This is a genomic window from Promicromonospora alba (assembly GCF_042654905.1).
Taxonomy (GTDB): domain Bacteria; phylum Actinomycetota; class Actinomycetes; order Actinomycetales; family Cellulomonadaceae; genus Promicromonospora; species Promicromonospora alba.
In genome coordinates this window covers 398223-513565 of the sequence record NZ_JBHSFI010000003.1, presented here as the reverse complement: position 1 = coordinate 513565, position 115343 = coordinate 398223, and the positions used below count along the sequence as shown (strand labels likewise).

Annotated in this window: 97 protein-coding genes (2 of these 97 cut by a window edge); 50 read left to right on the top strand and 47 right to left on the bottom strand. The window is 67.5% G+C overall.

The window, feature by feature from the left end:
• Window positions 1-304 carry the 5' portion of a hypothetical protein gene (locus tag ACFO6V_RS07525; protein ID WP_377133815.1) on the bottom strand. The gene continues 158 nt to the left of window position 1, outside the view, so 304 of the gene's 462 nt are visible here — the first part of the coding sequence; the start codon lies at window positions 302-304; its stop codon lies off the left edge, out of view.
• 93 nt (window positions 305-397) lie between these two features.
• On the opposite strand from ACFO6V_RS07525, the gene ACFO6V_RS07520 reads away from it, so the two are divergent.
• Window positions 398-1285, top strand: coding sequence for a 1-aminocyclopropane-1-carboxylate deaminase/D-cysteine desulfhydrase (locus tag ACFO6V_RS07520; RefSeq protein ID WP_377133813.1), 888 nt, complete (start codon window positions 398-400; stop codon window positions 1283-1285).
• A gap of 252 nt (window positions 1286-1537) precedes the next feature.
• Here ACFO6V_RS07520 and ACFO6V_RS07515 read toward each other — a convergent pair whose 3' ends face one another.
• Both ACFO6V_RS07515 and ACFO6V_RS07510 read right to left on the bottom strand, forming a co-directional pair.
• On the bottom strand, window positions 1538-1969 hold the full coding sequence (locus ACFO6V_RS07515; RefSeq protein WP_377133811.1) for a hypothetical protein: 432 nt from the start codon (window positions 1967-1969) through the stop codon (window positions 1538-1540).
• A gap of 146 nt (window positions 1970-2115) precedes the next feature.
• A complete protein-coding gene (locus tag ACFO6V_RS07510) occupies window positions 2116-2964 on the bottom strand; it encodes an HAD family hydrolase (protein WP_377133809.1) in 849 nt (282 codons plus the stop codon).
• Window positions 2965-3394: 430 nt separating this feature from the next.
• Between ACFO6V_RS07510 and ACFO6V_RS07505 the strand changes: the two genes are divergently transcribed.
• The 4 genes from ACFO6V_RS07505 to ACFO6V_RS07490 all read left to right on the top strand — a co-directional run bounded on the left by ACFO6V_RS07505 (window position 3395) and on the right by ACFO6V_RS07490 (window position 8422).
• Window positions 3395-4573 (top strand): helix-turn-helix domain-containing protein, encoded by a 1179-nt coding sequence (locus tag ACFO6V_RS07505; RefSeq protein WP_377133807.1) that lies wholly within the window; start codon window positions 3395-3397, stop codon window positions 4571-4573.
• 140 nt (window positions 4574-4713) lie between these two features.
• Entirely contained in the window at window positions 4714-4926 is a 213-nt protein-coding gene (locus ACFO6V_RS07500) for an alpha/beta hydrolase family protein (protein WP_377133805.1), read from the top strand.
• A gap of 91 nt (window positions 4927-5017) precedes the next feature.
• Window positions 5018-5836 (top strand): HAD family hydrolase, encoded by an 819-nt coding sequence (locus ACFO6V_RS07495; RefSeq protein WP_377133803.1) that lies wholly within the window; start codon window positions 5018-5020, stop codon window positions 5834-5836.
• A gap of 402 nt (window positions 5837-6238) precedes the next feature.
• A complete protein-coding gene (locus ACFO6V_RS07490) occupies window positions 6239-8422 on the top strand; it encodes a DEAD/DEAH box helicase (RefSeq protein ID WP_377133801.1) in 2184 nt (727 codons plus the stop codon).
• 78 nt (window positions 8423-8500) lie between these two features.
• Here the strand turns inward: ACFO6V_RS07490 and ACFO6V_RS07485 are convergent, their stop codons facing one another.
• Both ACFO6V_RS07485 and ACFO6V_RS07480 read right to left on the bottom strand, forming a co-directional pair.
• A complete protein-coding gene (locus ACFO6V_RS07485) occupies window positions 8501-9283 on the bottom strand; it encodes an NPP1 family protein (RefSeq protein WP_377133799.1) in 783 nt (260 codons plus the stop codon).
• 169 nt (window positions 9284-9452) lie between these two features.
• A complete protein-coding gene (locus tag ACFO6V_RS07480; protein WP_377133797.1) occupies window positions 9453-10190 on the bottom strand; it encodes a phosphotransferase family protein in 738 nt (245 codons plus the stop codon).
• A gap of 406 nt (window positions 10191-10596) precedes the next feature.
• Between ACFO6V_RS07480 and ACFO6V_RS07475 the strand changes: the two genes are divergently transcribed.
• Window positions 10597-12213, top strand: a complete 1617-nt coding sequence (locus tag ACFO6V_RS07475) for a cellulase family glycosylhydrolase (RefSeq protein WP_377133795.1) — start codon at window positions 10597-10599, stop codon at window positions 12211-12213.
• An 85-nt stretch (window positions 12214-12298) separates the two neighbouring features.
• On the opposite strand, the gene ACFO6V_RS07470 is transcribed toward ACFO6V_RS07475, so the two are convergent.
• The 5 genes from ACFO6V_RS07470 to ACFO6V_RS07450 form a co-directional block, all read right to left on the bottom strand.
• A complete protein-coding gene (locus tag ACFO6V_RS07470) occupies window positions 12299-13603 on the bottom strand; it encodes an RICIN domain-containing protein (protein WP_377133793.1) in 1305 nt (434 codons plus the stop codon).
• Between the two features lie 57 nt (window positions 13604-13660).
• Window positions 13661-15181, bottom strand: a complete 1521-nt coding sequence (locus ACFO6V_RS07465; protein WP_377133791.1) for a family 43 glycosylhydrolase — start codon at window positions 15179-15181, stop codon at window positions 13661-13663.
• A 156-nt stretch (window positions 15182-15337) separates the two neighbouring features.
• A complete protein-coding gene (locus tag ACFO6V_RS07460; RefSeq protein ID WP_377133788.1) occupies window positions 15338-16378 on the bottom strand; it encodes an SGNH/GDSL hydrolase family protein in 1041 nt (346 codons plus the stop codon).
• A 141-nt stretch (window positions 16379-16519) separates the two neighbouring features.
• Window positions 16520-19378 (bottom strand): glycosyl hydrolase, encoded by a 2859-nt coding sequence (locus ACFO6V_RS07455; RefSeq protein WP_377133786.1) that lies wholly within the window; start codon window positions 19376-19378, stop codon window positions 16520-16522.
• 394 nt (window positions 19379-19772) lie between these two features.
• Window positions 19773-20321 carry a GNAT family N-acetyltransferase gene (locus tag ACFO6V_RS07450; protein ID WP_377133784.1) on the bottom strand — a complete coding sequence of 183 codons (549 nt, stop codon included), beginning with the start codon at window positions 20319-20321 and terminating at the stop codon, window positions 19773-19775.
• A gap of 118 nt (window positions 20322-20439) precedes the next feature.
• Between ACFO6V_RS07450 and ACFO6V_RS07445 the strand changes: the two genes are divergently transcribed.
• Window positions 20440-21594, top strand: a complete 1155-nt coding sequence (locus ACFO6V_RS07445; RefSeq protein ID WP_377133782.1) for a glutamate--cysteine ligase — start codon at window positions 20440-20442, stop codon at window positions 21592-21594.
• 19 nt (window positions 21595-21613) lie between these two features.
• Here ACFO6V_RS07445 and ACFO6V_RS07440 read toward each other — a convergent pair whose 3' ends face one another.
• Window positions 21614-22276 (bottom strand): ANTAR domain-containing protein, encoded by a 663-nt coding sequence (locus ACFO6V_RS07440; protein ID WP_377133780.1) that lies wholly within the window; start codon window positions 22274-22276, stop codon window positions 21614-21616.
• A gap of 177 nt (window positions 22277-22453) precedes the next feature.
• Between ACFO6V_RS07440 and ACFO6V_RS07435 the strand changes: the two genes are divergently transcribed.
• Window positions 22454-22921, top strand: a complete 468-nt coding sequence (locus tag ACFO6V_RS07435) for a MarR family winged helix-turn-helix transcriptional regulator (protein WP_377133778.1) — start codon at window positions 22454-22456, stop codon at window positions 22919-22921.
• 13 nt (window positions 22922-22934) lie between these two features.
• Here the strand turns inward: ACFO6V_RS07435 and ACFO6V_RS07430 are convergent, their stop codons facing one another.
• Window positions 22935-23564 (bottom strand): TetR family transcriptional regulator, encoded by a 630-nt coding sequence (locus tag ACFO6V_RS07430; protein ID WP_377133775.1) that lies wholly within the window; start codon window positions 23562-23564, stop codon window positions 22935-22937.
• A 30-nt stretch (window positions 23565-23594) separates the two neighbouring features.
• On the opposite strand from ACFO6V_RS07430, the gene ACFO6V_RS07425 reads away from it, so the two are divergent.
• The 4 genes from ACFO6V_RS07425 to ACFO6V_RS07410 all read left to right on the top strand — a co-directional run bounded on the left by ACFO6V_RS07425 (window position 23595) and on the right by ACFO6V_RS07410 (window position 26150).
• On the top strand, window positions 23595-24809 hold the full coding sequence (locus ACFO6V_RS07425) for a serine hydrolase domain-containing protein (protein WP_377133773.1): 1215 nt from the start codon (window positions 23595-23597) through the stop codon (window positions 24807-24809).
• 83 nt (window positions 24810-24892) lie between these two features.
• Window positions 24893-25429, top strand: a complete 537-nt coding sequence (locus ACFO6V_RS07420) for a TetR/AcrR family transcriptional regulator (RefSeq protein ID WP_377133771.1) — start codon at window positions 24893-24895, stop codon at window positions 25427-25429.
• Window positions 25426-25827 (top strand): DMT family transporter, encoded by a 402-nt coding sequence (locus ACFO6V_RS07415; protein ID WP_377133769.1) that lies wholly within the window; start codon window positions 25426-25428, stop codon window positions 25825-25827. The genes ACFO6V_RS07420 and ACFO6V_RS07415 overlap by 4 nt, the downstream gene beginning before the upstream one ends.
• Window positions 25824-26150, top strand: coding sequence for a DMT family transporter (locus tag ACFO6V_RS07410; protein WP_377133767.1), 327 nt, complete (start codon window positions 25824-25826; stop codon window positions 26148-26150). The genes ACFO6V_RS07415 and ACFO6V_RS07410 overlap by 4 nt, the downstream gene beginning before the upstream one ends.
• A 37-nt stretch (window positions 26151-26187) precedes the next feature.
• On the opposite strand, the gene ACFO6V_RS07405 is transcribed toward ACFO6V_RS07410, so the two are convergent.
• On the bottom strand, window positions 26188-27384 hold the full coding sequence (locus ACFO6V_RS07405; protein WP_377133765.1) for an acyltransferase family protein: 1197 nt from the start codon (window positions 27382-27384) through the stop codon (window positions 26188-26190).
• A 249-nt stretch (window positions 27385-27633) separates the two neighbouring features.
• On the opposite strand from ACFO6V_RS07405, the gene ACFO6V_RS07400 reads away from it, so the two are divergent.
• From ACFO6V_RS07400 to ACFO6V_RS07390, 3 genes are read left to right on the top strand one after another with little or no spacing between them, the layout of a single operon-like run.
• Entirely contained in the window at window positions 27634-29361 is a 1728-nt protein-coding gene (locus ACFO6V_RS07400) for a carbohydrate-binding protein (RefSeq protein ID WP_377133763.1), read from the top strand.
• 34 nt (window positions 29362-29395) lie between these two features.
• A complete protein-coding gene (locus ACFO6V_RS07395) occupies window positions 29396-30214 on the top strand; it encodes an alpha/beta fold hydrolase (RefSeq protein ID WP_377133761.1) in 819 nt (272 codons plus the stop codon).
• Window positions 30211-31008, top strand: a complete 798-nt coding sequence (locus ACFO6V_RS07390) for a YdcF family protein (protein WP_377133759.1) — start codon at window positions 30211-30213, stop codon at window positions 31006-31008. The genes ACFO6V_RS07395 and ACFO6V_RS07390 overlap by 4 nt, the downstream gene beginning before the upstream one ends.
• 48 nt (window positions 31009-31056) lie before the next feature.
• On the opposite strand, the gene ACFO6V_RS07385 is transcribed toward ACFO6V_RS07390, so the two are convergent.
• Window positions 31057-31731: a TetR/AcrR family transcriptional regulator gene (locus ACFO6V_RS07385; protein WP_377133757.1), complete on the bottom strand. Its 675-nt coding sequence runs from the start codon at window positions 31729-31731 to the stop codon at window positions 31057-31059.
• A gap of 59 nt (window positions 31732-31790) precedes the next feature.
• Here ACFO6V_RS07385 and ACFO6V_RS07380 point away from each other — a divergent pair, with 59 nt between their 5' ends.
• The 4 genes from ACFO6V_RS07380 (at window position 31791) to ACFO6V_RS07365 (ending at window position 34106) form a co-directional block, all read left to right on the top strand.
• The gene (locus tag ACFO6V_RS07380) at window positions 31791-32648 is read left to right on the top strand and encodes an SDR family NAD(P)-dependent oxidoreductase (RefSeq protein ID WP_377133755.1); all 858 of its coding nucleotides are present in this window, start codon (window positions 31791-31793) and stop codon (window positions 32646-32648) included.
• Between the two features lie 113 nt (window positions 32649-32761).
• Complete coding sequence (locus tag ACFO6V_RS07375; RefSeq protein WP_377133753.1) at window positions 32762-33199, top strand: hypothetical protein; 438 nt, start codon at window positions 32762-32764, stop codon at window positions 33197-33199.
• Between the two features lie 185 nt (window positions 33200-33384).
• The gene (locus ACFO6V_RS07370; protein ID WP_377133751.1) at window positions 33385-33879 is read left to right on the top strand and encodes a DUF2975 domain-containing protein; all 495 of its coding nucleotides are present in this window, start codon (window positions 33385-33387) and stop codon (window positions 33877-33879) included.
• The gene (locus tag ACFO6V_RS07365; protein WP_377133749.1) at window positions 33879-34106 is read left to right on the top strand and encodes a helix-turn-helix domain-containing protein; all 228 of its coding nucleotides are present in this window, start codon (window positions 33879-33881) and stop codon (window positions 34104-34106) included. Before ACFO6V_RS07370 ends, ACFO6V_RS07365 begins: the two co-directional genes overlap by 1 nt.
• A gap of 97 nt (window positions 34107-34203) precedes the next feature.
• On the opposite strand, the gene ACFO6V_RS07360 is transcribed toward ACFO6V_RS07365, so the two are convergent.
• On the bottom strand, window positions 34204-34950 hold the full coding sequence (locus tag ACFO6V_RS07360; RefSeq protein ID WP_377133747.1) for an alpha/beta fold hydrolase: 747 nt from the start codon (window positions 34948-34950) through the stop codon (window positions 34204-34206).
• A gap of 116 nt (window positions 34951-35066) precedes the next feature.
• Between ACFO6V_RS07360 and ACFO6V_RS07355 the strand changes: the two genes are divergently transcribed.
• Genes ACFO6V_RS07355 through ACFO6V_RS07345 form a run of 3 tightly spaced genes read left to right on the top strand, consistent with a single transcriptional unit; the run spans window position 35067 to window position 36777 of the window.
• Window positions 35067-35711: a GntR family transcriptional regulator gene (locus tag ACFO6V_RS07355; protein WP_377133745.1), complete on the top strand. Its 645-nt coding sequence runs from the start codon at window positions 35067-35069 to the stop codon at window positions 35709-35711.
• On the top strand, window positions 35687-36145 hold the full coding sequence (locus ACFO6V_RS07350) for a hypothetical protein (RefSeq protein WP_377133742.1): 459 nt from the start codon (window positions 35687-35689) through the stop codon (window positions 36143-36145). Before ACFO6V_RS07355 ends, ACFO6V_RS07350 begins: the two co-directional genes overlap by 25 nt.
• Entirely contained in the window at window positions 36142-36777 is a 636-nt protein-coding gene (locus ACFO6V_RS07345) for a hypothetical protein (RefSeq protein ID WP_377133740.1), read from the top strand. Before ACFO6V_RS07350 ends, ACFO6V_RS07345 begins: the two co-directional genes overlap by 4 nt.
• Here ACFO6V_RS07345 and ACFO6V_RS07340 read toward each other — a convergent pair.
• The 4 genes from ACFO6V_RS07340 to ACFO6V_RS07325 all read right to left on the bottom strand — a co-directional run bounded on the left by ACFO6V_RS07340 (window position 36767) and on the right by ACFO6V_RS07325 (window position 44161).
• The gene (locus ACFO6V_RS07340) at window positions 36767-36910 is read right to left on the bottom strand and encodes a hypothetical protein (protein WP_377133738.1); all 144 of its coding nucleotides are present in this window, start codon (window positions 36908-36910) and stop codon (window positions 36767-36769) included. The two genes, ACFO6V_RS07345 and ACFO6V_RS07340, sit on opposite strands and share 11 nt — an antisense overlap.
• A 25-nt stretch (window positions 36911-36935) precedes the next feature.
• Window positions 36936-37292: a hypothetical protein gene (locus ACFO6V_RS07335; protein ID WP_377133736.1), complete on the bottom strand. Its 357-nt coding sequence runs from the start codon at window positions 37290-37292 to the stop codon at window positions 36936-36938.
• Window positions 37293-37381: 89 nt separating this feature from the next.
• Entirely contained in the window at window positions 37382-43165 is a 5784-nt protein-coding gene (locus ACFO6V_RS07330; RefSeq protein WP_377133734.1) for a hypothetical protein, read from the bottom strand.
• A gap of 198 nt (window positions 43166-43363) precedes the next feature.
• On the bottom strand, window positions 43364-44161 hold the full coding sequence (locus tag ACFO6V_RS07325) for an SDR family NAD(P)-dependent oxidoreductase (protein ID WP_377133732.1): 798 nt from the start codon (window positions 44159-44161) through the stop codon (window positions 43364-43366).
• A 66-nt stretch (window positions 44162-44227) separates the two neighbouring features.
• On the opposite strand from ACFO6V_RS07325, the gene ACFO6V_RS07320 reads away from it, so the two are divergent.
• A complete protein-coding gene (locus tag ACFO6V_RS07320; RefSeq protein ID WP_377133730.1) occupies window positions 44228-44812 on the top strand; it encodes a TetR/AcrR family transcriptional regulator in 585 nt (194 codons plus the stop codon).
• Between the two features lie 384 nt (window positions 44813-45196).
• Here ACFO6V_RS07320 and ACFO6V_RS07315 read toward each other — a convergent pair whose 3' ends face one another.
• Entirely contained in the window at window positions 45197-46042 is an 846-nt protein-coding gene (locus ACFO6V_RS07315; protein ID WP_377133728.1) for a DUF1963 domain-containing protein, read from the bottom strand.
• A 232-nt stretch (window positions 46043-46274) separates the two neighbouring features.
• On the opposite strand from ACFO6V_RS07315, the gene ACFO6V_RS07310 reads away from it, so the two are divergent.
• Complete coding sequence (locus ACFO6V_RS07310) at window positions 46275-47306, top strand: tetratricopeptide repeat protein (RefSeq protein WP_377133727.1); 1032 nt, start codon at window positions 46275-46277, stop codon at window positions 47304-47306.
• 37 nt (window positions 47307-47343) lie between these two features.
• Here ACFO6V_RS07310 and ACFO6V_RS07305 read toward each other — a convergent pair whose 3' ends face one another.
• The 4 genes from ACFO6V_RS07305 to ACFO6V_RS07290 form a co-directional block, all read right to left on the bottom strand.
• Window positions 47344-47589: a hypothetical protein gene (locus ACFO6V_RS07305; protein ID WP_377133725.1), complete on the bottom strand. Its 246-nt coding sequence runs from the start codon at window positions 47587-47589 to the stop codon at window positions 47344-47346.
• A 280-nt stretch (window positions 47590-47869) separates the two neighbouring features.
• Window positions 47870-48286, bottom strand: a complete 417-nt coding sequence (locus ACFO6V_RS07300) for a hypothetical protein (RefSeq protein WP_377133723.1) — start codon at window positions 48284-48286, stop codon at window positions 47870-47872.
• A 43-nt stretch (window positions 48287-48329) separates the two neighbouring features.
• Window positions 48330-48494 carry a hypothetical protein gene (locus ACFO6V_RS07295; RefSeq protein WP_377133721.1) on the bottom strand — a complete coding sequence of 55 codons (165 nt, stop codon included), beginning with the start codon at window positions 48492-48494 and terminating at the stop codon, window positions 48330-48332.
• Window positions 48495-48622: 128 nt separating this feature from the next.
• Entirely contained in the window at window positions 48623-49765 is a 1143-nt protein-coding gene (locus tag ACFO6V_RS07290) for an HAD family hydrolase (protein WP_377133719.1), read from the bottom strand.
• A gap of 452 nt (window positions 49766-50217) precedes the next feature.
• On the opposite strand from ACFO6V_RS07290, the gene ACFO6V_RS07285 reads away from it, so the two are divergent.
• The gene (locus tag ACFO6V_RS07285; protein WP_377133717.1) at window positions 50218-51657 is read left to right on the top strand and encodes a hypothetical protein; all 1440 of its coding nucleotides are present in this window, start codon (window positions 50218-50220) and stop codon (window positions 51655-51657) included.
• Here the strand turns inward: ACFO6V_RS07285 and ACFO6V_RS07280 are convergent.
• A complete protein-coding gene (locus ACFO6V_RS07280) occupies window positions 51613-52650 on the bottom strand; it encodes an NAD-dependent epimerase/dehydratase family protein (protein ID WP_377133715.1) in 1038 nt (345 codons plus the stop codon). The two genes, ACFO6V_RS07285 and ACFO6V_RS07280, sit on opposite strands and share 45 nt — an antisense overlap.
• Before the next feature lie 226 nt (window positions 52651-52876).
• Here ACFO6V_RS07280 and ACFO6V_RS07275 point away from each other — a divergent pair, with 226 nt between their 5' ends.
• A complete protein-coding gene (locus ACFO6V_RS07275; protein WP_377133713.1) occupies window positions 52877-54079 on the top strand; it encodes a M20 metallopeptidase family protein in 1203 nt (400 codons plus the stop codon).
• Window positions 54080-54667: 588 nt separating this feature from the next.
• Here the strand turns inward: ACFO6V_RS07275 and ACFO6V_RS07270 are convergent.
• Window positions 54668-56023 (bottom strand): hypothetical protein, encoded by a 1356-nt coding sequence (locus ACFO6V_RS07270; RefSeq protein ID WP_377133711.1) that lies wholly within the window; start codon window positions 56021-56023, stop codon window positions 54668-54670.
• A 235-nt stretch (window positions 56024-56258) separates the two neighbouring features.
• Here ACFO6V_RS07270 and ACFO6V_RS07265 point away from each other — a divergent pair, with 235 nt between their 5' ends.
• From ACFO6V_RS07265 to ACFO6V_RS07255, 3 genes are all read left to right on the top strand, one after another.
• A complete protein-coding gene (locus ACFO6V_RS07265) occupies window positions 56259-57404 on the top strand; it encodes an SIR2 family protein (RefSeq protein ID WP_377133709.1) in 1146 nt (381 codons plus the stop codon).
• 581 nt (window positions 57405-57985) lie between these two features.
• Window positions 57986-58186 carry a hypothetical protein gene (locus ACFO6V_RS07260; protein WP_377133707.1) on the top strand — a complete coding sequence of 67 codons (201 nt, stop codon included), beginning with the start codon at window positions 57986-57988 and terminating at the stop codon, window positions 58184-58186.
• Window positions 58187-58192: 6 nt separating this feature from the next.
• A complete protein-coding gene (locus ACFO6V_RS07255) occupies window positions 58193-58690 on the top strand; it encodes a hypothetical protein (RefSeq protein ID WP_377133706.1) in 498 nt (165 codons plus the stop codon).
• A 136-nt stretch (window positions 58691-58826) separates the two neighbouring features.
• On the opposite strand, the gene ACFO6V_RS07250 is transcribed toward ACFO6V_RS07255, so the two are convergent.
• Window positions 58827-62882: a CHAT domain-containing protein gene (locus tag ACFO6V_RS07250; protein ID WP_377133704.1), complete on the bottom strand. Its 4056-nt coding sequence runs from the start codon at window positions 62880-62882 to the stop codon at window positions 58827-58829.
• Window positions 62883-63996: 1114 nt separating this feature from the next.
• On the opposite strand from ACFO6V_RS07250, the gene ACFO6V_RS07245 reads away from it, so the two are divergent.
• Window positions 63997-64206 carry a hypothetical protein gene (locus ACFO6V_RS07245; protein WP_377133702.1) on the top strand — a complete coding sequence of 70 codons (210 nt, stop codon included), beginning with the start codon at window positions 63997-63999 and terminating at the stop codon, window positions 64204-64206.
• A 124-nt stretch (window positions 64207-64330) separates the two neighbouring features.
• Here the strand turns inward: ACFO6V_RS07245 and ACFO6V_RS07240 are convergent, their stop codons facing one another.
• The 3 genes from ACFO6V_RS07240 to ACFO6V_RS07230 form a co-directional block, all read right to left on the bottom strand.
• Entirely contained in the window at window positions 64331-65020 is a 690-nt protein-coding gene (locus ACFO6V_RS07240; protein ID WP_377133700.1) for a hypothetical protein, read from the bottom strand.
• Window positions 65021-66312: 1292 nt separating this feature from the next.
• On the bottom strand, window positions 66313-67323 hold the full coding sequence (locus ACFO6V_RS07235) for a hypothetical protein (protein ID WP_377133698.1): 1011 nt from the start codon (window positions 67321-67323) through the stop codon (window positions 66313-66315).
• Window positions 67324-67513: 190 nt separating this feature from the next.
• Window positions 67514-67663, bottom strand: a complete 150-nt coding sequence (locus tag ACFO6V_RS07230; protein ID WP_377133696.1) for a hypothetical protein — start codon at window positions 67661-67663, stop codon at window positions 67514-67516.
• 275 nt (window positions 67664-67938) lie between these two features.
• On the opposite strand from ACFO6V_RS07230, the gene ACFO6V_RS07225 reads away from it, so the two are divergent.
• A complete protein-coding gene (locus tag ACFO6V_RS07225; protein ID WP_377133694.1) occupies window positions 67939-68907 on the top strand; it encodes an endonuclease/exonuclease/phosphatase family protein in 969 nt (322 codons plus the stop codon).
• Window positions 68908-69068: 161 nt separating this feature from the next.
• Here the strand turns inward: ACFO6V_RS07225 and ACFO6V_RS07220 are convergent, their stop codons facing one another.
• From ACFO6V_RS07220 to ACFO6V_RS07210, 3 genes are all read right to left on the bottom strand, one after another.
• Complete coding sequence (locus tag ACFO6V_RS07220) at window positions 69069-70547, bottom strand: sensor histidine kinase (protein WP_377135188.1); 1479 nt, start codon at window positions 70545-70547, stop codon at window positions 69069-69071.
• A 2-nt stretch (window positions 70548-70549) separates the two neighbouring features.
• Window positions 70550-70891, bottom strand: a complete 342-nt coding sequence (locus tag ACFO6V_RS07215) for an effector-associated constant component EACC1 (RefSeq protein WP_377133692.1) — start codon at window positions 70889-70891, stop codon at window positions 70550-70552.
• A 455-nt stretch (window positions 70892-71346) separates the two neighbouring features.
• Window positions 71347-71994, bottom strand: a complete 648-nt coding sequence (locus tag ACFO6V_RS07210; protein WP_377133690.1) for a hypothetical protein — start codon at window positions 71992-71994, stop codon at window positions 71347-71349.
• Window positions 71995-72618: 624 nt separating this feature from the next.
• Here ACFO6V_RS07210 and ACFO6V_RS07205 point away from each other — a divergent pair.
• From ACFO6V_RS07205 to ACFO6V_RS07190, 4 genes are all read left to right on the top strand, one after another.
• On the top strand, window positions 72619-74961 hold the full coding sequence (locus ACFO6V_RS07205; protein WP_377133688.1) for a hypothetical protein: 2343 nt from the start codon (window positions 72619-72621) through the stop codon (window positions 74959-74961).
• Window positions 74945-75955, top strand: coding sequence for a hypothetical protein (locus ACFO6V_RS07200; RefSeq protein ID WP_377133686.1), 1011 nt, complete (start codon window positions 74945-74947; stop codon window positions 75953-75955). The genes ACFO6V_RS07205 and ACFO6V_RS07200 overlap by 17 nt, the downstream gene beginning before the upstream one ends.
• 181 nt (window positions 75956-76136) lie before the next feature.
• Window positions 76137-76760 carry a hypothetical protein gene (locus tag ACFO6V_RS07195; RefSeq protein WP_377133684.1) on the top strand — a complete coding sequence of 208 codons (624 nt, stop codon included), beginning with the start codon at window positions 76137-76139 and terminating at the stop codon, window positions 76758-76760.
• Window positions 76761-77155: 395 nt separating this feature from the next.
• Window positions 77156-77761: an aminotransferase class I/II-fold pyridoxal phosphate-dependent enzyme gene (locus tag ACFO6V_RS07190; RefSeq protein WP_377133682.1), complete on the top strand. Its 606-nt coding sequence runs from the start codon at window positions 77156-77158 to the stop codon at window positions 77759-77761.
• 136 nt (window positions 77762-77897) lie between these two features.
• Here ACFO6V_RS07190 and ACFO6V_RS07185 read toward each other — a convergent pair whose 3' ends face one another.
• A complete protein-coding gene (locus ACFO6V_RS07185; protein WP_377133680.1) occupies window positions 77898-78071 on the bottom strand; it encodes a hypothetical protein in 174 nt (57 codons plus the stop codon).
• A 236-nt stretch (window positions 78072-78307) separates the two neighbouring features.
• Here ACFO6V_RS07185 and ACFO6V_RS07180 point away from each other — a divergent pair, with 236 nt between their 5' ends.
• From ACFO6V_RS07180 to ACFO6V_RS07155, 6 genes are all read left to right on the top strand, one after another.
• The gene (locus tag ACFO6V_RS07180) at window positions 78308-80824 is read left to right on the top strand and encodes a choice-of-anchor P family protein (protein WP_377133678.1); all 2517 of its coding nucleotides are present in this window, start codon (window positions 78308-78310) and stop codon (window positions 80822-80824) included.
• Window positions 80825-81034: 210 nt separating this feature from the next.
• Window positions 81035-81472: a helix-turn-helix domain-containing protein gene (locus ACFO6V_RS07175; protein WP_377133676.1), complete on the top strand. Its 438-nt coding sequence runs from the start codon at window positions 81035-81037 to the stop codon at window positions 81470-81472.
• An 849-nt stretch (window positions 81473-82321) separates the two neighbouring features.
• Window positions 82322-82906 carry a hypothetical protein gene (locus ACFO6V_RS07170; protein WP_377133675.1) on the top strand — a complete coding sequence of 195 codons (585 nt, stop codon included), beginning with the start codon at window positions 82322-82324 and terminating at the stop codon, window positions 82904-82906.
• A gap of 822 nt (window positions 82907-83728) precedes the next feature.
• Window positions 83729-84151, top strand: a complete 423-nt coding sequence (locus ACFO6V_RS07165) for a hypothetical protein (protein WP_377133673.1) — start codon at window positions 83729-83731, stop codon at window positions 84149-84151.
• Entirely contained in the window at window positions 84060-84965 is a 906-nt protein-coding gene (locus tag ACFO6V_RS07160) for a protein NO VEIN domain-containing protein (protein ID WP_377133671.1), read from the top strand. Before ACFO6V_RS07165 ends, ACFO6V_RS07160 begins: the two co-directional genes overlap by 92 nt.
• Complete coding sequence (locus ACFO6V_RS07155) at window positions 84962-85759, top strand: 8-oxoguanine DNA glycosylase OGG fold protein (protein WP_377133669.1); 798 nt, start codon at window positions 84962-84964, stop codon at window positions 85757-85759. The genes ACFO6V_RS07160 and ACFO6V_RS07155 overlap by 4 nt, the downstream gene beginning before the upstream one ends.
• A gap of 608 nt (window positions 85760-86367) precedes the next feature.
• Here the strand turns inward: ACFO6V_RS07155 and cas6 (ACFO6V_RS07150) are convergent.
• The 8 genes from cas6 (ACFO6V_RS07150) to ACFO6V_RS07115 are packed head-to-tail and all read right to left on the bottom strand — an operon-like array spanning window position 86368 to window position 95812.
• Entirely contained in the window at window positions 86368-87183 is an 816-nt protein-coding gene (gene cas6, locus ACFO6V_RS07150; protein ID WP_377133667.1) for a CRISPR system precrRNA processing endoribonuclease RAMP protein Cas6, read from the bottom strand.
• Window positions 87183-88361, bottom strand: a complete 1179-nt coding sequence (locus ACFO6V_RS07145; RefSeq protein WP_377133664.1) for a hypothetical protein — start codon at window positions 88359-88361, stop codon at window positions 87183-87185. Before ACFO6V_RS07145 ends, cas6 (ACFO6V_RS07150) begins: the two co-directional genes overlap by 1 nt.
• An 8-nt stretch (window positions 88362-88369) precedes the next feature.
• Entirely contained in the window at window positions 88370-88825 is a 456-nt protein-coding gene (locus tag ACFO6V_RS07140; RefSeq protein WP_377133662.1) for a hypothetical protein, read from the bottom strand.
• The gene (locus ACFO6V_RS07135; RefSeq protein ID WP_377133660.1) at window positions 88822-90192 is read right to left on the bottom strand and encodes an RAMP superfamily CRISPR-associated protein; all 1371 of its coding nucleotides are present in this window, start codon (window positions 90190-90192) and stop codon (window positions 88822-88824) included. The genes ACFO6V_RS07140 and ACFO6V_RS07135 overlap by 4 nt, the downstream gene beginning before the upstream one ends.
• A complete protein-coding gene (locus tag ACFO6V_RS07130; protein ID WP_377133658.1) occupies window positions 90189-91559 on the bottom strand; it encodes a hypothetical protein in 1371 nt (456 codons plus the stop codon). The genes ACFO6V_RS07135 and ACFO6V_RS07130 overlap by 4 nt, the downstream gene beginning before the upstream one ends.
• Window positions 91552-92187, bottom strand: a complete 636-nt coding sequence (locus tag ACFO6V_RS07125; protein WP_377133656.1) for an RAMP superfamily CRISPR-associated protein — start codon at window positions 92185-92187, stop codon at window positions 91552-91554. The genes ACFO6V_RS07130 and ACFO6V_RS07125 overlap by 8 nt, the downstream gene beginning before the upstream one ends.
• On the bottom strand, window positions 92184-93668 hold the full coding sequence (locus tag ACFO6V_RS07120) for a Cas10/Cmr2 second palm domain-containing protein (RefSeq protein ID WP_377133654.1): 1485 nt from the start codon (window positions 93666-93668) through the stop codon (window positions 92184-92186). Before ACFO6V_RS07120 ends, ACFO6V_RS07125 begins: the two co-directional genes overlap by 4 nt.
• Window positions 93665-95812 (bottom strand): TIGR03986 family type III CRISPR-associated RAMP protein, encoded by a 2148-nt coding sequence (locus ACFO6V_RS07115; protein WP_377133652.1) that lies wholly within the window; start codon window positions 95810-95812, stop codon window positions 93665-93667. Before ACFO6V_RS07115 ends, ACFO6V_RS07120 begins: the two co-directional genes overlap by 4 nt.
• A 297-nt stretch (window positions 95813-96109) precedes the next feature.
• Here ACFO6V_RS07115 and cas6 (ACFO6V_RS07110) point away from each other — a divergent pair, with 297 nt between their 5' ends.
• The 3 genes from cas6 (ACFO6V_RS07110) to cas2 all read left to right on the top strand — a co-directional run bounded on the left by cas6 (ACFO6V_RS07110) (window position 96110) and on the right by cas2 (window position 99533).
• Complete coding sequence (gene cas6 / locus ACFO6V_RS07110) at window positions 96110-96631, top strand: CRISPR system precrRNA processing endoribonuclease RAMP protein Cas6 (RefSeq protein WP_377133650.1); 522 nt, start codon at window positions 96110-96112, stop codon at window positions 96629-96631.
• A 1382-nt stretch (window positions 96632-98013) separates the two neighbouring features.
• Complete coding sequence (gene cas1, locus ACFO6V_RS07105) at window positions 98014-99246, top strand: CRISPR-associated endonuclease Cas1 (protein WP_377133648.1); 1233 nt, start codon at window positions 98014-98016, stop codon at window positions 99244-99246.
• Between the two features lie 2 nt (window positions 99247-99248).
• Entirely contained in the window at window positions 99249-99533 is a 285-nt protein-coding gene (gene cas2 / locus ACFO6V_RS07100; protein ID WP_377133646.1) for a CRISPR-associated endonuclease Cas2, read from the top strand.
• Between the two features lie 1614 nt (window positions 99534-101147).
• On the opposite strand, the gene ACFO6V_RS07095 is transcribed toward cas2, so the two are convergent.
• The 5 genes from ACFO6V_RS07095 to metH form a co-directional block, all read right to left on the bottom strand.
• Window positions 101148-102065 carry a DEAD/DEAH box helicase family protein gene (locus tag ACFO6V_RS07095; RefSeq protein ID WP_377133644.1) on the bottom strand — a complete coding sequence of 306 codons (918 nt, stop codon included), beginning with the start codon at window positions 102063-102065 and terminating at the stop codon, window positions 101148-101150.
• 97 nt (window positions 102066-102162) lie between these two features.
• Window positions 102163-102582 (bottom strand): hypothetical protein, encoded by a 420-nt coding sequence (locus ACFO6V_RS07090; RefSeq protein ID WP_377133642.1) that lies wholly within the window; start codon window positions 102580-102582, stop codon window positions 102163-102165.
• A 238-nt stretch (window positions 102583-102820) separates the two neighbouring features.
• Window positions 102821-103861 carry a DUF6183 family protein gene (locus ACFO6V_RS07085; RefSeq protein WP_377133640.1) on the bottom strand — a complete coding sequence of 347 codons (1041 nt, stop codon included), beginning with the start codon at window positions 103859-103861 and terminating at the stop codon, window positions 102821-102823.
• A gap of 182 nt (window positions 103862-104043) precedes the next feature.
• Window positions 104044-105234: a pentapeptide repeat-containing protein gene (locus ACFO6V_RS07080; RefSeq protein WP_377133638.1), complete on the bottom strand. Its 1191-nt coding sequence runs from the start codon at window positions 105232-105234 to the stop codon at window positions 104044-104046.
• A gap of 571 nt (window positions 105235-105805) precedes the next feature.
• Window positions 105806-109333 (bottom strand): methionine synthase, encoded by a 3528-nt coding sequence (gene metH / locus ACFO6V_RS07075; protein ID WP_377135186.1) that lies wholly within the window; start codon window positions 109331-109333, stop codon window positions 105806-105808.
• Window positions 109334-109486: 153 nt separating this feature from the next.
• Here metH and ACFO6V_RS07070 point away from each other — a divergent pair, with 153 nt between their 5' ends.
• From ACFO6V_RS07070 to ACFO6V_RS07045, 6 genes are all read left to right on the top strand, one after another.
• Window positions 109487-110266 (top strand): SDR family NAD(P)-dependent oxidoreductase, encoded by a 780-nt coding sequence (locus ACFO6V_RS07070; RefSeq protein WP_377133636.1) that lies wholly within the window; start codon window positions 109487-109489, stop codon window positions 110264-110266.
• A 77-nt stretch (window positions 110267-110343) separates the two neighbouring features.
• Window positions 110344-111591 (top strand): serine hydrolase domain-containing protein, encoded by a 1248-nt coding sequence (locus ACFO6V_RS07065; RefSeq protein ID WP_377133634.1) that lies wholly within the window; start codon window positions 110344-110346, stop codon window positions 111589-111591.
• A 9-nt stretch (window positions 111592-111600) separates the two neighbouring features.
• On the top strand, window positions 111601-112413 hold the full coding sequence (locus tag ACFO6V_RS07060) for a DUF554 domain-containing protein (protein ID WP_116675856.1): 813 nt from the start codon (window positions 111601-111603) through the stop codon (window positions 112411-112413).
• Window positions 112414-112913: 500 nt separating this feature from the next.
• Window positions 112914-114005, top strand: a complete 1092-nt coding sequence (locus ACFO6V_RS07055) for a GNAT family N-acetyltransferase (RefSeq protein ID WP_377133631.1) — start codon at window positions 112914-112916, stop codon at window positions 114003-114005.
• Window positions 114006-114082: 77 nt separating this feature from the next.
• Window positions 114083-115231 (top strand): GNAT family N-acetyltransferase, encoded by a 1149-nt coding sequence (locus ACFO6V_RS07050; protein ID WP_377133629.1) that lies wholly within the window; start codon window positions 114083-114085, stop codon window positions 115229-115231.
• Window positions 115232-115239: 8 nt separating this feature from the next.
• Window positions 115240-115343 carry the 5' end (the start) of a GNAT family N-acetyltransferase gene (locus tag ACFO6V_RS07045; protein WP_377133626.1) on the top strand. It continues 1012 nt past the right edge of the window, so only the first 104 of its 1116 coding nucleotides appear in the window; its start codon is at window positions 115240-115242; its stop codon lies beyond the right edge, outside the window.

Here is a 115343-nt window from a genome sequence, read left to right as displayed (position 1 = left end):
CAACGATGAGCTGCAGCGCCCCGTGGTAGACCGCCCCCTGGTAGTAGCCGTCGACGGCCGTGTGCTCGGTCCAAGTGCCTGTTGCGATGGGTCCGCGCAAGGTCAGCGACAGGGTTACGGGGGAGTCGTTGGAGTCCGGAAGGCTCTCCACGGTGAGTTGATCGCCCTCCTGGCGGACAACCACGTAGTGGTGCCGCGTGATCGGACCGCGCCCCGTGCTCTCGTAGGTGTAGTGGCTGTGCCAGACGCCGCTCAAGACGAGCTGTTCCGGACTGCCCTGGCCAGACTGCTCCTCGTTCGCCATGCGGCAAGTCTGGCGGAGATCGGCTCCGACGTCAGTGGGCGTTGTGGAGTTGCCGTCGGCTGTCCGGCGCTGGCCGCGTGCCAGACTGCCGACATGCCGGTGCCCGCATTGCTGCTCCCTTCGCCGGTCGAGGTGCTAGACGACGAGCGCCTCGGTGCGGCCGGCGTGCGGCTTCTGCTCAAACGGGATGACCTGATCCATCCGGACCTGCCCGGCAACAAGTGGCGCAAGCTGAGGTACAACCTCGAAGCCGCGAAAGCCGCTGGTGCTTCGCGGCTGCTGACGTTCGGTGGCGCGTACTCCAACCACATTCGGGCGGTGGCGGCTGCAGGGGCGCTGTGCGGGTTCGACACCGTTGGCGTGATCCGGGGCGAGGCGTACGACCCCCTGAATCCGTCGCTTCAGCTAGCAGTCGATCGCGGCATGCGTCTGACGTATCTGGACCGCCAGACCTATCGTCGAAAGCTCGACCCGGACGTGGTCGCAGGTCTCCGTAGAGAGTTCGGGGACTTCTACCTCGTCCCCGAGGGCGGCAGCAACGCCCTGGCCGTGCGTGGGTGCGCAGAGCTGGTCGGTGAGATCGCCGAGGACTTCGACGTCATCTGCTGCGGTGTCGGCACCGGTGGCACGCTGGCGGGTATCGCGGCCGGGCTCAAGCCCGGACAGCGGGCGATCGGCTTCTCCTCGCTGAAGGGCGGGGAATTCTTGTCCGACGACGTCGCCGCGCTCCAGCGTGAGGCGCTCGGAGAAGTGACCGCGAACTGGGAGATCGAGACCGGTTACCACTTCGGCGGATACGCGAAGTCCACGCCAGAGCTGGCTGCCTTCATCGGCGACTTCGAAACGCTTCACGGGCTACGCCTGGACTGGGTGTACGTGGCCAAGATGATGTACGGGATCTACGACCTGGTGGCCCAGGGCAGGTTTGATGCCGGGACGAAGCTCGTCGCAGTGATCACCGGGCCGGACTTTCGAGCGTGAGGCGCATTCCTAGCCTCGTCGCCACAGCCTTAGTGTGACGACGATGTCAGAGGCTGCCCATACGGTGCAGCCCATGAGCATGATTGGCGAGTACATTCGGCTGGCGCCCCACAACCTGGACAAGACGTTGTCGGATCCCGGGCTGGATACGCGATCTCATCGATGAGCTGTGGGACTCGCAGAGTGCGGGCGGCGAGCCGGACATGCGCTTGATGGATATCGACAAGGCGTGGCACGGGCTGGCGTTCGCTCCTAACCGACCAAGAGGCGGCGCACGTTGCCAACGAACTCCTCGGGGCTGGTGGCCGCGAGGAGAGCATCGAGGTCTTCACGAGTGAGCCACTGCCGGTAGTCCTGATTCAGCGAGAGCGTTTCTGCTGCCTGCTTTGCCGCTCCGCCGGACGCTGCGAACGGAATGACTTTCTTTCCAAGAGAGAACGCCAGGTCCGCTTCATCGTTCGTTCCTGATCCTCCACCGATTACGAGCACGTACTCTGCGCGGCGAACGACATTTTGGTGGCCAAGCAGTCCAATGACCTCTTCGAGGTGCGGCGGGCGGTATCGGTCGGCGAGGTGCGTCATCACCTCGATACCTATGCCGACGGGTCCGTGGTGCACCTGGCGGGGATACTGATGGAGGAACCGGCTGAGCGGGGCCACGACCCCATCTACGAGCTGGGTCACGGCGCCGCCCCTGCGGCTACCGCATATGGCCAGGCTCGTGGTTGCGCGCAGAGTCTTGCCTTCGTGCTCGATCGTCACATTGATCCCCTCGATTGGCGGCCTTTTCTTCCGTAACGGTGTCGCGTCGCTGGCTCAGGATGTCGACGTCACGAAAATGACTCGGCGTGCAGGGCGCCCAGAGCGGCAGCGGCACCGTGTTCGTCGAGGGCATCCGTGACCTCGTCGGCTGCCTCTCGCACTGCGGCCGGGGCGTGTCCCATCGCTATCGCGCGGGCCGCCCACCGGAACATCTCCAGATCGTTGTGCCCGTCGCCGATCGCGACCGTCTGGGTGCGTTCCACGCCGAGGTTGGCCCGTACCTTCTCCAGGGCGGTCGCCTTGCTCAACCCTGGCGGGGTGACATCCACCCAGCCGGGCTCCGCATGGTGAACCGTCATGCCTGCAGCACGTACGGGATCGAGAAGACGCTCGACACCAGGACCCCGCAGGACCAGCCGGGTCGTGTGCCGGTCTTCCAGGTAGTCGGGCGAAACGATTTGCTGGGCACCATTCAACTGGTTCGCCGGGAACAGGTGAGTGACGTCGTACCCCCACCCCACACGCTCGGCGGCGATCTGAACCCCGGGAAGCAGGGCCCGGGCGATCTGCACGACCGGGCCCGGATCGAAGTTCTGTACGTCATCCAGCACGAACCCGCGCAGCGACGTGCGATCCACGCGGGCAGTGATGGCGCCGTTGGAGGCGATCACCCACCCACCACTCAGACCAAGGACACTGGCGACGGGCAGGACGCCGGCCAGCGACCGTCCTGAGGCGAGGACCACATGGTTCCCGCGGGCGAGAAAGCGCGCGACTGCAGTCCGTACAGGGTCCGCGATCTGCATCGCGCCGGACGGCAGGAGCGTGCCATCGATGTCGAGCGCGGCCAGAATTGGTCCGCTTGGAGGGGCGTCCTGCTGGTTCATGATCATGGTCGCTTTCATGTCGGGGGGCATGCTGACTGGGCTACGGGCGCCGCGCGCCGAGGCAGATCGATCGCGAGCCCCTCAGCCGGGCGAGCTCGGTCAACACGCTGCTTTGATGTCGAGCGTTCTGGACGGCTCAAACGCTATGGATCGCGTCGTGTCGCAGGCCTCACGGCAGGCGCATGACTTTTATGCGCACCCCGCATACGCGGCCCGGGCGTGCGTAGGCTGAGTACCACCCCAGGCAGCAGCAGTCGCAGAGGGGGTGAGCACGCTGCCGACTTCAGGAACTCGGGCGCGCTATTGCGCCGGATGCGCAACTCGCATCGCAGCGGACAACCCATCACACCTCTGCTCGGCCTGCGCGCGTCCGGGTGCGACCCGGGCGGGCGGCGCTCCGCGGCTTGAGCGTTCGTTCTGGGACTCCGACTTGATGCGTGATGCCCTGGCGAGCCGGGACATGGGCACCGTCGTCGCTGCCTACCGGCATCATCCGATGCACGGCCGCCGAGCACTCGCACAGGCCCTCGTCGCCGGCTGGCTCGGCATCACCCAGGGTCAGCTCAGCCGGGTCGAGTCAGGTCGCAGCAAGGTCCGTGATCTCGACCGCCTGAGGGCCTACGCAGCCACCCTGCGCATCCCGCCCAGTCTGCTGTGGTTCGAGACCGATCACCCACCCACCGCCGCACGTCGACCGCGGCCGGTCACGCTCCCCGGTGGCGTCCCCCGACCGAGCCTGACCGGTGCGACGGACAGTGCTATGACGAAATCGCTGCTGACAACGCTGCGCCAGTACTCCACCGCCGACAACGTGTACGGCCCCGCACCGATGCTTCCCCTGGCCGGAGCACAGATGTCCTTCATCGACTCGCTCCTGCCGACCGCGACCGGAACAGAACGCACCCGCCTGCTGTACGTGGGGGCAAGGTTCGCCGAGTTCATCGGCTGGCTGAACCAGGACAGCGGAGACCTACGCGCCGCGATGACCTGGTCTGACCGTGCGCTCGACATGGCACGAGAAGCCCGCAATACCGCGATAGTCTCCTACGTTCTGATGCGCAAGAGCCACATCGCGCTCGACGCCGTACGACCCGACCTCGTCCTGGCACTCGCCCAGGCTGCCGGAGAGGTCCCAGGTGACCTCACTCCCCGGATGCGCGCGCTGAGCGCACGGCAGGAGGCCCACGCTCACGCGATGTTCGGCGACCAGGACGCCTGCGTGCGCTCACTGGACCGCGCCTTCGAACTGGCCGCCGAACCTGCCGAGGAAAGGGACATAGCCCGGTACGGCACACCGAACTACATCGAGATGGAAGCAGCACACTGCTGGGTCGAGCTGGGCAAGCCAGACAAGGCGCTCGAGGTACTCCAGCAAGGACTCGTCGAGTGGAAGCCAGACTTCCGCCGAGACCTCGGGATGGGACTCGCGAGGTTCGCGATCGCCCACGCACGCACCGGGGCATCCGACGACGCACTCGACATCGCACTGGAATCGATCCGGATCGTCGGCGACACCGGATCCGCCAGAACAGCCAAGCAGCTATTCAGAGCCTCATCGATCCTCGAAAAGTCGGGCGCCCGCAACGCGGGGACAGATCTGCGGCACACCCTCCAGAACACACTGCGCCAACGACGCTGAACGCACTGAAACGAACGACGCTGAACGCACTGAAACGACAGCCCAAACCCTCGGGTACGCGGGACAACAAGATCCACCCGAACCGCGGTGTCGAGGTCGAGGGCTTTACCCCCGCAGTGCCGGGAGAGATTCAGGCACCGATGCTCGTCGTCCACGGCACGGCTGACACGCTCGTGCCGATCGACACCTCGATTGCGGCCATGCCACTGCTGAACACGGAATCGCAGCTGCTCAAGATCGAGGGGGCTCAGCACGGCTTCGCCGTCGACGACGACCCGACCTACCTGGATCCGCAAAGTCGCGTGTGGCAGGAGCAGACCATCCGGGCGGTCGGCGAGTGGGTGACCACCTAGGAGATTGGAACCGGTTTGTACCGATAAGCAACCTCGCTTCCGCCCACTGCGTTCCAGCCAGCGTGACCCAGATCTGGAAGCGACGCCGCCGATGAACCACCAGGACACCCTCCAGAACCGCACGATGCTGGCGGCGCTCGACATCGACGGCACTCTGGCACAGCCAGGCACGACGCAGATCGCGCCGACGGTCAAGGTCGCGGTCGCCCGCTTCCGGGCAGACGGGCACCGCGTGGTGCTGGCCACTGGACGATCCCTGGTCGGGGTCCTGCCCATCGCCGTGGAGCTCGGCCTGACCGACGAGTGGGTGATCTCGTCCAATGGTGCGATCACGGCGCGTCTCGACTCCCGGGTGCCTCGCGGCTACGAGCTGGAAGAGGTGCGGAACTTCGACCCGGGGCCGGTCGTGCGGCTCGCGCGAGCCATGCTTCCAGGAGTGCGGGTCGGTGCCGAACGGGTCGGGTGGGGTTACGACGTCACGCACCTGTTCCCGGCAGGACAGCTCAACGGCGCCCAGCAGATCGTCCCGGCCGACTCGCTGGGGGAGCGGTCCACGACACGGCTCGTCCTGCGCGGTCCTGGCGTCAGTGGCCTCGTCGATCCTGTGCGTGCCGCGGGACTCACCGCTCTTCTGCCGGAGCCGGACTGGGTGGACGTCACTGCTCCCGGATTGAGCAAGGCGACCGCCCTGGAGAAGGTGCGGGCCAACCTGGGTGTGGACCCGTTGCGGACGCTCGCGATCGGCGACGGGGAGAACGACCTGGAGATGCTGCGCTGGGCGGCCCGCGGCGTAGCTATGGGGCACGCTTCGGCCGTCGTGCGGGCGGCGGCTGACGAGGTCACCGGAACCCTTGACGAACACGGAGCCGCATCCGCGTTGAATGCCATCCCTGCGGCGTTGATGCCGTGACGCCCAGGCCTTGAGCCAAGCAAGGACCGGCGCAGTGCCGGGGCACCCGCACCTGGTGCATGACACCCACGGCGGTCAGCGCGTGCGATGTTCGGTGGAGGGGCTCTCCCGTTTCCACCGCCGTCGAACCGACCTGCGGTGTCCGGCGGTAGACTCCTGGTTCTCCGGCAATCAAGCCGGACGACGACCGTGCCCGCGATGGTTCGCGGAGACGACCGGCAGCGTGTCACCATCGGCGTGAGCACGGGCCGCAGGCGGAGACGCTACGCGGTGAACCGGCGGCCGATCGGAGCGCCCCGGCCCGGGCTACCTGCCTCACGGGCCGGCTGTCCGACGTCCGACCGGTCCTCGGCATAGCCCGAAAGCGCCGCAGTCGCGTACGGATGCAGCGAAGGAGTAGATGTGGCACCACCAGGCCAACGCCGGTCCGGTCGCACGCGAACCGGATCTGGCGGCCAGCGGACCGGGTCCGGCGGCCAGCGCCGCCGCGCCCAGCGGCCCGCCGAGCAGGGGATGATCCCGGTGCTCGCGGAGGTCGCCCGCGAGGTCGACGGCGCGGTGCGGAGACCGCCGACACGACCGGCGGTCCGCACGAAGTTCCAGGTCGTCGCGCTCCTCATGCGGGAGGAACGGGCCCGGACCAAGGCCGACGGCGACCTGACCGACAACAAGCGGAACCAGCAGCTCAAGCGGCTCGACGAGGTCGCGACGCTGCTGGCGAGGATCGCTGCCCGGGACACCTCGCTGCTCGAGCTGCTCGCCGAGGACGCCAAGGTGTCCGACGCGGCACGCGCCTACAAGGCGACCATGATGCGCGCCGGCGGCCTGGAGCCGCCGGAAGAGCCGCCGCCCGCCCCGCCGGCCGCGCCCGCGCCCGGCGCCGAGAAGCGGGTGGTGCCCCGCTCGGTGATCTCCCGCCAGCTGGCGAACCCGTTCCTCGCCCCGGACTTCGAGGCCGCGGCCGAGCGGGTGGCCCCGAAGGTCCGCCGGCTGGCCGGCTGGGAGCTGCTCGAACCGCTGTTCCGTTCCTTCGAGTACGCCGGCGCCGGCGCACCCGCCTGCATGCCGCTGCCCGAGCCCCGCTCGCTGTCGGCCCGCCACGGCCGCGAGCTGATGCGGCACCAGGCCCAGGTCGTCGAGGCCACAGCACGTGGGCACCGCACCTTCCTGCTCGCCGACGAGCCCGGGCTCGGCAAGACCGCCCAGGCCCTGCTCGCCGCCCAGGCCGCCGACGCCTACCCGTTGCTGGTCGTGGCGCCCAACGTGGTGAAGACGAACTGGGCGCACGAGGTCGGGATGTGGACGCCGCAGCGCCGCGCGACGGTCGTCCATGGCGACGGCGAGCGGATCGACGGCTTCGCGGACGTCGTGATCGTGAACTACGAGCTCCTGGACCGGCACGTCGGCTGGCTCGGTGACCTCGGGTTCCGCGGCATGGTCGTCGACGAGGCGCACTTCATCAAGAACAAGGGCTCCCAGCGCTCCCAGCACGTGCTCGCCGTCTCGGAGCGGATCCGCGCCCGGACCGCCCGGCCGCTCCTGATGGCGCTCACCGGAACCCCGCTGATCAACGACATCGAGGACTTCCGGGCGATCTGGCAGTTCCTCGGCTGGATCGACGACACGAAGCCGCTCGCCTCGCTGCTGACCGCCCTTGAAGGCACCGAGCTCACGCCGGCCGACCCCGGGTTCTACGCCGCGGCCAGGACCAGCGTCATCGACATGGGCATCGTGCGCCGCCGCAAGGCCGACGTCGTCGCCGACATCCCCGCCCGCCGGGTGGCGGACCTGCCGGTCGAGCTCGACGGTGCGGCCGGCCGTTCGATCCGTGCCGCCGAGGCAGCGCTCGCCGAGCGCCTGGTGAGCCGCTACCGGTCCGCCGTGCAGGCGCGTGCCGAGAGCTCCGTCGCGAACGACGGCGTCGAGGGCGAGCTCGACCTGGAGCTCGCGCGCCGGGTCGCGGCGGCGGAGCTGAAGGACTCGAGCTCGCGGGCCGACGGCGAGAACGTGTTCAGCATGGTCCGCCGGATCGGCCAGGCGAAGGCTGGGCTGGCCGCCGACTACGCCGCGCAGCTCGCTCGCAACGTCGGCAAGGTGGTGTTCTTCGCCAAGCACGTCGACGTCATGGACCAGGCAGAGAAGACCTTCGCGGACCGCGGCATCGGCTACGCCTCGATCCGCGGCGACCAGACGCCGAAGACGCGCGAGAAGAACATCACCGCGTTCACGAGCGACCCCGACGTCTCGATCGCCGTCTGCTCCCTGACGGCCGCCGGGGTGGGGCTGAACCTCCAGGTCGCCTCCAACCTGGTGCTTGCCGAGCTGTCCTGGACCTACGCCGAGCAGACGCAGGCCATCGACCGGATCCACCGGATCGGCCAGGCAGAGCCCGTCACCGCCTGGCGGATCATCGCCGCCCAGACGATCGACTCCACCATCGCGGAGCTGATCGACAGCAAGTCGGGGCTGGCCGCCAGGGCACTGGACGGGGCGGGGGACGACGACGTCGCATCATCCACCGACGTCCAGCTCGAAGCACTCGTCACGCTCCTCACCGACGCGCTGGCCGCCGAAGGCGCTTCCTGACCAACACCCGCTCGAACCAACAACGAGAGCCCGGCCAGTGGCCGGGCTCTCGTCATTCGTCGGGTCCTGGGACTCGTGTCAGAACTGGTTGGGGTTGAACGGGATGCCGGACGGCTTGGCCCTGCTCAGCTCGGTCCCGAACCTGCCGTCCTGCAGCGGGAAGTTGGCCTTGCCCCACGACGAGTTGTTCAGCGTGTTACGCAGGCCGCCATCGAGCCTGTCCCAGCCGACCAGTGCGGGCTCGTCCCAGCCGCCGTCGCCCCAGGCCTCCGGCCGCTCACCGGACTTGGCGAGCCGCATGGAGTGAGTGTCGATGCCGCCGCCCTTGTGGTAGACCGCCTTGACGCGCACGCCGCTCTTCTCCGAGATGCTGTTCCACGCCGTGGTCTCGTACTCGCCGTGGCCGGACACGGAGATGTAGGCGGGTGTTCCCGCGCCCTGCGGTACCCAGACCACGACGCCCTCCCAGTCATGGCGGTGCGACGTCGACGTGCAGCCGGCGCAGCTCATGTCCTTCTCGAAGTAGAGGGCGTAGGCGATCGCGCACCAGCCGTTGTTGCACGTGGCCCGCGAATAGGTGTTGGCATTGCCGAGGTGGCCGCTCCGGCACTGGCCGGTGACGGGTCCGCTGTCGTCGAGGCCGCCGTTGAGCCTGCCGCTGGCGTCGATGGCCGCGGCGGGGAAGCAGCTGTCGCCGTCGTAGTCGAAGTAGGGCTGGAAGGTCCGCTGGAACTCCGTGGCGTTCGGCGGCAGCGGGGTCAGCACGCCGGCCGAGGCGACGGTCGGCATGCTGACGATCAGTAGGACTGCGCCGATCGTGGCCAGGAAGCTCCTGGCCAGGCGGGACGTTCGTGAGCTCACTGCAGCAAACATGATGGGTTCTCCGAATCAGTTGCACTGCGTCCGAGACTTCTTACCGGGCCTGCCGACACTGGCAGCCGATGCTGTCCGATGGTTTACCAGGACATGACGTCCTAATGTCAAGACAATGTACATGGGGTGAAAGTGCGTGTCACCCCCCAACTTTGTGTCACATGCGAGCGCGCAGCACGTCGATCTCGCAGCCCGGTGCGGCCGGGTCGAAGCCGTGCTCGACCAGCCAGCGGATGGCCACCAGGCTGCGCAGCGACCACCACCCGCGGACCACGTCGAGGTCGACGTCTGCGCCGTAGCCGGCGACGACGTCGTCGAGACGGCCCTCGTTCCCGAGCGTCAGGACGGCCAGATCGAACAGGGCGTCACCCTGGCTCGCCTCGGTCCAGTCGATCACGCCGGTGACCTCGTCGCCGTCGACGAAGATGTGGGCGAGCTGCAGGTCGCCGTGGACGAACACCGGCGTCCACGGCCGGAGCGCGGCCTCGGCGACCTGCCGGTTCCGCGTGACCAGGTCGGCGGGAAGGGTGCCGCTGGTGACGAGCCACTCGCACTCGGCGTCGAGCTCCGAGGCGAGCTCGTCCACGCCCCGGCCGGGCCAGGGCGGCAGGGGAGCGTCGTGCAGCTTACGCACGGCGGCGCCCGCGGCGGCCCACGCCGACGACGGCGCGGACGACGGTCGGCCGAGGCGGCCGAGCGCCGTCCCGGGCAGGGCGGCGAGGGCGAGCACCGGCGGCTTGCGCCAGAGGATCTCCGGGGTCGGGATCGGCGCCATGGCCATCGCCTGGACCTCGACGTCGGTGCGCGCCTGGTCGCTGTCGATCTTCAGGAACGTGTCACCGACGCGTAGGGTCGCGCACGCCTGATGGGCGACGACGACTTTCACCTCTTCCATGCCGGCCATGATTGCGTGGAGCTGCCGCCGCAGTCACCGGATTTTGTCGGCGAGCGGCTGCGCGGTTGCCGACGTCGCACCGACGTCGTTGAAGCGCTTCGACGCTCGTTCGACGGACTGCGGTGTGCGGACCGACGGGGCGAGACGTTACGGGCAGACTTCAGGGGTTGCGCACTTTCAGACAAAAGCCATATCGTGTTGAAGCGCTTCGAGGGAACGGCCCCGTCGAAGCGGATGCACCCGTGCGCAACGAAGAGCACACCGTGAACTGGCCCCCTTGGAAGAAGCTCGTCGCACCAGCGGCAGGGCCGGCACCGTCGCCGAGCTCCACCGCCCTTGCACGAGTCCACAAAGCAGCTCCTTCGAGGCCGCTGGGCCCGATCGAGCGTCGACGAACGGAGCAGCGATGCCTCTTGCGAGACGAGCACCTCTCAGACTGCTGACCACGTTTCTGGTCGCCGCGATGCTGGCGGTCGGCCTGTCCACCACCGGCTGGGCGACACGGGCCTCGGCCGACACCGTGACACCGCTGAACGCCTCGCAGATCGTCGCCGACATGGGCGCCGGCTGGAACCTCGGAAACAGCCTGGAAGCCAGCTCCAACGGGTACCCGAGCGAGACCGCATGGAACAACCCGACCGTGACCCAGGCTCAGATCGACCGGGTGCGCGCGGCAGGGTTCAAGACGATCCGGATCCCCGTCTCCTATCTGAACGCCATAGGTTCCGCCCCGAACTACACGATCGACGCCGCATGGCTGAACAGGATCCAGCAGGTCGTCGACTACGCCTACAACCGCGGCATGTACGTGGTGATCAACATGCACGGCGACGGCTACAAGAGCGTCGGCGGCTCCTGGCTCATCTGCGACGCGGCCGATCAGACGACGATCAAGGCCAAGTACCAGAAGGTGTGGCAGCAGATCGCCACCCGTTTCCAGGCCTACGACCAGCGCCTGATCCTCGAGTCGATGAACGAGAACTTCGACGGGCAGTACGGCAACCCGACGCAGCCCTGCTACTCGAACATCAACAGCTACAACCAGATCTTCGTCGACACCGTGCGGCAGGCCGGCGGCAACAACAACTCGAGGTGGCTGCTCGTTCCCGGCTGGAACACGAACATCGACTACACCGCCGGTGACTACGGCTTCGTGATCCCGACGGACAACCACCGGTCCTCGTCGATTCCCAGCAACGAGCAGCGGCTGATGATCTCCGTCCACTACTACTCCCCGTGGGACTTTGCCGGAGAGGAGAACGGCACCATCACCCAGTGGGGGGCGGGCGCGACCAATGCGTCGAAGAAGTCCACCTGGGGGCAGGAGGACTACATGGACTCCCAGCTGAAGAAGACCTACGACAAGTTCGTCACGCGCGGCTACCCGGTGGTCGTCGGCGAGTACGGCGCGATCGACAAGTCCTCGCACGACTCGGCGAACAACCGGTATCGGCAGGACTTCGCGCGCACGCTGGTCGCCACCGCGAAGAAGTACGGCGCCAGCACCATCTACTGGGACAACGGGGTCAACGGGCAGTACGGGTTCGGACTGTTCAACCGGTCCGCCAGCTCCGTGACCCAGCAGGGCATCATCGACGCCATCATGGCGGGCCTCGGTGGCACCGGCCAGTCCGGTTCGACGGCGATCGTCGGTGCGGCGTCGAACCGCTGCGTGGACATCCCGAACGCCTCGACGACGAACGGGACGCAGGCGCAGCTGTGGGACTGCGTGCAGCGCACCAGCCAGGCGTTCACCCGCACCTCCGCCGGTGAGCTGAAGGTCAACGGCAAGTGCCTCGAGGCCGCGGGCTGGGGCACCGCCAACGGCACCAAGGCGACGATCTGGGACTGCACGGGCGGCGCGAACCAGCGCTGGAACGTGAACGCGAACGGCAGCATCACGAACGCCCACAACGGGCTCTGCCTCGACGCCAACGGCCGCGGCACCGCCAACGGCACCCAGATCATCCTCTGGGCCTGCAGCGGCGCCACCAACCAGAGCTGGACCCTCCGCACGACCTGACCGCCCAGGCATCGTGTGAGCTGACGGACGAGACGCGCCGAACGGCGTCGGCCCCTGGGGGACCGACGCCGTTCCGCGGCTCAGGTCAGGCGGTGGCGCGCAGCCACTGCTGGTTGTTGCCGCCGTTGCAGGGGTAGATCTTCAGGATCGTGCCGTTCGACGTCGACATGCCGGGGACGTCGATGCACTTGCCGCTGCGCCGGTCGACGATCTCGACGTAGCCGTTACTCGTGTTCCGCAGCGTGAACTGCTGGTTGGTCCCGTTGTAGCAGTCGTACTGCTGGACCTCGGAGCCGTCCGCGGTGCCGGAGACGTCCAGACACTTGTTGGAGTGGACGGAGCGGATCCGGAGGTAGCCGGAACCGGCGTCCTCGAAGGCCCAGCGCTGCCAGTTCTCCCCGTTCCACGCGTACTGACCGACGCGGGCGTTGTTGTTCAGGTTGGGGTTCTGGACGTCCATGACCAGGCCGCTGTGCCGGTTGGTGACGCGTTCGCCGGACGCCGCGCTGTAGGTCGTGTCGAGGATGACGGTGCCGTGCCGGCAACCGTCGCAGCCGACCTGGGACAAGCCGCTCCAGGACGTGAGGTCGGAGCTCGTGGAGGTCCACATGCCGCCACTGGGGTACCGGTCGATGTAGGCGCGGTACGTGCCGTTCTCCAGCTGCACGACCGAGGGACCCTCGTGGTACTGCTGCCACTGGTTCCCCTGGTTGGTCCAGGTGGTGAAGTTGGTCGAGGTCCACCGCTCGATCCACTTGGACGTCTCGTTCTTCACGAACGCGTGGTAGGTCGAGCCGCGCTTCACGATGTACGTGTCGATGTGGTTGGCGGGGATGCCGAGCCGGGTCGGGCCGCTCCACGACGTCAGGCCGCTGTTCTGGGCGGTGTACACGTAGGGCACGAACTGGTGGTCCGAGGTGCCGAGGCTGATGACCACGCGGACCGTGCCGCCCTCGACGTAGAACTCGGGAGCCCAGGTGTAGGCCGTCCCGCTCACGCCGGCCGGGACGGAGGCGACGTGCGTCCAGTTCCGCAGGTCCGTGCTGCGCGCGATGTTGAAGTGCGTGGACTGCGTCGTCCAGGACTGGACCGTGTAGGCGATGTAGTAGTTGCCGCCCGACTTGATGATGCTCGGGTCGCGCAGCGCGCCCGTCGGGCCCCGGAAGTTGGTGTCCGCGAGGGTGCTGAAGCTCGTCGCGTTCGAGGAGGTGTAGACCCACAGCTCCTGGTCGGCGGCGGCGTCACCCTTGAACGTGGTGTAGATGTACGCGGTCGCCGCCTGGGCCGGGGGCGCGTTCACGACCTGGGCGACGGACAGGGCGATGGCGAGCACCGCGAGGAAGGCGAGCAGCCTGTGGCGTGCCTGGAGGATGGGGACGGCGTGTGTCATGTGGACTCCTTCGTCTCGTGCCTGGCGAGGCCAGGCGCCGTCGGTCTGGTGGGAGGGTCAGTCAACGAGCCGGAACGTGGCGTCCTGGCGGGCGGCGTCGGTGCCGATGGTGTCGATCCGGAGCGCGTAGTCGAAGTGGCGGATGTGCCGGTCGGGGAAGTTGTACGACTGGAACGAGGACCATCCGGTGCCGGCCAGGCCCGCGACCTGCTTGAACGTCGCGTCACTCCGGAACGTCGAGGACCCGTCGTCGGGCGCGAGCCGCAGCACGTAGTTGTCGTGCCGCAGGTAGTGACCCGGGTAGTTCTCCGACTCGAACGAGACGTACCCCGAGCCGCTGCTCGCCAGGCCGGTGACGACGCGGAACCTGCCGTCGAGCGCCGGGCTCACGTTCGGGTCGATCCGCACGGAGAAGTCGGCGTGGCGGACGTAGCGGTTCTGGAAGTTGTAGGACTGCAGACGGCGCACCGGGACGGCGCCCGGGTTGCTGTTCTCGCCGGACGGGCCGGCCAGGGTCGTCGACGTCGAGACCGGGACGCCGAGGTTCGGGGTGCCGTCCGGGTTCCAGGAGATCCGCTGGGCCCGGCTGGTGCGGGTCGTGCCGCATCCCTGGGAGGACGACGAGTTCGCGTGGTAGACGATCCAGTCCTCGGTGCCGTCCGGTGACTTGAAGAAGGTGTGGTGGGCGGGTCCGTAGACCCCGTTGGCATCGCTGCGCTGGAACAGCGGCGTGCCGTTCTTGGTCCACGAGCTCCTGCTGAGCGGGTCCGACCCGGTCAGCTCCAGCATGCCGATCTTGTAGTCCGGGGTGGCGCAGAAGCTCGCCGAGTAGGTGAGGAACGTGCGGCCGCCTCGCTGCAGCACGGTCGGGCCCTCGTTGACGGGGTTGCCCTGGGTCTCCCAGGAGTGCGTGGGCTGGGAGATCAGGGTGCCGGGGGCGGCGACCGTCCACGGGTTCGTCAGCCGGGAGATGTACAGGTTCTGGGTGGCGCCCGACTCGAAGCTGCCGTTGTTCGTGAAGGCGGAGAACACGAAGTAGTTGGTGCTGCCCACGGTCATGACGCTGCCGTCGATCGCCCAGCCGTCGTTCGGCATGAGGTTGAGCTTGCCCTTGTAGGTGTACGGACCCATCGGGTCCGACCCCGCGCTCTCGAGCACGTGCTGGCGCTGGCCGCCGCAGCACGAGCTGGGGCCGGCCGAGTAGTACAGGTACCACCTGCCGTTGAGCTGGTGCAGGCTCGGGGCCCACATGTTCGACGTCGCATCGGGCTGCGACATCTGGAACACCCGGGTCTCGGCGGCGGTCTTCAGGCCGGCCAGCGTGGGCGACCGGCGGATGTAGATGTCGCCGGTCCACGTCGTGGCCGCGTAGTAGTAGTTGCCGTTGTGGTAGCCCAGCCACGGGTCGGCGCTGTTGGGCGTGCCGACCAGGGGGTTCTGGAAGTTCGAGCCGGGGGCCGCCGTGGCGACCGTGCCCGACATGGTGAGGGGGAGCAGGACCGCAAGCGCCGCGAGAGCGGCGAAGAACAGGGTTGCGCCACGGCGTCGACGGCGCGGCTGAGGCACGGGTGTGTTCATGTCTCTCCTCGTTGAGAGTGATGTGAGCGTTAACATCCGAGCGAAGTCTCCCGGCCCTGCGACGGCGTGTCAATGGCTCGCGGCAGAGGCGAAAAACCCATGGGTTCCGGGACTCGTCCCGGAACCCATGGGTGAGAACCTGTCAGGCCTCGTTGCTCACGGCGACAGGTGCGTGGCTCGACCGGACCGCTGCACCTCGGCCCACCAGGCGTCGAAGTCGATGCCTCTCTCCTTCGCCCGTTGCTCCAGGCCGGCCTTGGTCGGGGGCTGGAAGATCTTCGGCTTGATCTTGCGGTCGGCATCGGCGTAGGTCCGCTGAAGCCTCGCCTGCGCCGCGGCGCCGTCCTGCGCCTTGGCCAGCACTTCGCCGGTAACGCTGACGCTCGCGCCGGTCAGGACGCCGCTGACCAGCGGCGTGTAACCGTTGGCGTGACCGAGGCGGTTGGGGTGGAAGGACTCCTGCTGCGGGTTCGAGTAGCCGTTGATCCACTCGGTCGAGTCGCACACGGCGTGGCCGGTGAAGCGGCTGACCGGGTTGACGAAGGTGAACCCCTTGGCGGCGGCGGCCGTGGCGGCGACCGAGTTGATGTGCACGACGGCGTTGTTGATCGCTGTCTGGTCCTCCGGGCTGAAGAAGGTCGCCAGGTTGCAGTCCTCGCCCATGAAGATCTTCGGGTAGCCGACGACGACCACCTTCGCGCCGGGCGCCCTTGTCCTGATGGCGGCGTAGAGCGTGCTGAGCCGGCCGGGGAGGGTGGTGGAGATGAACGAACGTGCCGCGGCGACCGTCCCGGCGCAGTCGCTGGCCCAGCCCGGGAGGGCGCACTCGGTGAGCACGTCGGTGAATCCGGCGTCGTTGCCGCCGATCGAGATGGTGACGTACCTCGTGCTCGAGCCCAGCGCGCTGAGCTGGTTGTTCGTCACGTCGGCCACGACCGCTCCCGAGCAGGCCCGGAAGTTGAGGCTGTAGCTCTTGGCCGCTGCGGTCAGGCTGGCGTAGGCGTGGACCGAGCGCAGGCACTGCGTGCCGTCGTCGATGTAGGCCCTTGTGCCGGTGCCCGAGGAGTAGGAGTCGCCGAGGGCGACGTAGGACTCGCCGGCGGCGTACGACGGCAGGGTCGACGTCGTCACCAGCCCGACCGTGGCAAGGCTCGTCGCCGCCATGGCGGCGACGATGCGGAACAGGCGTTGCTTCATTGAGCTGCCCCCCGAAGGTTCGTCGAGTCACTCCAGACGTGACCCGATCGCTCCCTTTATAGGAAGTTTCACCCAACTTGCGCAAGGTGTAACAAATGAACACCTCAATGTTTCTTCAGTGAAACGCCAAGGATGCCCCCGTTAGCTCACCGTCAACGGACCGAACGGCACCTCCAGCACGGAGTCGGTGAGCTTCACGAGTGAGGGGGCGTTGCCGAGCACGTTCCAGATCTCGACCTTGATCGTTCCGTCGGTGAGGTCGCCGAGAGTGCCTGTGGAACTCTCCATAGCCTGGTTCGCAGAGGTGTAGCGCTCGAAGCCGGGAACCGGATCCGTGGCGAAGTACCTGTAGGTCTCCACCCGGTCGAAGGAACCGTCGCCGGCGAGATCGTAGGAGACGCGCAGCCGCGTGCCGTTACCGACATTCGCTTGTGCGTCCACGCCGAGATCAAATGTGGTGCGCAGGCCGCCGAAGTCGCCCGTGACGTGGTCCAGCGTGGCGGTGAGCCCGGTGCTCGGATCGCCGACCGCGTCCGGTCCCGAACGCGCGCCCAGCACGGCCGTGGCAGCAGAGCCGGGTTCGGTGACCAGAGCGCCGTCTGCGGTCAGGTAGAGCGACGTCGCCGCACGGACAGGTGGATCCGTCGGATCCGTCGGGTCGGTCGGGTCGGTCGGGTCCGTGCCGCTCGGGGCGCCGCCCCCGCTCCACGCGTGAGCACCCGAGGTGACGGTCTTTCCGGCCGGCACCGCGAGCGACGTCCCGTCCGAGAATCCGACCGTCAGGGGCGACTGCGTGATGTTCGAGGCCACGTAGGTGCGCGCCCCGTTCTTGGTGAAGGCGACCGCCAGCGGAGAGTTGGCGGTCACCGCGGAGTCGACTGTGCCCAGCTCCGCGACGTTGGCGATCCAGTGGTACGTGTGGGCGCGACTCTCTCCCTCTTCGACCGGGTACTCGCGGTCGCCGTCGAGCGCGGCGAGCGCTCGCTGACCGTCCCCGAGCGCGAGATACGACCACAGGAGGTCCTGCCAGACCGTCGGGTTGCCGTTGTTGGCCGCGACCATCTCGTCGTAGTTGGCCACGACGTCGTCAGGTCTGAGGCCCAGGTACAGGTGACCGCCGGTGATCGGCAGCGTGTTGATGCCCTGGATCATCTCGGCCTCGCCGCTGAACCAGGTCGCGTACGCCCCACCGCTGCCCCAGATCATGCCCACCGTCGAGTGCCCGAAGGCATCGGGCATCGCACCGGACCCGTCGAACCAGTACTGCTGGATCGCCGCCGTCTGCGTGGCGTAGAGGTAGATCCCGGCATCACGAGTGGCGTCGTCGCCCGTGGCGGTACCCCACTGGATGAGACCGTTCGCGAAGTTCTGGCCCTCCGAGCTCGACTCCTGGTTGTTGCCGTTGACGAACGCGCCGTGGCCCGCCGCCCAGTCGTGGCCCGCGTAGATGTCGAAGTCCCGGAGATACGGGTAGCGCGGGTCGGTGCGATCGAAGTTGTTGGCATCCGCGATGAGCTGGTCGACCATGCCGCCGAACTGCTGGTCGGTGGCCCACGCCGGATCGAATCGCGCCAGCGTGGCGGCCGCGACGATGAAGTACCCGTAGTGGAAGTGATGGTCGTTCAGCTCTTTGTCCGACCCGTACCCGGCGGGAAAGCCCACCAGGGTGCCCCAGTTCTCGTTGTACGCGAACAACTGCTCCGTCTCGCCGGCGCTCGCCGTGAACCAGTCCGTGAGCGTGGCCTCGATCTGTGCGAGCGCCGTATCGCGCACGCTCGTGCGGTCCAGCTGGTCGGCGATCTCCGCGATCCGCACGGCGCGGCCGAGCGCCTTACCGGTCCAGTAGGTGTCGCCACCGTCGGTGCTCATCGGGTCGTCCGCTTCTGCGTCGAGCAGGGCGTCGAGCCGCGCGTTCGCGTCGCCCGCAGCGGTCTCGACCGCGGGGACCTCCGGCAGGACACCGGTGAACGGGGTCTCCGTCGTGAACGACGTCGCTCCGACCAGCGTGTTCATCGTGCCGCGTGCCGACTCGTAGTCGCGGTCGGATGCAGCGCCGCCGCCCGGCCCGTCGCCGGTCGAACCCTCGAGGTAGACGTTCTGATGCGGGTAGAGGGCCACGATCGTGCCCGCAGTGGTGCCCTCGTGCGGCTCCGTCTCGAAGGAGTAGGTGGTACGCACGATGCTCGTGGCCTCGTCGTACTCGTAGTCGGCGCGGGTTCCGGTCACCTCGACATAGGCATACGGGGTGTACGCGTTCGCCTGGGCGGTGCGCGCCGCGTCGTTGTCACCAGGTGTTGTCGGAAGTACGGCTACCGAGAGATAGCCCTTGCCGGAGAGGTTGCTGCTGAGCACGCTGCCAGAGGTCGTCCAGGACGATCCCGTCGGCGCGAACGCGACATAGTCGGCGCCGCCCGTGCTGAACCCGATGCGGGCGCCGTCGCGGAGCCACACGCGAAGGTCCGACGCACCGGTGAGGCGCGCGTCACCGCCCGTCATCTCGAACCAGGTCAGGGGAAGCCCGTGCCCGATCGTCGCCTTCATGGAGCGCGTTCCGTCGCTCCACGAAGGGGTGACGGTCCAGTCGCTCCAGTCGGCGACCTCGGCGACGGATGCGTTCAGCCCCGCGACCCCGACGACGAGGTCCTGGCTGTACGGGTAGTGAAACTCCCCGATGCCACCGGGCGTCCCGTAGAGGGTGGGCTGCTGGGTGTACGAGAGCCCGAGGCCCCCCGGCGACGGCTTGTACGACACCGGGTGCGCGTGCAGGGGTTCGCTCATCGAGCAGTCGAACTTCTTGAAGCTGAGGGAGGACCACCAGTCGTTCGTCGGCACAGCCCCTGCAGGAGCCGAGTCGGTGATGAACGCGCGTGCGTCGGTGGCGAGCGGGGCGCACCCTTCGGGTGCGGGACCGACCTGGTCGGTCGTGTAGCTGCCCGCACCCACGGGCGTCGGTTCGGCCGCCACGGCCGGGACGGCGCTGCTCGTGGAGAGTGTGACCACGACTGCTGTGAGGACAGCCGTAGGCGAACGCCATCCCCGCCGCCGGGGTCGGGACCTGAGCCGGGCATCGTGATGCGGTCGCGCTGTCCTGTCGGAATGGGCCGTCGAATCCGGGCTGGCAGAAGGATCGAACATCGTTGTCCTCTCGGAGCCGCCCCGACCTCGGATGCTCGGCTCATCTCGTTCCCGCGTCATTGGGGGTGATGAAGGACTTGCGAAACTGCGTATCGCACTGCTTCTGGCGAGGAAAAATCGTGGAAGCGCTCTCACACATTGCAGGGTGAAACCGTGGTCGTCAACCAATTGTGCCGAGACATCGTTTTCGTGGGGTTTTGTATCGGTTCATGACGATGCATGAGGTGACCCGCTCGGCACCGCCGGGACTGGCGCGCGGTCAGAGCCGGTCGAACGAGGCGGCGTAGCGGAACCGCCCCGCGTACTCCGCACGCCATGTGCTCAGGGTGCGCGCCTGGAAGTAGTTGTCCCATCCGGGGTCGGGTGCCTCGATCCCGAGATCGCTGGCAGGCACGAACCCGAATCGGGAGTAGAGCGCCGGGTCGCCGAGCAGTACCACCACCGGTTCGCCCATCGCATCGGCCGCTCCGAGGAGCGTGTGCATCAAGGCGGACCCGATCCCGCGGCCCTGGCGCGCGGGATGAACGCTGAGCGGTCCGAGCCCGAGTGCGGGCCGGTCCGCAAGGTGCCCATGGGTGGCGATGACATGACCGACCACCTCCGCGCTGGAGCCGGATCCGGTCTCGGCGACCAGCGACAGCTCCGGCACCCAGCCCGGGTCGTCACGCAGCCATCCGACGAGGGTGGCCTCGCCCGGTGCGCCGTCGGGTTCGACCGGCGACGCGGAGTGCTCCACCTTCTCGAAGGCCGCGGCGGTGACCGCGCGGATTGCCGGGGCGTCGGACGGGCGCTCTCGTCTGATCAGCATCCGCACACTCTCGAAGGAGCAGGGGCTGAGGAGCAAGACAAATTCCATGACTGCGCACGTCGTCCTGCGAGTACGGCCCGGCGGGCGAAAGATGGGTTTCAACGGGGGAGGTGACGCCGTGCGTCCCTTCGGGGTGGAAGAAGAGCTGCTCGTGGTCGACGCCGTCACTCGGCGACCGCTCGCGTCCGCCGAGGGCCTGATCGCGCGGGCCGGGCCGACCGGGCGGCACCGGCTGACGGCGGAGCTGCAGCAGGAGCAGGTGGAGGTCGTCGGGCCGCCTTGCACGACGCTGGCCGAGCAGCTGGCTGCGATCCAGCGGGGCCGGTTCCTGGCTGACGAGGCGGCTCGCGCGGTCGGCGGGAGAGTGGTCGCCCTGGCCACCCCGGTGTGGCCAGGTCTGCCCAACCTCGTGCCCGACGAGCGCTACCGGCGGATCCAGCAGCATGCCGGCCTGCTCGCCGACGAGCAGCTGACGTGCGGCTTCCACGTGCACGTCCAGATCGAGGACCGCGAGGAAGGCGTCGCGGTGCTCGACCGCATCCGCGTCTGGCTGCCGACGCTGCTGGCGCTGAGCGCCAACTCGCCGTTCTGGTACGGCGTCGACTCCGGGTTCGCCAGCTACCGCTACCTGGCCGGGAGCCGCTGGCCGGCCGCCGGGCCGAGCGAGGTGTTCGGCTCCGCGCGGGCCTACGAGCAGCGGTCGCACGCGCTGCTGCGCTCGGGGGCGCCGCTGGACGAGGCGATGCTGTACTTCGACGCGCGCCTCTCGGCGACGTACCCGACCGTCGAGGTCCGCGTCACCGACGTCTGCATGAACCTCGCGCACGCCGCCGTGCTGGCGGCGCTGACGCGCGCCCTGGTGGAGACGGCCGCACGGCAGTGGCGAAAGGGTGAGCTGCCACCGTCCGTGAGCACCGCGGTGCTGCGGGCGTGGACCTGGCGGGCGAGCAGGTTCGGCGTCGACGGGCTGCTCGTCAGCCCGGCCGACGGGGAACCCGTAGCGGCTGGGCCGGTCGTGGCTGACCTGCTCGGCCTGCTCCGGCCCGTGCTCGGCGAGTACGGGGAGCTCGACGTCGTCCGGACGGTGGTGGACGAGATCGTCGCGCACGGCTCCGGCGCACGGCACCAGCGGCAGGCCTTCGCTCGCGACGAGGACCCCTCGGACGTGGTCGACGTCGCGCTCGGCATCGGCACCCCGAACCGGCCCCAAGAGGTCCGCGCCGGGCCGGGAACCGGTCCGGCAGACGCGCACGAGCAGGCCCAGGCGGGCTGAACGGTCTGCCGGTGCGGACCTAGCCGGGAATCTCCGGGTCGGGATCGCTGACCACCAGCGCGCGCAGCAGCGTCTCGGCGACCTCCCGCTGGCTCACGTTGCGATGCAGAGAGGCGGACTCGAGGATACTTCTGGCTTCCAGCTCGCCGCAGTCGTTCGTCTGCATGATCGCGCCGATGGCGCGCTCGATCATGATCGAGTCGGACATCTGCTGGTAGTACCCGGTGGCGCCGTCCTCGAGCTCGGCGAGGCCCAGGTGCAGCCGCACCATGGCCGCGGTGATCTGCGCGTAGCCGTCGGCGGCGGTGAGCAGCTCGCCGGTCCATGGGTCCGGTGCGCGCGAGTAGAGGTTGAGTGCCACGGCGATGTGGTCGTCCACCACCGCGGGAACCGCCGCCGCCGAGACGAAGCCTTCGTGGGTTGCCTGTTTCCGCCAGGCGTCCCACGTCTCCACGTCGCTGATCACCGGGACGACGCCGGCGGTCAGCTGGTCCATGGCGTCGATGCATGGTCCCCTCCCGGCGAGGGACTCGGCCTGGTCACACCGGGCGGCGGCGCCGGTGCTGCTGCCCGCACGCACCGTCAGCCCGAGCTGCCGCACGGTGATGCTGGCCTCGAGGTCTGAGCGGAGCACTGCCGCGGCTCGATGGGCGAGCTCGAAGGGGAACGCGGAGATGCTCATCACAGGGCTCCCATCTGAGTCCGTTGCGTGCGTGGACCCTCCGGATCTTCCGACTTTACGGGTGCGCTTCTCTGCTCGCGCGCGGAGATCTGCTTGACGGGTCAAGACGTTGTCCGAAGGGCTCACCGAGCACCCGGCCGGTAGATGATGCATCACCTACGCGGTACCCTGAATGGCATGAGCGACAACGTGCCCTGGCTGAGTGCGGAGGAGGAGCGGTCTTGGCGCGCCTTCATCCGGCTGCAGCAGAGGCTCTCCCGGCGCCTGACCGCGGGCCTCCAGGCGCAGTCGGGCCTGTCGGGCGCCGACTTCGAGATCTTGGTCGCGCTCACCGACGTCACCGACGGACGCGTGCGGTTCCAGGACCTGGCCGAGGATATCGACTGGGAGCGGAGCCGCCTGTCGCACCAGGTCGCCCGGATGATCAAGCGCGGGCTCGTGGCCCGCGAGGAGTGCGCCGAGGACGGCCGCGGCGCGTTCGTGGTGATCACCGCGCAGGGCCGCGAGGTCATCGAGGCCGCGGCGCCGAAGCATGTCGTGACCGTCCGGAGGCTGGTCGTCGACGCGCTCGGCCCCGATGACCTCGCTGAGCTCGGGCGGATCTCGGGCCGCATCCTCGAACAGCTCGACGCCGAGCCGGGCTGACCGGCGTACTGCCTCAGTCGACGGTCGCCGACCGGAGCGACCGGATCGCTGCCAGCGAGACGTCCCGCAGGGACGTCGGGGCCTGGGTGTCGTGCCAGTGGTCGGCAGCGGCCTCCAGCGTCGCGAGGGCGGCCAGCGCATGGACCCGCGCGCGCAGCCGGTCCTCGCGCCGGGCTGCGGGAAGTGCCTCGACGAGCTCCTCGGCCCGGGCCCTGGCCCGGATGTGTGCGGCGCCGGCGATGGCGGGTACCTCGTTGGCGAGCCTGATCCGGGTCCGCGCATCGCGCTCCGCCTCCTCGGCGGACTCCGCCGGCAGGTGCGCCAGGACGTGCTCGAGGGCCGCCGGGATGTCCAGGCCGGTGCGGATCGCCTCGATGACCGCGTTCGCCAGCTCGTTCTCCAGCGGGTCGTGGAGGACCAGGTTCTCCTTGGTGACGAAGTACCGGTAGACGGTCGCCACCGAGACGTCGGACGCGGCCGCCACGTCCTCGACGGTCACGGCGTCGAAGCCGTGCGTGTCGAAGAGGCCTAGGGCTGCTGCCTGGATGCGGCGTTCCGTCTGCCTGCGCTTGCGCGCCCGCAGGCCGTCCGGTCGCGCTGCGTTGCCGTGCCGTTCTCCCGCGCTCGCGTCCTCTGTCTTCACACCGCTCATGATACCGGCTATCTTTTGAGAGTGACTTTCAAAAAATCGATCGGCGGCCACTGTGAACCCGGTTTCGGTCCTGTCGCGGACCTCCTCGCGGACTTCATCGACTCGGGGCGAGAGGTGGGCGCGTCGCTCGGCGTCTACCGCGCGGGGCGCCCCGTCGTGGAGATCTGGGGCGGGCACGCCGACCGGGCCCGTACGCGTCCCTGGGAGCGGGACACCATGACGCCCATCGCGTCCACCAGCAAGGCGCTCGCCACCTCGGCAGTGCTGCACCTCGTCGACCGGGGCGTGATCGACCTGGAGCGGCCCGTCGCCGACTACTGGCCGGAGTTCGGACAGCAGGGCAAGGCCGAGATCCCGGTGCACCTGGTGCTGGCGCACCGCTCCGGCCTGGCGGCTCTGGACGGCTCGGTCAGCAACGATGACGCCGCCGCGCTCGACGAGGTGCTGCACCGGCTCGAGCGGCAGAAGCTCTGGTGGCGGCCGGGCGCGCGACACGGCTACCACGCCGTCACCTACGGATACATCCTGAGCGGCCTGGTGCGGGCGGTGACCGGACGCACGGTCGGGCGCTACTTCGCCGAGGAGATCGCGACTGCCTACGGGCTCGACCTCTACCTCGGTGTGCCCGCCGGCCAGCACCACCGGATCGCCCCGATGGTCGGTCCGTCACAGAGCCAGGCGTTCCGGTCCCTGCTCAACCCGACGTGGCTCCCGTACGCGCTGGGCGTCCTGGACCGCCGGTCCGTGTCGTACCACGCCACGTTCGGCGGCAGCGCCGCGGGCTTCGACGACCACGACGAGCTCGTCCGGTACGACGTCGAGGACGCGTCCGCCGGCGGGGTGGGCAGCGGGCTCGCCCTCGCGCGCCTCTTCGCCGCGCTCATCGGACCGGTGGACGGACGCCGGATCGTCTCCGCCGGGCTCATGAACGCCGCCCGCCAGCCACAGGCGGCCGGGCGCGACGAGGTGCTGCGCATGCGGACCGACTGGGGCCTCGGCTTCCAGCTCCCGGGCGGCCCGATGTGGCCGAGCGTCGGCGTTCCTGGCCTGTTCGGGCACACGGGTGCGAGCGGTTCTCTCGCGTTCGCCGATCCCGAGCACGAGCTGAGCTTCGGCTACACCCCGAACTACTGGGGCGAGCTCAGCGCGGTCGGCAAGAGGAGCCGGTTCCGGTCCACCGAGCTCACCGAGGCCGTGTACGCCGCCGCCGGCATCAGGCGCTGGCCGGCGCGCTGAGCGGGGCGATCGTGACGCCCGCAACATCGCGGCGGTCTCGTTCTCGCTTGCAAACTTTACCGTACGTACGGTAAAGATAGGGCATGAGGCCGAGTTCCCGCACCGAGATCCTGACCGCCGCGATGCGCGTGGTCGACGCCGTGGGCGGCGCCGACATCACCTACGAGTCGGTAGCCCGAGAAGCCGGCCTGACCAAGGCCGGGCTGATGTACCACTTCCCGTCGAAGGACGCGCTGATGATCGGCGTGATCGAGCACGTCATCGACCTGTGGCAGACCGAGCTGTGCGAAGTCCTTGCCGTCCCGCTCGAGGACTCGACGCTGGCCCAGCGCGTGGACGCCTTCGTGCGGTTCGCGGGGACGGGCGGGGTGACCCAGGGCGAGTTCGTCGTCTTCACCGAGGCGGTCCGGCGTCCCCAGCTCTCCGCCCCGTGGCTGGAATGGCTGCGGGCCTGGTTCGGGTTCGGTGAGGGCACCGACGCGACGTCGCTGATGCTGGTGTGGCTCGCCGCGAACGGCCTGTGGATCGCGGAGTCGACGAACATCCTGACGGTCACGCCCGAGCAGCGCACGGCGCTGCTGGGCCAGATGGCCGACCTGGTCAAGGAGGCTTCCGCATGAGCATGAAGCAGTGGCTCGTCCTGGCCGGAGCGATCGCCCTGGAGGTCACCGCGACGCTCGCGCTGCGCGCGGCGATCGACGACCTCTGGTGGTCGGTCCTCGCGGTCGCCGGTTATGTGGGCGCCTTCGTGGGGCTCTCGGCACTGCTCCGGCTCGGCGCCCCGATCGGCGTCGTCTACGGCATCTGGGCCGCTGCCGGGGTCGCCCTGACCGCCGTCATCGCGTCGGCGGTCTTCGGGGAGCCGTTCACGCTCACGATCGGGTTCGGGATCGCGCTGGTGATCGCGGGCGTCGTCCTGGTCGAGACCGGGCACGAGACACCCGCTGTCGCACCCGCCGCCGCGCTGGCCGACCAGCACGCCGGCCAGCCCAAGCAGACCGTCGAGGAGATCCGATGACGTGGCTCATCCTGGCCGGGGCGATCCTCACCGAGGTCGCCGCGACCCTGTCCCTGCGAGCCTCCGAAGGCCTGCGCAAGAAGGCGTGGATAGCGCCGGTCGCCGTCTTCTACCTCACCGCGTTCTCGCTCCTGACCCTTGCCCTCGCGAACGGGATGCCCGTCGGCATCGCGTACGGGGTCTGGGCCGCCAGCGGGGTGGCCCTGACCGCGGTCGGTGCGCGCGTCTTCTTCCAGGAGAAGCTCACCTGGCGGATGACCGCCGGGATCGTCCTGATCGCGATAGGCGTCTTCGTGATCGAGCTCGGTTCCCAGGCTCACTGACCCGCGTCAGGGGCTGCGGCTCCGACGGCGGGGAGGATCACCTGTTCCCGGTGGTCATCGGCGGCCACGTCCACGGGTGGCGGCGGCCGTTCAGCCACCCGCCGATCCAGGTCGAGCGGACCAGGACGTGGTAGCTCAGCACCAGGACCACGAAGGTGACCACCCAGGTGATGAGCAGCTTGACGATCACGGGCAGGGCGAGGTCGGCCAGCGGGATCTCGATGGCGAGCAGCAGCGGCAGGTGCATCAGGTACATCCAGTACGACGCGTCGGCGAGGTACCGCAGGGTCGGCCGTTCGCCGTTCAGGTAACGGACGCACAGCCCGGTGAGCGCGTAGCACCAGGCTGCCGACGCGAGCGCCGCGACGGGTGCGAGCGCTGCGGCGTTCCCGGTGGGGATGACGTAGAGCACCGCGGCGGACGTCACCACGGCTACCGCCAGGTGGACCCACCGGCCACGGCTCAGCCGGACCAGCGCGTCGGGCCGCGCGTGCAGCGTGTACCCGACGGTGAACGCGCCGACGTACGCGACCAGCACCTCGGCCTCAGGCAGGATGCTCAGCGGCTTGTGGATACCGCCGTCGACGGGCGCGCCTTGCAGGAGGACCGCGACGGCGTACGGCACGGCGGTCAGCAGCACGCCGAGCGGGCCGCTGAACCAGCCGCCGGCCAGCTCGGCGGCAGCCGTGGCGCGCTCGGCGCCCAGGACCCGCCGCAGCACGGCCCGCACGGTCAGGACGATCACGTAGATCTGCAGCAGGACCACGAGGAACCACATGTGCCCGGGGTCCAGGGCGGCCAGGACGGGGTGGACCGAGCTCGGGGGTGCTTGCGGCATCTGCTGACCCCGTGCGGCGGCGCCGACGACAGCGAGGATCCCGATGGGCAGCACCGCCAACGGCCAGAACGCGATCACCGGCAGGCCGATCCGCCGCAGCCGGTCGACGGCGAACACGCGCAGCCCCTTGCGGTGCAGGGTCAGCCGGGCGAAGTAGCCGGCGATCATCATGAACAGCGACATCCGGAACAGGTGGATCACCACCACGCCGTCGTCGGCGGCCGAGGTGGTGACGCTGTCGGTGATGAGCCAAGGGGCATCGACGATGAACGGGAGCAGCGAGTGCAGGACTATCCCGAGCAGCAGCGCACCTCCGCGCAGCGCGTCGAGGCCGTGCACCCTGTTCGCGGATGCTGACGAGGTGGAGGTGGAGGTGGTTGCAGCGGTAGCTGTCATGCCCCGAAGTTACGGCTGGGCGCGGGCGGGCCGCGTCGGCCGATCGTCCACCTCTTGGGTCATCCGAACGGATGATCTTTTGGCCATCCCGCCTTCAGCCGGCCCGCACTGGTAGCCGGCGCCCACGGCCGGTGCCCGTCTTGTCTATCCCGGTCGGTGGCAAGCCTGTTCACCCGTCGGCCATGGACCGGTCACGCGCGTCTCGTAGCCTCGCGCCGCACCGCAGTCCGAGCCGGGGAGCACACGCAGATGTCATCCGTACGAGCACGTATCCGCCGAGGTCTCCTCGCGACCATCGGGACCGGCAGTGTCCTCGCCGGGCTCGCGATCGCACCCGTGGCCTCCGCGGCAGAGGCCGCCCTCACCCTCGACCAGGACGCGATCGGCACCGGCGGGTCCGTCACTGTCACGTTCGACGCCGGTGACGCCGTCTACGAGCGCAACTGGATAGGCATCTACCGCGACGGGGCGGTGCCCGGGGGACCGGCATCGCTCGACTGGCGGTACGTCCCCGAGGCGACGGGAACGGTCACCTGGAGCCCGGGCGACCGGGACGGCTGGACGCACAACGCCGCGTCGATCGGTGCGGGGGACTACGACGTCTACCTGCTCGAGGACGACGGCTACGACGTGCTCGCCGGCCCGGTCGACCTCACTGTCGAGGCCGGCGGGACCGTGCCTCCCGCGGAGCCCAAGCCCGAGGTCGACGGGGTGAGCGAGCTCGACGTGCTCAGCTTCAACGTGTGGCACGGCGGTACGCAGATCGACGACGGCGCCCGGGAGATCGCCGACATCCTGAAGCAGACCGACGCCGACGTCACGTTCATGCCCGAGGTGGGCGACGCCCCGGCGCAGGTCGCCGCGCTGCTCGGCTACGACCACCTCACCGCCACCGACACGGGCATCGTGTCGCGCTACCCGATCCTCGAGTCCAGCACCGTGGACCGGTGGTGGACCAAGGCGGTGCTCGACGTCAACGGGACCGAGGTCGTCGCCTACGGCGGGCACCTGGAGTACCGCTGGTACGCCACCTATCTGCCGCGCGGGTACGGCGGCGCGATCGGGGGCGACTGGCCGGACGGCTGGGACACGTGGAACAAGCTGCCCGCGCCGGTGACGGACGTGGCCGACATCCTCGAGGCCAACCGGCAGTCGGGCCGCCCGGCGACCGCCGCGGCACTGGTCGAGGACGTCGAGGCCGAGCGCGCCGCGGGCCGGATCGCCGTCGTCGGCGGTGACTTCAACGAGCCGTCGGTGCAGGACTGGACCGAGGCGACCGCCGACCTGCAGGACCACAACGGCGTCGTCGTCCCGTGGCAGACGACGCAGACGCTGCTCGACGGGGGACTGGTCGACGCCTTCCGCGAGGTCTACCCCGACCCCGTCGCCAACCCCGGCAGCACGTGGCCGTCGGACAACCCGCTCTTCCCGACGTCGGACCTCACCTGGGCGCCGGAGGCCGACGAGCGCGACCGCATCGACTACGTCTTCGTCACGCCGGACGAGCGCGTCTCCATCGACGACGCGGCCGTCGTCGGCCCGCAGTCGACGATCGTGCGCAACGAACGGGTCGACGACGACAGCGCCGACGTGATCCTCACGCCGGACGCCGTCTGGCCGTCGGACCACAAGGCCGTGCTCGCGTCGTTCAGCATCTGCGACGACGGCTGCGCGCCGGCCGCTCCCGCCTGGGACAGGTCGGCGGTCTACACCGCGGGCGACGAGGTCTCGTACGCGGGCTCGACCTGGCGGTCGGCGTGGTGGGCCAGCGGCAAGGAGCCCGGCGCCCCGTACGGCCCGTGGCAGGAGATCGTGGAGCGCGACGGCGTCGCGCAGTGGACGGCTTCCCGCATCTTCGAGGCGGGCGCGGTGGTCTCGCATGACGGCCGCACCTTCGCGGCGAAGTGGTGGACCCGCAACCAGGAGCCCGGCCACCGGCACGGACCGTGGCAGCTGGTGGACGACGCCCGTCCCTGACCGGGCCGCACCGGTCGGCTGGGACACTTCGACCATGGACACCGGACGCGAGGCGGCCCGGCGCGCCGAGGACGACCTCGGCGTCGCCCACACCTGGGGAGACGGACCCGAGGTCGTCCTCCTCAGCAACCCGCTCGCCGACCCGGTCGCCTGGTCCGCCGGCGTGCGCGGCGACCTCCTGCGCGCCGGCCACCGGGTGACGACGTTCGAGCACCGCCCCGAGCAGGACGACTGGCGCGGCGTCGTCGCCTGCGCCACGGCTTTCGTGGAACGCCGGGAGGCGCCGGTCGCGCTGGTCGGCTGGTCGCAGGGCGCCGCGATCGCACAGGAGGTGGCCCTCGCGGCCCCGGACAGGGTCCGCGCCGCCGTCCTGCTCGCGCCCTACGGGCGGCAGAACCAGATCGACGTCGTCCTCCAGCAGGCCTGGGACGACCTCCTCGACCACGGCACCGACAGCCTGCGGCTCCTCCTGAACCTGCTCACGGCGTTCCCGCCCGAGCGGCTGGCCGACGACGGCTTCGTCGCGCAGCTGCGCGCCGCGCAACACGACTGGGCCGGGCCGCCCGACCCGCGGACACGACGGCGGTCCGCGGCGTTCATCGCGTCCTACCAGGACCGGCTCGCCGACCTGGCCGACGTCGCCGTCCCCTGCCTGGTCCTGGGTTTCGAGCTCGACACCGACACCTTCGCGGCCCGGGCCCGCGAGGTGGCCGACGCGATCCCCGCCGCGGAGTATCTGGAGCTGCCCGGCCTCGGCCACGCGGCTCCCGCCGCGGAGCCGCAGCGGGTCTGGCCGCCCGTTCTCGGTTTCCTCGCGCGGCACCATCCGGCCAACGGGTTGACGCGCATATGACGGACGCCGCGAGCGGCCTCGACCTGCGCCGCCCGGACAAAGGCGCTCGCCCGGCTGCGATCCTCTGGGCGGTCGTCGGGGCGGCCCTGATCCTCGATGCCCTGGTCGTGCTGTTCGTGAGCAGCATGCATACCGGCATCGTCGCGACATTCGTGATCGGCGTCCTGTACGTGTTCCACGGGCTCTCCCGGCACAGGACGCGGCCCGGAGCCCGGCAGGGGCCGGCCCGGTGGCTGCGGATCCTCGTCCCGAGCCTCACTGCGCTGATGCTCCTCGCTTTCGCAGGCCTTGCGGTCTTCGGCAGGATGGACACGGCCTCGCAGGAGGAGGACGCCGTCGTCGTCCTCGGGACGGCAGTGCAGGACGGCGACGTGACACCGGCGCTCCGCTCCCGGCTCGACGTGGCCGTCGACTACTCCGTCGCGAACCCGGACGCCGTCGTCGTGGTCGCCGGAGGCCTGCCGCCCGGAGAAACCGTCACCGAGGCGCTCGCGATGGAGCGGTACCTGGTCACCCGCGGGGTCGCGGAGCACCGGATCATCCAGGAGGGGCGGTCGACCAGCACCTCCGAGAACTTCGGCTACGCGAAGGACCTGCTCGACGCACGCCTCGGCAAGGAGTACACGACGGCCTTCGTCACGAGCGACTTCCACGTGTTCCGTGCGGCCGGGATCGCCCGGGCGGCAGGGGTGCGCGCCACCCACCTGCACGCGGACACTCCGTGGTACGAGGTCCCCGTCGACTACGTGCGGGAAGCTCTGGCCATCGCGAAGTTCGTGGTGACGGGGCGGTGACGTCCCGGGGACCCTCTATGTGGACCGGCCCGGAGACGGTAGGGGGGGTCAGGCCGAGCCGGCTCGCTCTCCGGCCAGGCCGCGCAGCATCGCACCGAGGATCCGGACCAGCCGTGGCTCGACGTCGACCAGGGCGTGCGCGAACCGGGGGTCGGAGCGGTAGAGCGCGGCGACCTCCGGCCCCGGCGTGGCGATCTGGTGGAACGTGCCGGCCATGGAGGTCGACGCCGCGACCAGGTCGACGCCGTCCTGCTCCGTCAGGCCGGGCAGGGCGGCTCGGACGGCGGGCACGATCTGGCCCAGGCCCGCGCCGGTCGTGAGCTTGAACTCGCGGACCTTCTCGACCGACACGTTCCGCTCCAGGTTGAGCGGCGTCTGCGCGAGCAGGTCGCAGAACATCGGGCGGGCGGCGAGGGTCCCGGCGAAGGCCGCGGCGACGGCGTCCGGGGCGGGCTGCTCGATGGCGCGCAGCCGCTCGGCCAGCGCCGGAGCCCAGTCGCGCCAGCCCTCGGCGGTGAGCCGCAGGAAGATCTCCTCGCGCGTCTCGAAGTACCGCAGCATCGCGGACTTGTGCATGCCCACGGCCTCGGCGATGTCGGTCAGCGTGACCTCCCGGATGCCGCGCTCGGCGCCGAGCCGGCGGGCGGCGTCGAGGATCGCGGCCTCGCGGACGAGCTTGGCCTCGGGGGAGCGCGCCCGCTGGAAGTCCCGGGAAGTCGTCATGGTCACATCTTAGCGCAACGGGGTTGCGCAAGTTAGGGCAACAGTGTTTTATTAAAGGCATGCAGCAGACATGGTTCATCACCGGTTCCTCCCGTGGCCTCGGCCGCTCCCTCGCTACCGCCGCGCTCGCCGCCGGCGACCGGGTGGCCGCCACCGCGCGGCGGCCCGAACAGCTCGACGACCTCGTGGCCGAGTACGGCGACCGGGTGCTACCGCTCCGGCTCGACGTCACCGACCGGGACGCGGCCCGCACCGCGCTCGCCGAGGCCGCGGCCCGCTTCGGCCGGATCGACGTGATCGTCAACAACGCGGGCTACGCCAACGTGTCGCCCATCGAGACCACCGACGACGCCGACTTCCGCACCCAGTTCGAGACCAACTTCTGGGGCGTCTACAACGTCTCCAAGGCGGCGATCCCGCTGCTCCGCGAGCAGGGCGGCGGGCTCGTGATCCAGTTCTCGTCGACCGGCGGACGGGTCGGTGGGTCGCCGGGTATCGCGTCCTACCAGGCGGCGAAGTTCGCCATCGACGGCTTCAGCCGGGTGCTGCGCACCGAGACGGCGCCGTTCGGCGTCAAGGTGCTCGTCGTCGAGCCGAGCGGGTTCGCCACCGACTGGGCCGGCGCCTCCATGACCGTGCACGACGCCCCTGCCGGGTACGAGTCCACGGTCGGAGCGATGAACGCGCACATGCGCCAGGGCGGTGCCGGTGCGGCCGGCGATCCCGACCGGGCCGCCCAGATCCTCGTCGCGCTGGCCAAGCGGGACGACCTGCCGACCAACCTGCCGCTCGGCGTGAACGCCACCGAGATGTCCGTGGCGCAGGACCGCCGTCTGCTGGAGTCGGACCTCCGGTGGGCTGCCGTGAGCCGCTCGGCGGACTTCGCGGAGCCGTTCCCGGTCGAGCTCCCGGCCTGACGCCGCACGCGGGCTGGTGTCCGGCAATGCCTCACGATGACACCCGGCTCGTATGAACCACGTCACGGCCTGGAGGCGTCATGCTCCCCGCACCGGTGGACATTGAACGCTTTGTGACTCTCAACCGAAACTCATCGAACCCGTCCGACCGCTCCAACCCGGCCCTGCGCCGCCGTACGGTCTGGAGCACCGCCTCGCGGGGCCTCGGCGCCGCGGGCAGCGCGCTCGCCGTCGTGCTGCTGGCCACGGCATGCACGACGGCCAGCGCGGCGGTGCCGGAACCGCCGTCGACCGCGCCGTCCGCTTCCGCTCAGGAGGCACGCGTGCCGTCGGCACCCACCGACGCCGCTCCCGAGCCCGCCGCTCCCGCGGAGGCGTCGCCGGTCCCGTCCGTCCCGAAGGACGGCGGGGCAGAGCCGAGCACCGCTCCCTCGCCGGCGCCCTCCACGGGCCGTGACGAGTCGAAGCCGGAGCCCATGGACCAGACGGAGCCTCGTCCGGTGCCGACCGTTCCCGGGGAGTCGTCGCCGAAGCTGGCCGTCACCGGCTGAGCGACCCTGGAGGACTGAGCGGCTCCCGGCATCCACGACTGGGAGCCGCTCGTCCGTGCCTGGGGCCGGGTTGCTACCCGGCTCCGGGGCGGCGAAGCCCGACGTCTCGGAGATCGGGTGGCTCATCCATCGAATGTCGCCACTAATCGATTGACTATCGAGCGATTCTCATCGAGAATCGCTGCATGAGTCGCATAGTCTTCAACATGCTCACGCTGCTGATCTTCAGCGGCATCGCCATCAGCCTGTTCGCCCAGGTCGTGATCCTGCCGGGGATCGCTGCCGACGAGGTCAGGCACTTTCCCCCGTATGAGCCCTACCGTGTCCCGCTCCTGGCCGTCGGGATCGCGTTCATCGCGTGCGCGCAGGTATCGCTCGCGGCCCTCTGGGCCCTCGTGTTTCGCGCCCAGGCGGGCATCTTCTTCCGGCCGGGCACTCAGCGCTGGGTGATCACGATCGGTGCGGCGGTCGGCGTCGCGACGCTGCTCACCGCCGGCTTCTTCCTGTACCTCACGTTCGTGGGGATCCCGATGCCCGACGACATGGGGGACCTGGGCCTGTGGATGGCAAGCGGCCTGGGATGTTTCGTCGGCGTCGCACTGCTCGGTGTCGTGTTCGTGACCCATCGGCTCGTCGGACGGGCGACGGACGCACAGACCGAGCTGGACGGCGTGCTCTGATGGCGATAGTCGTCGACATCGATGTGCTCCTGGCGAAGCGGAAGATGTCGGTCGGCGACTTCGCCGATGCGATCGGCCTGAGCCCGGCCAACGTGTCGGTGCTCAAGAACGGCAGAGCGAAGGCGGTCCGGTTCTCGACGCTCGACGCGATCTGTCAGGTTCTCGACTGCCAGCCGGGAGATGTGCTGCGGTGGGTCCCCGACGACGGCGACGCGCTCGGGGCCTGACCGTCAGGCCCCCGCGAGCGTGTCGCCCAGCGGTCAGGCGGGCATGGTTCCGTCGGCGGGCGCTGGCGGAAGCCCGCCGACGGAACCGGCTCGTGCATCACCGAGTGGTGGCCCGGGCTGCGGCGTCGATGATCTCGGCGACGACGGTGGGTCGGGACACGGAGACGGCGTGGGAGGCGTCGATCTCGGTGGTGTGGGATCCGGCGCGCTCGGCCATGAATCGCATGGACTCGGCGGGAATGGCGAGGTCCTGGGTGGTGATGAGGGCCCAGCTGGGGATCGTTCGCCATGCGGCCTTGGTGGCCTTGTCCTCGAGGGCCTTGGCGGCGATGGGCCGCTGGGTGGCGGCCATGCGGTCGGTGATCTCGGGTTCGACGTCGGCTGCGAAGACGCGGCGGAACTCTTCGGGCTTGATGTAGAGGTCGGATCCGGTGCTGCCGTCGGCGGCGGGGAAGGGCCGGGGTGCGAGGGCGGGGCCGAGCTCCCCGCCGGGGTACTTGGCGGCGAGCTCGCCGGTGCTCTCGCCGGGCTCGAGGTGGAAGCTGGCGATGTAGACGAGGGCGGTGACGTTGTCGGCGCCGTCGGCCGCCTCGCTCATCACGGAGCCGCCGTAGGAGTGCCCGGCGATGACCACGGGACCGTCGATGCTGTCGATGACGCTGCGGAGGTAGGCGGCGTCCTCGGCAAGGCCGCGCAGGGGGTTCGCGACGGCGATGGACCGGTAGCCGCGTCCGCTGAGATCGGTGATGACGCCGTCCCAGCTCGCGGACTCGGCGAACGCGCCGTGCACCAGGACGACGGTGGGCGTGGTGGTGGAAGAGGTGGTCTCGGTCGGGGTGCTCATGGTGGTTCCTCTCGAGTCAGGTTGATCTGCTGCTGTCAGCAGAATGCAATATATTGCACGCCCGTGTCAACGCCCCGCTGCTTGCGGTTGTTCCCAGCCGGGGCGCAATATATTGCATGCCTATCCCGCAGAACGCCCCGACGATCGACCGCCGCCTCCTCCGGGACGACGTCTACCGCCGGCTCCGCGACGCCATCGTCGACGGCACCTTTGCCCCCGGTGAGCAGCTGCGCGACGTCGACCTCGCCGCCTGGCTCGGGGTTAGCAGGACCCCTGTTCGGGAAGCGCTGCTGCGCCTGGCGGAGGCCGGCCTGGTCTCGGCTCAGCCTGGGCGCTCGACGACGGTCACGTCGCTCTCCGAGAGCGCCGTCCGAGATGCTCGTGACGTCGTCGCGGCCATGCACCAGCTCGCGGTCCGCGAGTCCGTCGGGAACCTCACCGAGGCCGATCTCGACACGATGCGCCAGGCCAATCGCCGGTTCCGCGAGGCGATCACCGCGGGCGACATCGAGGCCGCCCTCACCGCGGACGACGAGCTGCACGCCGTCCCCGTCACCGCGGCGTCCAACCAGGCGCTGGCCACGGTGCTCGACCAGTTCACGCCCGTGCTGCGCCGGGCGGAGGTGCTGCGGTTCTCGTCGGTGAGCGGGAGCGCGTCGGCGGACCGGCACGACGACCTCATCCAGGCCCTCGCCGACGGCGACGCCGACCGTGCCGCACAGATCGCGGCCGGCACGTGGAGCACGCTGGGCCCCCGCTGAACGACCTGACGCGCCGCCCTGTCGCCGGGTACGAGTGGATCGAGGCCGACCACGCCCGCGAGCTACGCGCTCGGCACGAGTTCTTCGACGTCGTCGACGCGGAAACGATCGAGGACGGCCTGCCCCGGCCCCGGTGGGTGATCCACTCGTCCGCCAGCTTCGGGGTCGACTTCCTCGACGTTCACGGGTCGATCTGGCGCACCGTCATCTACCGCTGGACCGATGAGCGGCTGTGGCGATCGACGACCACCGACTACACGTATCCAGACCGCGAGCAGCACTGGGATCTCCCCGACGTGACACTGGAAGTTGAGGCATCGGTCCTGCCTGACGGAACCGGCCAGCTCATCGTCGATGACGCTACCGCCGGTACGAGGTCCGTCACTGAGTTCAAAGTTCACGACGTGGATCTCTGGCAAGGTAGGCGAACATGACAGGTGCTTCAGTCCCGGGCGTCACGATCCACGAAGCCATGGGGGCGCTCGCTGCGCAGCGGCCCGTGTTCCACAGCGAAGCGGACTTCCAGTTCGCCCTGGCCACGGCTCTCCAGAACGCCTTGCCGAACGCTGCGGTGCGGCTGGAGGTGCCGCGGCGACTCGACACGGGCCGTACCGAGTACCTCGACCTGCAGTGCACGACGGCGGACGGCGTCACCACGGCGATCGAGCTCAAGTACTTCACACGCGCCTGGTCCGGCACGGTGAACCAGGAGGAGTACCAGCTGCGCGCCCACGCGGCAAGGGACCTGGCGCGCCTGCACTACGTGCACGACGTCGTCCGCCTGGAGCGGCTCGCCGACTCCACCGGCGCCCGCGGGATCGCGGTGATGCTCACGAACGAGCCCGCGCTCTGGACCCCGCCGACCAAGCCGGTCACCACGCGCGACGCCGCGTTCCGTCTCCACGACGGCGTCACGCTCACGGGTGTCCTGGACTGGGGACCGGGCTTCCGTCCCAACCGCCGCGAGCTTCGTGGAACGTACGGCGTGCGCTGGAGCGACTACTCCGCCATCGACGACGGCCCAGGCGGGGCGCTGCGTTGGACCGCTCTCGAAGTCACGCCCTAGTGCCGCTGGTGTCCTGGAAGACCTGGCACCCCCCGCACGCGCGCCGGGCGAACTCGTCGGCCGTGACCGGATCCAGCGACGCGACGAACTCCTCCTCAGGCATCCCGAGCAGGTCGGAGCCTTCGACCGTCACATAGCACGGTCGGTCCTCCGTGGACTCACCCGCCGTCGCAGGCGGACCCGGCGCACGGCACGTCGAGGCTCGCGACCTCGCTCCTGGACCGGCAATATCTCCCGTCGCTGCTCACGAGCGCGGCGCTGTAGCCGGTGACGGTCTGGTCGCTGAACGCCGGCAGGTCGGCGGACCCGGCGAACAGCATTGTCGCGACACCCTCCGCGTCCGTCTCTGCGTTCGCGGCGACTCCGCCCTCCTCGTCGCCGTCCTCGCTCGTGTGATGGACGAAGAACGCCACGTCGGCACCGGGGACCGGGGCGCCGTCGGCGAGGATCGTGGCGGTCAGCTCGACCGGATCCTCCGGACTGACGGTGGCGACGTCCGCGACGGCGATCGACACCTCCTGGCACCCCTGTTCACGTCCCGCCGAACAGCTCGTTGCGAGAGTGAGCAGGACAGCAAGTGCCAGAAGGGTGTCGATGCGTCGTCTCACTCGCAGGGCTCCTCAGGTTCCTCGGGCTCGAACGGGTTCAGGGCGTGCTGGTTCACAGTGTGGATGAGAACGCTGATCGTGTCGTGCTCCCAGTCCACCGGGAACGGGTCGAGATGCCAGTAGCTCAGCATCTGCTGACCGTCTGCTCCGTACAGCACCGCGTGGTTCTTCTCCGCCCGGAGACGCCCGGGCGTCGTGAACACGGGGACCGGGACGTTGAGGACCTCGACGACGCCCGCGAGGGTACGCCGGTCGTTGTCCGAGACGTGGAGGATCACTCCGTGGACGGCATCCTCCGGACCGATCTCGAGTCCCACGGTCACGTCGGGGATCCAGTCGCGCTCGTACGTGAGGTCGAGGTCGATGTCCGGGACGATCAGGATCTCGGCGAAGTCGGTCGTCAGGCTCTCGTAGTCGCCTTCGACACCCATCGCCGCCCACGTTCCGGTCCTGTCGGGCCTGAGGCGTAGCTCGCTGATCGAGTCGGCCACGAGCCGGAGGTCGGCCCGCACCGTCGGCAGGTTCAGGTGCCCGTCCATGACGAGAGCCGTACTCGGATCACAGCGGTCCTCCCAGATCCGTTCCTTGTCGAACGACAGCTGGATGCCCGTCTCGACCTTGACATGCACCGCGAGCTCTCCTGTGCTGGGCTGCGACTCCAGCCTCAGTGCCCCGGTTGCCTCCAGCACCGCAGAGGAGGTCGCCCCGAGATCCGTGAACTCGATGGCCGCGTTCCCGGTGAGCGGCAGCGGCTCCCCGACGGGGATGCCCTGGATGAGGGCTGCCTCTACCTCGACGAGCCCGTCCAGCGTGCTGGCTCCCGCGCCCTGCCCGTCCTTGCCCGTGTAGCTCAGCGTGGGGGCGGCGAACCCTTCGCTCGCGTCGAAGCCGGAGACCGTCAGGGCTGTCACGGCGGGCACGTCCGTGAGCTGGAGGAATGCCGACCCGTTGGAGCCCTCGCCGAGCACGTCCACGGCGGTCGCCCTGATCTCCAGGCTGTCCAGCGGGCTGCTGAGCGTGGTCGTCACAGTCGTCTCCTCGCCGACGGCGACCAGCAGGTTCGTCGACTGCGGCACGGCCCCGACGGTCACCTGGCCCCGCATCTCGCCGTAGTCGGTCGTGTCGGCCTCGACGCGCGCGTCGAGGGCGCCGATCTCGTCCGACGCGCGGTAGCCCAGCTCGATCTCGCGCCCCTCGGCGCCTGCGCCGAACCGCGAGGGACCCACGGTGACGTCCAGGTTCTCCGGCATCCCCGAGAGGTCGAGCAGCGCCTCCGCGCGGGGGACGCCCGGGATCACGTCGAACGCCTCCGCGTAGACCTGCAGCTGCCGGCCCGGGTTGCGCAGGCCGCCGATGTCGACGGTCTGCTGCGCTGCATCGACCGTGACAGCGGTGGGCAGGCCCTGGAGGTTGAGGTTCATGACGGCGCCGAGGCACCCGTCGACGGCGTCGCAGAGCTCGGGAACCACGTCCGTCGAGCACCCCGGCCCGTCGGCGCAGGTGGTGGCGCGGGCGGCGACCCCGTTGTCGAACAGCGGCGCGCCGCGCTTGCCACGGTCGGCGAGGTTCTCGAGTGCGGCGACCTTTCCGCCTTCGGCCTGCAGCAGAAGTCCTGTGTTGGTGTCGGCCGTATAGGTGAACTTCCCCTCGGCGATCGTCAGCAGCACGGTGTTCGGCGCGTGCAGGACGCCGGAGAGCGCGAGCTGGGTGTCCGCCACACCGCCGGCCACCAGGACGAGGTTCCCGTCGAGCGCGACGTCCTGCTCGGCCATGCGCAGCTCGGCCTCCTGGTCGGGACCGCTTCGCGAGTAGGTCGCCTGCTCGATACCGGCTGCCGAGACACTGGCATCGATCCGCCCGCTCGCCTCGTCGTAGTGGAAGGCGAGGTGCGAACCGTCCGGTGCCTGGGCGCCCGCGTGGTTCGTCACGGCGGCAGTGGCGCGGGTCAGAGCGCCCGCGGTGCTCCTGAACCCGAACTCTCCCTCACCCCAGGCGACCTCGAACCCCGCGGGGATGCCTTCGATGTCGAGCCAGGCCGCCCACTTTTCACCCTGGTAGGGCAGGTTGTTCGCCAGGACTGTCACGCCACCGAGCGGCGCGGACGCCGTGCCCGTGGCGCGCGCGGCGGCGGTGTCGACCACGACCTCGGCCTGGGCTGGCACGTCCGTCAGGGCCGCGTCGAGGTAGCCAGAGGAGGCCCCGGTGACGACCAGGCCGATCCGGTCGACGGGCGCCGAGCTGGTCATCGTCGCGACGGTGCGCTCCGCGATCGTGGAGGCGATCGCGAGAGACCGCGGGAGCCCGGAGACCTCGCCCCGCGCCCGTAGGTGCGGGAAACCGTCGTAGGTCGTGTCGGCCTGCGCCCTGAGGGTCAGGGCACCCAGCGGTGCGCTGGCCGTGTAGCCGGCGTCGATGGTTCCGTCGCCGAACGTGACGGGCCCGACCGTGAGGTCGAGCTCGTCGGGCAGCCCCGTGAGGGTCGCCTCGGCGCGCAGGTCCGGCAGGGCATCGATCATCCCGATGAGCCGCACGTACGCCTGCAGGGTGTCCGACGGCGGCCGGTACCCGGCCAGGTGCACCGTCCGGGCGGCGAGGTCCGCCGTCACCTCCGTCGGCAGCCCCTGCATGGAGATGGTCCCGACGACGGCGAGGCATCCCCGGTCCTCGGTGCAGAACGGCGAGTCGTCCGCCGCGCACCCCGTACCGGTGGCGCAGGCCCGCGCGACGGCGGCGACGCCGTTGTCGTACAGGGGCGCACCCAGACCGTCCAGCGCGGCCACCTTGCCCAGTCGCGCTTCGAGCGTCAGACCGATCCGGCGGTCCGCCGTGTACGTCAGCCGGTCTCCGGTGAAGACGACGTCCATGATCGCGGGGAGGTTGTCGACCCGGCCGAGCAGGGCCAGGCGCGTGTCGTCCGCTCCGTTCGCGTCGGTGAGGAGCGCGTCGACGTCGACGAAGACGGGATCACCTGCCGTGTCGGTCTCCAGGCGGAAGCTCTGCGCCTCGCCGTTGTCGGCGTACTCGACGTGCGTCAGGTCGCGGGTGGCCACCGCGGCGTCGATGTTCCCCGTGCGCTGGTGGTAGGTGCCGGCCAGGCGCAGCCCGACCGGCGCGACATGGTCGGCGTGGTTGGCGGCGAACAGGTCGATGCTGCTCATCGTCCCGGTCAGCGCTCGTGCGCGCACCGTGCCGTCGGCCCAGTCGGCGTCGAACCGGGTGGGGATGCCCTCCAGGTCGGCGCCGGCCGTCCAGACGCGGTCGCCGACGGGGAGCCGAGCGGTCAGGTCGATCCCGCCGAGCCTCGATGACAGGGTGCCCTCGAGGTGCTGGGCCCGGAAGTCCATGCCGACGTCGATCGTCGCCGGGATGTCCTCGATCAGAGCCGAGACGTACTCGTCCCCGGTCGGGTCCAGGTCCGCGACATGGTGCGGGCTGGCGAAGAAGTCGACCCGCGGCACCTCGCTCGACGCCTCGTACACGACCCTCGGCGCCTCGCCCAGCGTGTAGTCCAGGGCGACGGTCGCCGGCACCTCGTGCACGACGGCGGTGACCGACGGGCCCGCCTGGGTGTTGGTGTAGGCCATCGACGCGCGGTCGATGACGCCGCTCGCGGTGTACCGCACCTGCTGGGCCTGGGTCGAGACGTCGATGGTCGCGTCCGCGGGCAGGTTGGAGATGTGCGCTCGGGCCCGGTGCACGCCGTCGAGATTCCCCGCCGCGTCGAACGACTGCCCGCCCGGAGCGAACGCGGTGGTGACGCGAGGATGGTCGTCGAAGTAGGCGTCGACCAGCTCGAGCCCGGAGACCCGCGCGCTGACGCCCAGGTCCGCACCATCGGTCACCAGGGTCACGTGGTCACCGTCGGCCGGCGGGTACTCACCCAGCCCCTGGGAGGCGTCCACGTACGCCGCGCCGAGGGCTCCGGGCGCGTCGAACAGCGCCCGCCCGGAAGCGACGTCGGCCAGCAGCGAGACCGTCGTGGGGATGTCGTCCAGGCCGCCGCGGAGCACCAGCTCGCCCGCCAGGTCGAAGTACGCGACGTCGATCCCGGTCATGCGCGACGACGCGGTGTAGTCGAGCGTCACGGATCCCGACTCCTCGGTCGCCAGCGCCGCGTCGAGCTGCGCCGGGAGATCCTGCGCCGTCGCCCGGGTCGCCTGGACCAGGTCGGTCCCGCCGGCGTAGGTGAAGTCCGCGAACAGGAGGCCGGAGATCACCGAGTCGGCCGCATAGGCGAGGTCGGCGCGGTCTCCCGCACCGGTCCACGTCAGCTCGGCCCGCACCTTCGTCGGGACCCGGTCGACCACTGCCTGGACGAATCTGTCCTCCGGAGCATCGCCCGTGCGGGCGTTCGCCAGCACGAGCGCGTCCAGCCGGGTCTCGGTGGTGCTGAAGGACTCGACGACGGCGGTCTGGTCGTGCTCCTCCGTGGCCGGTTTGACCTCGACATCCACGCTGAACAGCCCCGGCACCGGGGAGAACTGGGCACTCGCCACCGTCGGGTCGACGGCCTCGCCCTCCTCCGTGTCCGCGACGGTCGAGAAACCCGCCGTCACGGCCATGGCCTCGCCCGCGCCGACCTGGGCGAGGTGCGCGTTGATGTCGAGCTCGCCGGCAAGGAGGCTGAACGGGCTGAACGTGAACAGGCCCAGGGTCGCCGTCGACAGGGACGTGCCTCGCCGGTAGCCGTCGAACCCGACCGACAGGCGCTTCGCCCCCGGGATGTCGTACACGGCCCACACGTGCGCCGGAAGGTCCTCGCCCGCGAACTCGCTGGTCGGCAGCCGCACCTCGAGCATCGCCAGGCCCAGGTGGATGACGTTCAGCAGGGCCTCGGTCTTCGCCGTCACCGTCTCGGTCAGGTCCTCGACCAGGCCCCGGAGCTCCAGCACCTCCACGAGCGCCCACGGGTTGAGCAGGAGCCAGACCGGGTCCTCCATCAGCTCCAGCAGATTCGTGAGCCGGCTCTGGGCGTCGTCGAGGAGCACCTGAGCGTCCAGGAGCTCCTCCACGGCGAGGGAGACGTCGTCGAGGGAGGCTGCGGGCAGCAGGTCGGCCAGGACGTCCGGGGTGCCGTCGCCCGTCGCGTCGACGATCGCCGGCACAGCCAACGGGAGCCGCATGGTGCACGAGACGGTCTGGGTCTCCGACTCCGAGCACACCCGGTACGTAACGCGGGGAATGCCGTCGGGCAGCGCCTCCAGCACTGCCAGCGGGTCCACGCCCAGGTCCGCCGACAGCTCGACGTCCGCCAGAGCGGTCTCCAGCTCCAGCCGGGTCGCGATCCTGGACGCGTCGGCGGGCGTCGTTGTCGCGATCTGCGGCTGCAGGTCAGCTGCGTCCAGATCCGGTCGCCCGTCGCTCAGGCGGCCTGCCGCGTCCAGCGTCGTCAGCGCGTCGGCAGCCGTCGCGTCCACCAGCTCCTGCGCCGGACGTGTCGGGAGCGTCACCGAGCCCGGGCCTACCGCGGGTTCGGGCTCGACAGCCGCCATGGGCACGTCCGGGGAGCCGGACGCGGGCGCCAGCGCGGGAAGGGTCGCCACCTGCTGGGTGGCTCCGTTCGGCACCTGCTCGACGAGCACCTGCCCGTCCGGACCGGGGTCGAGCGCCGGGACTTCCTCGATGGCCTGCGGAAGGACAGGCGAGTCCAGCGCCGTGACGGCGTCGTCCTGCGGCGCCGGACCGGGATCCGGAGCCGCGGCGGCGGGTGCGACGCCAAGCCCGAGGAGGAGGGCGACGACAGCAGAGAGAGCAACGCCATTGTGCTTCAACGCGACCATCAGGACTTCCCATCTGGGGTGGGTGGAGTACTGGGCTCGTGGTGCATCTCGCGCAAATCACCCGCTAGGGCGGGCGGATGAAAGGTAACTCGCGCCAGTCGGCTCGACAAGGAAAATGGCCACCTCCTGGAGCGAGCACGGCGGTTCGACTCCGCCGCCACCGGGACCAGGATCGCGCGGTCCTTGACCCGTCTCTGGTCAGTTGGCTATCACGGCCACGCCGGCGCGGCCACCGTCGACGTCCAGGACCGTGCCGTGCACGAACCGCGCGTCGTCCGAGGCGAGGTAGACCACGGCCGCGCCGATGGCGTCCGGGTGGCCGGCATCTCCGGCGGGCGTGCCGCGGGTCATGGCGCCTGCGAAGTCGACGGCGGGGTCGAGCTCCGGCGGACGGATCACGCCCGGCGAGACCGCGTTGACGCGCACACCCTGTGGGCCGAGGTCGGCGGCCCAGGCGCGGGTGAGCGTCTCGAGAGCGCCCTTTGTCGAGGCGTACAGCCCGCCGAGCGGGGTGCCGAGCCGGGCGACCCACGAGCCGAGGTTGATGATCGCGCCGCCCCCGTCGGCCACCATGCGCGGCGCGACTGCCTGGGTGAGGAAGTAGGGCGCCTTGACGTTCACGGCGTAGTAGCGGTCGAAGGTCTCGGAGTCCGTGTCGGCCAGGGTCACCGGGGGCGAGTAGATGCCGGCGTTGTTCACGAGGATGTCGATCCGCCCGCCGAGCGCCTCGGTCGCTGCGGCCGCGAGGTCGTGGCTCGCTGCTGGGCTGCCGTCCAGGTCGGCGGCGACGAAGTCGGCCTTGCCGCCCCGCTCGCGGATGTCTGCCACCACCTCTTCCCCTCGCTGCGCGTTCCGCCCCGAGACGACGACGTGCGCTCCTTCCGCCGCGAGCGCTTGCGCGATCGACCGGCCGATGTTGCTGGTGGATCCGGTCACGAGGGCTGTTCGGTCCAGGAGCCGCTGCCGTGCCGCGTACTGAGTGGTCTGCTGTGTCATGCAAGGGACGGTAGGGAGCCGATTTTGGACTAGCAAGTCCAGAAGATCGCTCGTACCGTCGGGACCGTGAAGCTCACGCCGAAGGGCCAGGCGACGCGGCAGCGCATCGTCGAGGGTGCCGCCGAGTACCTGCGCAGCAACGATCCGGGCGCCGTCACGCTGGACGACGTCCGAGCCGTGACCCACACCTCCAAGGGTCAGATCTTCCACTACTTCCCGGACGGCAAGGAGCAGCTGCTGCTTGCCGTCGCGCAGCACGAGGCCGACCGGGTGCTCACCGACCAGGAGCCGCACCTCAGCGCGCTCGACTCGTGGGAGTCGTGGTCGGCCTGGCGCGACGCGCTCCTGGCCCGGTACCGCGCCCAGGGCCGGTACTGCCCGCTCGGTGCGCTCATGGACCAGGTGTCGAGCACGCCGGGCGCGGCCGCGGTGGTGTCCGAGCTGCTGGGCCAGTGGCAGCGGCGGGTCAGTACGGGGGTCGTCACCATGCAGGGCAACGGCCTGGTCAGCTCGGACCTGGACGCCGACCGGATCGCCGGGGCCTTCGTGGCCGGCATCCAGGGCGGCGTCCAGGTACTGCGCGCGACCGGAAGCACCGACCAGCTCGAGTCGATGCTGGACCTGCTGATCGACTACCTGCGCCGGTCCTGACCGTTCGCTGGACCGAGATCGGCGGAGACGCTTTGGTGTCGGTTCAGGGCGTCGGCCAGGGCGTCGTCCGCCGTCAGGTCGATTCGGGTGCCGCCGTGCACCGCCGTACGACGTGCTCGCGGTAGTCGACGGTGCCCTGGGTGGGGCACGAGCTGGTCCGCCTGCCCGTGCCAGCTCAGCGGCTTGCCGCCGGACCGGGCGAATGCCGAAAGGTCAGGATCGTCGCTGCCGATCATGTCGTGGAACTGGCACCTCCTGCGTTTCGTGCGAGTTCGTCTTGATACGGAGATGGCTACGGTCGTCCCACCTCAGGCCCGTGTCGGGTACTGATCGTGCATGCCGCGCGGCACAGCAATGCTCACACCACGGTGGAACTGGGTGCGGTCAGGGATTCCAGTAGAGGGTGCTGAAGGTGCGGTCGAAGCGACGGGCCTCCAGGTCCGCGCGCTGGATTCCCCACTGCACGTCCGCGCCTTCTCGATTCTTGATGTCCGGGTTCCAGTGAGCCAGCAGAACCCAGTCCTCGACAGCGCCCGACACCGGCTCACCGCTGCCCCAACGTCCGAGCCTCGTCTCGCGAACCGCGCTGCTTGCGAGACGTCCCAGGGGATCCGGGTCGGAGTCCTCCTGGTCCGCGTATCCGCCGAGCTGTAGATGCCTGCTTCGGTCAGAGGCGTCGCGCCAGATAGTGACCAGCTCGTCAGCGTTAGGGAACCCGGGAAGTTCGTAGTACGGCAGGTCTGGTTCGGTTCTGGCCCTCAGCTGGCCCTGCGGGTACGAATCGACGATCTGCTGGTAGTAGTCATCGCCGGGGTAGCCCTTCCAGGTGTTCTTGTCGCGTTCCTCCACCGGTGTGTCGGTCGGGACATATATGGCTTGGCCGTAGTTTCCTTCGCCGTCTGGCTCATCGAGTGATGCGAAGAGCAGCAGGCGTCCGTCGGGCGGCAGGGGGAGGTCCGTCGCGTCCTTGGGCAGGGCGGCGAAGTCGACGGACGCGAGGTACGGGTACTCCGGGTCCGAGACCTTGGCGGGCAGTAGCAGGGGCCCGCCGAACCTGCCTGCGACCGGCCCGTCTCCGCCACTGGTGAGAACCGCGCAAGGCCTGGCGTGACCGATCCACCGGTCCACCTCTTCGGCCGGTAGCGGGTCTATGTCCTCCCACGGGTATCCCTCTTCAATTGCCCGCGTACGGAAGGGGATCAGCTTTGCTTGGAGGTCATCGGCCGTCATGTCGGCGAGCGTAGTGGCCGCCACCGACGACCTGCTGATCCGCTGACGACTCCGATGAGTGCCGAGCCGCGCACGGTCCCGCGATCCAGGGGAATGTCGAAGAAGAGCATGCGGGGCTCCCTACGGGGAACGGTCGTGCCCGCACCTTAGGTGCAGCGACCCGGGACCCCTCCCGTGGCCGGCGCCGTACGCTCAACCCCGCCCGGCCCGACTCGCTGAGCAGGAGGAAGACATGTCCCAGCCCGAGCGCGATCCACGACCTGGCGAGGGGCCGTTCTGTGCCGCGTGCACGGAGGAGACGCTGGCGTGGGATCCGCCGGACACCACGACGTACAACGGATCGGGTAGCAGGTTCTATGGCGGTTCGGATCGATGCCCCAACTGTGGATCGGTCATCAAGGAGCTCTACCTGACCGTGCTGTGGATCCCGATCTGGTCGCTGGGGCGGTACCGCATCATCGACCTCGGTTTTTCACTCTCTCGGATGGGCTCCCAGTATGTGGGGCGTCGATTTCCGGTCAGCGCCGACAATCCCTGGGGTGACAAGAGGCTCTCGAAGAGCCTCGCGATGGCCGACTATCTGACCGGCAAGCATCAGAAGGACTGGCCGGAGCCGGCACCGTCGCGGCTGCCCGAGCACCCTGAGGTGCGCGGGTCGGCACATGAAAAGGCGGAGGTGATGTGGGCGGCGGGCCGGGCGAGCGAGGCCTTGCCGCTGTACGAGGAGGTGCTGGCACGTCACGAGGCAGTGCTTGCCATCGACGACACAGCGACGCTCCAGCTTCGTCAGCGGGTCGGCGAGGCGTACCTGGCCGTCGGGCGCGTGACGGATGCCTACGCGATGCTCGAGCAGACGTCGCACCACCTTGCCCGGGTCCTTGGACCCGGGCATCCCGAGACCACCCGAGCGCTAGAGGCCGTAGCCGAAGCCGGGTCGAGGATGGGTCCCAGAGGGATCTACGACGCCGATGCGGTGCTCCAGAAGAAGCTCGACGCCCTGGAGAAGAGCGTGGGACTCGACGATCCCGAAGCCCTGCGAGTGGCGAGCGCCCTGGGCTCGACCCTGCAGCTGAACGATGTCACCGGGGGAATCGATCTGCTGGAGCGCACGCTCGAACGTAGTGCCCGTGTCCGCGGTGCCGAGCACCCAGACACCATCGAGGTGCGCGGCCAGCTCGACTGGCTGTGCGACGTCGCCGAGACCGGAGGCGACAGACGAGCGCGACGGGCTGCAGCAGGCGCTCGGAAGAGGCTCCACGGCTAACGTCAGGACCCGGGCCGGCGGCTGAACGTTCGCGGAGTCACAGACCGCGCTGGTCTTCGTTGTCGTCGCCAGGGCGGGCCATCGACATCGCGAAGGCCGGTGCGAGACCGGCTCCGATCGCTATGCCGATCGCTATGCCGAAGATGCCCATCGACGGGACGAAGACCATGCCGAACGCAATGCCGACGCCGACAGCGAGCCCGACACCGGCGCCCCAGTTCCAGCGCCGGTGGGGCGGGCCTCCTACGTCGTTGCGGGGCTCGCTGGGTTCGTTGTCCTCCATGAGATCCACGGTAGAACGGGAGACAGGCCCAAGTCTTCCAATTCTGGTCGCGCGGCACTCCCCATGGCTACGCCTGGTCGGCCGGCCGATTCCGGATGTCGCGCCAAGTGGTCCGGTCGGTCGCGAAGAGGGTTCGTGTCTCGACGTGGACGGGCGTTGTGATCGCGAGTACGCGGGAGTGGTGATCTCGTCCTGACCGGCCCGCCAGGCCACGAGATCACCACTCCCGTTCTTCAGCCGGGTCTACCCGGCATTGACGCCAGGGCTCCCAGCGCCTCGTTCAGCAGAAGGTGCCGCGATAGTTCACGGTCTCCTCGTCTGCCCTGTTGAGCATGCCGAGGTTGACTTCGAAGCAGGAAGAGGTCGTGAAGTTCAGGGGGCCTGCATACTCGTAGAAACGGCCGACGTCTCGGCCGAGCAGGGTGCTGGAAGAGGCGGAGTAGATGATGAGCGACATGGACGTCGGCGTTCCGTACAGCACTCCGGACTTGACCGTGCGAACGCAGAACCTGTTGGAGCCCCTGTCGAAGACGCCAGTGTGAGCGACGACCTTGCCCGTGTTGAGACTGTGGTGCGTGATCAGGGCGATTCTTGTGCCGCTGCACGTCTCGGCTGCGGTGGCTGAGGTCGGTGCCGCGATGAGCGCGCCGACCAAGAGCGCCAACGTAAGCAGTGCTCGGGTGAGCTTCTGGGCCATGAAATGCCTCCTGTATCTACCTAGGGAATTGGATGTCCAGGCGCTAGCGCTGGTTCGTCTGGTCACGGGTGATGGCGCCGATTGCGACACCGAAGGCCGCCTTCAGATTGCGCTTGACCTGTCCGTTCCTTCGCTTGACCGAAGTGAACACCAGCGCGCCGAAGCAGATTGCAGGAACCTGCAAGCCCTTCGAGACGTGCGCGTTCACGCAGCCTCTGTGCCTCGCGTGACCCGCAACCGGCTCAGCTCGTCCTCTCACACGACGGTCGGCGGCAGCGATCCGAGGGGGTGGGGCTGTTGTTCAGGGGCGCCGGTCATACATCGAAGATGCGGGCGTTATGTGGGTGCCAGAGGCAGGTCGAACCCAGCCGGGCCGTCAGGAAGGACCGAGGCACGCCAGTGGGCGCGACGGCGTCCTTCGTCGCCTCGTGGATAGGTGAGCCCGGCTTCTCTGGCGGCCCGCTCGATCGCGCGCATCGTGACTCCCGTTCCGGCGGGTATCGGGGCGTGTCGAACCCAGACTCCCTCGCGCAGCGTCCAGACCTCGCAGCGGGAGAGCCCGGACCCGACCCCGTGCCAGACCCGCACGATCCTCGCGGCTCCATGCGCGGCGACGACGGCGGTCGCGAGCTGGGCCGCCAGCGGCGGCAGGGAGCCGACGTCGACGTCGGGCGGTAGCAGAGAGTGCAGGACGGCGACGGCGCCGCTCTGCTTGATGGTCCCGGTGACCTCGTCTGCTGCGGCTTGCACGACGGCGGGAGCGTGGCCCATCGCGACCGATCGAGCGGCCCAGCCGAGCATCTCGAGGTCGTTGATCCCGTCGCCGACGGCGACCGTCCGTTCCGCCGGTACGTCGAGACGTGTGCGGATCGCTTCCAGTGCTGCGGCCTTGCTCGTTCCCGGAGCGGTGAGATCCAGCCAGTCCGGGCCGGCAGGGGTGGCTGTGACTCCTGTGGCGCTCAGGGTGTCGCGCTGGTGACCGATGCCGGGGGAGTGGAGCGCGACGCGCGATGCGGGCGCAGCAACGAGGTCTGAAAGCGGCACCTTCTTCTGCGGCCCGTTGAGGTGTCCTGGATCGAACGCGGCGTTGACGCGCCAGCCCCAGCCGATCTCCTCTACGGCGACTCTTACGTTCGGTGCGATCTCAAGGGCTCGGCGGATGGCCGGGCCTGGGTCGAATTGCTTGGAGGCGACTACCGCGTAGCCGGTCGGGATGGTGGGGTCGAGGCGGATCGTTACGGCGCCGTTGGAGCAGACGGCGTATCCCTGGACCAAGCCCAGTCTGGTGGCGATCGGTCCGAGGCCGATGAGGGATCTGCCGGTCGCGAGGACGATGTGGTGGCCTGCTGCCCGGACCAGATCCAGGGCTGCGACGGTTCCGGGCGGAATTCTGCGGTCCAGCCCGATGAGGGTCCCGTCGATGTCGAGCGCGACCAGGCGCTGTGCTGTCGTCTGGATGCTCTGAGCGGCTGCCGTCACTGGCTTGTCTCCCGATCGTGCTCTTAGCTTTCTCGTCTGCCCAGGCCGGGCTGGTATTAACTGTTCCTCTGTTCGCGCCAGGATGGGAGAGCATTCAGCGCGTCAATTTATTCGCGCCAGATTGCCGTCAATTCCCTCTGGATGTGGAATGGAACTGGCATCCATTTCAAAGAATTTCCTGATTGGAGAGAGTCGTCGAACGTGCGCGAACACTCGCAGCGCGCTGCTGCCTCCCGGCTGGGGCAACTGCTCGACCGATACCGCTTCGACAGCAACTCCAGATTGCCGCCCGGCATTCTGACGTTGGGCCCCCATCTCCGGACTGAGATCGCTAGGCTCGACGAGCAATAGACCGCACGGAGAACCGCGACGGGCAGGGGCAGTCGATGCCGAATGAGCGTTTGCGCCGGCGACGGGAGGCGACCCCCTCGCCGTCGGGCAGTGGGGCGCCCATGACACGGGCGGAGCTGGCCAAGGCCATTAACCAGTACCTCTGGAAGTCGACCGGTAGGGACTGCCACATCACGGTCGATGCGTTGCGCCGCTACGAGTACGGGCAGGTGTCCTGGCCCGGAGCCATGTACCGGGAAGCATTCCGCGCGGTCCTGGGCGCCGAGACCGATGCTGACCTCGGATTCGTTCCCACGCCCCGTGGCAGGGCTGCCGTGCGAAAGAATTCAGCATTCCAGGCCGACAAAGCCAACCCTCCAGGTGAATTGATCCATCACGCCGGCGACGTCAAGCCATCACCGGCTACTCCGCCTATGCCATCCGGCGCCTGGGCGACGATGCCCTTGGGCGTCGTCGCGGCGTCATATGTCCACCGAAGCCCGACAGCCCTCAAAGCTGAGGCTGATGCGGGTCCCGCTGCCGACGAGGCTGCCCGGGAATCGTGGTGGCACCTCGCGACGGCGACGGCGGCAATCGACCCGACGGGAATCGAGACTGTGCACGACGAGATAGTGCGCCTGGCGCGCCAGTACGACACTCTTCCTCCAGCCAAGGTGCTGGTTGACGCTCGCGGTACGCGTGACCTGGCCTATGGCCTGCTCGAGCAGACGCGCCGGCCGGCGCAGCTGACGAGCCTCAATCTGGACGCCGGGATCTCCTGCGCCCTGCTGGCAGTAGCGAGTTTCGACCTAGGACAGCCCGAGGCCTCGGTGGCTCAAGCACGCGCAGCAGCCAAGTACGCGGACGTCATCGGGCACGCCGGGCTCAAGGCATGGTCGACCGGCCACCTGAGCCTGGTGGCGTATTGGTCCGGCAATGCGCGTGACGCTGTGCGTATCGCAGACCTGGCCCTTTCTGCTGCTCCGGACGGAAGCGCGAGCGCACGCCTGCACGCAGTGCGGGCTCGTGCCTGGGCATTGATAGGCGACCAGCGCGAGGTCGCTGACTCGTTGCAACGTGCTGATGAAGCCCTGGCGTCCTCTGACGGAACCGAAGAGTTGCACGACGAGATCGGCGGTGAGTTCGGCTGGGGGCTCACGCGCAACGCGATGTGCGCGGGGACCGCGCTCGTGACGGTCGGCGACGCCGCTGAGGGTGCTGACCGCCTCCGCGAGACGATCGCAGCAGCCCCTCGCACAGTCTCGGGCCACCTTGTCAGGCGGTCTCGAATTGATCTCGCGACTGCCGAACTAGTTGCTGAGCGCTTCGACGCCGCGGTCGACCAGTTGCGGTACGTCTGGTCCACGCCTGTGGACCAGCGTCGAGTAGGGCTTACCGGTCGCCTTGATCGCGTCCAGAACGCCCTGGGCCACCCGAGATGGAAGAAGTACCAGCCCGCGCACGCTCTGAAAGACCAGATCACAGCTTTCACCGGAGAAGCCGATGATCACCGCTCACTACTCCTCGCTGGTGACGTCGCCTCCGGCGCGATCGCTCCATAGCCTCGCCAGGTGCTCCTCGCGGGCTGGGTCCATACCGTGCCCGTCCTGTCGTGGGTGATACACCGGCTGTTGCTTCTGGTAGCCGGCCCAGGTGTCGAGGACGGTCTCCCGCAGGGGCCTGCACGTGAACCCGGCTGCCGCAGCCTTGGCGCCGTTGACCTGCCACGTCCCGAGGTTCGTGCGCCACAGGGGGATCTCCGTCCACTGGCGTACCCCCTGTTCGATGAGCCACTCGTCGCTCGCGTGGACCGGAGTCGCGGCTCCTTCGGTGGCTTCGAGGCATGCGTCAATCAGATCGCCGTAGGTGGCGTGGCCGAAAGGAGCTGTCAGGTTGTAGATACCAGGTTGCGCCGCCGCGATCTGGTCCAGGGCGAAACGCGCGACATCGCGTACGTCGACCGGCTGGATTCTGGGATCAGGGGAAGGCAGCAGCCACGCCGCGTCGCGCTGCGCATGCTCGAAGAGCGACAGCATCCGGCCGGTGTACTCTCCGGGACCGAGGATTACCCCGGGACGCAGGATCAGGGCGCCTCCTGGCGCAGCCGCCGCTGCGAGCTCGCATCCCGCCTTGAGGGTTCCGTACTGGTAAGGCCCGGGCAGTTCGGCCACATCGGAGTCTGACTCACGCGCGTCGATGCGTGTCGGCCACAAGTCATCCGTCTCGTCGACAGGACGATCCGGCCAGTTCTGGTACGCCGACACCGTCGACATCAGCACATAGAGACCCGCGCGATCACGAAGTTCTGCAAGTGCCTGATTCACGTCTCCCGGTTCGTAGGCCGAGGTGTCGACGGTCGCGTCCCACGGTCCCCTTTCGGCCAGTCGCCGAAGATCATCGGTGCTCCTGCGGTCACCGGTGACGTGCTCGACACCTTCAGGTGGCAGACCGCTGCGACCGCGGGTCAACGACGTCACCTCCCATCCTCGGGCGAGCGCGCTCTGTGCGAGTTCACGGCCAAGGAACCAGGTGCCGCCGAGGATGAGGATGCGCATGGCCGTGATCGTGCCTGACAGCACGGCTTGAGCACCAGGCACCCGACTGATGTGTCCACACACTGATACACCCAGACAGCCCTGCCTCGTGGTCGATCTGGCCATTTAGGCTCTCAGCAGGTTTTCGCGACGCTCACCATGCTCGCGAGACCTAGTCGGGGCGCACGGGACAACAGACGTGAGCTGCCCGGCGACGGAGGCAACACTTGATTGGAGAACTGACGGCGTGGGCTTTGTGGATGATGCGGCACTGATTCTCGACGACCTAGTCGCCCTGCGGCGGCGGATCCATCAGCATCCCGAGGTCGGGCTGCATCTGCCGAGAACGCAGGCGGCGGTAATGGAGGCGCTGGACGGGCTGCCGCTGGAGATCACAGTCGGCGCAGGGCTCAGCTCAGTGGTCGCCGTGCTGCGTGGGGATCTCCAGGGGCCAACGGTGTTGCTGCGCGGAGACATGGACGGTCTACCGATCATGGAGGACTCGGGCGAGCCGTTCGCCGCGGCCACCGGGACGATGCATGCCTGCGGGCACGATCTGCACGTGGCCGGCCTGGTCGGAGCCGCGCGTCTACTCAGTGCCAGGAAGAGTGACCTCGCGGGCAACGTCGTCTTCATGTTCCAGCCCGGCGAAGAGGGACCCGGCGGGGCGCTCCCGATGATCGAAGAGGGCGTCCTTGATGCGGCCGGCGCGGCCGTCGATGCGGCGTTCGGCATCCACGTCACCGGCCTGTACAACAAGGGGCTCTTCGTCTCCAAAGCAGGCCCTGCCTGGGCAGGCAACAGCGTCCTGAACGTGACTGTTCACGGCCGGGGCGGTCATGGCTCCTCGCCATGGATGTCGGTCGACCCGGTGACTGTCGCGGCCGAGATCGTCATGGCGTTGCAGTCGTACACGACCCGCCGGATCAACGTGTTCGACCCGGTGGTGATCACGGTGGGGGAGCTGCATGCGGGCACTGCGTCCAACGTGATCCCGTCGACTGCTCGGCTCGTAGCGTCTGTGCGCACCCTGTCGAAGGCTTCGCTTGAGCAGTTGGCTGTCGAGCTGCCGCGGCTCGTCGCAGGCGTAGCGGGCGCGCACGGTTGTACGGCCGACGTCAGCTTCCAGCCGGAGTATCCGGTGACGGTGAACGACCCCGACATGTGGGGCCACGCGAAGACCGTCCTGGCGGGCATGTACGGGGCTGACCGGGTCTTTGAGCGGCCCAATCCGATCATGGGGGCGGAGGACTTCTCCTACGTCCTGGAGCGAGTGCCGGGGTGCTTCATCCAGCTCGGAGCCCGCCCCGACGACGTCCAGGCGGAGGGCGCGCCGTCCAACCACTCCGCGGTTGTCCGGTTCGACGACTCCGTGCTCGGGGAGCAGGCGGCGGCGCTCGCGGAATTGGCGGTCACTACGTTGACGAAGTTGGCGGCCACATCAGGCTGAGCCAGAATGCCGGAGCCTTCTGCTCAGAATGCCCTCCACACCGGACGAAGTGCAGTGGAGAGTGACCGGTGTGTCGCCGTCCGGCGGCTGCATCCGAGCTTCGCGTCCTCCCTGGGAGGCACTTGTGCCGGTCACCGTTCCGTTGCTCACGCCAGATCAGATCGCCCGACTTCCCGAGGCCGCGCGCAGCGTCGTCGACTACCGCAAGTCGGGGCTGTCTCTGAACCACATCCAGGGCTGCCCTCTGGACTGTGCCTACTGCATCCGGCACACCTACGGCGTGTGGGAGATGACTCAGCCGCGGGCGCTGATGCCCGACGACGAAGCCGTGCGACAACTGATCCAGCACCGCCTCGCGTTCTGCTTCGCTCGCGCCCGTGCTGGACGGCATGGAGGCCGATGCGTTCCGTGTCACCGGTGCCGGCGTCACTGCCAACAGTTCCCAGCTCTGGGTAGACGTGCCCAAGATGGCAGCGCTGCGCCGGTTCGCCCGAACGCAACGAACCTAGCCACGTCGGCACCCGGAGATCAGCTGCCGCAGCGCGCTGGCCGTGTTGGGGGCGCCGCCCCACGTCCACGCACCGGCCATCAGGTACCTGAGGCGACCGCCGCTGTGATCTTCATCTGGAGCGCGGGTACAGCGGAGTAGATGAGCTTCAGATCATCACCGACAGGCGTTCTGGCAAGAAGATCGCTGATGCGCTGCCACACCGCCAGGTTCCCTGGCCGAGCTGAGGTCTCGTCGAACAACCGCACGACCAGGAAATGGGTCACGGCTGCCGCCCTCACCTCGCTATTGTCTCGGAGGATCTCGAGGACCTGCTCAAGGTGGTGCGCCTTGATGAAGCGAGCGAGGGGCTGTACAAGTTGGATCATGCGAGTGTCCGCGCTGTCGACTGTCTCGGCGTTCGCGAGGGCGTTGAGCGCGTGGTCGACGAGATGGGCACTGGGTCGGAAGAGTATGACGCGGTGAAGATCCTCGTCGTCCAGGGTGCCGAGCCTTGCCTCAATCGCCGCCGCGATGGTCGGCTCCCTGACTGAGGTCGACAGCACTCCATCCCGTTCCAGGAATTCGGCATCGATGGTTTCGATGAGCGCGACGATGCGTGGTAGCGAGGTCGTCGGGAATGCTGACCAGACTGGGGAGAGGTCGCCGAGTGAACCGACCATGTGCGCTAGTTCGTGAGGATCCAGGCCGGGGCCTTCCTCACGCCTTCGGATGACAGTGTCCGCCGCCTCGCTGAACAGATTGGGATCGATCTTGTCGATGGCGTGAGCGGCGTCGACGAGCCGACGCCGGGTAGGTTCCGCCAAGGACCGATCGATAGCGCCCTTGACCACCACGATCGCTAGGTTGCGGCGCAGCCCGGTCTTGCCACGCTCGAGGTAGCGCTCGCGCAGGTAAGCCACGAGCGCCTCCTGGGACGCGGGCCACGTCGACCCTTTCGACTCGGTCATGAAGCGGTCTATCGCTCGCCGGCCTGCAGTAGCGCCGTGCCTGAGTACCGAATCGACGGCCGTTGCCAGGTGAGCACGCACGAGTTCAGGTGAAGCTTCGAATGATTCTTCAGGGGCGACGAACGCCGGGTGAGCGCATACATGACGGTCCTGGTACAGCCGCTTGAGTGCGACATAGTCGCGGGCATCGATGAGTTCGAACGAGTCTCGACATACGTCCAACAACGACCGCTCGAGCTCCTGCAGTTTCACGTGGTTCTCGGTCGCAATGGCCTTGTCGAGCTTGGCGATATGGTCCGTTGCCGCGCCCTCGCCGTTCCCGGCTAGCTGACGGATCTTGCTCAGCAGGTCGAGCGCGACCGTGACCCAGGCGGAGATGATCGCGGCCCGGTACGCACCGGCTCCATAGGCACGCACTGCTTCGGCGAAGTGCGCGCGCGATCGCGGATCACGCACCTGCCCTACCAAATCTTCGACGGCTCTCATGGGTCGATCCTCCTGGACCCTAAGCGTCCAGTGCCAAGCCGGAGGGTGAGGTGCAGGGCGAACTTCCCTGCACACGGACAGCGCGCACCTGACCGTCATCGGTCAGAGGCCTGGCGGGCTCCAGCCTGATGGACACGTTCGAGCCGGGCAGATGGGTTGTCCGAACACCAGCCGCGATCAGATCCGCGAACGGTTTGCGCAGCAGTATGCGTGGCGCGGCTACTAGGATCGGAACGTGACCGAGGAGTCAAGCGACGAGCCCTCCCCGTCTATTTTCACCCAGGACCCGGACCTCACTTGTCGGGTCTTCCTGCTCGGCGCAGGCTTCTCCAAGCCAGCCGGGCTTCCGCTTGCCGCCGAACTGCTTGACCAGGTGTTGGACGTGGCTCGGACGAGATGGTCCCGTGATGGCAGTAGCCACCTTGAACGTGACCTTGAGCGGTACGAGGAGTACCTGGCAGATACCGATCCGGGTCAAGTCTTCGACTTGGAACAGTTCGGCGCATGGCTCGACTGGGAGCACACTCTCCGACTGAACGGGTCTGACACCTGGTCCGACGAAGGAAACAGATCCACACTGCAGTTGCGGTGGGCGATCGGGCACGTCCTCCATCGAGCGACGCCCACCGACATCCCCGAAATCTACTTGGAGTTCGCGAGACGCTTGACGGCCTCTGACGTCGTCCTGACCCTCAACTACGACCTCATCATGGAGCGTGCCCTCGATGATGTCGGGCTCGCATACCGCAGATTTCCGAGCCGGTACTCGCAGGCAGGTGACACCGACAGCGTCGTGGACGCTGATCATCCACCCGAGCTGCTGCTCTCGAAGTTGCACGGCTCGTTGGACTGGGTGCACCGTCCAACCCAGCCTGGCTTTGCTCTTGCCACCGACCCTCTGGTCCAGGGCCCGCGTCCCGACGACGACCCACTCTTGGGAGTCGGCGTCGTTTCCTCGTCCGATCTCGACTCGTACTACGACGACTCGAACGTCTGGTGGGGAACCCCACCGATCCTCATGGCGCCATCGACCGCGAAGCCCTTAGCCCGGTCGACCCTCGTACCGCTCTGGGACGGGATCCTTCCGATGTCGTACATGCGGGGGAGCTTCGCCGCCATCGGTTGCTCGCTTCCAGCTGGCGACCCCTACGTCCTACGGGTCGTACATCACATCGCGACCGAGATCGGCGTCAGCATCGACCATGGCAACAAACTTCCCTGGCCGCAGACCCGCATGAAGGTAGTTGATATGCGCAAGGACCGCGTCGCGATACACGAGCTCCGCGAGCGATACCGCTTCATGCCAGAGGCACATACCGACTTCGTCCTCGATGGCTTCAGCCTCGACACTCTGGATGAGATCCTCCCGCCGAGGCCGTAGTTCTCCTGCCTTCGCCTCCTCCTCACCAACGGATGCTCCTCGGCCACATCGTGTTGGCTAACCGGAGCAAAGTCGCGTTGTTCGCGGCTGGCGCGCGTCTGTATCAGGCGTGGACACGGTAACGAGCGTTCCAGCTGAGCGAGACACGGGCCATATGGTCTGCCGAAGGACTTGACTGGCATCCACTTAGTCTCCAGAAACAGTCGCTGCCGATCCGATGTGTTCCGAGGTATGCTCGGACCGTCAGCAAGGAGAATCCTTGGAAATTCAAGGGAATCCAAGCTTTCCCAAATCGAGACGTAGTGGCTCGGGAGCTCTTTTCGGCTCCCAGAGGATATGGGTTCAAAACCCTCTCGTGCGGATACCGTCCGGCTGGAGAGAGCTTCTTCGCCCCGCACGTCGGCACCTCCGACACGAGTGGCACGTAGGAGGCACGGCATCGGTACGTGGCTTCATGACTCACGACTTTCCGGCCCTCTGCGCTTCCCGGGCTAGAACTGGGACTTCCTTTCGCCGGCCAAGGCCGTGGTGTTGCCCGAATCGAGCGATATTCGCCGTGGCCGCAGCGTAGACTCCTTGCTATGAGCGACGACACTCAGGGAGTTCATGAGGGTGCTGCCGGAGCGTCCAAGGACGGCAGCGGCACGCCGGGTCACGTATCCCAGCCGGGTCCAGACTTGAAGGCTGCTCCCACTGACACGGGATGGCTCAAGGTCGAGTCGTTGCGGTCGAGCGGCGAGCCTGCAGAGGTCCGCCGTGCTGTCGAACGCGACGATGACTGACCACCCGTGAGCGAGCAGGGGCGCACCTACGCCGAATACATCATTCGCGAGCTGGAGACCGAGCGAGAGCGACGCGCGACGCTTGATGCCCGCGGCGCCTCGGTTGTTGCTGTCTCTGCCAGTCTGGCGACGCTGCTCGCCGCGGTAGGCGCGTTCGTCAGTGGCCAGGATGATTTCATTCTCCCCAAAGGTGCTGTCGCGCCGCTGACACTGACCTTGCTTGCCTTCGCTGCCGCCAGTGCGTGTGGCATCAGCGCCACATTCTTGTGGAGGTACAGCGCACCAGCAGTCGAGTCGCTCTCGGCGATGGTGACTGGAAAATGGATGACTGACGAGGTTGACGCTCGCAACTATGTTGCTCGGCTTGACCTAGAGGCAATCCGCTCGCTGCGTGTGCGGAACATGTATAAGGCGCGTTGGCTTATCGCGGCATTCTTCTTTCAACTTTCTGGTCTAGTCTTACTCACGGTCGCTGTGCACCAGATGATGCGCGGCGCGAGTTGACCGCCGCGATCCACGAAGATTAGCGCGTGTGCCGAAATCTTTGACTCGTCAAATGATGCCGATTTAGGCAGCCTTGCCTAATTAATCGATAATAAGTTCGGACAATGGTGGCTGTCTGGTCTGTCTCTCAGTCGTATCAGTTGATGCGCTCCCGGTGGTACCAGCGGTCCTCTCCGACCGGAGGCTCCACGCTGAAAGCCGCGTATATTCGATCGGCCTCGCCGGGGCTTAGATGCGGGGTTTCCACGTAACCAGTCTGGTGCCATATGTCATCACTGCGGTCTAGCATGAGATCTACAAAGCTGGGGCTGAACGGGAGCCACCCGGTGATGCGCCGTAGGCGTCGAGCCTCTCTTGTGTCGTGACGGAGAGCAGTCACAAGCAGTGCCTCGTCGGAGAGGATTTGCCCTCCGAAGCTCAGTGTAAGGTCGCAGGCCTCCCGGACCACCTGCATTAGATCGTCGCCGATTGTAAGCGTGCGCTCTGTGTCGCGTGCCCTGCGGCGCTGCCTGTATCTGAGCTCTGCGATGAGATTGACTGCCCAAAGTTGCACCTTTGGGAACCACGACAGTTCGGAATCGTATTCGTATAACCGCACATACCTCACGAATGCATCTAGGTCGACTTCTCTGGCATTTTTGCTACATCTATCTGCCGCTTCTTCTATGGCATGGAGAACGCTGGTATCGACCCACCGTCGAGGAGCGGGCTCAGATTTCGCGGGATCTCCTACGAGGCCAAAAACCTGGAAACCTGCCCATCTGATCGGAGAGTACTGCTCCTCACCGTTCTCCCATCGATGCAGCAGGTCCAATTGGATCCCGCTTACCGCGGCACTGAGGGACATGCCGCTATTGATTGATCGGATAATTTCCAAATCGATCTCGGAGTCCCCGAAGTGGTCAAAGGCGGTCACCAGCGCTCGATCTGCGCCCGCCGTGAGGAGACCGGTCCCCAAGACTGTCCACTCGCCGCGGGTGGCCGCATCAAGGCCCGACGACGCGCATGCGATAGCGAGGACCTGTCGTGGCAGCTTGATCGGGGAGTTCGGATCGGACAACTCCGAGAAAGTCAGAAGTCCGTTGGGCCCCTTTTCGAGTTCGAGCCCAAGTTCACCGTTATTGGAACGGCCAGTGTGGCACGCGAAATAGATCGTCGAATCGGCTGGCAATGACCGCATTTTTTCAGCGATAGAGGCCCGGGGATCGCCGCCCGTTCGACCCTGGATGACAGAGACTCCGTGCTCCGCTTCGAGTGATCGTGCGAGATCCTCTTGGCCTTCAAGGTTGCCGGCGGGGTTGATCACTGCACTCATCACGGGATTCGCATCAGCTGCATTCGAACCAGAGCGAACCAGTGAAGCCGGCGGGACGACAACGAGATCGGCAACTTCGATGAATCGATCATCGTTGATGATGACCCAGGACCAGGGTACGGGAGCGAGCTCGGGGCAAAGTGCGGCACCAATCCTGAGGCGCGCGGTCCCAGAACGTCGCGAGACGGCTTCTCGAAATGCCGGAGGGATAAGATTTCCCCAGAGCTTCGCCATAGTGCGTTCTTCGAGGTTGGGTGCGAGCGCAAATGGTCCCCGACGCAGACGCTCGACCATCTCCTCAACTTTTTCGCCGGGTTGACGGACCGGCAGCCAGTCGAAGAGGTTGCGATGCTTGTCGCTGTTCCAGTCCGTGCGAGTCATGCGGCCGCCTGTGACCGCCTCACTCTGGTGACGAGGAACGGCCGCCCAGTACAGATACTGATCGGTAGCCCAGGTCGACCACCAGTACCCATCTTCACCTACGCTCCTGAGAATGATGCTTTCAAAGTCTTCCACCCGCGGGTCTTCACCGATGGGATACTGGCACTCGGCAAATCGAGACCGACCGCGAATCGCTAGTGAAATGGCACCTTCGGACGAACTTGGGGCTTGAGGGTCATTCATCTGAAAGCGAGCAACCTCAAGGATCTCGGCAAGGGCACGCCAATCGCGGCGCTCGGCCGCACCCGCCAGTGCGAGGTTGAGTGCCACATCGAAACGAGACCACCAAAGTTCCCGGTCTGCGGGATCTTGAAGTTGGTGCCTCGCAACGTTGAGGGTGGCAAGTGCTTGTATTCGGTGGCGCAGCGATTCATCGGTGACTCCAGCACTCGCGCGCTCATGTGCGACCGCCATGGCGTCGCAGTAGTCTGCGAAGTCGATCGGGTTAAGAAAATGTGCAAACGTCTTCCCCATTTCGCCGCCAAGAGAAAAGAGGGTAAGGTCATGTGGGTCGTCGACTAATACTCCCATTGTCGTGTCAGCGATTAGCCTGGCAGTGTATAACCTGTCGGAAAGAGACGAGAACGCCCTATCTTGAATCCGGAGCTGGTCTTGCATTTCGAACATTTCGGAACGGAGAAGATCTCCATTTAGTGCCTGAAGTACGCCAGCTTCTGCTCGCATTGCCACCACCTGCGCGGCGTCGGGCGAGACGTCTCGAAGTGCAGCAGACATTTCTGCTCCAACTGTGGCGGCAAGCCAGAGGCGGCTGCGGCCGATCCAGTAAGGGACAAGCCGTGCCATGTCACGAACGACGGAAGTCACATCGCGACGGCCTAGGCGCAAGTCCGTCTTCAATTCCTCGAGATCGACGAGGCGACCGAGGTTTCCTCGCCTGGCTTTTCTGGACTGTCCGCGAGCAGGTCGTGTGTCGCCTAGGTGATTGCCGGCAGCAAGTTGGATGTACGTTGCCGCGAGCGGCTCCTTCTTCTTCGATGCGGGGATAAGGCTAAGGAAGTGCCTGGCCCTGCCGGGCCTTCCCAATTCAAGATTGGCCCACGCCGCGATCAGCGCTTCATCGCGACTGATCCGGCTCAGGGAGATTTCGTGGAGCGCCGCGCCCGGATGGCCAGAGGCAACCGTCCTAGCCAACCGGCGCAGCCGTGGCTTCAGGAAACTGGGTCGGACCACCATGAAGCTCCGCGGCGCCGTGACCCGCCGACTCGTGAGGGCACCGAGCCCACCCACCGCGACGCCCAGAGCAACGTCGAGAATATCGACGCTTGGCAGTAGCCACGCAATGGCGACAACCGCGGCCGTCAGCCTCTGAACACCCAACTGCCCACGAGTCGCCCATGTTGAAGCCACGATGATCACCACGGCAGCTGTGCCCACTACGTTGCCAGCAACAACGTAGGCCACCACTGCCCCCGTCAGTCCGGCGGCTGTGGTTACACCGAGCACCTGGAGCCGCGGAAGCGTCAGGGCACTGGTCCATAGGCTGGGCAGTGCCGTGAGGCCTGCTGCAAGGTCCGAGACGACGCTTCGATCCACCCGGGAGTATCGGCCGATCACATGGTCCGCCACATAGTAGAGCAGAGTGACAACGAACCAGCAGAAGATGATTTGACAGCCGACGGTCGAATGGCCGAACCCAACCGTCAGGAGGCTGAGCACTGGCATCCAGGGAAACTTGACTGACGCAGTGAGGTTGAGCAACTGCGCGACCGACAGATGTTTCCACATCGCCACCCGACGCATGCTGGGAAGCAGATCTGGCGCGAAGATCGTTTCCTCGAACATCGTTGCTGGACGCGTGCCAAGGAGCAGGAGCGGTGCTAAAGCGATGAGCCACGGTGCTTGTTCCCAACCGGACGATGCCACTGTGCCAGCGAACCCCAGCCGCGTCGAAATCGACACCACCCTGAGATTCCTGTCGATCCGCGCGCCTCGATTTAATACTCCCACGAAGTTGCCGCCGCTATCTTCCCCAGACGCTCCTTCGTCACTCCGCTCACCCTGGTCCTCGTCCATCCTGAGCAATCGCCCATGCACGTGGCTGGCCATGGTAGAGAATTGGCCTAGGTGCCCGAAGCCGGTGTCTTCCGCCACTCGCTGGACGTCATCCTCCGTGAGATTACTTGCGGTCAACGCCAGACCAACCGCGAGACATGCGGGATCGATGCGATCCCGCTTGTAGGCCTCGGCAACAAGTTCGGCTGCCTTCCTGGCGTGTAGCAGCGGGTTATCGAGGTAATTTGAATCCGCCATCACGAGTCGCTCCGTGATGTCGCCGTCTCCGACCAAGATGCGGGTCCATGCGGAGGGATCGTCGTCCCATAGCCCGTCAACCAAGCGCTTCCGCGGCGGGGACTCAGGATCCCCCGCCTCTGCTCGGATCAGAACTTGCTCCGCCCGCACCGTCCATTCCGCCACACGATCCTCCTCGAGCACACAACGATGGACGTTGGGGTGCGCACCGCGATCGGTTCCCCCGGTCGTCGTCGGCTCGGGGCAGCCCTTACTTGCTCAGAGGAGCTACCAGGCAAAACGTGACGGAAGCCACCGGGTGAACTCAGCGCCAACCTCAGTCTCGGCGCCATCGACCGCACTTTCGTGAATGCGAGCCCTTCCCGGAGCATCAAGGTCGCCAATTTTGGCAGGAGGACGGCATGAGGACCCTGATCGCAAACCCGGCGTTCGATCGTAGGAACTGTCCGTGTCGATCGCTGCGATGACGGCCACGCGTCCCGGTTCGGGGCTGATGCAGGCCAGGGTGACATCGGAGGACTCCCACACCTCCCAGAACCAGTTGCTGGTGGTGTCCTCGGCATCCGCACGCGCTAGCTGCCGTAAGTAGCGTGCGAGCGCAGTGGCCGCCCCCGAAGCAGTTCGGGCATGTCGACTCTTCTCGAATCCGTTTCGATCGACGCTGACCGAGACCTCTCGGCCTCACGGCAGTGGATGCCGCACGAGTGGCGGCAGCGATCTCCGCTGAGCGCTCCCCGTCGACGCTGGCTAATGAAGCGATTCATTGTGCTGTGGTGGCGAGTAGATGACCACGCTCCGTGACACGCGTCTTGCAATAGCTTGCGGCAGGCCTACTAGCAGTGCCAGACTGATCGCGCGGTCAAGCGGCCGCCAGCTGGCCTCAACTCCAAGAGGAGTGTCGCAGGGAAGACCCTGCGGCCAGAGGTAGGCACCGACCAAGCGGCGAACCTTGGACACCGACCAAGCGGTGAGTCACCAAGCGGTGATTCTTGGACGCTGCGACAACGCCGCAGCAGGCACGCGCGGCCGTGCCAATACCCCACGCATTCCCGTCCCACCAGATGGTGTAGTACTGCTAGTGCAGGCGTGTGACCCGTTCTTCGGAACGGTGGCGGCGTCGGCAAGGGTAGTCGAACAGTTCGGGCCCCCCGCCCGGCATCGACAAACCTTTGCTGGCTTGACTTCGGTCAGCCGCTCGAAGATCGGACCGGCCAGTCGAACCTCGACCCGGTGGAGCTGTCGGGGGGAGCTTCGCCAAAGGTCAGAGGAGAAGTAGTTCATGTTGTCTTTGCCGTCCCGGTTCGTCGGCTTCGTGCTCGCTTTTAACTGGCCGGTCGCCCTGGCGCTGATCGCTTTCGTGGTGATCGTCGGGGGGATCGTGTTCATTCTCTTCTGGGACATAACGCCCTGTGAGAAGGCCATGATCCTCCGCGCACTCGGGGATCTGGTGCACGGTGCCGACGGGTTGAGCCGTACCGAGTGCCCTTGAAAGCGGTCATCGAGTCATGCCTCCTCAGACAGTTCGTGGTCGCGACGTGATCGGGGGCAGAGCGCTTGACGGAGGTTGACCAGAGCTGGCAGCCACACCGGTGCCGCTCTCCGGGCGGACTGGTTCACAGGTTCGGGGCTTCCATGCTCGGAGCCTCGGGTCGCTCGACCAACGCGGACGCAGTGTTCGGAACCAGGGCGGCCGCAGGTTGGCTTGCCGGTGCACGCCGCTTTGTGGGACTCGCGGTCTCGGCGGCATTGGCTCGGTCGGCGGCGTAGGTGCAGGGCACTGCTGTCGCGTGGTGCATGCCGGTGCAGGAGATGTCACCGACGATGCGGTCCTTGCGCGCCAGGGTGCGCCGGCTGGTGGCTTCTAGCGCGTCGATCGAGGAGCCCTCAAGCGCTTCGTGGTGCTGGGTGCGGTCGGTGACCGGTGGCATGTCGGGAAACGCGGATTCCCACATCCGGAAGTAGAGCCCGGCAGCGGTCGAGTTCAAGGGAGCGGCCAGGCTGGCGTCGCGGCACGCGCAACACACCTCGGCCGCCGTACCAGGACGGGTGTCCATGCCAGTCGCAAGCCTGTCGAGGAGCTCCCGGTAGTGCGAGCGGCTCACGAACTCCGTAGCCATTAGGGGGTGTGTCGGTCTGAGGAGCTCGAACCCGTGATACAGGAGGTCACCTTGGTCCGGATGCCGGGTGATGGCGGCGTCGATCTCGCTCTCGGCCCACTCGATCTGTTCCAGCGTGGTGCCGATGAGGTCGGTGGACTCCTGCAAGATCGCGGACAGCGGGTCGTTCTGACGTGCTTTGGCCATGGCGATCGGCCTCTCTGGGCAACGCCAGAACGGTGGCTGTGATGGTCCCGTTCTCGGCGCGGTCGGGCGTTGTCATCCCAAAGGTGTCCGTCCTGCGCCACCGCCCTGATTCATGCTTCGGCAGAGCGGGGCCGGTCGTGCTGATCTATGTGCCATTGCGGCACCGGGGCTGTTGCACGGATGGATGACGGCTGGCTCCTCGTCGCACATGGGGCCAGACAGACGGACCTACGGTGCCGACCGTCGGGAGGCGCTCCGGTGTTCTAGTCGTGCCCCGAAGACGGGCCGCGGGTCTCGGCCCGGGACGTGAGAGCTCCGCCGCATCTCACGGGAGGATGATCAGCTTGCCTGCCACCCTCTGAATGGCGAGGAACATTGCAGACGCCAATTGCAGGAGGTGACGGCTCCCCGCCACGACGCTGAGGCGAGCACTAGCCGGCCGTCGGCTGTCATGGGCTTTCGTTCGGGTAGAAGTTGCCGCCCGGCGCTGGATTCGTCGGTTTGCGGCACACGCTAGTACCACTAACGCGACTCAAACGAGGCTCCTACATCTCAAAGTGCTCGAAAATGACCAGTAATTTTTTCCGGGTTGAACGGTCTTGACGGGTCGACGATTGAGGGGTCGGTCAATTCGAGCGTCGGGAGAGCAGTGAGTCCACAGCATCGTCGACCGCGTCGGAAGACGCGGAGCGCGCGACACGCGGCCAGTTGGTCGGGCAGGGCGTCGCGCCACCATGAGTCCGCACGACGCGTTCGCACCTATCGCAGCGTCGGGCCGGCGGCTGCGCACGCCTCTCTTGTTCTGGCAATGTTCAGCGCCGCCCTGCACCTGTCGGGCGACGCTGTGGTTGCGTGTGCACTAGCGCTCGGCACGATGGCGCGAACCCGTACGACGGAGCCCCCGGCGGCATGACTTGCGATGCGCTCACAGTCAACGGCCGAAGTCGCGCTTCGCCGGTAAAGCGAACAAACCCTGATACTCCCAGCCTGCTCACGTGGGCCACGCTCGACAGAGAGCACGGTGCGGCCTGCAATCTGGGACGGGCGGTACGGGTTCGCGCCGAAGGCGCCTCTTCACGCAGGTTTCGGTGAGGCAGGGTGAACTCACTCGATAAGCGTGAAGTAACCGTCCTGACCTCGCCCTCTGGATGGGATGCAACGTCTCCGACATCCGTCCCGCGCCGTCCGCGAAGAGATCTGCGCGCAGCTGGATTGGCAAGGTGTCGGCACCCTGTGGGGTGGACGCACGGTGGGCCGAGACCGTCCGCCACGCGTGACCACGCCTGACGCCGTCAGGCCCCGTCGGTGATCACACTGACTATCGCCAACGCCTCTTGCGTGAGAGAGCCGATGAGCGCGTCCTCGCCTAGGTCCGGTGGGATGGCGATCGGTATCCACAGGTGTCCCGCGTCGTTCCGGGCATGAGCGCCGAACCGCGACGATGCGACTCGTGATCGGACGAGCTCCAAGTTGCCGTATCGGCTCTTCCGGATCCGAAGCCAGAGGGGGGTTTGCCCGGCGTCGCCGAGGTCGGTTCGGATCCCAAGGTCTGCTTCGGTCTTCGGCCATTTGATCGAGATGGTGATCGTCCGGCGCCTTCGGTAGGGCACCTTGAACTCGGCACCGCTGAGCCGTTCGTACCCCTCGTGCCACAGCATGTAGTTCAGTTGTGACACGACCAGATCCGGCAGCCGAAGGATGTCCTTCTCGCGATCCCGCCAGTCTCCGCCAGCAGGGGCGTTGCCGAGAGGGGGCATGACGGAGCCGAGGAGCGCGCGGCACAGCGCCTTGAACTGGACGACGTCGGCGGCAACCGTCGCGGGCCCCTGGGGCAGGCCGTCCAGGATGCGGTCCCACTCCCGGATCCACTCCTCCCATGGCGCGAATCCTGTCCCAGCCAGCAGGTCATCCTCGCGGACCGCTTCCGGCAACAGCGATGTGATTCGCCCGAGTGCATCGGCCGCCTCGGTCAACCGCTTCACAGGGACCACGAGGATAGTCGCGGACTCATGGCGGTCAGGGCCGAAGTGCGTGATCTGCTCGCGTCGATATGCGGCGATCTGCCGGGTGTCGATCTTGGCCTCGAACTTCAGCTCAACGGTCAGTCGAGGGCGGCCCTGTGCGTCGATCCCGACAATGTCGGGCCGCTTGCCTGTGCTGTCAATCGCTTCAGGTACGAAGGCGACGATGTCCTCATGGAGGTCGATCTGCATGGTCGTCCGGACCCAGTCCAAGAAGGGCTCGGCAAGCTCGGGATGCTGGAGCAGGGCGGCGACAGCCCTGGTCGTGGACTGCTCGCCCATCTTCGTGAACCAACCCTGGCTGGCCAGGACCCCGAGAAGGGGCATGTGAATGGGCGCACGCCGGGGCGAGATCATGACCGGAACCTAGCGAGGCTGTCTGACATGGCCGAGCCTGTCGTGCCGAGCTGGTCTGTCATCGGGCATGCTCCGCCGGACATGCGGTCGCCGGCAATGCCAGCGCAGCACGTGGTCAGGGTTGGTTTGCCTCGAGGAGCGCTTCAGCGAGTTCTCGGGACTTGGCAACGAGCACCGGGTCCAGTCTCGGACGGTCCGGCCAATGGCCTGCCACCCTGAAGAACATCGCGTCCAGTTCAGCGAGCTGCTCCACAGGGACGGTCATAGGACAACCGTAAGCGGGGACGGTGGGTCGCGTTTGTTGCCGGGTACTGCGACGGATCTGGATAGGCAGGCGTCCTCCACTCGCTGAAAAAGACCGCGAGCTTCTGCAGGACCGATCTGCGAGTGCTGGTTTGGTGACGATGACTCGCAGCCCGGGTATGGCTCTGATCGGGGCTTGCGCCCTGTCGAGAGGGTGAACCGACCGGTCGGCCGTATCTGCCCGTCGAGACGGCGCTCATAGTAGGTATCGGTAGTTACCCACTGTCGGAGGCCGACATGACCGTGATCACCGCTCCGCCGTCGGGGCCGGTTCCTGGTGCGGTCAGTGACGATGTCGACCGGGTCCGCGCAGCCTTGGCCGCGCAGGTTCCGGCCAAGGCGAGCAAGAACCTGCTGATTGGGACGTGGAACCTACGTGCGTTCGGCGCCCTCACGCACAAGTGGCAGTCGACGCAGGACGACAGTCCCAAGCGGGACTGGCACGCCCTGGCCTGCATCGCCGAGGTCGTCCAGCGGTTCGACGTGACCGCCGTTCAGGAGACCCGACGGGACACGACCGCCCTGTTCGCCCTGCTCCACCTGCTCGGCCCGCGCTACAAGGTCATCGCCTCCGACGTCACGGAAGGCGGACCCGGCAACGGCGAGCGTCTGGCCTACGTGTACGACGCCGAACGTGTCCAGCCCTCCGGCCTGGTGGGGGAGCTTGTCCTTCCCGCCGGGACGAGCAGCGACGTCGATCAGTTCGCCCGCACGCCCTACGCGGCGGGGTTCGTGCGGGAGACGACCGAGTTCATCCTGACCACTGTGCATGTGCTGTGGGGCAAGAAGCCGGCCGACCGGATCGGCGAGCTGAGCGCCTTCGCCACGTGGATGCGCGGGTGGGCCGACCGGCCCAACGACTGGAACCGCAACCTGCTGGTCCTGGGCGACTTCAACCTCGACCGTATCGACGACCCCTTGTTCGAAGCGTTCCTCTCCACCGGGCTCTGGCCGCCGGCTGAGCTCAACGACGTCCCGCGCACCATCTTCGACAACAACAAGAACCACCACCAGTACGACCAGATCGCCTGGTTCAGCGACCCCACCCAGCCCGGCGCGCCCTCACTCCTGCAGGGATTGAGCTACACCGGGCACGGTGGGAACTTCGACTTCCTCCCGCACGCCCTGCAGGGGCTGTCCAAGTCACAGGTCTCCTGGCGCCTGAGCGACCACTACCCTCTCTGGCTCGAGTTCCTGACCGAGTAGCCCAATTCCGGTCGCTCGAACGTCGGTCTCGTATCGAAATGACCCTCGTAACTAGGAGCGTCATGCGAAAGTGTTCGTGACTGTTTGGGCCGGTAGCACGAGCGAACAGTCCGATGAGACGCTACCGCCGTGACGGGGTCCGCCGTAAGTGCGGGCCAGAATCAGGTGGAGTTTGCCCGGCGAAGCGTGAACCGCACTGTGCTTCCAAGCCTGTGGCCAGACTCCAACCAGATGCGGCCGCCGTGCAACTCGACGACACGCTTTACTAACGGTAGGCCGATTCCATCTCCCGAATAAGCTTCAGTTGGATGCAGCCGATGGAACATTACAAATACACTTTCGACGTCCTCGGCGGCTACGCCAATGCCGTTGTCCACGACTGACATCTCCCAGTGTGCCCGCATACTGCGGACCTCGACTTTGATCTCAGGTTGTCGACTGGGTTCTCTGAACTTTAGTGCGTTAGAGATAAGATGCGATAAGGCGGTCTGGAGCAGTAGGCGATTACCTAGAACGACCGGCATCGGATCGACATCGATCGTAGCGTTGCATTCAGAGATACTGTAGGAATGTTCGTGCAGGACCGCTTCCATGACCGTTGAAAGTTCTACACCTTCGTCGACATTCGCAGATCCCGCCCTTGATAGCATGAGAAGCGATTGGATCAGCTGCTGCATTTGCATGACGCCATCGACGGCAAATTCGATGTATTGATCTGCGCGCTCGTCGAGTTGTCCGCCGTAACGCTTCTTGAGAAGTTGAGTAAAGCTGGCAACCCGGCCTAACGGCTTCTGGAGGCTGGATGCCGCGGTTAGGGCAAACTGCTCTAGCAGGGCAGCTTGTTGACTCAGGAGTTCGTGCGCGGCTAGCGCTTCAGTGAGCGCTATGGTCTCTGCCGTCGGCGTGAACGATCGATTCAGTGCCAGGGCGAGTCGATCTACCTGATCTACGATTCGCGCCTGAGGCGGCCGGAGGCCGTCCCGTGCACAGTGGCGCCGGAGTTCATTCTTGATCTCAGAGAGAGTGAGAAACTCGTCGGCCTCAGGAACTCCATTTTCGAGAATATCTATGAGGCGTTTCGTATAGGCTGGATACTTCTCGCCGGCTTTCACGACTGCATCAGCGTTCGCGGGCACGGAGGTCATCGTCGCGACCCCGTCTATGAGGATCTCGTCGCCAATTTCCCCCCCATCCTCCGCCAGGGGTTGTCCAACTGCGCGACCCGAGAGACAGCAGTCGAGAATTACTACCTTAGCGCGGGCACCGGACTGTGATAGGAATCCTCGGAGATCGTCGAATCGGATACCTGAGAAGCCAGCTCTCTCAGGATTCGTTTCCCGAACACTCAGAACAAGATCACTCTTGTCCCATCCGCGCGTGCCGTGCCCCGCATAGTAGATCAGTAGAAGATCTGTTGCCTTCCGCGTGGCCTTCACGATTGTGTCGGCGACTTCCTCGCGTGTGGCATCCTCTGGAACGATCAGGCAGTTTTCAGCGAGGAGGCCGCCCCCGTCCGGGTCGATGAGAACATCGCGCAGGGCGAGGGCGCCCTCACGCACCTCAGGAACGTCCGGCAGATTGGCGTCGTCGTATTTTCCGACACCGATAAAGACTGCCCAGGATTCCTGCGGCCGGGCCATCCTCACGATGAAGAATCCCGGTCAAGAATCCGGGCGATCATCTTTTCCGCGTCTTTCGCGCGATCTGCTGTGATTTCGACGTCGAGGTCACCTGTTTGGAGCCGAACTGTGACGCCGCGGTGTTGGAGCCAGGTGCGCAGGCTTGTCGCGAGGATTGCCAGGGGGCCACCAGCGGAAACAACTGCGATTGCGATTTCTGCAGCACCACCCAGGTGGCCGTCATCCGGCTTGCGATGTTGGAGGGCGACGAGGGGGCGAAGTTCCGGCTCGTCCTGGAGCCACTCGAACAGATCCTCCGTCTCAGAATCGTCGGCACATTCGGCTACGACATATGGCGCGTCCATCGTGTTCCTCCCAAATCTGGCACGGTGAGCCTAGCCGTGTGGGCGGCCCGTGGCTCCTCAACTGCGGGCGAAGTTCAGATGCGATTTGGTGGCACTACCCGCGATGTGGTTGGCATTCAAGGCACTCACCAAGCCGCCCGCCCATCGCGGTGCCTGGCCTGGCCCGACCTGCCACGGGCTCAATGGACTCGAGGGAGGTCAAGAACGTGACGTGACTGGCCAGGCGTTCACCGGCCCGTCGCTCTAGCGTTGTGCCATGACTACACGCTCGTCCATCGCGATTCTGTTGTCGTGATGGATCGTGGCGAACCTGGTCTCGATCTTGGCGTGAGTGGCTTGGTGCGGACTGCGCCTCGGGGAAGTAGGCATCGAAATAGCAGCGCGGTCTCATCAGCGTGTCCGCGTCCGCGGTGTCTCGCGTTAACGAGGCGATGTACGGGTGGTGCGCGTTGCGCTTAGTAGTAGTCGGACGGGTCGGGTGCTTCGGCAGCCATGTCCGCCATGTAGTCGGACTGCGCCTGGCTGGCCGCGTCGACCATGTCTCCTCCAGCAGTGATCAGCGAGTAGACGTCGTCGAGCATTGCTGCCAACTTGGGAAAGTCGATGCGGTTGGTGTCCATGTACTCGGTGGGGAATCGGAAGCTGTTTCCCTTGGGGTCAGCGTCGATCAGGAGAGCCAGAGCGTCGCGCACGTCATCAGGCAGCCCTGGAAACGCTGCAGCCGACATCTGCGCGTCCAGATCAATCAGCAGGGCGGCCAGGTCGTGGCGGACCTCCCTGCGATGGCGTAGTTCGATCTTGGCGCGGTCCACGTCCTTTCCGTGCTCTCCCTTGAGTCTCCTGAAGGCAGCGACGTCGTGGATCAGGTCCTTGATCGCAGTCTCGATCGCGTGGCGGTACAGGTACAGAAATGGATGCAACAGCAAGTCATCTGCCGGTTGCCCCTGGAATGTCGAGGCGAGTCGCTCGGCGGCCCTGGCGAACTCGTACCCAATGTTTCGCTGGTGGTCGGGCCATTTCATGATCAGGGTGCTCTGCGTCTCCGCTGGGAAGACCTCGAAGATCGAGGTCCGATCCTGATCCTCTGCGCGATCCTCCGACATGAAGGCAACCTATCGCCACCTGCGTTTGCCACACGCTCCCGGGCCCACGCTCCTTGAACTGATGTGAACGAGCGGTGCGCGGCGTAAGGAGGACAACCATCCCAACGATCCTTGTGCCGATCCTGGTGACCAGAGACCAGACCGGTGGAGGAGCGAGGGGTCGGGGCAGGCGGCGACGCAGCAGTGCGGGGTGCTGAAGGCGCAGCCATCTACCTGTGAGATCACCCCTCGCTCGCAACGGCTGGCTTCGCGGTCGTGGATAGATTCGGCTCATGCATCATCCTCAGAGCAGGGACCGCTGTTGACCATCGACGCAACGAAGTTCGGCAGGCCGCCGGTGACCTTGTCACGCTGGCACAACAGCCCATTCGGAATCGCCGACGCTGGCCGGGTGGGCTTGGCCTTGGTGCCATGGACGGTGCGAGGATGAGCTGGTTCGAGATCAGGCGCCTAGGCAAGCTTGGAACTCCGCGCTACTGGCGACGTCGTCAGGTCTATCGCCGACGCAGGATGCGATTCGCACGATGGCTCTCGCGCGGTCGTCGCTTGGCGCAACGCAAACGGGATGGACTGGGTGCGTGGTGGCACCTACTCGTCGGCTGTCTCGGGTCGGCTGTCACGGCCATGGTGGGCGTCGCAGCACTGGAAATCGTCGGGGCGGCCTGCGGGCTGACGCCCTGGGGAGCGACCAACCCGCTGTGCGTGGCGCCCGACTCTGACCTTCAGGAGTCGGTGTCCGCCCTCGTGGGCGCTGCGGTCGCGATCGCAGCCACGCTGCTCGGCCTCTATTACACGACGGTGGGCGTGATCGCCTCAACGATCTACCGAGCGGTGCCGGGCGACGTCCGAGACCTCTTCATCGCGGAACGAAGCAGCGAGGCCTATCTGAGGGTCGTGGTCCTCACGATCGCTGGCGGCATTGTCATCCTGGTCTCGGGAACCTTCGACCATGCCGTAGTGGGCCTGAGCCTCCTCGTGTTGGGACTCTTTGTCGCGATGGCGTGCATCGGACTGGTGGTGATCACAAAGCGCCTGTTCGACTACTTCGATCCGTCGAAGTTGTCAGGCCCGCTGCTGGCCCAGATCGCAGAAGGCATCCGTGTGGCCACTCACCGCAAGACGCGGGCGGACGCTCACCGCAGTTCCCAGGCCCACTACGAGACCTACCGGGCACTTGCCTCGTTCCGGCACCTTGTAGAGACGCTCGAGTCCGCCGAACTGCGCAGTGCAAACGCACCGGTGTCGCTGTCACGGCAGCTACTGGAGGTCGTGCGCTACTACTCGGCTCGGAAGTACATGATCCCCACCGACAGCAATTGGTGGGATCGGGTGCCGACCCATCAGAACTGGCTCACCATCGACCACAATCGCCTCCAGACAGCGCTCCGAACCTCGACGGGCGTCGCGCCTGAGCTGCAACCCGACTATCTGTGGCTGGAGAACACGGTCGCTCGCCTGCTTCGTCAAAGTCTGGCCGTCGCCTTTCAGTCGCAGGCCGGAGCGAACGCGCTCGCCATCTCCGAATCCGTGGCGAACCTGGCCGGAGCCCTCGCTGCTCGGCTACAGATCGATGAGGCCCTCGCGATCGAAGCCAGCTGGGACCAAGTGATCGACCGCGTCACGACCACTCCGAGCGTGGCGGCCCCACAGGCTGACGAATATGAATTAAGGCTGAACCAGATGGCGGCTGCCGAAAGCCTCGTGACGCCTCTGACGCAGATGTTGTTGGGGATCGCATATGCGGCACGCGCCATCCTCGAGCGTGACCTGAGTGCGGAGTTCGACGCGGCCGTCGGCAATCCTGATGCCTTATATCTGGGCGACCTGCCGACACCGACACGAACGATGCTCGAGCGCTTCTCGGCGGCAATTCGACGGGAAATACAGATCGAGGGTCGGCGGGTCACACCGTCTTGGTGGATCAACCATCTCGGCGCACGCAGCATGGTCGAGGCGTTGCTGGCCACCGAGTCTGGGATCTTGCGGGAGGTGCGGCGCCGCACCACCGAACGGGTCGCACGATTCCAGCGCGAAGGTCGTTCGGACCTCGCCGCAGTCACGGGGATGGCCGCTCTCGAGCTACTGCACAAAATCGAGTTTCATGAGCCGGTGATCCGCAAGGCGGAGGCGAAGCTCGCGACCTACCGCAACGTAAACATCGGTATCGACCACTGGCCACAGCGGTCGGAGTCGCCTCTGGACCCTACCGACGAGCACATGGCGATGCTGCGGACGCTGTCGGAGCTGCTGCCGGAACTGCGTTCGCAGCGGTTCAATCCACGCGAGCCGGATCTCTACGGCCAGCTCTACCAGTTCGTGGTGGACGGAGCGTTCCGGGCGATTCTTGGCGGCCACCAAGTTCGGGGGCTTGCGATGTACAAGGCGGTGCTCGACGAGATGGACCAGGCTCGAGTGCGGATCGTCTCTGATCTCGACCGGCTTGACGCCGCGGCCCGCGATCTCCGCGCCATCGAGCCCTTCATCACGGCGATGGATCTGAGCGGCTACGCGCTACTGATGCATGAATTTGACGGAGCTGGGATCTGGGCGCCCGTGAAGCGCCTGTGGGACGAATTGCTCACTGCCAACCCGAAGCTGGCGGAGTTCCTCCTCATCGCAGCGACCTACGCAAGTAGCTCGGTCGAAATCGAGCGCATCCGCAGGTTGATGGAGCTGAACCGACTGTTCGAAGAGCGAGGCATCACGAGGGACGAGCAGCACTACTGGAACGTCGAGGACGAGCGCCGGCGCCCGCATCCCAGCCCGATCGTGTCAGCGTTCGCGCCGAACGGATTCGGGATCACCAACGACCTATACATGCTGTTCATTGCGGAGTACCTCAAGGACCATCTGCCTCCCGGCGCTTCACTTGGGCACAGGGTGGAAATGGTCGCAGATCAGATCGCGCGGTACCGGACGCAGAGCTCCGAGTCCGAAAATGTGGACGGCGGTGATCACATTGAGTGAGGATCCGTTCGACGGTTTGATCGGCGAGTACGCGGACCGCCCTACCATGAACACATTCTCTGCCTGGGAGGACACCAGGGTGCTCCGGAAGAGTGACCCTGGGATGAACGTGCGCATGCTCATGGACGACATCGGGATGCAGGCATTGCCCTACGGCCCGGGCGCGAGCCGCGGGTTCAGCGTAAGCATCGGTGAGGACGAAGAGGCAGTTGCCGTGCTCATTCGAAACGCGATCCCCGCACACGTGTACCACTCCGGGCATGGGTGGGATGGCCTGCGGGACTACGTACAGTCAGCAGTCCATCGCCTCCTGCAGGGGCACCTCTTCCTCGAGATCGAGTACTTCCGGCCAAGCGACACACCAGAGGCCAAGCCGGTTGCGTTTCGGATCGAGATCTTGCAGCCGGAGCTTATCCGACATCGGTTCGGTCGATACGCGCTTCTGGTACCCGAGCGGTCTACCAGCACAGAGGAACCGCATCGGTCGGCCGTGCCGATCAAAGCAGAGAATCTGGTCGTAGCGAGGCTCCCGCGGGCATTGCGACGTGACCTCAAGCGCATGCTTGAACTACTACGCATGGCCGACAACGATCTCGATGTCATGTCCGACTTCACGATGGGACGACACGGCCTAGATACGGGGTTCGACTTCGCCGAACATCAACGCGGGACGCAGGACATCGTCCTCAAAGGCACACGCCGCATCGGATGGACAGGCCGAGGGGTGCTCACCGACGACCTCCTCGACCCTGAGAGAGCATGGCGCGCGATCCAGTTCGCCAGGTTCGTCGTCGAACTGCGCAACATCGCACTGTCGGCGCTGCAGGAGACGGTAGATCGGGCGGGAGCGGAGATCGGGTTCACCGCGCAACTCGAAGTTTCCGGGGTGCTGCAACCCCCTGATCTTGATCGGCTGGAGGCTGCGCTGACCGAGGGCACGTTGCCAATGGCAGAACTTCGATACCCGAGGCGACGCACGCCCTTCGCGCCGTGATCGGCTACTGGTCTGTTGCCGCCCTCGTGAGGCAACGTCCAGTAGCGGATCGACGAGCGCGTCACTTGCAGAGTCCAGCACCTAGAGGTGTCGCGTTGACACCGGCCGGACGGGGCGCTCAATGGGTGGAGCATGAGCGTTGGCGGATGCGCAGGGGTGGCGTGGGTTCTACGTTCGTCAGATGACACCCGAACAGCTGGGGCTGTGGGAGGAGTGTGTCCAGGCGCTCGGCACCATCACGACGATGGCGGGCCTTCTGGTCATCGCGCCCTACCAGGCTGGACGCAGCCCACGCGACCTGGGTCGTGCCATCGCGCGTCTCTGGAAACGGTTGCGACACGGCCGACCGCAGGTGGTCGTTCGTGGTGCATTCGGTGCGGCCACGGGAAATCTGACCGCGTCCGTATATGGTCGAGTTGGCGTTCGAGATGACGCCAGCACTGAGGAGAAGATCCGCTACCTCCTACACGCCGTGGACGGCATCCACGATGAGATCGCGAAGGTCCGTTCCGAGGCAGCGGGGCGCAACTCTGAGATCAATCAGCAGATTGCGCAGATTGAAGAAGGCCACGCTGCTTTGACGCAGCACATCGACCAGCAGGCACGCGATGCCGAGCACCTCAACGCCCGAGGCTTCCCCATCGCGATCCTGGGCGCTTTTCTGGCGGGAGTGCCGTTCTGGCTGGTCGGTTGGGGATGGATCCCTCTGTACCTCTTCACGATTACTGTCGTCGTCCTCGGGGTACGCAGGTCGCTGGCTGCCCTCCGTGACGGCTGGAAATCCCTTCCTGCCCTCGAGAGCTAGCGAAGCACTTTGGGCCGTGATCGACGACAGGTTGCTTGACGTGGGTGGATCAGGACCCGCCCCACCCGGGTGACGGGTCTCCGGGCGAACCAGTTCACAGGTTCGGGCCTTCCGCGCTAGGAGCCTCGGGACGCTCGATGAACGCGGGCACAGCGTTCGACACCGGGGCAGCCGTGGGCTGACTTGCTGGTAGGGGCCGGTGTGTGGGACTTGTCGGCCCAACGGCATCGGCGTAGGTGCAGGGGACAGCTGTGCCGTGGTGCATGCCGGTGCAGGAGATGTCACCGACTATGCGGTCCTCGTGCGCCAGGGCGCGCCGGCTGGTGGCTTCTAGAGCATCGATCGAGGAACCCTCGAGCGCTTCGTAGTGCTCGGTGCGGTCGGTGACCGGCGGCATGTCAGGAAACGCAGATTCCCACTACGACGGTGAGTTCCGGTACGACCGGCAGCCCATCGGGGTACTCCAAGGGCTGGACCCCGACCGCGTCGCTTACTTCGGCACGGCGAGCAAGTCCCTGGCCCCGGCCCTCCGCCTGGCCTGGATGGTGCTGCCCAAGGACTGGGTGCCGAAGGTCGCCGTCGTCAAGGGCCCGGTCGACACGACGAGTACCCTCGACCAGCTCACCTTCGCCGAGTTCATCACCTCTGGCGGTTTTGACCGGCACGTGCGCGCGATGCGGCAACGGTACCGACGTCGCCGCGACCAGCTGATCACGGCATTGGCGGAGCACGCGCCAGGCGTGCGCGTGACGGGAATGGCAGCAGGCCTGCAGGCGGTGGTGGAACTGCCTCCAGGTACGGAGAAGGCGGCGCTGCGGTCGGCCACCCGCCACGGCCTGCTGGTCAGCGGACTTTCCGAGTTCCGACACGAGGGTCTCGCCGGCAGCTCGCCAGAGGCGGACCGGGCGGCGCTCGTCATCAACTACTCAGCGGTCTCGGACAGTGCCTGGCCACGAGCTCTGGAAGCACTGTGCCGCATCATGCCCACAGGGCGGGCATGAGGACTCTGCTACCTGGGGCCGGGCGTTCGGAGCGGGCACCCATGCTCACGCGGTTTTCGGTGCGGTGGCTTCAACGACAGTGCCGTCTGGTCAGGTGCCTACGTCAGGGGCCGCCCGCCCGGGCCATCTTGTAGCACTACGCGATACGGCCGTAGGACCGGAGGGTCTTCAGCCGCGCCATGGTGAGATAGCCGCCCCACTCGTGGGCGACGAGCGGGGTCCACATCGGGAAGTTGGGCTTCCAGCTGCCGTCGTCCTGCTGCGCATGGAGCAGGAGGCTTCGGCCATCCTGAGGCGACGCCTTCGCCACCGAGTTCCTCGAAAGCTTGTCAGGGGGACTCCCATGGCTTGGTCGTCCGCATCGACCACGACCCCCGGGCACGTCGTTCGCGTCGACCTGTCGATTCGGATAGCGAAACGTAGGTTGTTCGGTTGCGCCCGAAAGGCCTGGTGTGTCGTCCGGCGGACACCGATCATGGGTACTGGTCAGGTCCGATCCATGGGGACGCGACGGCGCGTCCCTTCACGCGTCCGCGGAGGAGCGCCATGGCAACGGCAGCAGCGAGGACCGCACGGCTCGTCCGACACCTCATAGCGTTCACCGCGGTCGCAGGTCTGACGCTGTCGACGGCGACCACGAGCGGGGCCGACACGGAGGACAACGCGGCGCCACCCGCGCCGTCGTCGAGCGCCGGTGACGCACCTCCTGGCTGGCGGGCGTTCGGCTCGTACGAGGAGGCGGTCGACGCCGGGCCGAGCCGCACCCTCGAGGAGGCGGCAGCGGTGCAGCAGAACTCCACAAACGTCGCGGAGCCGACGGTGCTGCCGGCAGATCTCGACGTTCCGCTACGCGACGACGTGGGAACGCTCGACGACTTCCCGTACGACGACGAGGATCTGGTCGACCCGGAGATGCCGCTGCCCTCGCCCGGCATGTACACGTTCGAGTCCTGCCGTGCGGACTTCCCAAACGACCGGGAGCGACCGATGTACAAGAACCGGTACGCGTCCTGCCTCGAAGCACGGGTTCCGTACAAGCACTACAGATGCGCCAGTCTTGGCTGCTGGCACTCGGGTACCACGTGGTTCACCTACACGCAGATCGGTTTCGGGCACCGTGACGGGACCTGGATCAACTTCTGGTACCAGCTGACCGACTTCGACCCGCAGTTGGACGCGCCACAGTCGAATGAGCTGTCGATCGACATCGTATGCGATGCCCAGGGCCAGGCCACCTGTCCTCCGGGTGCCGGGCCTTACACGCGATCGCTTGCTGAGTGGGACGCGGAAACGGGGTTCACCAACGTCGGCTTCGAGCTCGATGACTCGCCGCCCAGCGGCGATTCGTCGTACCGGCCCGAGGACCATGTCAGCCTGCATTCGGCGCGCACGATCCTGGAGGGGGAACCGCAGTGGGGCGCCTTCGAGAGTGAGACGACCTTCCGGTGTGACAACGCCAGGTACCTCACGCCGCGGGGTGCCTGCATCTTCGACGACGTCCAGTCGGTGCACTACATCGACCTGCTGGACAACTCGATCCTGGAGGAGGCGCTGCACGTCTACGCCGCCTACAACAACCCCGACAGCACCTACCCCCAGATCCCGAACAAGCGCATCCCCGGGGATCAGTCCGTAGACCCGGCGAAGCGGCTCTCACGCATGTACTGGGGGTACGACCCGACCAGATACCGGCTGAACAACCAAACAGCGCGCCGGACCTGCACCGAGGAATACCGCGGCTACCCCGGCGACGGTCGCGACTGCGACGAGTTCCCATACCGGAGCACCTACGAGGGCGCGTACTGGGGAGTCGACCATCCGGACGATCCCTACTCGTACTCGGCGTCCGCCATCAACGCCGACCACAACGAAAAGGCAGGCCGGCTCCTCGGCGCGTGGTACCTCGCTGACCGCATCCTGCACCGTGACCGGTTCTGGGTGCAGGTCGGTTGCGGCCCGTTCGCCGAAGGGTGCGGCGGTTCCGAGCCGCCCGGCCTCCCAGGGGACAACGTCCCACCCACCGTCGACGCCGGTCCCGACGTCTCCGGCGTCGAGGGCTCGGCCATCACGCTCGCGGGCACCGTCACCGATCCGGACGACACCCCGACCATCGCATGGTCGGTCACACCCGGACCCGGCGTCGATCCTGGAGCGACCTGCTCCTTCGCCAACGCTGCCGCGCCGAGCACCACGATCACCTGCACCGACGACGGGCCCTTCACCGTCACCCTGACGGCCGACGACGGCCACGGCGAACCGTCGCCCGTGAGCGACACCGCCACGGTGACCGTGACCAACGTGGCGCCGACCGCGCAGATCACCGCTCCGGCGTCGGGCGAGATGATCAACGCACGCAAACCCGCTCCGGTGAACGTGACCTTCACCGACCCGGGCACCAACGACACGCACACCTGCCGGGTCGACTACGGCGACGACGACGGTCCGGTCGAAGGGACGGTCACGCAGCAGGCCGGCAGCGGGACCTGTACGGCCGAGCACGTCTACGGCTTCGACGGGCTCGGACCGCGCACCATCACGGCAACGATCACCGACGACGACGGCGGAGCCGACAGCAAGTCCGTCGACGTCGTGGTCTACGTGCCAGGCGCCGGCTTCGCGATCGAGGCGACCGGCCTGCTGGAGGTGGACCGCACCCCCGACGTCCGCTGCCCGCCGGACGACGCGCAGTCCACGGCGACGCTGAACACTCTGGTGGGCCGGGTCGGCGCGCTGAACGTGAGCTGCACCGTCAGCACGACCACCGGCCGCACCGAGGTCGAGACCAGCGTCGCCGACGTGACGCTCCTGAACGGACTCGTGCGGATCACCGACATCCAGAGCACCTGCACCGCCGACGCCGAGGGGATCGAGCGCAGCTCCCTGGTCGGCACGATCAACGGCATCCCCATCGGCGCCGGATCCGGCTCGCTGTCGGTGCTGGGGCTGGCCGAGGTCGCCTACAACGAGAGCACCACCGACACCGAAGGGCGCCTGGTCCAGAACGCGATCCGGGTGCGCGCGGCGGGCCAGGAGGTGGTGGTTGGCAACTGCCGGCTCGGGTAGCGCGCGAGTCCTGACAGGCTGATCCTGCTCGTTGGCTGAGGGGTCAACGGCGCGCGGCCCCTGGCCTGGCTGCGCACCGGGGAACCGAGCGAGAGCGTCGAGATCATCCCGTCCGCCGCCGCGCTCGACGCCGCGGCGACGGAGCACGGGATCTCCTGGGAACTGCACGAGTCCTATCGCACCGCGGGGCACGACCCGGTCGTCTGGGCCGTGTCCGCACGGGTCCGGCGGTCGCTGCTGGCCGACGGCGTCACCGCCGAGGCGGCGGAGGAACTGGTCAGCATCATGCTTGCGCACCTCGCGACAGCTGGCCGCGACGGAGCACGGCGCGAACCACCTGGCGCCCTGGAGCAAACTCGCGCGCGGATGGTCACGGACCGGGTGCACGGCGCGCCGTTCGACCAGCACTCGCTGGGTGATCTGGCAGCGGCGGTCCATCTCAGCCCCTACCACTTCCTGCGCGCCTTCACACGAGCGGTGGGCGTAACGCCGCACCGGTACGTCGCCGCGGTCCGGGCCGAGCGGCTGCGACGTCTGCTTGCACGAGACGGCGCGACCGTCGCATCCGTGGCGGAGCTGGCCGGCATCGACCCGCGACACGTGCGCCGTCTGCACAGGCAGGAGCTGGGCATCCGTCGGCGTCCTTGAGCTCGTAGCCGGGAGCAGCAGCACTGCGCCGTCCGGCATGGTACTCGTCGTCCTCCGACGAGCGGGTGGCTGACGCCACCGGGAGCACCTCGGCGTGCCAAGGTCGGGATCGGCCTAGGTAGGCATCGTGGGGTCAATCGTTCAGGCCCTGGGTGTCGGCGCAGACCTGGACACTGAGCCCGAACGGCACCGAGACACCGCGCGAGTTACGGCGTTGGGGGCAGCGGTCCGGCGAAACAGGGTGCATCGCCCGCGTGTCACCGGCGGCGGTCAGCGCGCAACGCATCTGCCCAGGCCAGACGGACATCGAGGTGAAAGGTGACGGGCGTCACAGCTCTGATAGCCTCATCGGGCGACGCGGCGCGCAACGGGCCGCAGCGTCGCAGGTCACGACGGCCTTCCAAAGCAAAGAGTTCCGTCGGAATTGAAGCCCGAAGGGCATAGAAACAGGTCGCCGCTGTCCAGACGGACTTGGTAGCCCTCCTGTTCCGTCGGAATTGAAGCCCGAAGGGCATAGAAACGAGTGCCGGGGCGAAGACGAGCACGGCTATGAAGCCGAGCGTGTTCCGTCGGAATTGAAGCCCGAAGGGCATGGAAACCAGCACGCGGAAGAACTTGCGTACGAATGCAGGGTTCGTTCCGTCGGAATTGAAGCCCGAAAGGGCATAGAAACCGGGCGGGCCTGGAGCGTGCAATTCCCGGTTGCGGCGCGTTCCGTCGGGATTGAAGCCCGGAGGGCATGGAAACGGGGTGAGGCCCCGGGTTGAGGTTGGAGAGCTCGCGCTGTTCTGTCGGAATTGAAGCCCGAATGTGTTCTTCTGATTCGCTGCTCTCTCATGAGGGGGCCGAGTGCCTGACCTGTTTGAGCAAGTCATTGCGGAGGCCACCCTGCTCGCTGCTTGGCGCGAGGTTCAGGTGAATGATCTGGAGGACGGGAGGGTGAACGAGCAGGTTGTGGCGTACAGCCGTGACCTGTTCGCGAACCTTGCTTCGCTTCGCGCGTCGCTCCAGGGCGGGACTTATCGCCCGAACCCGGTGTATGCGATGGAGATCCCCAAGCAGTCCGGCGGCAAGCGCCTCATTGCCGTACCCGCGGTTGCTGACCGGATCGTGGAGCGTGCGCTCATGGAGGTCATCGACGAGCACATCGATGCTGTCCTGCTTCCTTGGTCGTACGCCTATCGCCGCGGGCTCTCGGTCGAGGATGCCCTTCACGACCTGGCACGGGCCCGCGACGACGGCGCCCGTTGGGTGGTACGCGCGTCGATGTCCTGGTCCGTGGGTTCGGCGGTGCGTGGCGGGGGAGTGGCCTCGTGTCCGCGCTGTCACGCTTCGCGGAGACTGCTGGCGCCGGCGCACAGACCACCCGAGGACTTGGCTGCGTGGCCACCGACGCCGAGCACCATGATGAACACCCGCCGTCTAGATCCGTAACCGAGCCTTCCCCGAATACAACCAGTGCGCCTGAACGCGCGCGGAACATCACCGCAGGTCAGCCCACATGAGGACCGCTCCTGTGGTGTGGCTCACACCCGTGCTAGCCTCTCTTGGAACTACTCCGCGCAGCCGACCATATCAACGCAGGTCACGCCGGCCTTACGAGGCGAAGGGTTCCGTCGGAACTAAAGCCCGAAAGGGCATAGAAACAGGTGGATGCCACCCAGCTCGTCGAACAGCGCGCGTTTCGTCGGAACTAAAGCCCGAACGGCAAAGAAACACGTTGGCCGCGGAGTAGAACGTGCCGAAAGCCGGTTCCGTCGGAACTAAGGCCCGAGGGGCATGGAAACAGTTATCCGCAGTTGCTCTCCCCGGTATCGAGTCGGCGTTCCGTCGGATCTAAAGCCCGAAGGACATAGAAACCTGAGAGTGGAGCTCCGGGAGCACCCTCCTGGGTACCCCAGTTCCGTCCGGACTGAAGCCCGAAGGGCATAGAAACTAGTAGGTCTCGATCGGGACGATCTCGTACGAGTTCGTCGGAACTAGAGCCCGAAGGGCATAGAAACTCGTCGCAGATAATGCTTGCCTTCCAGCATCCCCAAAAATCCGTCGAAACTAGAGCCCGAAGGGCATAGAAACGGTCGCGCTTTTCATTTGTGCAGACTCGGCTGACCTATTCCGTGGGAACTAAGGCCCGAAGGGCATAGAAGCCCGTCGTCCTCGTTCGTTACTTTCTCGTCGACCACAGTTCCGACGGAGCTGATGCTCGAAGGGCGCGTACGCGGAACCGACACGTGGGAACCGCATCCTGTCTACGCGATGGAGATCATGAAACCCTCGGGTGGCAAGCGACTTCTCGCGGTGCCGACGGTCGAGGATCGAGTCGTCGAGCGGGCTGTGATGGAGGTGGTCGACGACTTCATCGACTCGACCTTGTTGCCCTGGAGTTTCGCGTACCGCAAGGGCATCGCGATCAAGGACGCCATTGACGAGCTGACCCAGGCGCGGGATGACGGCGCGCGGTGGGATGCCCGGGCGGACGCCGAGGACGACATCGGCGAAGGGGCACCGGTCGGCAGCGCGGTGCGGGAGAGGGTGAACTGCTGTCTGATCAGGACTGGTTGGTGCTGCTTCGTGCGACGATCGCGACGTGGCCGAGGTGTTTCTGCACAATGTCGCGTTCTCACGAGCGGAAGACGCGCGCGAGTACGTCCGCCGGCTCTCAGAGCTGCCAGTCGGTGAGTGGTATTGGAACCTCTGGAAGACCAAGCAACAGCCGCACACCACGTTCTACGACGGGGCTCTGGTGGGCCTGGTGGTTTCGTGGCCGGGGCATCGCAGTGTGGCGTTCCTCGCCAAGGCACGCCGCGTCCTGGTGGAGGGGTTCAGTGGCTGGCGTGCAGCGACGAAGGCGATCGCAGACCACACCCGTCTACCTCTGGGCGAAGTCCGTTCGGAGGCGTACCTGGCGAGCAAGCAGGACGGCGACGGCGGGCAGGTGCTGGCCTGGCAGGCGGAGATCCTGCGCCCGCTGCACCTCGACCTGCCGGACGGAGTGTCGCTCGGGCGTAATGGCTGGGCGGTGATCGATGATGCCGTCCTTGTCGGTTGGGCACTCGATGAAGGCGAGCTGCCGCAGCGTCCGTCGGGTAGTAGCGCGGGCTTCATCCTCGACGCGGAAGCTAAGCGCGCGATCGAGTTGCGAGCCGTAGACGTCGTCATCGCGTGGTGCGGCGAGAACGGGTGGCACGAGGTCCGCCACGTTGGCGACGAGGACAACCCGTTCGACATCGAGGGAACTGTCGGTGGCACCCTGCGTCGTGTCGAGGTCAAGGGAACGACCGGGGGTGCTGGCGCGGTGACCGTCACGCGCCGTGAGGTCGAGGCTGCGACCGGCGACATGAATCACCTGATGGCGATCGTCCACGGGATCTCGCTCCGCATCGACGCGTCAGATGGCACGATCAAGGCCAAGGGTGGCGTGCTCACCGTCCACGACCCTTGGCTGCCTGTCCTGGAGGAGCTCACGCCGATCAACTATCGCTGGCGACGATGAGGCCGACCCCACCGCCCGGGCTCAAGCTGCCTGAGTACGTCGTGCCTCGGCTGGGCGACCGGGTCGGAAACGTCGTAGACCACGGATTCGGCGAGGGCCAGTTGAGCCTTGGCTGGTGGAACGACGAGCTGGCGGACCTGGTCAAGGACGGGTTGCCCGACGTCCGTGTCGGCGTCGACCCGAACGAGAACGGCTCGGCCAAACTGACGCGTGGCGAGCTCTTCACGCTCGCCAAGACGCTCGACTCCGACGCAAATGACGCCTCCGTCCTCTTCTTCCTCTGCCACGTTTTCCTCTGGGGTAGCGGAATGCGTCCACGGAACAACCGGAGTCGACTTCGATCCTTCACCGGCAGCGACGTGACCGGGCGCATCGGGCTGCTGCGGGAGGCGGCGCTGGCCGCAAGGGAGGGCGAGAGGCGAGAGGCCTACTCGATGCTTATTCGCCCAGGGCGCGCTGCGATCCCGTACCTCGGCCCCGCTTTCTACACCAAGTACCTGTACTTCGTCAGCGCCGAGGTAAGTACCAACCCGTGCTACATCCTTGACGCGCGAGTTGCTGAGTCCCTGTACGACCGTGGGCGTGGCTGGTCAGATATCTCCCGAACACCGGCGCGGCGCGGCCAGGGCTGGAACTTTAGCTTCAACTGGTACACCGACACATACGTTGGCTACTGCGAACTCCTGGACCGTTGGGCCTTGGCCGCGTCCGAGCAGATCGGAGTCCCCGTGGCGGCCGACGAAATCGAGCGAGTGCTGTTCGACGGGCCCGCACCAACGACGTCGACGTCGTAGCCCCTGTACCGAAACGGCATCCGGAGACCGTGCCGCCACTACTCCACCAAGTAGGCGGACCATCCGCTCGACGGTGGTCGTTGTGTCGTTCGATCTGCCGCGATTGCCATGGCAGTGCAGGGCTGCTGGGTGCTCAGGTGGAGCGAAGAGGAGCGATGAAGCGGCTTCGCAGGCGTGACCCGTGGGCGAGAAAGAGAGACGTCGACTCCACTCTGACCGCGATGGGGACGGACTTGGTCTGGTTCGAGAATATGGACCGCGGTGGCCTCTGTGTCGTAGGGGCTCCGATTCCGGCGGAACGTCGCAATACGTCCGTGGGGCAGTCAAGGTGATGTTTCTACGCCCTGCGGGCATAGATTCCGGCGGAATCGCTACGGTCAAGTGATCCACACCTACTGGAACATGTTTCTATGCCCTGCGGGCGCCAATTCGGGCGGGACGAGAAGGAAGTTGGAGCGGCAAGGAGCGATGGAAGTTTCTGCGCCTTTGGGGCCATTAATTCCGGCGGAATCCTTCGCCTTGGAAGGCTGTCTTGACCGGCGGTGATAGGGACGATTGCGAGTAGCTGTCCCGTCGGAGGGCACATGGCTGATGATGTGGAGGTCACACTACTCGCCGCGATAGATCTGACCTGTGCGGATGCTCTGTACGCGGTGGCTTCGGAAGCCCGTTGTGGCTGTTTCCCTGTTGAGGAACTTGCTCGGAGGGCGATCAGGTCGGTGGGTAGCGACCCAGCCCAGTCCGTGTGTGGTCTGCGCACCGACGCCGGCGACGTCGGCATAGCTCGAGAGAGTGGCAAGTGTCGAGGCAAGGTCGTGCCGCGTAGTGCGTAGTAGTTGGAAGGTCGCGGTGCCGCGGAAGCCGGTGCGGGTGGACTTGCCGAGGTCGATGGGTGAGGTGTGGATTTCGGTGTCAGTGATGATGACGGCATCGAGGAGTGCGTCGGTTGCCAAGAGCGGCACTGTGCTGAACGCGTTCCAGCGGCGGATCAGGCTCTGGAAGACGAGACGAGGGTCGGGCAGCGGGATCTGGATACGGTCGCGTGTGAAGTAGGTGATTGAGCGGAACTCGAACGTTGCCGCCGGCGTTGCGGCGAGGGAGCGTAGCGCGTCGTACGAGGTCATTTCGCTGTGTGTGTCGTCAACCGTGAAGTATTGCGAGCCGAGTCGGACCTCGCGGCCGACGAGGCGGTCGAGACCGGGTGGATTGCCGTCGTCAAGCCATCCGAGTTGCAGCAGGGCGCGTCCGGAGTTGTCTGGTGCGGCGAAGAGCGGGGCGACGGAGAACGGCTTGGTCTGGGCAGTGTGGTCAGCTCCGGCTCGTTCGAGGATCGCGCATGCGAGCCCATGGAGCTGGGTGGGCGGCACCTGAGTGGTCCGGGTGGTGTCGTGCGGACGGAGCAGGAGCTTCCAGCGCGAGGGCATCAGGCGGGATCCCGTCGGGTCGACCCGGTCAGCGCTCGGACGTGATGGACCACGTGCACTGCTGCCTCGTTGTGCAGCACCCAGCCGAGGGCGATCGCGATGGCGAGGGGCGCCGCGATGAAGATGCGGGTTTCGATGTCGTCGTGTCCGATGGTGCGCTCCCATTCGGCGCGTGCTTCTCGCCAGGTCTGGTAGATGGTGCGGGCGACGGCTTCGAAGGCATCTGGGCTGGCCTCGTCCAGGGAGTCGGTGCGGGTCTGGATCACGACGGTCGCGGCGCAGGAGTCGCCGTCGTCGTGCGGGGTGGGGCCCAGGACATACCCGGTGTGTCTGCCGGTGCGGGGCAGGTGTACCTGCCCGGTGCGTGCGACGTGGAGTGCGTTCGGCACGACGTGGCCATCGTTGATCAGGTCGATGATCAGGGCCAGGCGATGCCGGTCGGCGTCGTCGACGCCCTCGACCCGAGTGCACAGGCCTCCGTCCAGGTTGTGCGGAACATCGAGGAGTGGTTGCGCGAGCGATGCGACGGCGGACGGCATTGGACGGGTGAGCTCAGCACTGAGCCGGACCCCGCGCACGGCGGGGGCCGCGATCACGCGGGGCTTGTGCATGACTGTCAGTGATCTGGGCCGGAAGTCCCACAGGGCTCGTCCGAGCTGGAAGCCGTCGTACAGCGGCGCCAGAGGGTAGAGGGAGACGTCGGTCTGGTCGAGGTTCTTCACCGAGTCCAGGACGTGGTTGTCGAGTGCTTCGGCGGCGCGGATCGCGAGCGGGCGGGCGTCGGTGTCGCCCACGGCGGGACGGGGATCGATGTAAAGGGTCATGTCGTGGTTCTCACGGGAGGCCGCGCGAGTCTGCTCCACCCGGGCTACCGATGGGCTGGGGAAGAGGTTGATCACGACCCCGACGCCTCGGGCGTGGGCCCGGTTCCAGCCCAGGACGGCCAGTGGCAGGAAGACGAGGAGCGCGACCGCGGCGAAGATCACGGCGTGCCACTCTTGGCCGACGAGTTCCTCCGGGAGGAAGTCGACGAGGCGCTCGGTGATGCTGGGGACCAGACCGATGCCGGCGCCGCCGAAGACGGCGACCAGGACGGTGCCCTGTCCCTGCGGTGTAGCGAGGTAGCGACGCAGCAGGGTCCACCAGGGGGTGCGGTAGGGCTTGACAGTAAAGGGCACAAGTCTCCTCAGGGACGCAGAGCGGCCCGGACGAAGGTGACCGGTGCCGCGCCGGCGATCTCCAGCAGCTCGAACCGGGCGTTGTAGACGGCCTGGGGGAGCTTGCCGACCTCGTGTCGGTCCTCGGTCCAGGGCAGGCCATCGCTGATGCGGACGGTCACCAGGGTGGTGGGCAGGTCGTCGACCGCGGTGCCGTCGTATGGTGCGCCGCCGGTCGTCGGGCCGGTACGCAGGGACGCGACCAGGGCGTTGGCGCGGTCGAACCGGATGCGGAACGACTCGTCCTGCTGCCAGCCCCACAAGTGGGTTGCCACAGGTGTGGCGGAGGGCAGGTCGCGTCCGGTGGTCAGGTGCAGGCCGTCGAGGTCGGCCCAGAGGCAGTCCGCCCCGGCCAGCAGGTGGCGCACGTGATGCCAGTCGTGGCGGCCGTGGCGGACGAGGGCGGCGGTGGTCGTGGTGGTCATACGTCCTCCAAGGCGTCAACGGCTTCGCGCAGCCGGGCGCGTGCGGCCGGTGCCTCGCGGTCGAGCCACCGGGCAGTCAGCGGGTCGGGAGTGAGGGTGCCGTTGCCGCGGGTGGTGCCCGCGCCGATCCCAGCGATCCCCTCGGCCAGGTCCTGGAACGCGAGCACGAGCGCGTCACGCACCAGCGGGTCCAGGCCTAGCGGGCCGCCGTCGGGCGGGGCATCGAAGGAGCCGTCCCAGCGCAGGTCGCAGGTGACCTGGCCGCTGACGACCACTTCCTCGGAGAACAGCAGCCCACGGGACGCACCGCCGAACACGCGGTCGATCGCGACGTGGTTGCGGGTACGGACCGTGGCGCCTGTCACGGAGGAGTCGAGGAACGCCAGGCGACTTCGGGCGCCCACGACCGTGCGGTCCCCGAGGTCGCGGGCAGTCCAGCCGAACGTCTCGCACACGGGGCAGGTACCGCAGGGCCCGTCGGCGCTGACCGAGGAGCAGACACCGAATGACCCGACCGACCGTAGGACGAGCTCGACGCGGCTACGCAGCACGCCCTTCCAGGTGGATCCGGGCACGATGGGCTGGTTGCCGTCGCGAAGGATCAGCGCGGTGCGCGGGCCTTCGTCGTCGTTCTGCCGACGGCCGGATCCGATGTGAAGGGCGTCGGTAACGACGAAGGTGAGCAGGCCGTCGAACTTCTCGTCGGCGAACAGGCGCTGGTCGTCGTCGGTGGCGGTGACCGGGGTGGGGGCGACGTCGTCGAAGAGGGCCGGTCCTCCGGTCGTGAGCCAGCGCAGCAGGTCCCCGTCGTCGGACAGGTCCAGGCGGACGTGCCGGACCTGGGTGACCACGGCACGTCCGAGGCCGGTGCTGCGGCCCGCGCCGATGCGTGGCCGCCAGCGGCTCAAAAGGTCGTCGATCGCGATGTCGCCGCGCTGGTCGGGGGTGTCGTCCAGGCGTAGCCAGACCTCGATCGTGCTTCCGGCAGGAAGTGCCTCGCGGTCGAACAGAGCGCCTGCGGCGGCGGCGGCGCGGTGCCGGTCGACGGCGGTCCGGCGTCGTTCTGTGGTAAGCGCCGACGGCGTCACTCGGGTGCCGAGCACCCATAGCCGGGAGACCGCCGTGCGGGTCTTCTCGGGGGAGGTGTACGTGACGTGCCCGAACAGACCGTCCCGGTCGGCGGGTGCCACAGCCTGGCGCAGGGACCCGGCGATCGACGTGGCGGGTACCGTCGGCCGGCCGTCCACGTCTCGGGCCAGGGGCAGGCTAGGCAGGACGACGCTCCCGACACCGCGGGTCTCTGGGGCGGTGACCCCTCCTGCGGACTCGAGGCGAAGCGTGGCCTGGGCGAGGTTGACGACGGTCACTGGTCCTCCCGGACGAAGGCGTCGAGCAAGGCTGCGGTGCGGTCCAGCACCTGATCGGTCTCGGACAGCAGATCGGTGAACACCTGGCGGTCGCTCGCCTCCAGCGCTTGGACGCGGGGGAACCCGGCGAGGCCCGCGCTGCGCGGAGCACCCTCGCGCAGGACAGCGATGGTGTACTCGCGCACCTGCTTGGCCGCCCAGGGCCCGATCCCGGCCGCGATGATCCGGCGGGCGTACGTCTCGGCACGTGCGGCGGCCGTCATCGTCTGCCCGGTCAGATCGGCGGTATCGGCATCGGTATCACTATTGGCGTCGTCGGCCGTGGTGCTTCCGGGCGGTGCCGGGGGCTGCCAGGGGCCGGTCGCGACCCGCACCGCTCCGAAGCCCTCGGCGCGGCGCAGCCCGAGGCCGTGGCTCTCCAGCCGGGCGACGGCGGATGCGTCGACCGGGTCGGTGAGCGTCACGGTGATGACGGTGCCCGCGGCCAGGACGACGTCGACGGGCTTGTACAGGCGCGACGCCGCGTGCCAGCCACCCTCGGCGTCTCCCCGGTACCAGATCCGCTCGACCGCGCTGACACTGGTGCCGAGCACCTCGGCCAGGTCGTGGCCGACGGCGCCGAGCACCTGGGCGGGCTCGGTGGGATCGACCGGCAGGCCCGACGAGTCGGTCAGGACGACCGGCGAGTAGAAACGCAGCACGAGTCGGTCGGTCGGCCCGGGCAGATCCGGGCGGTCTTCATCGAGCTGTCGGGCGCGGTAGGTGACCTGGCCCGAGACTGCCCGTTTGCCGCCGAACCACAGGGTGTGCGTCCCGGTCAGGAACTCCAGGCCGGCCTGGTCGAGGGTGCTGGTCTCGCCGATGCGGCCGGTGAACCGGCGTCGTGCCCCGGTGGGTGTGCTGCCGCCGAGTGCCTGCCGGGTGTAGAGCTGCCCCTCCTGGGCGGTCTGGGTCTGATCGTTCAGCTCGAGGCGGGTCCGCTGCACGATCACGCCCTGCGCCTCGGCATGGCGGACCCCGCCGCGGTCGGGGACCAGGGGCCCGCACTCGCACGCGGACGGCTCCTGGAAGGCCTCGTCAATGATGAGGTCGCAGGCGTCGTACTTGCAGCCCAGGACGGACAACGGGACCACGTCGGACCCGTCGACTAGCAGCGGCCCGTAGGTGACCAGTCCCTCGAACAGACCGGTGAACGCCTCCATCATCGGGTGGGGGGTGCGCAGGCCGTGCTGTCGCAGCCAGGCGGTGGCCAGCGCGCCGCGCAGGGTGGCGCCGGGTACGTGCGTGTGGGTGAGGGCCGGGGCGGTGCCCCGCGGGCGCGTGCCCAGGTGCAGATCCTGGTCCTGGGTGATGGTGACCTCAAGCATCGGTGTCCTCCGGGACCACGTGCGCTGACGAGGCGGGCCGCGCGGACAGGTCGTGCAGCCGGGTGATCGTGGCGGCGGTGACTGCGTGGGCGCCGTCGGCGTGGTGCGGGGTGATGGTGACCCAGCCCAGGCCGCGCCGTCGGTCGGCGCCCAGATGATGCACCCCGGCGGCGGCGCAGGACAGCACGACCAGATGGTCCTCGCGCTCCGGGAGGTCCGGTGGGAGCGGGTGGTACTGGTCGATCCGCAGGCGGGCGTGCGGCACCGGTGCTGTGTCGGAGAACGCGACCTCCTCTGCGGTGTACAGGGCGTCGCGGCGGGCGGCGCCCTGTACGGGGTCGAGTGCAACCCTGGTACGCACTACCGTCTGCCACGGTGCGAGCCACTCCACGGATCCGAACGCCCACGGGGAGGCGGACCGTTTGGTACCGAAGACCGCCCCGACCAGCGGCTCGCCGTGCAGAGCGTCTTCGGTGAGTTGTTCGGCCGAGGCACGCAGCAGCCCTTTGAGGGTTGTGGCCGGCAGGAGGTCCTGCGGGTCGATCGTGTCCTGCAGACCCGGGCGGGCCAGGCCCGTGGCGACACGGAACGGGGAATGGAACGTGAGGTCCAGGATCAGTGCGGTCATGACGGGGGCCACCACCTGACGAGGTTGAGAGCTGTGGGCAGCGGCATCCCGGCGGGCTCCGGCTGGTCGAGGTTGGCGCCGGCGGGTAGGAAGGCCTCGATCGCCAGGCGGTGGTCGCCGACCCGGCGTGCCACGGTGTGCGCGGTGAGCGCTCCCGCCTGCGTGTGGGCGACGCCGACTGCGTTGCGGTGTGCTTGCGGCACCCCGGCTAGCCGGTCCAGGTGCGGCGCTGCGACACGCAGTTGGGCCAGGTCGGCCGGTTCGTGTGCCGGGTCGTGCCCATCGGTGGTGATGTCGAGCCACTGCACGGCCGGTGTTCTGCCGCGGGTGTGCCGCTTGGCCTGCCGGAGCATGCGGGCCGCGGCGTCGACCACCAGGGTGAACGGGTAGGAGCTGTCGGAGATTACGATCCCGGCTGACGCTGAGATCGGGGCAAGCGGTATGGCCCGGCCTGCGTTGACCGTGTCCAGCAGGTCGCTCGCGGCCACGTCCATCCACTCGGCGAACGCGCTCAGGTAGGTCAGGGTGAACCGCCACGCGTGCTCGGCCGGCAGCGTGACCATCAGGTCGTCACCGCCCGCCACGTGCGGCACGACCGACAGGATGTTCCGATCGCCGAGGACCGCCCCGGTCGCCTGCGCGAGCGCTTGCTGGGTGGCCTCGTTCAGGTCCGCGGAGACCTTCTTCTTACGGGACTGCATCTGTGGGTCGGTGGCCGTGGCCAGTGCGTCGAAGAACGCGCCGACGGCGTTCCCGTCGGCGAACACCGTCGCCAGGTGGTTGCGCCCCGAACCCGAGCTGCCGAGCCGGGCGAGCTCGTCGAACGTGTCGGGCGGATCGGCCAGGCCAGCGCCTGGCGCGCGGTCCTCGTCCAGCCGGTGGCGCAGCTCCTGCTCGGCGGTACGGGCGAGGTCCGGGTCCGGGTCAGTGGGCTGCTTGCGTGTCTGGGCCAGGCTCACGTTGCGCACCGTGCAGTCCTGACACAGGCGCTGCCTGTCGCCCATGACCCTGTGCCACCTCACCGCCGGGTCCGTGTGGCAGACGTCGCACCTGGTCACCGCCTGGAACTCAAATACGGGCGGGAGGTCCACCCGAGCCTCCCCGGCGGCTCGACGGGCCTTGATCTGCTGGTGCACGGCTTCCAGGTAGTTCTCGCCGTACCCGTGGACCGAGGTGAGGTGGGCCGCCGGGAGGTGCTCGCGCAGGTGCGTCAGGAGCCGGTCCTGTACCTGCCGAACCATGGCCTCGTCGGCAGCGGGGTCGGGTGGCGAGGAGGCCGCGAACCAGACGCTGACCACACCGTCCGCCTCGCCCGCCTCCGGGTTGACCTCCGCCAGACCTGCCACCACCGGGTCGACGACGGCAGCGGCCGTGGCAGCTTTGATCGCCGCGCTGCCCGACCGGTAGCCGCGCAGGGTCGGGGTGCGGGACAGGTACTGCTGGATGCGGACCACCGCGGTGTCCACGTAGACGTTTGTCACCGGCGCCTCCCGCCGTCCTGGCCGGGCCGGGGCACTGGGCGTGTGCGGCGTTCGATCTGGACGTCGTCGTCCCCGGCCGTCGGGAAGTAGGCCAAGGGGTTCTCCTGGTTGCGGTCGGAGGCGCCGTCGGAGTACTTCCAGAATTCGAAGCTCGGCTTCAGGTCTGCCGGGGACGGCCGACTCTGCGGGGACAACTCACGGGCTGGTGGGTACCAGACCAGCTCCGGCTCGGCCCGGTCCAGCCGTAGCGCGGCGCGGGCGTGTGGCCAGACGTTGCGCAGGGGCCTGGCGGTCTTCCACGGGTGCGCGGCCACGAATGCCGCGACCGCCGATTCCGCGTTAAGGGGCGCCTCCTCGGGTACGCCCAGGTACCGGGTGCCCGGCCTGGCCACGTCGACGACGACGTCGGTGGACACTGTCCCGAACCCGAGCGGTGCCCCACCCCCGAGGTGCCATCCGTACTGGTCATCGGTGGATTTCCCGGGGTTCCCGAGAGCAGCGAAGAGCAGGGCGGGATCCAGCGCGGCAACCACGCCACCCAGCTCGACGGCGGACAGGTTCTCGACCGTGACCCGGGCCTGGAAGACCGACTCGGCATTCACCGACTCGGCGGTGCTGAGCATCGAGCTCCCGGCATGCTCCTGGTGGAAGGCGCCGGGCTTGTGTTCGGTCGCCCGGAAGTAGGGGCGCCGGCCTGCCTGACCGGTGAGCCAGTACTGCTTGCGCCCGCGCAGCTGACGGTTGCTCTTGTTGTCGGCGGACGAGCCCCACTCCCGGTACCCGAGTTCGTCCTGGTCGGCGGCCTCGAACTGGTCGAGGTCGGTGTCCAGGTAGGCCTGCCCAGCGCCCGGGCGCGGGGCACCGAGTGGGGGCAGGTGGACCGTCGTCATCCCTGCGATCGACACCGGGGCAGCGTCACCGAACCGGACATGCCCGCGGTAGGCACGCTGCTCCGCCTGCGCGGAGTCGCGACCGTTTGGGTCCACTGAACCGAAGACCCGGCATGTTGGGCACAGATCGTCGGCGGATCGGCACGCCAGCAGGTGGGGCGGTACACGCGTGGACGCAGCACCGCGGCCGGGGCGACGCCAGATGGCCGACACCGCCAGTTCCAGGACCTCGACCCCGCCGCCGGCGTGGCGGTACCGGGCCCAGACCACCTGGCTGGGGTACAGGCGCCGTCGGACACGGAACCGGTAACCCATCAGGCGCCCGTCAGGGTGCCGGACCGGCACGCTCGCTGCGTCATGTTTGGGGACGGTGTCGTCTTGCCGCACGTCGTCTGCGCCCGCGGCTGCGGCACGATAGCCCTGCCACGCGTCGTCGCTCACTATCGCCGGGAGCGGTTCCGAGGCCAGGCGACCCGCAGCGACGAAGTAGCCGCCGGGGATCGGTTTGCCGTTCTTGTCCAGGCGTAGACGATCCCCGTCTTTGAGTGCCTTCTTGCGAGTACCGGGAGGCGAGACCAGCAGGACGCTGTCGCCGCGTGCCGGATCCTGTGCCGACGGGGCAGTCATGTCCTGCGGGTTCTTGATCTCCAGACGGCTCACCTGCACGCTGTTCGCGCCCGCCCTGCCGAACGTGACTTTCTCGGGGGTGCCGTCTACCCGCAGGTGAGCGCCGGTGCGCACCTGCGAGTGGTCACCGAGCACCGCGGCTGCTGCGGGCGCCGGGATCCAGACGGCCTCCTGGCAGGTCTGGACGGTGAGTGGGCGGCCGTCGTCGTCGACGGTGACGATGCGCAACAACTTCCAGCTCGCGTCACGTGACCGGGCACGGTCGCGGTAACCGGGCACGAAGTCGCCGTCGAACACTCGCAGGCACCCGCCCGCGAGGATCTCGTGTACGGACCGCACCGCACCCGCCAACGATGACCCAGGCACGAATGGCTGAGTCTCATTGCCGGATTCGGGGAAGTTTCGCCGGGGGAACCTGCTGGTCGGGACGTTGCCCTGGGCGCCTGATTCGTCGGCGTGCACATTGCGCAGCAGCAGCGGGCTACACGCCGTGATCGTTACCTCGATCGTCCCGGAATACCTGTCTGACGCAATGCGATCGTGTCCAGCCGGTGCCTGACGCCGGTGCTCCGTGGGCGTAGCCGGAAAGCCGACGAACGTGTACGGGTTGACGAAGACATCCGGCATGACGCCGCTCCAAGGGTCGACAAGTACGTGCGGAACAGGAGGTGCAGTACGAAACGACCAGATCCCAGGCCAGAGGATTGAGGCCCGGACCAGCCCACCCAGGAACCTGTCGATGACCAGGTTGCGAAGCGTCTACCTAGGACTACCTGGGGACGTATGGCGGCACAAGGCGCAAGTCCCCCAGGCGCGGGTGAAGTGGGGGTGACCTTGCCTTCGGGAGGAGGGCGCCCTGGGTCTCACGTGCCGTCGGCCCGTCTCTACCCAGTGAGGATTTGTCCCCTCGCGACCCCGGCGGAGTTGACGTTCCGGTCGGTCACGTACTTCTCGCGCGGGGACCGGCAGATCCCGCTGCCCGATCCTGAGCTGGTGTTTACCAGTCTCGCGCGCCGCTGGAACACCTTCTCGCCTGATGGTGCCAGCTTTCGGTCGGTGACGATCGAGGCTCTGCTCGCCAGCATCCTCCTCAGCGAACCCCGGATCGAGAGTGGTCAGGTCGACCAAGGGAGAGCAATTCGAGTCGGTTTTCTGGGCAAGGCACGATTCGGTCTGGCCCGTGCTGCTGGCCAGGACCTGGAGCGGGTCTTTGCAACGCTGGCTGTGTTCGCGGATACTGCGGGTATTGGTGCCCAGACCACCCACGGTCTCGGGTGGGTCAGCGTCGAGCTTGGTGCTGAGCCCGGAGCACCTCGGGACGCCTCGCGAGTTGGGGTGCTCGAGGGGTCGGAGCGGCGAAACAGGGTGCATCACCCGCGTGCCACCGACGGCAGTCAGCGCGCAACACATCTGCCCAGGTCAGAAGGAAATCGGGGCGAAAAGTGACGGGCGTCACAGCTCTGATAGCCTCATCGGGCGACGCGGCGCGCAACGGGCCGCATCGTCACAGGTCACGACGGCCTTCCAAAGCAAAGAGTTCCGTCGGAACTGAAGCCCGAAGGGCATAGAAACTTGAGCGCAGCGTCGTCGTCGATCGGAGTGATCTTGTCGTGCGTGTTCCGTCGGAATTGAAGCCCGAAGGGCATAGAAACTGTCCTTGACGAACCCGTGGGGATCGAGAAGCGCACCGTTCCGTCGGAATTGAAGCCCGAAGGGCATGGAAACCGTCGGCGAGGGCGTCCCAGTTGGCCTGGATGACGGTTCCGTCGGAATTGAAGCCCGAAGGGCATAGAAGCGCGAGGCTGAGCGGTCTTGCCCATGATGCGGGAAGCGTTCCGTCGGAATTGAAGCCCGAAGGGCATGGAAACGGGGTGAGACCCCGGGTGACACATCTGCCCAGGTCAGAAGGAAATCGGGGCGAAAAGTGACGGGCGTCACAGCTCTGATAGCCTCATCGGGCGACGCGGCGCGCAACGGGCCGCATCGTCACAGGTCACGACGGCCTTCCACGGCGAAGAGTTCCGTCGGAATTGAAGCCCGAAGGGCATAGCAACGTATTTCCTGGTCGGTGATAAACTCGTGTGCCTTCGTCGTTGGGTTCCGTCTGAATTGAAGCCCGAAGGGCATGGAAACAAAGGTTGCAGGATGGTCAGCTTCCGCTTCCGTTGTTCCGTCGGAATTGAAGCCCGACGGGCATAGAAACGATGCCCACGGTGGTGTTGCTTCGCCGCTACTGTGCGTTCCGTCGGAATTGAAGCCCGAAGGGCATGGAAACACGAGCTCGCGCGTCCACCAGCCCCACGTGATGTGGCGGTTCCGTCGGAATTGAAGCCCGAAGGTCATAGAAAGCATGAAGAGCACCGGTACTGCGAGGATAAGAGCGGCGACTGTTCCGTCGGAATTGAGGCCCGAAGGGCAATAGAAGCGTCTCGCTGAGCACATCGTCGATGTTGCTGAGCTCCACGTTCCGTCGGAATTGAAGCCCGAAGAGCATGGAAACGGGGTGAGACCCCGGGTTGAGGTTGAAGAGCTCGCGCTGTTCTGTCGGAATTGAAGCCCGAATGTGTTCTTCTGATTCGCTGCTCTCTCATGAGGGGGCCGAGTGCCTGACCTGTTTGAACAAGTCATTGCGGAGGCCGCCCTGCTCGCTGCTTGGCGCGAGGTTCAGGTGAATGATCTGGAGGACGGGAGGGTGAACGAGCAGGTTGTGGCGTACAGCCGTGACCTGTTCGCGAACCTTGCTTCGCTTCGCGCGTCGCTCCAGGGCGGGACTTATGGTTGGTCAAGACGGGAGGGAGCGGGCTCCCCTGGACTCGTTCGACCGCGCGATGCTCCGCCACGGGCATCGCGTCCTGCGCTACAGCGACGACTTCGCGGTGCCCGTCACCACGCATGCCGCAGGCGAGCGGGTGCTTGAACTCATTGAGTCGGCTCTGCGGGAACTGGACCTTGAACTCAATGAGGACAAGTCCCGCATCGAGTCGTTCGACGAGGGTGTCGACTTTCCGGGCCAGACCGTCACTGCCCGCTCCCAGGCGGGTACGACCACCTACGTTTCGCCGCTGGAAGCCACTGTCTACGTCACCGAGCCTGGGTCGTCGATCCGCTCCCGCGACGGCCGGCTGCGGGTCATGCACCGAGACCGGCAGCTGTTGTCCGTGCCGTACGACCGTGTCAAACAAGTCGTCTGCACCGCGCCGACCACGCTGACCAGTCCGTTCCTCCGCCGTGCGCTGGAGCACGACATCGAAGTCGTGCTCACCGAGGAGGACGGCGACTTTCTCGGCCGGTTGCACGGTACCGGCAGCCCTGGTGTCGAACTCCGCCACAAGCAGCATCGCCTCGTCGACAAGCGCGCAGAGAAGGTCGACCTCGCTCGAATCTTCGTCGCAGCGAAAATCGCCAACATGCGTACGGGCCTACTGCGCGCAGCTCGATCGGGTCACGTCGAAGACATCGAAATGGCCACGGACCGCCTGCGCGCAGCTCGGGGTACCGCGCTCGTTGCAGATTCCGAAGCATCGCTCATGGGGACCGAGGGCGCGGCCACCCGCGACTACTTCGCCGGGCTCGGTCGCATCCTCGGCGACACCTGGGCCTTTACCCACCGCCGTCGACGCCCTCCTCCCGATCCGATCAACGCGATGCTCTCCTTCGGCTACACGCTCCTCACCCAGGAAGCGGTCAGCGCGGTCGAGCTCGCGGGCCTCGACCCCGCCGCCGGCTTCCTGCACGAGATGCAACGTGGCCGACCATCACTCGCGCTGGACCTCATCGAGGAGTTCCGGCCCATCATCGTCGATCCCGTGGTCCTCAGCCTGTCCCGAAGTGCCAAGGTCAGCCCTGCAGGCTTCGCGCAAGTCGAAGACCGCGGCTGCCGGATGGACCGAGATACCCTCCACCTGTTCCTGGCCGCGTACGAGCGTCGGATGCTCACCGTGGCGCACCACCCCACCGGGCGACGTATCTCCTACCGCCAAGCACTCACGACTCAGGCGCGCCACCTGGCCGACGTCATCGACGACCGTACCCCTGTGTACACACCTATGACCTGGCGATAGCCGTGGTCCACATTCTCTTGATCTGCTACGACATCCCCGATGACGACCGCCGCACCGCCATCTCGAACCTGCTCGCGGTCCACGGCGCCCGAGTCCAGCTCAGCGTGTTCGAGATCGCCCTGCCCACGAAGAAGGAGGTTCGCAGTCTGCGCAGCAGCCTGCGTCGCCTCATCGACAAGGACACGGACCAGGTCCGCATCTACCCCCTATCGCCCATCGCCGCCAACGAGATGGTCATCCTCGGGCGTCGGCGGCTCGAGGAACGCGCTGACTTCTGGATCGTCTAATGGGACAGCATGTGGGTGTGCTCTCCATTGGGTACTGAGTCGAGCAACAAGAACCCACCCGTGACTCCCGGCCAGGCGCGTCGGGGGCCGGTGCCCGCTTCCGACGCAGCGCATCGCGCGATCCGACGTTGGACCGCAACCCGACCTCGTGAGAGGGCGGAGGCATGCGGTCGGCGGGACCCTTCACCGCTCGTCGAACCACTCGGACCGAACCCCGAGATCGGCACGGCGAAGGTCGCCACGACACTTGACTTCGTCGACGCTCGCCGTTCTGCATTCCATGCTCCGCCGGCTCTTGGCGTAGGGTCCAAACTGGCGTTGCAACCTCGCGGCGCCGACATCATCAGCACCCCGCCGCTGTCGAGCTGATCCTCATCGGTGGGGGAGCGGTAACGCAGCCCTGATTCCCCCATGGTGCCCCCACAGCGCTCCGGCTGACAGCGAACCAGCAGGTCAGGGGAACAATGCACAGTTCAACGTCTGAAACCCAGCATCCTCGGGTCCGGTCTGGACGATCGACGAGGTCTTGACGCCGGGGATTCAACGCGCTGATCGTCCGGTTCCAGAGTGCGAACTCTCAGCCCAGGGAGCAGAACAGAATTGGCGCGGTGGGTGCGCGCTGCCGGAGGCGGTTGGCTGACACGGTTCGTGACACAGTTGCCTGTCTCCGGGCCTGTCTGACACGCGAAATGACACACTTGCAGCACCCACTGACGCCCACGGTTGCCCACTGTCGCGTTGTCGTGGCACTCTGGGTCGTACAGTCCGGGAACGGCAGAATCAAGCCGTTCTGACCGCCCAACGCGGCCAGCAGCACGGATTCGAAACGCGCCTCGCGAGCAGTCCCAGGAGCTTCCCGCGGAACAGAAGATGTTCCGCCGCAAGTCCGGCTGATTCCCTGTGACAGAGGCCGGCCGGTGCCTCGGAAGCGGGCCGTGCCGCCCCAACCGCTAGCCTGAACTCGCGAGGCAAACGCCTCGCACACAGATGACTTAGCCCACCTCGCTGCCGTCATCGTGCTCGCCGGCTCTGACCGGTGGCGACGACTACCGATCGATGAAACCCCACTGGTGCCCGATCTCGCGTCTGGTCGGGCATCGCAGCAGGTCAGCGCGGTGAAGCGCGTTCATGGCCACAAGTAGTCATCGCGGGCCTCACGATCGACGGCGAGCTGCGGATCGTGGGACGGACAACGCTCTCGTCACCATCGGCACGTCGTGCGCTGACACCGTGGCTCGTCCCACCAGCAGGGAAGCATCCGTGGCCGGCCCAGGTGCCCCGGACGGCGTTGGCGCGGTTCCATGCCACTGGGGGGAATGTTGTCGACTTGACCCTCGTCGAGCCGATCGCGATCGAGGTGAGCGCCGATGTGGGGTGGGACGGACAGAGCTTCCGTACCTCCTGCGCTTCCTACGGGTGCGTCCTGACACCGAGGTCAGCAGCATCAGACCGCCAGACGCTACCGGCACTCTAACTGCGTGGTCGATGCCGGTTAGCGGCTGGACGGGCCAGTTTCGAGCGTTGCGAGGGAGCCAAATGCATACCTTCCGGCAGGCGTAGTTGCCGCTGCATTCGACCGCGATGACGTCACCCTTGTGGTCGGCTTGTTAGGAGTCAGGCGGTTGACGAGTCGCGTTTGGACGTTCGGCGCGCCGGTGGCGAAGAGGTATCGGACTTGTCTGTGGGTTCTGACTTGTCGTCCGCAGTTGGGTCCGATACGCGTGCAGGGCTCGTCAACGGTAGGTGCATGATGCGTCGGGCCAAAGCTGCGACGTCGTCGGGCATCGTTGCGGTGAACAGCATGGTTCGCTTGTGGGCGGGGGTTCGCCCGAGGAAGGCTTCAACGTCGGGCAGCACTCCGAGGCTGGCCATTTCATCGGCGCCGTCGAGGACAACTACGTGGACATGCTCCAAGCTCGGGTTCTCCTGGCCGATCATGCTGGACAGGTGTTCCACTGTGCCGACGATGACGTCAGAGCCAAGTGCGCGGGCAGTTGCCTCCTGATTGGGCCCCAAGCCCTGGATTACCGACTCGATGCGGACGATGCGTCTGGCTGACACCCCGACCAAGGCGAGATGTTCGGCGACTGCGACGGCGAGGCTCGGGGTCGGTACGAGGACGACAGCTTGCGGCTGACCGGGGTCGGGCACCTGGTCGTAGCCCGGTTCACCCGGAGCCACGACTTGATGCAGGAGAGGGATCGCATATGCCAGTTGCCGGTCGACACCCTGCGGAACATGCCCGATGAAGTCTCGCCCGCTCATCACCGCCGACAAAGCGGCAGCCTGTATCGGTGAAAACTGGCTGGCGTCGACGAGTGTGCGGACAAACGACTCGCTCGGTGAACCGGCAAACGACGGGGCGAGGCCAGACAGCGCAGCCCCCCGATCCGCCACCGCCTTGACGGCGATCGCGAGACGCTCCTCTAGCGAGACGGAGAAGGATTGTGCCTGCGTGCCGCGGCGTTGGAGGGTGTCGGGGATGCGGGATTTGCGCGTGGCTGTGGGTCGCGGCCCGAGGACCTCGTCCACGACTGCGAGAGCACGAAGACGACGTCGCTTGTGACCGGGGAGTGGGAGTAGCCCCCAACCGGTCTTGCGTGTGTGTGTGAGCTCCACCGTTCCCTCCCTACCGCTCTCCGAGCATCGCGATGCAACTCAGGACGGCCGAGACCACCGACGTGAGCACCTGGGCCCGCGCGAACCAGTACATCTCGCGCAGATAATCTTCATTCACCAGCACGCATTCGTAAAGACGCCGCAGGAACTCGTCCCTGATCGCGCCGTCCGTCCACCCGAGATCACGCGAGGTGATCATGATGGCGTGCGCATCGGGCTCTTCTAGACGGTCAGCGTTGTATGTCGCGAAGAGCAACAGGAGTGAGCACAAGAGCACCAAGCAGGTGGCCATGTTGAGGCCGCTACGGCCGAGCTCCTGCCACGACGCCACTGACGCGGCCGTGGCCGTTCCGAGCGCGAAAACCGTGATCACCTTCGCGCTGTCCATCCGCCACTGCTGGCGTGCCAGCGAGCGTTCGAGGCTCTGCATGAAGTCTTGCCTCAATGGGCCGTCCACGACCGCGATCGTTGCCTGTTTTGGGCGCTGTGTCCATCGAAGTCGCGAGACTTGATTTCGCGGCGGGCGGTCCGGACGGTGGCCGCGCTGTCGGACCCGGCGCCTAGAGCGTTGGATGTTCGCGGGTCAGCACTATTGCGGCGACCGCCTCGCCACCGGCGTGCTGCGCTGCAGACACTCTGTGCTCGGGCCTTGTCGACGTCGCTGTGGCTCAGGAGCGCGGGGTCCAGCCGGTATCGACCTTTTGCTCCTGGGCGGATGGATGGCACGGCCCACCTCCGGGCACCCGAAGCCGGCGAGCAGCGGCGATAGCACATGGTCGGTCGCGCGTCACGACTTCGGATCGGGCCAAACTGTGCCGTCCCGACTCCGCCGTTATCCTGAACGAGCGCACGACGGCCGTCGTGCGCACTGGCGATGAGCCCCACCAGGGTCGCCCGCCTTGTCGGCCGTCCTCGGCCGGCGACTTCGAAGCTCTCACCGGCCCCAAGTCCCAGGGAAGTCCCAGCCGCTCACGGCAGGAGATGAACCTGCGGGCCAGGTTGGCGACGTCACCGGGGGTTGCCGTAGTTAGCGCACCAGTCAGCGCAGCGATCGATTGCCAGGCGTGCAGCCTCCCGTAGGCGCCGCCCTGGCGAGGCCCGTAGAAGCTGGAGCCGCTGCCGGCTTCGTGGAGCCTCGTCCAGACCTGCCCAAGAGTTGCTGGGATCGCCCGGAGCACGCTGACCTCACCGCTGGCGAGGAACACGGGTGCCGCGCGGGCCAGTAGGCCGCGAAGATCTTTGTCGCGGACCGTGTCCGCGGCGAGGTACTCGTGGGCGTCGATCTTGCCGTTGGAGTGCTCGGCCCAGTGTGCGAACGGCAGTCCGGCACGGTCGGTGAAGTCCACGGTCGTTGTCTCGACCATCTCAAGGTTGCTACCGACGGCGTCAACGGACTTGTCAGCGATCAGTGCCTCCCATCCTTGGTCGAACCTCTCGGACCGAGGGTCGGGCTTCTCGAAGTCTGCCAGCACAAGTGGCAGCCATCCGAGCCCGTGATGGAGCCAGTGATCCAGACGTGCCCAACGACCGACGGCGGGGTGGTCCAGGACGTCGTGCCCGGCCAGTACAAGCTCGTGGACGATCATGGCGCGCAGTTCGTCACTGTGCCCGGTGCGGCCGCCACCATTGAAGACCGTGGCCAGTTCCTCCACTGTGGCATCGCAGGCAAAGGCCGTCGCCTGTGCCTGGTGCGTCGCGTGGCCAGTCATGTCAGACCGTACTCAGCGTGCTGGCGATCGATTCCCGGCAAGTCAGCGAGTGGCCTCGTGAGGTGACGTCGGCGCGGTGATCCGAGGTGTCCTAATCCTGCCCGCAGATCGCGCCTGTGCCCAATCGTTCCGCGTCATTGAAACGGCGGATCGGGCGGTCTCTCGATGCTGGGGGCGCCTTCTCATTCATCGAGTTGTGATTCAAACGAATAGCAAGTGGTGACGAGCGTGTCACGCTCGCGGGTCAGGGTGCAGCCGAGTGCGTCGTAGAACTTTTCTTGCTCATCGAGTGGGAAATGGGCCTCGTCGTGTTTCTCCGCGCCGATGCAGACGGACTCTTCTTCGTCGATGTGGTACTCACCCGAGCATGCCGCGGTTCCTGGTGCCCAGTGTGTCTGAAGTGCTTCGCTGCGGATCACGTTGAACGGTTCGTACATGTCGCTCGGCGTATGGTTCGACGCTCCGACGGAGAGGGCATCCATTCGGCTGTCACGCACAGTAATTCTTGGGACTGCGCTTCCCCGCTCGTGCTTGTACAAGAACTGCGCTCCGCGCAGGTCGGCGTTGCTGAACTCGACGTCGAACTGCCCGTGCACCCATGCGCCCGCCAAGCGCGCGCCAGCAGTACTAGTCGGTGCGAACTGCACAGCATCGAGTTGGGCACCGGTCAGATCTGTGCCCTGCAGGACTGCGCCCGTGAGATCGGCCCCCGACAAGTCAGCGCAAGTGGCGGCATCTACGGCGACGATGCTGACTCGCGGCGTGTCACCAAGATCAGCTTCGTTCGCAGGCTCAGCTTGCCGGCCATGCTCCACTTCTACTTCTACGTCGCAGCCGAGATCGAAGCCGCTAAGGTTCGCACCGCGCAAGTTCATATGGCGGAAGTCTCGAGACCCGCCGCTCGCCAGCGCATCGCGGATGTAGGCAACATTTCCAAGTACCTCGGCCCGCTCAGCAGTTCGCTGGTCGGCTTCAAGGGCTGCCTCCTGACGGTCGTCATCCAAGCTGTTCTGCCAATGCGCGAACGCGAACCCGACTCCTACGGCGAAGAGTAGGCCCATAGCCAGCTCGATCACGAGCGTGGCAGCGATTTCCTGACGACGCTCGACCTTGACCTGCTGGGCCTGCTGCGCGAGGAACTCGACCGTGGCTGCAAGGTGGACCGGTAGGGAAACGTCCAGCCCAAGGGCCGGGTGCTGTGTCGAATCATCGGCGTCAACGGCCGAGCCGGCAAGATCCAGCGCTTGGCTATCGTCAGGCTGAGAAGCGGAACCGCTCGCAAACGGAAGGCTGGTGGGCTCATCGGTCGGAACGTTCGCTGGCGTGGGACCGACTGGCACGCTCGGCTGGTCGTCCCGCGTGGGTTCCGGCATGCACGGCATGCTATCGATTTTTGATCCGCGCTCGGATAGGAAGGCCCACGGGCAGGCACCAGAGGTTGTAAGCAGACCGTTTACAGTAGTGCCAGGCAGTAGGCACGACCGTGCCGATAGTTTTCCGGGTTGCTGCCACGAAAGGCTGCTTCCTCTCGGGGGAGCGGCCTTTCGTCTGCACCCACTTAGGCGATCGAAGTAGATTGCTCCGCTGCAGTCGCAACTCTTGGCGTGAGCGACGTCGTGCGGGTCGCGGTGGCACCGCGGTCACCGTCGTCCGCCAGTACCAGCAGGACGGCCGGCAGGGGCGGGAGTTCAGGACCGCGCCATAAAGCCCCAGGTCGGGACCCAATTCGTGTCAGGCTCGCACGGATTCACGCTGGTCAGAGAGCCAAACCGTGTCACGATCAGGGCTTCGCGCCCGAGGAGCGCGATTGTGACACGTTTATGACACGTTTTGGTACGCTGAGGTACGTCCAGCGACGTCTGGATACGGGAGTCCTGGGAATCCGCCCGAGGCTCTGACCAGTCAGAACGGGCTTGACCTGGTCGGGCGGCCACCACCCAGAAGTCATACGGAGAAGTACTTCGCCTCCGGGTGGTGGAACACGAACGCATCCGTCGACTGCTCCGGATGCAGCTGCAGCTCCTCGGAGAGCGTCACCCCGACCCGCTCAGGCCGCAGCAGCTCCACCACCTTGTGCCGGTCCTCCATCTCGGGACACGCGGGATATCCGAGCGAGAATCGCGCCCCGCGGTACTCCAGCTTGAACATCCCCTCCACGCCAGAAGGCTCCTCGGCTGCGAACCCGAGCTCGGCCCGCACCCGCGCATGCCAGAACTCGGCAAGCGCCTCGGTCAGCTGCACCGAAAGGCCGTGCAGCTCCATGTATTCCCTGTACTTGTTGGCCTCAAAGAGTCGCCCGGTGTGCGCGGAGACAGAGTCCCCGACAGTCACCAGCTGCACCGGCAACACATCGAACCGCCCGGTCTCCTCGACCCACTCCCGAGGCCGCACGAAGTCGGCAAGACACAGGTGCCGGTCCCGCCGCTGCCGCGGGAAGTGGAACCGCAGCCGCTCAGTCCCGGCAGCACCACCGGATCCGCCGTCAGGCGCCCCGATCCCGGAGAGCTCCCCGTGGTGCGCCACGACGACGTCGTTCCCCTCCGACCACACCGGGAAGTATCCGTAGACCACCGTCGGGTCCATGATCTGGTCCGTCAGGATGCGGTCCATCCACTCCGCGAGCCGCGGCCGCCCTTCGGTCTCGACCAGCTCCTCGTAGGACGCACCATCCGAGGACCGCCCGGGCTTGAGTCCCCACTGCCCCATGAACGTCGCCCGCTCGTCCAGGAACGCCGCGTACTCGGAGAGCTGCACGCCCTTCACGATCCGCGTGCCCCAGAACGGCGGGTCGGGCACCGGGTTGTCGGCCGCGACGTCCGACCGAGCAGGCAGGTCCTCGACAGCCGTCTGCGTCACCGTCACCACCGCGTGCCGCCGCTTCTTCAGCGCCGGCAGCCCGACGTCGTCGGGCGCAGCTCCTCGGGCGACCCGCACCAGGGGCTCCATGAGCCGCAGCCCCTCGAACGCATCCTTCGCGTACCGCACCACGCCAGGGAAGGCTCCCGCCAGGTCGTCCTCGACATAGGTCCGCGTCAGCGCGGCCCCGCCCAGCAGCACGGGCCAGCGCTTGTCGTACCCCCGGGAGGCCAGCTCCTCCAGGTTCTCCTTCATCACCACCGTCGACTTCACCAGCAGCCCCGACATGCCGATGACGTCCGCGTCGTGCTCGATCGCGGCGTCGATCATGGCGCTCACCGGCTGCTTGATGCCGATGTTCACCACCTTGTAGCCGTTGTTCGTCAGGATGATGTCCACGAGGTTCTTGCCGATGTCGTGCACGTCGCCGCGCACGGTCGCCAGCACGATCGTGCCCTTGGTCTGGTCGCCCTCGACCTTCTCCATGTGCGGCTCCAGCAGCGCGACGGCGGCCTTCATCACCTCGGCCGACTGCAGCACGAACGGCAGCTGCATCTCGCCCTTGCCGAACAGCTCGCCGACGACCTTCATGCCCTCCAGCAGGTGGTCGTTGACGATGTCGAGCGCCTTCATGCCGACGCCGAGCGCCTCCTCGAGGTCCGGCTCCAGGCCCTTGCGGGCGCCGTCGATGATCCGCCGCGCCAGGCGCTCACCCACGGGCAGGGCCAAGAGCTCCGCGGCCCGCTGGTCCCGGATCGCCCCGGCATCGACACCCTCGAACAGGTCGAGCAGCTTGGAGAGGGGGTCATAGGTGAGGTTGCCGTCGGCGTCCCACTCGCGCTTGTCCCACACCAGGTCGAGAGCGGTCTGCCGCTGCTCGTCGGGGATCGAGGACAGCGGCAGGATCTTCGCCGCGTGCACGATCGCCGAGTCCAGCCCGGCCGCCGTCGCCTCGTGCAGGAACACCGAGTTCAGCACCGCGCGCGCCGCCGGGTTCAGGCCGAAGGACACGTTCGAGACGCCGAGCGTGGTGTGCACGCCGGGGTACTTCTGCGTGATGCGCCGGATCGCCTCGATGGTCTCGATCCCGTCGCGCCGGGTCTCCTCCTGGCCCGTGGCGATGGGGAAGGTCAGGGCGTCGACGATGATGTCGTCCACGCGCATGCCCCACTCGCCGACCAGGGTGTCGATCAGCCGCGAGGCGATGGCGACCTTGTGGTCGGCGGTGCGCGCCTGGCCCTCCTCGTCGATGGTCAGCGCGACGACGGCGGCGCCGTGCTCCACGACGGCCGGCATGATGCGCCCGAACCGCGACGTCGGCCCTTCGCCGTCCTCGAAGTTCACCGAGTTCACGACGCCGCGGCCGCCCAGCAGCTCCAGGCCCGCGCGGATCACGGCCGGCTCCGTGGAGTCGATGACCAGGGGGAGCGTCGAGGCGGAGGCCAGGCGCGAGACCACCGCGCGCACGTCCTCGACGCCGTCGCGCCCCACGTAGTCCACGCACACGTCCAGCAGGTGCGCGCCGTCGCGCGTCTGCGCCCGGGCGATGTCGACGACGTCGTCCCAGCGGCTCTCCAGCATCGCCTCGCGGAACGCCTTGGAGCCGTTGGCATTGGTGCGCTCGCCGATCGCGAGGAAGCTCGTCTCCTGGCGCAGGTCCGTCGCGGAGTACAGCGACGCGACGGCGTTCTCGCGCACCGGCGCGCGCTCCGCCACGGGACGCCCGCCCACGGCCTCGACCACGAGGCGCATGTGCTCCGGCGTCGTGCCGCAGCAGCCGCCTACCAGGCCCAGGCCGAACTCGCGCGCGAACTGCGTGTGCGCGGCGGCGAGCTCCTCCGGGGTGAGCGGGTACGAGGCGCCGTTCGGCCCCAGCACCGGCAGGCCCGCGTTGGGCATGCACGCCACCGGGATCTCCGCGTGCTGCGACAGGTGCCGCAGGTGCTCGCTCATCTGCTCCGGGCCGGTGGCGCAGTTCATGCCTATCGAGTCGATGCCCAGCGCCTGCAGCGCCACCAGCGCGGCGCCGATCTCCGAGCCCATGAGCATGGTCCCGGTGGTCTCCACGGTCACGGACACGATGATCGCGACCCGCTGTCCGACGTCGGCCATGGCCTGCCGGCCACCCGTCACCGCTGCCTTGGCCTGCAGCAGGTCCTGGCTGGTCTCGATCATCAGCGCGTCCGCGCCGCCCTCGATCAGGCCCGCCGCCTGCTCGGCGAACGTGTCGCGCAGGTGCGCGTACGTGGTGTGCCCCAGCGACGGCAGCTTGGTGCCCGGACCCATGGAGCCCAGCACCCAGCGCGGCTTGTCCGGCGTCGCGTGCGCGTCGGCGCGCTCGCGGGCGATCGCCGCACCCTTGCGGGCCAGCTCGCGGATGCGGTCGTCGATGCCGTAGTCCGAGAGGTTCGACCAGTTGGCGCCGAACGTGTTCGACTCGACGGCGTCCACGCCGACCTCGAGGAACGCGTCGTGCACGCCCGCGATGATGTCCGGCCGCGAGACCGTCAGGATCTCGTTGCATCCCTCCAGGCCCTCGTAGTCCTCCAGCGTCGGGTTCGCCGCCTGGATCATCGTGCCCATGGCGCCGTCGGCCACGACCACGCGCGTGCGCATGGCCTCCAGCAGAGCGGCGGAACGCTCGGTGAGAGCGGGCAGTTCGGCGGGCACAGCGGCGGGAAGTGCGGTCACCTCGGCAGCGTAAGCCTTTGCCCGACGGCGGTGCCGTGCGTGCCCGGCTGGCGGTATGGCGCGGGTATCGTCCCGGCCATGACGACGCACGACTACCTGGCCGCCCTGTTCTCCCTGGAGGGGCGCACCGCCGTCGTGACCGGGGGCAGCTCCGGCATCGGGCGTGCCATCGCCGAGGCCCTGGCGCAGGCCGGGGCGCGCACCGTGCTCGTGGCCCGTGGCGCCGAGCGGCTCGACGACGTCGCCGCCGGCCTGCGGGAGCGCGGCTGCGCCGTCGAGACGGTGGTCGCCGACCTCTCCACGCGCGACGGCATCCACGCCGCCGCCGAGGGCATCGCCGCGGCCGCGGGGGAGCCCGACGTCATCGTCAACAGCGCGGGCATCAACCTGCGTCCGCACCTGGGCGAGGTCGACCAGGCGATCTGGGACGTCACCATGACCGTGAACCTCGAGGCGCCGTTCCTGCTCGGCCAGCGGTTCGCGCCCGGCATGGCGGAACGCGGCTTCGGCCGGCTCATCCACATCTCGTCGCAGCAGGCGCACCGCTCGTTCGTCGACAGCGGCGCCTACGGCGTCTCCAAGGGCGGCCTCGAGTCGCTCGCGCGCTCCCAGTCCGAGGCGTGGTCGTCGCGCGGCGTCACCGCCAACACGCTCGTGCCCGGGTTCGTCCTGACGCCCCTGAACCAGCGCCTGCAGGACGACGCCGAACGCGTCGGGGCGCTCGCCGCCCGCACCACGGTGGGCCGCAACGGCGTGCCCGAGGATTTCGCCGGCGCCGCCGTCTTCCTCGCGAGCGCGTCTTCCGGGTACGTGACGGGCCACTCGCTGTTCGTCGACGGCGGCTTCTCGGTGCACTGATCCTGGCGCGCCGGGATCGTGTGGTGTACCGGGGTCTTTCGGTGCGCCGGGTGCCCCCGCCCAGAACAATGACGGTCGTGACGACGACGCGCGGCGACCAGGCACGACCTGCGACACACGGACGACGGCTCGCACGAGGCCTGGTGGCGCTCGCGCTGCTGGCGGGCGTTGCCGGGTGCGGCGGCCCGGGCGGCTCCGGCGACGTCGGGCCGACCGAATCGACAGGGCCGACGGAATCAACCGGGCCGACCGAATCGACAGGGCCGACGGAATCAACCGGGCCGACCGAGCCGGCGGAGTCGACGGAGTCGATCCTGGGCGACGCCCTCCCGCCCGGCTCCAGCGGCGCCCTCGTCGCGGGGCGGGGTACGACGATGGACCTGTGCCAGGGCTGGGGCGACCCGGACCCGGGTTCCGGGGAAGCAGCGGGTTGCGACACCGTCCTCGACATCGGGTCGATGACCAAGCAGTTCACCGCCGCGGCGATCGTGCGGCTGGACATGGACGGCCTGCTCACGTTCTCCGACCCGCTCGCGGACCACCTCCCGGACGTCCCGGCGGACAAGCGGTCCGTCACCATCGAGCACCTGCTGACCCACACCTCGGGGTTCCTTGACTCGCTCGGGTCCGACGACGAGCCGCTGACCCGCGACGCCTTCCTGCGCGAGGCGCTGGGCTCCGAGCTGCTGTCCCGGCCCGGCACGACGTACCTGTACTCGAACGTCGGCTACAGCCTGCTGACCGCCGTCGTCGAGGAGGCGTCCGGCCAGGACTACGAGGCCTACCTCGCCGAGCACCTGTTCACGCCGTCGGGCATGACCAGCACGGGCTACCTGCTGCCCGACTGGTCGAAGGAACAGGTGGCCGACCAGTACGACGCCGAGGGACGATCCCACGGCACACCGCTCGACCAGCCGTGGGCCGACGACGGTCCGTACTGGAACCTCCGTGGCAACGGCGGCCTGCTCTCCACACCCCGGGACATGTTCCGCTGGCACGTCGCGCTGCTCGGCGACGTCGTCCTGGACGACGACGCCAAGCGCGAGCTGTTCGAACCGCGCGTGCGCGAGGAGCCCGACGAGACGTACTACGCCTACGGCTGGGTCGTCGACGACCCGGAGGACCCGAGCATCCTGTGGCACAACGGGGGCAACGGCTGGTCCTACGGGGAGATCGCCCGCGACCCGGCGGGCGACACGTTCGTGTTCTGGGTGGCGAACCGGTCCGCGGGGGACGGCTGGGACCTGGGCGAGGACGGCGGCGGCATCACCTCGGCGCTCTTCGAGCGGCTGGCGGAGACAGGGGAGGCCCCGGCCGACGGTTAGGCTCGCGCGGTGGACGTCGACCTCCCCGGGCTGGGCACGCTGATCAATGTCGGGACGATAGTCGTCGGGTCGCTGCTGGGCATGGCCGTGGGGCACCGGCTGCCCCAGCGCACCCATGCCGTGGTGACCGACATCCTCGGCCTCGTGACCCTGCTCGTCGCCGCGCTGTCCGCGATGGCGGTCACCGACGCCGCCTTCGTCGCGGCGACGGGCAGCGGCGCTCCCGTGCTGATCGTGCTCGGCTCGCTGCTGATCGGCGGCATCGCCGGCTCGCTGCTGCGGATCGAGACCCGCCTGGAAGCGCTGGCGGGCACCATCCAGGGCTGGCTGGGCCGCCGGTCCGACGGCGCGCGCACGTCCCGGCGTCCGGTGCTCGTCGACGCCACCGAGACCGGCCAGGACGAGACGGCGCGCGAGCGGTTCATCGAGGGATGGCTCACCGCGTCCCTGCTGTTCTGCGTCGGGCCGCTCGCCATCCTCGGATCACTGTCCGACGGCCTCGGCCGCGGCATCGACCAGCTCCTCCTGAAGTCGGTCCTCGACGGCTTTGCGGCGCTCGCGTTCGCGTCCTCGTTCGGGATCGGGGTGCTGCTGTCCGCGGTGTCGGTCGCCGTCGTCCAGGGGCTGGTGACGCTGGCCGGCGTCCTGCTCGGGTCGGTGCTGCCCGACGCCCACATCGCGGCGCTGACGGCGACGGGCGGCCTCATGCTGGTGGGCATCGGCCTGCGGTTGCTGCACATCAAGCAGATCCCGGTGGGCGACCTGCTGCCCGCGCTTCTCGTGGCGCCCCTGCTGACGCAGCTCGTGATCGTGCTGCGCTGACTGTGGGGGCAGGGAGTGACCAGCGCTTGAGGCCGCACCAGCTCCGCCGGCCGCGGCGGGCGGAGGTGGCCCGCGGAGGTGGCCCGCGGAGGTGGCCCGCGGAGGTGAGGGCTCGTCGAGTTCGGTCCTTTGCTGGCCTGGTTCCTTGAGATCGGTCCCTTGCAGCGAGATCGGTCGGTTGATTGACCGATCTCAGCGCAAAGGACCGATCTCGCGGTTTGGGGCGGTGCAAGGGACCGATCTCGGGGGTTGGGGCGGTGCAAGGGACCGATCTCGGGGGTTGGGGCGGTGCAAGGGACCGATCTCGGGGGTTGGGGCGGTGCAAGGGACCGATCTCGGGGGTTGGGGCGGTGCAAGGGACCGATCTCGGGGGTCGGGGCGGTGCAAGGGACCGATCTCGCGGACGCCCGTCGCCGTCGAACCGGGCGAGGTAGCGCCGGCCCCTGCCGATCGCCGCAAAATCCCGTGCCCCGCGTGGCGCACCCGCCTAGCGTTGCCGTATGTCCACGATCGCCGAGCGCGCCGCCGCACCGCGCACCCTGCCCGTCCCCACGGCGGGCGGCCTGACCTGGCGCCCCTGGACCCGCGAGGACGCGCCCGCTCTCGCGGAGCTCATGCACACGATCGAGCAGGCCGACGGCCGCGACTGGTTCACCTCGGCGGACGAGATCGACGACCTCTTCGGCGCCCCCGTCTTCGAGCCGGCCGCGGACACCCTGGTCGGCCTCGACGCGGACGGCGCGATGCTCGCCCACGCGCGGATCGAGCGGTTCCCGACCGACGGCGTCGACCTCTTGCGGGTCTTCCTGTCCGGCGGCGTGCACCCCACCCGCCGCGGCGAGGGCATCGGCACCGACCTGCTCGCCTGGGCGACGGCCCGCGCCCGGCAGGCGCTCGCGGCGTCGGGCACGGACGCGCGGCTGGCCGGCCTCCCCGCGCGGATCTCCGCGCACATCGAGGACGGCGACCCCGCCGAACGCCGCGAGCTGCTCCTCGCGGGCGGCCTCGAACCCGTCAGGTACTTCGCCAACCTGCGGCGCGACCTGAGCGCGCCGCTGCCCGTCGTCGGCCTGGAGCCGCCCCTGCGGCTCGTCCCGTGGTCCGAGGCCCTGGACGACGCCGCGCGGCTGGCCCGCAACGACTCCTTCCGGGACCTGTGGGGCAGCCAGCCCCGCACCCCCGAGGCGTGGCGGGCGTACCGCAGCGCGTTCGCGCCGGAGTGGTCGTTCCTCGTGGTCGACGACTCGGTGGAGTACGAGGGGTCGGACCGGGAACGGCCCGGGGACGAGACGGTCCCGCCGGGCACGCCGTACGTCGTCGGGCTGCACATGGCCGGACGGTACGAGCACGACTGGGAGTCGCAGGGATTCCGGGCGGGGGACACCGACCTGCTGGGCGTGCGCCGGGCGTACCGCGGACGGCGCATCGCCGCGGCGCTCCTGGCCCACGCGATGCGTCGCTTCGCGGACGACGGCATGGAGGTCGCGGTGCTCGACGTCGACACCGACAACCCGACCGGGGCACCCGCCCTGTACGCGGGGCTCGGCTACACCAAGAACGACGGCTCCACCATGTACGCCGTGGAGCTCTGACGTCCGGCCGGGCCCGTCGTCGCGCCTCACCCGCAAAATCCCGTGCCGGTCGCGGGCCGGTCGCCTAGCGTGGCCGTATGCCCACGCATCCGTCCGGCCTGTCCGCCGTGCCTGACCCCGTGTCCGATTCGGCGCCCGCCTCGATCGCCGAACGCGCCGCCGCACCGCGCACCCTCCAGGTCCCGACCGCGGGCGGTCTGACCTGGCGACCTTGGACCCGTGCGGACGTCCCCGCGCTCACGGAGCTCATGAACGCCGTCGAGAAGGCAGACGGCCGCGACTGGTTCATCTCATCCGGCGAGGTCGAGGAGCTGTTCGACGCGCCCGTGTTCGACGCCGCCTCCGACACCCTCGTGGGCCTCGACGCCGACGGCACGATGCTGGCCCACGGGTCCGTCGAGCGGTACCCCACCACCGGCGTCAGCCTCCTGCGCGCCGGCGTCACCGGGGGAGTGCATCCCACCCGCCGCGGCGAGGGCATCGGCACCGAGCTGCTCGCCTGGGGCACGGGACGTGCGCGGCAGGCGCTCGCGGCGCTGGGCACCGACCCCGAGGTGGCCGGCCTGCCGGGCCGGATCTCCGCGCACATCTTGGACGTCGACCCGCCCGAGCGCCACGACCTGCTGCGCGCCGCGGGGTACGAGCCGATGCGGTACTACGCCAACCTGCTGCGCGACCTGAGCGCGCCGGTGCCCGCGATCGGACTGGAGCCGCCGCTGCGGCTGGTGCCGTGGAGCGACGCCCTGGAGGACGCGACCCGGCTGGCCCGCAACGACGCGTTCCGGGACCACTGGGGCAGCCAGCCGCGCACTGCGGAGTCGTGGCGCGCCCACCGCAGCGCGTTCGCGCCGCAGTGGTCGTTCGTCGTGATCGACGAGTCGGTGCTCTACGAGGGGTCCGAGCAGGAGCAGCCCGGCGACACGACGGTGCCGCCGGGCACGCCGTACGTCGTCGGGCTGCACCTGGGCGAGCGGTACGAGCACGACTGGGAGTCGCAGGGCTACACGGCGGGCTACACGGGGCTGCTCGGCGTGCGCCGCGCGTACCGCGGACGCCGCATCGCGGCCGCCCTGCTCACGCACGCGATGCACGTCTACGCCGCCGACGGCATGCAGCGCGCCGAGCTGGACGTCGACACCGACAACCCGACGGGCGCGCCCGCCCTGTACGCCCGGCTGGGCTACACGAAGAGCGACGGCTCCACCCTGCACACGATAGAACTCTGAGGACCGCCATGAGCACCGAGACCCCCACCATCGCCCCGATCGCCGAGCGCGCCGCGGCGCCCGCGACCCTGACGATCCCCACGGCCGGCGGCCTGACCTGGCGCGCCGCCAC

Bases quoted from the DNA above. Each gene is read 5' to 3' on its own strand.
- ACFO6V_RS07245 (WP_377133702.1), top strand. From the start codon at position 63,997: ATGTTGTCTTTGCCGTCCCGGTTCGTCGGCTTCGTGCTCGCTTTTAAC.
- ACFO6V_RS07305 (WP_377133725.1), bottom strand. From the start codon at position 47,589: ATGGAGGACAACGAACCCAGCGAGCCCCGCAACGACGTAGGAGGCCCG.
- ACFO6V_RS07215 (WP_377133692.1), bottom strand. From the start codon at position 70,891: ATGGACGCGCCATATGTCGTAGCCGAATGTGCCGACGATTCTGAGACG.
- ACFO6V_RS07395 (WP_377133761.1), top strand. From the start codon at position 29,396: ATGGACACCGGACGCGAGGCGGCCCGGCGCGCCGAGGACGACCTCGGC.
- ACFO6V_RS07055 (WP_377133631.1), top strand. From the start codon at position 112,914: ATGTCCACGATCGCCGAGCGCGCCGCCGCACCGCGCACCCTGCCCGTC.
- ACFO6V_RS07405 (WP_377133765.1), bottom strand. From the start codon at position 27,384: ATGACAGCTACCGCTGCAACCACCTCCACCTCCACCTCGTCAGCATCC.
- ACFO6V_RS07300 (WP_377133723.1), bottom strand. From the start codon at position 48,286: ATGGCCCAGAAGCTCACCCGAGCACTGCTTACGTTGGCGCTCTTGGTC.
- ACFO6V_RS07420 (WP_377133771.1), top strand. From the start codon at position 24,893: ATGAGGCCGAGTTCCCGCACCGAGATCCTGACCGCCGCGATGCGCGTG.
- ACFO6V_RS07230 (WP_377133696.1), bottom strand. From the start codon at position 67,663: ATGACCGTCCCTGTGGAGCAGCTCGCTGAACTGGACGCGATGTTCTTC.
- ACFO6V_RS07155 (WP_377133669.1), top strand. From the start codon at position 84,962: ATGAGGCCGACCCCACCGCCCGGGCTCAAGCTGCCTGAGTACGTCGTG.
- ACFO6V_RS07190 (WP_377133682.1), top strand. From the start codon at position 77,156: ATGTCAGGAAACGCAGATTCCCACTACGACGGTGAGTTCCGGTACGAC.
- ACFO6V_RS07475 (WP_377133795.1), top strand. From the start codon at position 10,597: ATGCCTCTTGCGAGACGAGCACCTCTCAGACTGCTGACCACGTTTCTG.
- ACFO6V_RS07505 (WP_377133807.1), top strand. From the start codon at position 3,395: ATGGGCACCGTCGTCGCTGCCTACCGGCATCATCCGATGCACGGCCGC.
- ACFO6V_RS07435 (WP_377133778.1), top strand. From the start codon at position 22,454: ATGAGCGACAACGTGCCCTGGCTGAGTGCGGAGGAGGAGCGGTCTTGG.
- ACFO6V_RS07325 (WP_377133732.1), bottom strand. From the start codon at position 44,161: ATGACACAGCAGACCACTCAGTACGCGGCACGGCAGCGGCTCCTGGAC.
- ACFO6V_RS07360 (WP_377133747.1), bottom strand. From the start codon at position 34,950: ATGAGCACCCCGACCGAGACCACCTCTTCCACCACCACGCCCACCGTC.
- ACFO6V_RS07235 (WP_377133698.1), bottom strand. From the start codon at position 67,323: ATGGGCGAGCAGTCCACGACCAGGGCTGTCGCCGCCCTGCTCCAGCAT.
- ACFO6V_RS07085 (WP_377133640.1), bottom strand. From the start codon at position 103,861: ATGACTGGCCACGCGACGCACCAGGCACAGGCGACGGCCTTTGCCTGC.
- ACFO6V_RS07240 (WP_377133700.1), bottom strand. From the start codon at position 65,020: ATGGCCAAAGCACGTCAGAACGACCCGCTGTCCGCGATCTTGCAGGAG.
- ACFO6V_RS07330 (WP_377133734.1), bottom strand. From the start codon at position 43,165: ATGGTCGCGTTGAAGCACAATGGCGTTGCTCTCTCTGCTGTCGTCGCC.
- ACFO6V_RS07205 (WP_377133688.1), top strand. From the start codon at position 72,619: ATGGTGGGCGTCGCAGCACTGGAAATCGTCGGGGCGGCCTGCGGGCTG.
- ACFO6V_RS07315 (WP_377133728.1), bottom strand. From the start codon at position 46,042: ATGACGGCCGATGACCTCCAAGCAAAGCTGATCCCCTTCCGTACGCGG.
- ACFO6V_RS07500 (WP_377133805.1), top strand. From the start codon at position 4,714: ATGCTCGTCGTCCACGGCACGGCTGACACGCTCGTGCCGATCGACACC.
- ACFO6V_RS07345 (WP_377133740.1), top strand. From the start codon at position 36,142: ATGACAGGTGCTTCAGTCCCGGGCGTCACGATCCACGAAGCCATGGGG.
- ACFO6V_RS07400 (WP_377133763.1), top strand. From the start codon at position 27,634: ATGTCATCCGTACGAGCACGTATCCGCCGAGGTCTCCTCGCGACCATC.
- ACFO6V_RS07225 (WP_377133694.1), top strand. From the start codon at position 67,939: ATGACCGTGATCACCGCTCCGCCGTCGGGGCCGGTTCCTGGTGCGGTC.
- ACFO6V_RS07410 (WP_377133767.1), top strand. From the start codon at position 25,824: ATGACGTGGCTCATCCTGGCCGGGGCGATCCTCACCGAGGTCGCCGCG.
- ACFO6V_RS07310 (WP_377133727.1), top strand. From the start codon at position 46,275: ATGTCCCAGCCCGAGCGCGATCCACGACCTGGCGAGGGGCCGTTCTGT.
- cas1 (WP_377133648.1), top strand. From the start codon at position 98,014: ATGCTCCGCCACGGGCATCGCGTCCTGCGCTACAGCGACGACTTCGCG.
- ACFO6V_RS07195 (WP_377133684.1), top strand. From the start codon at position 76,137: ATGACACCCGAACAGCTGGGGCTGTGGGAGGAGTGTGTCCAGGCGCTC.
- ACFO6V_RS07285 (WP_377133717.1), top strand. From the start codon at position 50,218: ATGACACGGGCGGAGCTGGCCAAGGCCATTAACCAGTACCTCTGGAAG.
- ACFO6V_RS07140 (WP_377133662.1), bottom strand. From the start codon at position 88,825: ATGACCACCACGACCACCGCCGCCCTCGTCCGCCACGGCCGCCACGAC.
- ACFO6V_RS07270 (WP_377133711.1), bottom strand. From the start codon at position 56,023: ATGAGAGCCGTCGAAGATTTGGTAGGGCAGGTGCGTGATCCGCGATCG.
- ACFO6V_RS07130 (WP_377133658.1), bottom strand. From the start codon at position 91,559: ATGCTTGAGGTCACCATCACCCAGGACCAGGATCTGCACCTGGGCACG.
- ACFO6V_RS07180 (WP_377133678.1), top strand. From the start codon at position 78,308: ATGGCAACGGCAGCAGCGAGGACCGCACGGCTCGTCCGACACCTCATA.
- ACFO6V_RS07470 (WP_377133793.1), bottom strand. From the start codon at position 13,603: ATGACACACGCCGTCCCCATCCTCCAGGCACGCCACAGGCTGCTCGCC.
- ACFO6V_RS07280 (WP_377133715.1), bottom strand. From the start codon at position 52,650: ATGCGCATCCTCATCCTCGGCGGCACCTGGTTCCTTGGCCGTGAACTC.
- ACFO6V_RS07210 (WP_377133690.1), bottom strand. From the start codon at position 71,994: ATGTCGGAGGATCGCGCAGAGGATCAGGATCGGACCTCGATCTTCGAG.
- ACFO6V_RS07510 (WP_377133809.1), bottom strand. From the start codon at position 2,964: ATGCCCCCCGACATGAAAGCGACCATGATCATGAACCAGCAGGACGCC.
- ACFO6V_RS07090 (WP_377133642.1), bottom strand. From the start codon at position 102,582: ATGCAGAGCCTCGAACGCTCGCTGGCACGCCAGCAGTGGCGGATGGAC.
- ACFO6V_RS07115 (WP_377133652.1), bottom strand. From the start codon at position 95,812: ATGCCGGATGTCTTCGTCAACCCGTACACGTTCGTCGGCTTTCCGGCT.
- ACFO6V_RS07355 (WP_377133745.1), top strand. From the start codon at position 35,067: ATGCCTATCCCGCAGAACGCCCCGACGATCGACCGCCGCCTCCTCCGG.
- ACFO6V_RS07220 (WP_377135188.1), bottom strand. From the start codon at position 70,547: ATGGCCCGGCCGCAGGAATCCTGGGCAGTCTTTATCGGTGTCGGAAAA.
- ACFO6V_RS07080 (WP_377133638.1), bottom strand. From the start codon at position 105,234: ATGCCGGAACCCACGCGGGACGACCAGCCGAGCGTGCCAGTCGGTCCC.
- ACFO6V_RS07165 (WP_377133673.1), top strand. From the start codon at position 83,729: ATGGAGATCATGAAACCCTCGGGTGGCAAGCGACTTCTCGCGGTGCCG.
- ACFO6V_RS07520 (WP_377133813.1), top strand. From the start codon at position 398: ATGCCGGTGCCCGCATTGCTGCTCCCTTCGCCGGTCGAGGTGCTAGAC.
- ACFO6V_RS07460 (WP_377133788.1), bottom strand. From the start codon at position 16,378: ATGAAGCAACGCCTGTTCCGCATCGTCGCCGCCATGGCGGCGACGAGC.
- metH (WP_377135186.1), bottom strand. From the start codon at position 109,333: ATGCGCACGCGCGTGGTCGTGGCCGACGGCGCCATGGGCACGATGATC.
- ACFO6V_RS07380 (WP_377133755.1), top strand. From the start codon at position 31,791: ATGCAGCAGACATGGTTCATCACCGGTTCCTCCCGTGGCCTCGGCCGC.
- ACFO6V_RS07390 (WP_377133759.1), top strand. From the start codon at position 30,211: ATGACGGACGCCGCGAGCGGCCTCGACCTGCGCCGCCCGGACAAAGGC.
- ACFO6V_RS07480 (WP_377133797.1), bottom strand. From the start codon at position 10,190: ATGGAAGAGGTGAAAGTCGTCGTCGCCCATCAGGCGTGCGCGACCCTA.
- ACFO6V_RS07385 (WP_377133757.1), bottom strand. From the start codon at position 31,731: ATGACGACTTCCCGGGACTTCCAGCGGGCGCGCTCCCCCGAGGCCAAG.
- ACFO6V_RS07370 (WP_377133751.1), top strand. From the start codon at position 33,385: ATGAGTCGCATAGTCTTCAACATGCTCACGCTGCTGATCTTCAGCGGC.
- ACFO6V_RS07495 (WP_377133803.1), top strand. From the start codon at position 5,018: ATGAACCACCAGGACACCCTCCAGAACCGCACGATGCTGGCGGCGCTC.
- ACFO6V_RS07050 (WP_377133629.1), top strand. From the start codon at position 114,083: ATGCCCACGCATCCGTCCGGCCTGTCCGCCGTGCCTGACCCCGTGTCC.
- ACFO6V_RS07365 (WP_377133749.1), top strand. From the start codon at position 33,879: ATGGCGATAGTCGTCGACATCGATGTGCTCCTGGCGAAGCGGAAGATG.
- ACFO6V_RS07415 (WP_377133769.1), top strand. From the start codon at position 25,426: ATGAGCATGAAGCAGTGGCTCGTCCTGGCCGGAGCGATCGCCCTGGAG.
- ACFO6V_RS07260 (WP_377133707.1), top strand. From the start codon at position 57,986: ATGAGCGACGACACTCAGGGAGTTCATGAGGGTGCTGCCGGAGCGTCC.
- ACFO6V_RS07070 (WP_377133636.1), top strand. From the start codon at position 109,487: ATGACGACGCACGACTACCTGGCCGCCCTGTTCTCCCTGGAGGGGCGC.
- ACFO6V_RS07465 (WP_377133791.1), bottom strand. From the start codon at position 15,181: ATGAACACACCCGTGCCTCAGCCGCGCCGTCGACGCCGTGGCGCAACC.
- ACFO6V_RS07125 (WP_377133656.1), bottom strand. From the start codon at position 92,187: ATGACCGCACTGATCCTGGACCTCACGTTCCATTCCCCGTTCCGTGTC.
- ACFO6V_RS07440 (WP_377133780.1), bottom strand. From the start codon at position 22,276: ATGAGCATCTCCGCGTTCCCCTTCGAGCTCGCCCATCGAGCCGCGGCA.
- ACFO6V_RS07450 (WP_377133784.1), bottom strand. From the start codon at position 20,321: ATGCTGATCAGACGAGAGCGCCCGTCCGACGCCCCGGCAATCCGCGCG.
- cas6 (WP_377133667.1), bottom strand. From the start codon at position 87,183: ATGCCCTCGCGCTGGAAGCTCCTGCTCCGTCCGCACGACACCACCCGG.